The organism is Clostridium sp. E02, from assembly GCF_003833015.1.
Classification (GTDB): Bacteria; Bacillota; Clostridia; order Lachnospirales; family Lachnospiraceae; genus Lacrimispora.
In genome coordinates, this window is sequence record NZ_RJLQ01000005.1 from 57439 (window position 1) to 172781 (window position 115343).

General features: G+C 41.7%; 116 protein-coding genes, 5 tRNA genes and 2 riboswitches (2 of these 123 only partly in view). Of the genes, 99 read left to right on the forward strand and 22 right to left on the reverse strand.

Features of this window, described 5'->3' with window-relative positions:
* Positions 1-777 carry the 3' portion of a hypothetical protein gene (locus EFT72_RS04740; RefSeq protein WP_124065762.1) on the forward strand. 339 nt of this gene lie to the left of the window's left edge, so the window shows 777 of its 1116 coding nt (coding positions 340-1116); the start codon falls outside the window, past its left edge; it ends in the stop codon at positions 775-777.
* A 45-nt stretch (positions 778-822) separates the two neighbouring features.
* Here the strand turns inward: EFT72_RS04740 and EFT72_RS04745 are convergent, their stop codons facing one another.
* From EFT72_RS04745 to EFT72_RS04765, 5 genes are all read right to left on the reverse strand, one after another.
* On the reverse strand, positions 823-2055 hold the full coding sequence (locus tag EFT72_RS04745) for an FAD-dependent oxidoreductase (RefSeq protein ID WP_124065763.1): 1233 nt from the start codon (positions 2053-2055) through the stop codon (positions 823-825).
* Positions 2052-2504, reverse strand: coding sequence for a 4Fe-4S dicluster domain-containing protein (locus tag EFT72_RS04750; protein ID WP_124065764.1), 453 nt, complete (start codon positions 2502-2504; stop codon positions 2052-2054). The genes EFT72_RS04745 and EFT72_RS04750 overlap by 4 nt, the downstream gene beginning before the upstream one ends.
* Before the next feature lie 11 nt (positions 2505-2515).
* On the reverse strand, positions 2516-4399 hold the full coding sequence (gene cooS, locus EFT72_RS04755; RefSeq protein WP_124065765.1) for an anaerobic carbon-monoxide dehydrogenase catalytic subunit: 1884 nt from the start codon (positions 4397-4399) through the stop codon (positions 2516-2518).
* A gap of 54 nt (positions 4400-4453) precedes the next feature.
* Complete coding sequence (locus EFT72_RS04760; RefSeq protein ID WP_124065766.1) at positions 4454-4855, reverse strand: Rrf2 family transcriptional regulator; 402 nt, start codon at positions 4853-4855, stop codon at positions 4454-4456.
* Positions 4856-4984: 129 nt separating this feature from the next.
* Positions 4985-5467 carry an S-ribosylhomocysteine lyase gene (locus EFT72_RS04765; RefSeq protein WP_124065767.1) on the reverse strand — a complete coding sequence of 161 codons (483 nt, stop codon included), beginning with the start codon at positions 5465-5467 and terminating at the stop codon, positions 4985-4987.
* A 176-nt stretch (positions 5468-5643) separates the two neighbouring features.
* On the opposite strand from EFT72_RS04765, the gene EFT72_RS04770 reads away from it, so the two are divergent.
* The 12 genes from EFT72_RS04770 (at position 5644) to EFT72_RS04825 (ending at position 23058) form a co-directional block, all read left to right on the forward strand.
* Positions 5644-8250 (forward strand): cation-translocating P-type ATPase, encoded by a 2607-nt coding sequence (locus EFT72_RS04770; protein WP_124065768.1) that lies wholly within the window; start codon positions 5644-5646, stop codon positions 8248-8250.
* A gap of 191 nt (positions 8251-8441) precedes the next feature.
* A complete protein-coding gene (gene glpK, locus EFT72_RS04775) occupies positions 8442-9941 on the forward strand; it encodes a glycerol kinase GlpK (RefSeq protein ID WP_124065769.1) in 1500 nt (499 codons plus the stop codon).
* A 172-nt stretch (positions 9942-10113) separates the two neighbouring features.
* Entirely contained in the window at positions 10114-11550 is a 1437-nt protein-coding gene (locus EFT72_RS04780) for an NAD(P)/FAD-dependent oxidoreductase (protein ID WP_124065770.1), read from the forward strand.
* A gap of 13 nt (positions 11551-11563) precedes the next feature.
* Positions 11564-12829 carry an FAD-dependent oxidoreductase gene (locus EFT72_RS04785; RefSeq protein WP_124065771.1) on the forward strand — a complete coding sequence of 422 codons (1266 nt, stop codon included), beginning with the start codon at positions 11564-11566 and terminating at the stop codon, positions 12827-12829.
* 1 nt (position 12830) lies between these two features.
* On the forward strand, positions 12831-13196 hold the full coding sequence (locus EFT72_RS04790; RefSeq protein ID WP_124065772.1) for a DUF1667 domain-containing protein: 366 nt from the start codon (positions 12831-12833) through the stop codon (positions 13194-13196).
* Between the two features lie 161 nt (positions 13197-13357).
* Positions 13358-13918 carry a glycerol-3-phosphate responsive antiterminator gene (locus EFT72_RS04795; RefSeq protein WP_124065773.1) on the forward strand — a complete coding sequence of 187 codons (561 nt, stop codon included), beginning with the start codon at positions 13358-13360 and terminating at the stop codon, positions 13916-13918.
* A 12-nt stretch (positions 13919-13930) separates the two neighbouring features.
* On the forward strand, positions 13931-14830 hold the full coding sequence (locus EFT72_RS04800; protein WP_124065774.1) for a fumarylacetoacetate hydrolase family protein: 900 nt from the start codon (positions 13931-13933) through the stop codon (positions 14828-14830).
* Between the two features lie 102 nt (positions 14831-14932).
* Positions 14933-15643 (forward strand): LytTR family DNA-binding domain-containing protein, encoded by a 711-nt coding sequence (locus EFT72_RS04805; RefSeq protein ID WP_124065775.1) that lies wholly within the window; start codon positions 14933-14935, stop codon positions 15641-15643.
* The gene (locus tag EFT72_RS04810) at positions 15640-16947 is read left to right on the forward strand and encodes an ATP-binding protein (RefSeq protein WP_124065776.1); all 1308 of its coding nucleotides are present in this window, start codon (positions 15640-15642) and stop codon (positions 16945-16947) included. Before EFT72_RS04805 ends, EFT72_RS04810 begins: the two co-directional genes overlap by 4 nt.
* A 165-nt stretch (positions 16948-17112) precedes the next feature.
* On the forward strand, positions 17113-20001 hold the full coding sequence (locus EFT72_RS04815; RefSeq protein WP_124065777.1) for a glycoside hydrolase family 3 protein: 2889 nt from the start codon (positions 17113-17115) through the stop codon (positions 19999-20001).
* A 25-nt stretch (positions 20002-20026) separates the two neighbouring features.
* Entirely contained in the window at positions 20027-22450 is a 2424-nt protein-coding gene (locus tag EFT72_RS04820) for a glycoside hydrolase family 3 C-terminal domain-containing protein (protein WP_124065778.1), read from the forward strand.
* A gap of 14 nt (positions 22451-22464) precedes the next feature.
* Complete coding sequence (locus tag EFT72_RS04825) at positions 22465-23058, forward strand: hypothetical protein (protein ID WP_124065779.1); 594 nt, start codon at positions 22465-22467, stop codon at positions 23056-23058.
* 45 nt (positions 23059-23103) lie between these two features.
* On the opposite strand, the gene rbr is transcribed toward EFT72_RS04825, so the two are convergent.
* The 5 genes from rbr to EFT72_RS04850 form a co-directional block, all read right to left on the reverse strand.
* Positions 23104-23640 (reverse strand): rubrerythrin, encoded by a 537-nt coding sequence (gene rbr / locus EFT72_RS04830; protein ID WP_124065780.1) that lies wholly within the window; start codon positions 23638-23640, stop codon positions 23104-23106.
* Between the two features lie 41 nt (positions 23641-23681).
* Positions 23682-24227 carry an NADH peroxidase gene (locus EFT72_RS04835; RefSeq protein WP_124065781.1) on the reverse strand — a complete coding sequence of 182 codons (546 nt, stop codon included), beginning with the start codon at positions 24225-24227 and terminating at the stop codon, positions 23682-23684.
* A gap of 113 nt (positions 24228-24340) precedes the next feature.
* Positions 24341-24733: a transcriptional repressor gene (locus EFT72_RS04840; protein ID WP_124065782.1), complete on the reverse strand. Its 393-nt coding sequence runs from the start codon at positions 24731-24733 to the stop codon at positions 24341-24343.
* An 84-nt stretch (positions 24734-24817) separates the two neighbouring features.
* A complete protein-coding gene (locus tag EFT72_RS04845; protein WP_124065783.1) occupies positions 24818-25768 on the reverse strand; it encodes a LysR family transcriptional regulator in 951 nt (316 codons plus the stop codon).
* A gap of 2 nt (positions 25769-25770) precedes the next feature.
* Positions 25771-26490, reverse strand: a complete 720-nt coding sequence (locus EFT72_RS04850; RefSeq protein WP_124065784.1) for a phosphatase — start codon at positions 26488-26490, stop codon at positions 25771-25773.
* 173 nt (positions 26491-26663) lie between these two features.
* Here EFT72_RS04850 and EFT72_RS04855 point away from each other — a divergent pair, with 173 nt between their 5' ends.
* The 7 genes from EFT72_RS04855 (at position 26664) to EFT72_RS04885 (ending at position 34371) form a co-directional block, all read left to right on the forward strand.
* Positions 26664-27572: a S1 RNA-binding domain-containing protein gene (locus tag EFT72_RS04855; protein ID WP_124065785.1), complete on the forward strand. Its 909-nt coding sequence runs from the start codon at positions 26664-26666 to the stop codon at positions 27570-27572.
* Between the two features lie 130 nt (positions 27573-27702).
* Positions 27703-28386, forward strand: coding sequence for a GTP pyrophosphokinase family protein (locus EFT72_RS04860; RefSeq protein WP_124065786.1), 684 nt, complete (start codon positions 27703-27705; stop codon positions 28384-28386).
* Between the two features lie 75 nt (positions 28387-28461).
* A complete protein-coding gene (locus EFT72_RS04865; RefSeq protein ID WP_124065787.1) occupies positions 28462-30261 on the forward strand; it encodes a glycerophosphodiester phosphodiesterase family protein in 1800 nt (599 codons plus the stop codon).
* 72 nt (positions 30262-30333) lie between these two features.
* Positions 30334-31731: an aminopeptidase gene (locus EFT72_RS04870; protein ID WP_124065788.1), complete on the forward strand. Its 1398-nt coding sequence runs from the start codon at positions 30334-30336 to the stop codon at positions 31729-31731.
* A 122-nt stretch (positions 31732-31853) separates the two neighbouring features.
* Complete coding sequence (gene tig / locus EFT72_RS04875) at positions 31854-32969, forward strand: trigger factor (protein ID WP_124065789.1); 1116 nt, start codon at positions 31854-31856, stop codon at positions 32967-32969.
* A gap of 23 nt (positions 32970-32992) precedes the next feature.
* A complete protein-coding gene (locus EFT72_RS04880; protein ID WP_124065790.1) occupies positions 32993-33577 on the forward strand; it encodes a xanthine phosphoribosyltransferase in 585 nt (194 codons plus the stop codon).
* A complete protein-coding gene (locus EFT72_RS04885; RefSeq protein ID WP_124065791.1) occupies positions 33574-34371 on the forward strand; it encodes an HAD family hydrolase in 798 nt (265 codons plus the stop codon). The genes EFT72_RS04880 and EFT72_RS04885 overlap by 4 nt, the downstream gene beginning before the upstream one ends.
* An 80-nt stretch (positions 34372-34451) precedes the next feature.
* On the opposite strand, the gene EFT72_RS04890 is transcribed toward EFT72_RS04885, so the two are convergent.
* Complete coding sequence (locus EFT72_RS04890; RefSeq protein ID WP_347561840.1) at positions 34452-35861, reverse strand: NAD(P)/FAD-dependent oxidoreductase; 1410 nt, start codon at positions 35859-35861, stop codon at positions 34452-34454.
* 10 nt (positions 35862-35871) lie between these two features.
* Positions 35872-35967, reverse strand: a riboswitch (purine riboswitch).
* A gap of 231 nt (positions 35968-36198) precedes the next feature.
* Between EFT72_RS04890 and pth the strand changes: the two genes are divergently transcribed.
* The 4 genes from pth to EFT72_RS04910 all read left to right on the forward strand — a co-directional run bounded on the left by pth (position 36199) and on the right by EFT72_RS04910 (position 41268).
* Positions 36199-36765, forward strand: a complete 567-nt coding sequence (pth, locus tag EFT72_RS04895; RefSeq protein ID WP_124065792.1) for an aminoacyl-tRNA hydrolase — start codon at positions 36199-36201, stop codon at positions 36763-36765.
* Between the two features lie 9 nt (positions 36766-36774).
* A complete protein-coding gene (mfd, locus tag EFT72_RS04900; RefSeq protein WP_124065793.1) occupies positions 36775-40326 on the forward strand; it encodes a transcription-repair coupling factor in 3552 nt (1183 codons plus the stop codon).
* 237 nt (positions 40327-40563) lie between these two features.
* Positions 40564-41112 carry a stage V sporulation protein T gene (gene spoVT / locus EFT72_RS04905; protein WP_124065794.1) on the forward strand — a complete coding sequence of 183 codons (549 nt, stop codon included), beginning with the start codon at positions 40564-40566 and terminating at the stop codon, positions 41110-41112.
* 12 nt (positions 41113-41124) lie between these two features.
* Positions 41125-41268 (forward strand): AE-binding protein, encoded by a 144-nt coding sequence (locus EFT72_RS04910; protein WP_124065795.1) that lies wholly within the window; start codon positions 41125-41127, stop codon positions 41266-41268.
* A 66-nt stretch (positions 41269-41334) separates the two neighbouring features.
* On the opposite strand, the gene EFT72_RS04915 is transcribed toward EFT72_RS04910, so the two are convergent.
* Positions 41335-42315 carry an MBL fold metallo-hydrolase gene (locus EFT72_RS04915; protein WP_124065796.1) on the reverse strand — a complete coding sequence of 327 codons (981 nt, stop codon included), beginning with the start codon at positions 42313-42315 and terminating at the stop codon, positions 41335-41337.
* 150 nt (positions 42316-42465) lie between these two features.
* Between EFT72_RS04915 and EFT72_RS04920 the strand changes: the two genes are divergently transcribed.
* From EFT72_RS04920 to EFT72_RS04970, 11 genes are all read left to right on the forward strand, one after another.
* On the forward strand, positions 42466-42858 hold the full coding sequence (locus EFT72_RS04920) for a MazG family protein (RefSeq protein ID WP_124065797.1): 393 nt from the start codon (positions 42466-42468) through the stop codon (positions 42856-42858).
* Between the two features lie 64 nt (positions 42859-42922).
* Positions 42923-43225: an HU family DNA-binding protein gene (locus EFT72_RS04925; protein WP_279221960.1), complete on the forward strand. Its 303-nt coding sequence runs from the start codon at positions 42923-42925 to the stop codon at positions 43223-43225.
* Between the two features lie 3 nt (positions 43226-43228).
* Positions 43229-43468, forward strand: coding sequence for an RNA-binding S4 domain-containing protein (locus EFT72_RS04930; protein ID WP_124065799.1), 240 nt, complete (start codon positions 43229-43231; stop codon positions 43466-43468).
* 89 nt (positions 43469-43557) lie between these two features.
* The gene (gene yabP, locus EFT72_RS04935) at positions 43558-43842 is read left to right on the forward strand and encodes a sporulation protein YabP (protein ID WP_124065800.1); all 285 of its coding nucleotides are present in this window, start codon (positions 43558-43560) and stop codon (positions 43840-43842) included.
* A 17-nt stretch (positions 43843-43859) separates the two neighbouring features.
* Positions 43860-44216 (forward strand): spore cortex biosynthesis protein YabQ, encoded by a 357-nt coding sequence (gene yabQ, locus EFT72_RS04940; RefSeq protein ID WP_124065801.1) that lies wholly within the window; start codon positions 43860-43862, stop codon positions 44214-44216.
* Entirely contained in the window at positions 44189-44548 is a 360-nt protein-coding gene (locus EFT72_RS04945) for a septum formation initiator family protein (protein WP_347561841.1), read from the forward strand. The genes yabQ and EFT72_RS04945 overlap by 28 nt, the downstream gene beginning before the upstream one ends.
* A 252-nt stretch (positions 44549-44800) precedes the next feature.
* Positions 44801-46219 (forward strand): SpoIIE family protein phosphatase, encoded by a 1419-nt coding sequence (locus tag EFT72_RS04950; protein ID WP_347561842.1) that lies wholly within the window; start codon positions 44801-44803, stop codon positions 46217-46219.
* Between the two features lie 71 nt (positions 46220-46290).
* Complete coding sequence (tilS, locus tag EFT72_RS04955; protein WP_124065803.1) at positions 46291-47670, forward strand: tRNA lysidine(34) synthetase TilS; 1380 nt, start codon at positions 46291-46293, stop codon at positions 47668-47670.
* The gene (gene hpt, locus EFT72_RS04960) at positions 47660-48187 is read left to right on the forward strand and encodes a hypoxanthine phosphoribosyltransferase (protein ID WP_124065804.1); all 528 of its coding nucleotides are present in this window, start codon (positions 47660-47662) and stop codon (positions 48185-48187) included. The genes tilS and hpt overlap by 11 nt, the downstream gene beginning before the upstream one ends.
* Before the next feature lie 9 nt (positions 48188-48196).
* Positions 48197-50011: an ATP-dependent zinc metalloprotease FtsH gene (gene ftsH, locus EFT72_RS04965; RefSeq protein ID WP_347561843.1), complete on the forward strand. Its 1815-nt coding sequence runs from the start codon at positions 48197-48199 to the stop codon at positions 50009-50011.
* A 383-nt stretch (positions 50012-50394) separates the two neighbouring features.
* Positions 50395-50476, forward strand: a tRNA-Tyr gene (locus tag EFT72_RS04970).
* A 68-nt stretch (positions 50477-50544) separates the two neighbouring features.
* Here EFT72_RS04970 and EFT72_RS04975 read toward each other — a convergent pair.
* Positions 50545-51876: an FAD-dependent oxidoreductase gene (locus EFT72_RS04975; protein WP_124065805.1), complete on the reverse strand. Its 1332-nt coding sequence runs from the start codon at positions 51874-51876 to the stop codon at positions 50545-50547.
* Positions 51877-52069: 193 nt separating this feature from the next.
* Between EFT72_RS04975 and EFT72_RS04980 the strand changes: the two genes are divergently transcribed.
* Positions 52070-52155, forward strand: a tRNA-Leu gene (locus EFT72_RS04980).
* A gap of 223 nt (positions 52156-52378) precedes the next feature.
* Positions 52379-54340, forward strand: a complete 1962-nt coding sequence (locus EFT72_RS04985; protein ID WP_124065806.1) for a methyl-accepting chemotaxis protein — start codon at positions 52379-52381, stop codon at positions 54338-54340.
* 72 nt (positions 54341-54412) lie between these two features.
* On the opposite strand, the gene EFT72_RS04990 is transcribed toward EFT72_RS04985, so the two are convergent.
* Positions 54413-54805, reverse strand: a complete 393-nt coding sequence (locus EFT72_RS04990; protein WP_124065807.1) for a desulfoferrodoxin family protein — start codon at positions 54803-54805, stop codon at positions 54413-54415.
* 194 nt (positions 54806-54999) lie between these two features.
* Here EFT72_RS04990 and EFT72_RS04995 point away from each other — a divergent pair.
* The 4 genes from EFT72_RS04995 (at position 55000) to EFT72_RS05010 (ending at position 56100) form a co-directional block, all read left to right on the forward strand.
* A tRNA-Phe gene (locus EFT72_RS04995) sits at positions 55000-55072 on the forward strand.
* 44 nt (positions 55073-55116) lie between these two features.
* A tRNA-Gly gene (locus EFT72_RS05000) sits at positions 55117-55187 on the forward strand.
* A 217-nt stretch (positions 55188-55404) separates the two neighbouring features.
* On the forward strand, positions 55405-55950 hold the full coding sequence (locus EFT72_RS05005; RefSeq protein WP_124065808.1) for a hypothetical protein: 546 nt from the start codon (positions 55405-55407) through the stop codon (positions 55948-55950).
* A gap of 78 nt (positions 55951-56028) precedes the next feature.
* A tRNA-Gly gene (locus EFT72_RS05010) sits at positions 56029-56100 on the forward strand.
* Positions 56101-56191: 91 nt separating this feature from the next.
* On the opposite strand, the gene EFT72_RS05015 is transcribed toward EFT72_RS05010, so the two are convergent.
* Entirely contained in the window at positions 56192-56650 is a 459-nt protein-coding gene (locus EFT72_RS05015; RefSeq protein ID WP_124065809.1) for an NUDIX domain-containing protein, read from the reverse strand.
* A gap of 57 nt (positions 56651-56707) precedes the next feature.
* On the opposite strand from EFT72_RS05015, the gene EFT72_RS19450 reads away from it, so the two are divergent.
* From EFT72_RS19450 to EFT72_RS05200, 38 genes are all read left to right on the forward strand, one after another.
* Positions 56708-56857, forward strand: a complete 150-nt coding sequence (locus tag EFT72_RS19450) for an Ig-like domain-containing protein (protein ID WP_124065810.1) — start codon at positions 56708-56710, stop codon at positions 56855-56857.
* On the forward strand, positions 56842-56973 hold the full coding sequence (locus tag EFT72_RS19770) for a hypothetical protein (RefSeq protein WP_279221961.1): 132 nt from the start codon (positions 56842-56844) through the stop codon (positions 56971-56973). Before EFT72_RS19450 ends, EFT72_RS19770 begins: the two co-directional genes overlap by 16 nt.
* 165 nt (positions 56974-57138) lie before the next feature.
* A complete protein-coding gene (locus tag EFT72_RS05025; protein WP_124065811.1) occupies positions 57139-57615 on the forward strand; it encodes a cupin domain-containing protein in 477 nt (158 codons plus the stop codon).
* Positions 57616-57797: 182 nt separating this feature from the next.
* Complete coding sequence (trxA, locus tag EFT72_RS05030) at positions 57798-58118, forward strand: thioredoxin (protein WP_124065812.1); 321 nt, start codon at positions 57798-57800, stop codon at positions 58116-58118.
* 204 nt (positions 58119-58322) lie between these two features.
* Complete coding sequence (locus EFT72_RS05035; RefSeq protein ID WP_124065813.1) at positions 58323-59156, forward strand: MerR family transcriptional regulator; 834 nt, start codon at positions 58323-58325, stop codon at positions 59154-59156.
* A 282-nt stretch (positions 59157-59438) separates the two neighbouring features.
* Positions 59439-60413, forward strand: a complete 975-nt coding sequence (locus EFT72_RS05040) for a DMT family transporter (protein ID WP_124065814.1) — start codon at positions 59439-59441, stop codon at positions 60411-60413.
* The gene (locus tag EFT72_RS05045) at positions 60403-60696 is read left to right on the forward strand and encodes a BMC domain-containing protein (protein ID WP_124065815.1); all 294 of its coding nucleotides are present in this window, start codon (positions 60403-60405) and stop codon (positions 60694-60696) included. Before EFT72_RS05040 ends, EFT72_RS05045 begins: the two co-directional genes overlap by 11 nt.
* Positions 60693-61700 (forward strand): DMT family transporter, encoded by a 1008-nt coding sequence (locus tag EFT72_RS05050; protein ID WP_124065816.1) that lies wholly within the window; start codon positions 60693-60695, stop codon positions 61698-61700. The genes EFT72_RS05045 and EFT72_RS05050 overlap by 4 nt, the downstream gene beginning before the upstream one ends.
* 4 nt (positions 61701-61704) lie before the next feature.
* Complete coding sequence (locus EFT72_RS05055; protein WP_124065817.1) at positions 61705-61992, forward strand: helix-turn-helix transcriptional regulator; 288 nt, start codon at positions 61705-61707, stop codon at positions 61990-61992.
* A 19-nt stretch (positions 61993-62011) separates the two neighbouring features.
* A complete protein-coding gene (locus EFT72_RS05060) occupies positions 62012-62308 on the forward strand; it encodes a BMC domain-containing protein (RefSeq protein WP_124065818.1) in 297 nt (98 codons plus the stop codon).
* A 17-nt stretch (positions 62309-62325) separates the two neighbouring features.
* Positions 62326-62625 carry a BMC domain-containing protein gene (locus EFT72_RS05065; RefSeq protein ID WP_124065819.1) on the forward strand — a complete coding sequence of 100 codons (300 nt, stop codon included), beginning with the start codon at positions 62326-62328 and terminating at the stop codon, positions 62623-62625.
* Positions 62626-62659: 34 nt separating this feature from the next.
* Positions 62660-64105 carry an aldehyde dehydrogenase family protein gene (locus tag EFT72_RS05070; protein WP_124065820.1) on the forward strand — a complete coding sequence of 482 codons (1446 nt, stop codon included), beginning with the start codon at positions 62660-62662 and terminating at the stop codon, positions 64103-64105.
* A 30-nt stretch (positions 64106-64135) separates the two neighbouring features.
* The gene (gene cutC / locus EFT72_RS05075; protein WP_124065821.1) at positions 64136-66682 is read left to right on the forward strand and encodes a choline trimethylamine-lyase; all 2547 of its coding nucleotides are present in this window, start codon (positions 64136-64138) and stop codon (positions 66680-66682) included.
* 20 nt (positions 66683-66702) lie between these two features.
* A complete protein-coding gene (cutD, locus tag EFT72_RS05080) occupies positions 66703-67656 on the forward strand; it encodes a choline TMA-lyase-activating enzyme (RefSeq protein WP_124065822.1) in 954 nt (317 codons plus the stop codon).
* 16 nt (positions 67657-67672) lie between these two features.
* Complete coding sequence (locus EFT72_RS05085; protein WP_164473083.1) at positions 67673-68011, forward strand: BMC domain-containing protein; 339 nt, start codon at positions 67673-67675, stop codon at positions 68009-68011.
* The gene (locus EFT72_RS05090; RefSeq protein ID WP_124065824.1) at positions 68008-68475 is read left to right on the forward strand and encodes a EutP/PduV family microcompartment system protein; all 468 of its coding nucleotides are present in this window, start codon (positions 68008-68010) and stop codon (positions 68473-68475) included. The genes EFT72_RS05085 and EFT72_RS05090 overlap by 4 nt, the downstream gene beginning before the upstream one ends.
* Positions 68460-69599, forward strand: coding sequence for a 1-propanol dehydrogenase PduQ (locus EFT72_RS05095; RefSeq protein WP_124065825.1), 1140 nt, complete (start codon positions 68460-68462; stop codon positions 69597-69599). Before EFT72_RS05090 ends, EFT72_RS05095 begins: the two co-directional genes overlap by 16 nt.
* On the forward strand, positions 69596-70225 hold the full coding sequence (locus tag EFT72_RS05100) for a hypothetical protein (protein WP_124065826.1): 630 nt from the start codon (positions 69596-69598) through the stop codon (positions 70223-70225). Before EFT72_RS05095 ends, EFT72_RS05100 begins: the two co-directional genes overlap by 4 nt.
* On the forward strand, positions 70207-71082 hold the full coding sequence (gene eutJ / locus EFT72_RS05105) for an ethanolamine utilization protein EutJ (RefSeq protein WP_124065827.1): 876 nt from the start codon (positions 70207-70209) through the stop codon (positions 71080-71082). Before EFT72_RS05100 ends, eutJ begins: the two co-directional genes overlap by 19 nt.
* Complete coding sequence (locus EFT72_RS05110; RefSeq protein ID WP_124065828.1) at positions 71064-71369, forward strand: BMC domain-containing protein; 306 nt, start codon at positions 71064-71066, stop codon at positions 71367-71369. Before eutJ ends, EFT72_RS05110 begins: the two co-directional genes overlap by 19 nt.
* Positions 71363-71626, forward strand: coding sequence for a EutN/CcmL family microcompartment protein (locus EFT72_RS05115; RefSeq protein WP_124065829.1), 264 nt, complete (start codon positions 71363-71365; stop codon positions 71624-71626). The genes EFT72_RS05110 and EFT72_RS05115 overlap by 7 nt, the downstream gene beginning before the upstream one ends.
* 15 nt (positions 71627-71641) lie before the next feature.
* The gene (locus EFT72_RS05120) at positions 71642-72271 is read left to right on the forward strand and encodes a cupin domain-containing protein (RefSeq protein ID WP_124065830.1); all 630 of its coding nucleotides are present in this window, start codon (positions 71642-71644) and stop codon (positions 72269-72271) included.
* 11 nt (positions 72272-72282) lie between these two features.
* Positions 72283-72891 carry a BMC domain-containing protein gene (locus EFT72_RS05125; protein WP_124065831.1) on the forward strand — a complete coding sequence of 203 codons (609 nt, stop codon included), beginning with the start codon at positions 72283-72285 and terminating at the stop codon, positions 72889-72891.
* Between the two features lie 17 nt (positions 72892-72908).
* Positions 72909-74408, forward strand: coding sequence for an acetaldehyde dehydrogenase (acetylating) (locus tag EFT72_RS05130; protein WP_124065832.1), 1500 nt, complete (start codon positions 72909-72911; stop codon positions 74406-74408).
* Positions 74409-74433: 25 nt separating this feature from the next.
* Positions 74434-75081, forward strand: coding sequence for a phosphate propanoyltransferase (locus tag EFT72_RS05135; RefSeq protein ID WP_124065833.1), 648 nt, complete (start codon positions 74434-74436; stop codon positions 75079-75081).
* 31 nt (positions 75082-75112) lie between these two features.
* Positions 75113-75397 carry an ethanolamine utilization microcompartment protein EutM gene (gene eutM / locus EFT72_RS05140; protein WP_124065834.1) on the forward strand — a complete coding sequence of 95 codons (285 nt, stop codon included), beginning with the start codon at positions 75113-75115 and terminating at the stop codon, positions 75395-75397.
* A 305-nt stretch (positions 75398-75702) separates the two neighbouring features.
* Positions 75703-76005, forward strand: a complete 303-nt coding sequence (locus EFT72_RS05145; RefSeq protein WP_243109948.1) for an AtpZ/AtpI family protein — start codon at positions 75703-75705, stop codon at positions 76003-76005.
* 13 nt (positions 76006-76018) lie between these two features.
* Complete coding sequence (locus EFT72_RS05150; protein ID WP_124065836.1) at positions 76019-76420, forward strand: ATP synthase subunit I; 402 nt, start codon at positions 76019-76021, stop codon at positions 76418-76420.
* A 46-nt stretch (positions 76421-76466) separates the two neighbouring features.
* On the forward strand, positions 76467-77168 hold the full coding sequence (atpB, locus tag EFT72_RS05155; protein ID WP_124065837.1) for a F0F1 ATP synthase subunit A: 702 nt from the start codon (positions 76467-76469) through the stop codon (positions 77166-77168).
* A gap of 84 nt (positions 77169-77252) precedes the next feature.
* Complete coding sequence (gene atpE / locus EFT72_RS05160; protein ID WP_124065838.1) at positions 77253-77510, forward strand: ATP synthase F0 subunit C; 258 nt, start codon at positions 77253-77255, stop codon at positions 77508-77510.
* A gap of 47 nt (positions 77511-77557) precedes the next feature.
* Positions 77558-78073 (forward strand): F0F1 ATP synthase subunit B, encoded by a 516-nt coding sequence (gene atpF / locus EFT72_RS05165; RefSeq protein WP_124065839.1) that lies wholly within the window; start codon positions 77558-77560, stop codon positions 78071-78073.
* The gene (gene atpH, locus EFT72_RS05170; protein ID WP_124065840.1) at positions 78061-78609 is read left to right on the forward strand and encodes an ATP synthase F1 subunit delta; all 549 of its coding nucleotides are present in this window, start codon (positions 78061-78063) and stop codon (positions 78607-78609) included. The genes atpF and atpH overlap by 13 nt, the downstream gene beginning before the upstream one ends.
* A 38-nt stretch (positions 78610-78647) precedes the next feature.
* Positions 78648-80150, forward strand: a complete 1503-nt coding sequence (gene atpA, locus EFT72_RS05175; protein WP_124065841.1) for a F0F1 ATP synthase subunit alpha — start codon at positions 78648-78650, stop codon at positions 80148-80150.
* Positions 80151-80165: 15 nt separating this feature from the next.
* A complete protein-coding gene (gene atpG, locus EFT72_RS05180) occupies positions 80166-81020 on the forward strand; it encodes an ATP synthase F1 subunit gamma (RefSeq protein ID WP_124065842.1) in 855 nt (284 codons plus the stop codon).
* Between the two features lie 341 nt (positions 81021-81361).
* Positions 81362-82756, forward strand: coding sequence for a F0F1 ATP synthase subunit beta (gene atpD / locus EFT72_RS05185; RefSeq protein ID WP_124065843.1), 1395 nt, complete (start codon positions 81362-81364; stop codon positions 82754-82756).
* 10 nt (positions 82757-82766) lie between these two features.
* On the forward strand, positions 82767-83165 hold the full coding sequence (gene atpC / locus EFT72_RS05190) for an ATP synthase F1 subunit epsilon (protein ID WP_124065844.1): 399 nt from the start codon (positions 82767-82769) through the stop codon (positions 83163-83165).
* A gap of 173 nt (positions 83166-83338) precedes the next feature.
* The gene (locus tag EFT72_RS05195; RefSeq protein ID WP_124065845.1) at positions 83339-84034 is read left to right on the forward strand and encodes a class I SAM-dependent methyltransferase; all 696 of its coding nucleotides are present in this window, start codon (positions 83339-83341) and stop codon (positions 84032-84034) included.
* Positions 84035-84140: 106 nt separating this feature from the next.
* Entirely contained in the window at positions 84141-84593 is a 453-nt protein-coding gene (locus tag EFT72_RS05200; RefSeq protein WP_124065846.1) for a GNAT family N-acetyltransferase, read from the forward strand.
* A 191-nt stretch (positions 84594-84784) separates the two neighbouring features.
* On the opposite strand, the gene EFT72_RS05205 is transcribed toward EFT72_RS05200, so the two are convergent.
* The gene (locus tag EFT72_RS05205; RefSeq protein ID WP_124065847.1) at positions 84785-85270 is read right to left on the reverse strand and encodes a hypothetical protein; all 486 of its coding nucleotides are present in this window, start codon (positions 85268-85270) and stop codon (positions 84785-84787) included.
* 191 nt (positions 85271-85461) lie between these two features.
* Between EFT72_RS05205 and EFT72_RS05210 the strand changes: the two genes are divergently transcribed.
* A complete protein-coding gene (locus tag EFT72_RS05210) occupies positions 85462-86043 on the forward strand; it encodes a rhomboid family intramembrane serine protease (protein WP_164473084.1) in 582 nt (193 codons plus the stop codon).
* A gap of 104 nt (positions 86044-86147) precedes the next feature.
* Here EFT72_RS05210 and EFT72_RS05215 read toward each other — a convergent pair whose 3' ends face one another.
* Together EFT72_RS05215 and EFT72_RS05220 are read right to left on the reverse strand one after the other, a co-directional pair.
* Positions 86148-87098 carry a 4Fe-4S binding protein gene (locus EFT72_RS05215; protein ID WP_124065849.1) on the reverse strand — a complete coding sequence of 317 codons (951 nt, stop codon included), beginning with the start codon at positions 87096-87098 and terminating at the stop codon, positions 86148-86150.
* 26 nt (positions 87099-87124) lie between these two features.
* Positions 87125-88750, reverse strand: a complete 1626-nt coding sequence (locus EFT72_RS05220) for an FAD-dependent oxidoreductase (protein ID WP_124065850.1) — start codon at positions 88748-88750, stop codon at positions 87125-87127.
* Positions 88751-88888: 138 nt separating this feature from the next.
* Between EFT72_RS05220 and EFT72_RS05225 the strand changes: the two genes are divergently transcribed.
* The 10 genes from EFT72_RS05225 (at position 88889) to EFT72_RS05270 (ending at position 100501) form a co-directional block, all read left to right on the forward strand.
* Positions 88889-89767: a LysR family transcriptional regulator gene (locus tag EFT72_RS05225; RefSeq protein ID WP_124065851.1), complete on the forward strand. Its 879-nt coding sequence runs from the start codon at positions 88889-88891 to the stop codon at positions 89765-89767.
* Between the two features lie 79 nt (positions 89768-89846).
* Positions 89847-90038 carry a 4Fe-4S binding protein gene (locus EFT72_RS05230; RefSeq protein ID WP_124065852.1) on the forward strand — a complete coding sequence of 64 codons (192 nt, stop codon included), beginning with the start codon at positions 89847-89849 and terminating at the stop codon, positions 90036-90038.
* Positions 90039-90170: 132 nt separating this feature from the next.
* Positions 90171-91091 (forward strand): sugar phosphate nucleotidyltransferase, encoded by a 921-nt coding sequence (locus tag EFT72_RS05235; RefSeq protein WP_124065853.1) that lies wholly within the window; start codon positions 90171-90173, stop codon positions 91089-91091.
* Positions 91092-91169: 78 nt separating this feature from the next.
* On the forward strand, positions 91170-91847 hold the full coding sequence (locus EFT72_RS05240) for a hypothetical protein (protein WP_124065854.1): 678 nt from the start codon (positions 91170-91172) through the stop codon (positions 91845-91847).
* Between the two features lie 166 nt (positions 91848-92013).
* Entirely contained in the window at positions 92014-94491 is a 2478-nt protein-coding gene (locus tag EFT72_RS05245) for a hypothetical protein (RefSeq protein WP_124065855.1), read from the forward strand.
* 107 nt (positions 94492-94598) lie between these two features.
* Positions 94599-95891, forward strand: coding sequence for a UDP-N-acetylglucosamine 1-carboxyvinyltransferase (locus tag EFT72_RS05250; protein WP_124065856.1), 1293 nt, complete (start codon positions 94599-94601; stop codon positions 95889-95891).
* 99 nt (positions 95892-95990) lie between these two features.
* A riboswitch (SAM riboswitch) is annotated at positions 95991-96116 on the forward strand.
* Between the two features lie 83 nt (positions 96117-96199).
* The gene (gene metK, locus EFT72_RS05255; protein WP_124065857.1) at positions 96200-97384 is read left to right on the forward strand and encodes a methionine adenosyltransferase; all 1185 of its coding nucleotides are present in this window, start codon (positions 96200-96202) and stop codon (positions 97382-97384) included.
* Between the two features lie 163 nt (positions 97385-97547).
* Positions 97548-99044, forward strand: a complete 1497-nt coding sequence (locus tag EFT72_RS05260; protein ID WP_124065858.1) for a HAMP domain-containing sensor histidine kinase — start codon at positions 97548-97550, stop codon at positions 99042-99044.
* Positions 99041-99730 carry a response regulator transcription factor gene (locus EFT72_RS05265; RefSeq protein ID WP_124065859.1) on the forward strand — a complete coding sequence of 230 codons (690 nt, stop codon included), beginning with the start codon at positions 99041-99043 and terminating at the stop codon, positions 99728-99730. Before EFT72_RS05260 ends, EFT72_RS05265 begins: the two co-directional genes overlap by 4 nt.
* 12 nt (positions 99731-99742) lie before the next feature.
* Complete coding sequence (locus EFT72_RS05270) at positions 99743-100501, forward strand: DUF6062 family protein (RefSeq protein WP_124065860.1); 759 nt, start codon at positions 99743-99745, stop codon at positions 100499-100501.
* Here EFT72_RS05270 and EFT72_RS05275 read toward each other — a convergent pair.
* Positions 100493-101350, reverse strand: coding sequence for an AraC family transcriptional regulator (locus EFT72_RS05275; RefSeq protein ID WP_124065861.1), 858 nt, complete (start codon positions 101348-101350; stop codon positions 100493-100495). The two genes, EFT72_RS05270 and EFT72_RS05275, sit on opposite strands and share 9 nt — an antisense overlap.
* Before the next feature lie 146 nt (positions 101351-101496).
* On the opposite strand from EFT72_RS05275, the gene EFT72_RS05280 reads away from it, so the two are divergent.
* The 3 genes from EFT72_RS05280 to EFT72_RS05290 are packed head-to-tail and all read left to right on the forward strand — an operon-like array spanning position 101497 to position 104543.
* Positions 101497-102516 carry a Gfo/Idh/MocA family oxidoreductase gene (locus tag EFT72_RS05280; RefSeq protein WP_164473085.1) on the forward strand — a complete coding sequence of 340 codons (1020 nt, stop codon included), beginning with the start codon at positions 101497-101499 and terminating at the stop codon, positions 102514-102516.
* Between the two features lies 1 nt (position 102517).
* Entirely contained in the window at positions 102518-103672 is a 1155-nt protein-coding gene (locus EFT72_RS05285; RefSeq protein WP_124065863.1) for a Gfo/Idh/MocA family oxidoreductase, read from the forward strand.
* Between the two features lie 22 nt (positions 103673-103694).
* Positions 103695-104543, forward strand: coding sequence for a sugar phosphate isomerase/epimerase (locus EFT72_RS05290; RefSeq protein WP_124065864.1), 849 nt, complete (start codon positions 103695-103697; stop codon positions 104541-104543).
* A gap of 56 nt (positions 104544-104599) precedes the next feature.
* On the opposite strand, the gene EFT72_RS05295 is transcribed toward EFT72_RS05290, so the two are convergent.
* On the reverse strand, positions 104600-106126 hold the full coding sequence (locus EFT72_RS05295) for a response regulator (RefSeq protein ID WP_124065865.1): 1527 nt from the start codon (positions 106124-106126) through the stop codon (positions 104600-104602).
* Positions 106119-107876, reverse strand: coding sequence for a sensor histidine kinase (locus EFT72_RS05300; RefSeq protein WP_124065866.1), 1758 nt, complete (start codon positions 107874-107876; stop codon positions 106119-106121). The genes EFT72_RS05295 and EFT72_RS05300 overlap by 8 nt, the downstream gene beginning before the upstream one ends.
* A gap of 211 nt (positions 107877-108087) precedes the next feature.
* On the opposite strand from EFT72_RS05300, the gene EFT72_RS05305 reads away from it, so the two are divergent.
* From EFT72_RS05305 to EFT72_RS05320, 4 genes are all read left to right on the forward strand, one after another.
* A complete protein-coding gene (locus EFT72_RS05305; RefSeq protein ID WP_124065867.1) occupies positions 108088-109455 on the forward strand; it encodes an extracellular solute-binding protein in 1368 nt (455 codons plus the stop codon).
* 81 nt (positions 109456-109536) lie between these two features.
* On the forward strand, positions 109537-110448 hold the full coding sequence (locus tag EFT72_RS05310; RefSeq protein WP_124065868.1) for a sugar ABC transporter permease: 912 nt from the start codon (positions 109537-109539) through the stop codon (positions 110446-110448).
* 5 nt (positions 110449-110453) lie between these two features.
* Positions 110454-111299 carry a carbohydrate ABC transporter permease gene (locus EFT72_RS05315; protein WP_124065869.1) on the forward strand — a complete coding sequence of 282 codons (846 nt, stop codon included), beginning with the start codon at positions 110454-110456 and terminating at the stop codon, positions 111297-111299.
* A gap of 135 nt (positions 111300-111434) precedes the next feature.
* Positions 111435-112754: a glycosyl hydrolase family 28 protein gene (locus tag EFT72_RS05320; protein WP_243109949.1), complete on the forward strand. Its 1320-nt coding sequence runs from the start codon at positions 111435-111437 to the stop codon at positions 112752-112754.
* Here EFT72_RS05320 and EFT72_RS05325 read toward each other — a convergent pair.
* On the reverse strand, positions 112744-113532 hold the full coding sequence (locus EFT72_RS05325) for a DeoR/GlpR family DNA-binding transcription regulator (RefSeq protein WP_124065870.1): 789 nt from the start codon (positions 113530-113532) through the stop codon (positions 112744-112746). The genes EFT72_RS05320 and EFT72_RS05325 overlap by 11 nt on opposite strands.
* Before the next feature lie 214 nt (positions 113533-113746).
* Here EFT72_RS05325 and EFT72_RS05330 point away from each other — a divergent pair, with 214 nt between their 5' ends.
* Together EFT72_RS05330 and EFT72_RS05335 are read left to right on the forward strand one after the other, a co-directional pair.
* Positions 113747-114901: an iron-containing alcohol dehydrogenase gene (locus EFT72_RS05330; RefSeq protein WP_124065906.1), complete on the forward strand. Its 1155-nt coding sequence runs from the start codon at positions 113747-113749 to the stop codon at positions 114899-114901.
* Between the two features lie 19 nt (positions 114902-114920).
* A protein-coding gene (locus EFT72_RS05335; protein ID WP_124065871.1) for a class II fructose-bisphosphate aldolase crosses the window boundary here: on the forward strand, positions 114921-115343 show its 5' end (the start). The gene runs 423 nt beyond the window's last position; 423 of the gene's 846 nt are visible here — the first part of the coding sequence; the start codon lies at positions 114921-114923; the stop codon falls past the right edge of the window.

Sequence of the window (115343 nt, forward strand, 5' to 3'; positions counted from 1 at the left end):
ACCTATGATGGAACAGAACTAGAAAACATATTATATGCAATGGATTTTTCTACAGAGAAAATGCGTCCAGTATCAAAAAATTCGTATTCAAAAAAATTAATACCTTTGATAACGTTGGACAATAAACTTTACTCTTTGCAAGGGAAAGTCTCCGAAGAGGGAACTTTAACGACATTTGTGGAAGAACTTGGAAGCAAGGGAACGACAGAGCAGATATCTTTGGGAGTTGGGAATGTCCCTCGTCAAATGGTATCGATTGATAGCGATGATGAATGCTTATATGCCATTGAAAAAGATAGGAAGGATTCACACTTAAATTGTTATTTAACCAAATACAATCAGGATTTTTCATTCACTGGTGAAGTTAATATTACGGATCTTTTTGAGGATTATGAAATCATGGATCAAATTGGATCTTTTTTTGTTTTTCATGATTTTGTTTGTCTCACCGATTATTCAAACAACACGATTATTTTTGAGAGAAAAGAAGATGACATTGATGTGCTTTTATGTGAAAATGACATGGAGTACATTGTTAACAATTCCACGGATTCTCCCTATGAATATTTTTATAAGAGAAATACAAACGACATCTATAAATTCAATACACAGTCAGCAGAGATACAGATTCAAAATTATGACTTGAAGAACAACTCTTCAACGATTCGCGTTGTACTTTCCAACCAAAATGATCTTCTAATTGTCAAGACATCGGAAATAGCTGATGATAGCACGGAAAACATATATTTAATTCCGAAGAGATATGATACAGAATAGCCATGACCTATAGTGGATAGAAAGGGGGGCAGTCCCCCCCTTAAATCAGGAACCAGTTTGCTGATATTCATACTGTCCTTTTTCATCCAGTCCGTAAAAATCTGCAAAGGAAAGATGGAAAATGTCTGTATGGATGGAATCCAGACAAATATGATTCTTAATAATGTATTGATAGATTCCGCTATAGTCCAGTGCTCCCTGAATGAAAATACTCTTTAAGTATCCGTCATGCAGGATTGCTTTTTTGTATTGACAGGAATCTTCGCAGATCTTAACCTCATCTCCTTCGGCTACAATTCCATCGCCAAGAGAAAGGGTTGTAAGTCCATAAAAATTCATGGTATTCTTCATTCCGTAGGAATCCTCGTATGTTGTGGGAATTCCACACATATTATAAGCAGCGGTCATTCCCTGTTTCCTGGCATTTGGCCAGATTGCAGCGATGCCGTTTACATCTCCTGCCGCATATACGTTTTCACAGGAGGTTTTTAAAGAATCATCTACTAAAATAAACCGATCGATAGTAATTCCACTATTTTCTGCACAGGCGGTGGCAGGTTTTACGCCGGCTGCGACTACAATCATATCACAGTCCAGGATCGTTCCGTCATCAAGAACCACGGAAGTGATTTCATCGGAATCGTTGATGGTGGTAAGGACGGCTTTTTTCCCCAGTTCAAACACACAGCCGTGCTGTTCAAATAATTTCTGATATGCGCCACTGGCGGTTTCATCTAACTGTTTTGGGAGAATCCGATCCGCCATTTCTACGACAGTCACATGCTTCTTTTCTTCCAGAAACCCATAAGCCGCATCCATTCCAACTAGACCTGAGCCAAGAATTAGAATCCGCTTTGAGCGAGAAGCATAGTCTTTGATCAAAACCGCATCCGTTAGATGCCGGAGACCAAAAACGTTTTTCGCATCTTTAAAGTTGGCGATTGGTGGGATGAAGCTGTTTGAACCAGTGGCAATTAAAAGCCGATCATAAGAAACAGATTTACCGCTTTTTAAGCTCACTTCTTGCTTGTTCTCATTAATATGTACCACTTCTTCCTCTTTCAAAAGCTCAATCCGATTGGTTACAAAGAAATCTTCTGGAACAAAAGAAAGATCCTCAGCCTTTCGTTCTCCGCTGATATAACGGTGAAGCATACAACGGGAATGTACCTGATCATCCATGGAAATGATTGTGATCGGATCTTCTTGATGTAATTCCCGTATGGTTTTTGCAGCCGTAATTCCTGCGGCCCCCATACCTATGATTACATGTTTCATCCCTCCACCTCCTTCACATAAATCGCTTTGGTCGGACAGGCTTTTACACAGCTTGGTTCACTGTCATGGTCAAAGCAAAAATCACATTTGATCACCTTGGTTTTCGTAGTGGTATCCGCTTTTAACACCCCATAAGGGCAGTTCATCACACACATAAAGCAGGAACCACACTTTTTTTCGTCGTAAAACACGTGTCCGGATTCCTTATCTTTTGTCAGGGCACCGCTCATGCAGGACATTACACATTCCGGCTGGTCGCAGTGGCGGCAGAAGATAGGTGCATAGCTTCCGTTTTCCTGAATCACAATATGATTCCGAGATTCATTGTCTGGATTTTCCAAATCCAGATCGTATATGGTTCCCATATCCTCTCTGTGTGCCTGCATACAGGCGACATAACAATTCTTACATCCGTCGCATTTGCTTGCATCAATGAATATACGTTTCATATGCCCTCCTCCTATATAGTAAGACCAGTCCGTTTCTCCAAAATGATTTGTTCCAGAATATCTGCACTTTCTTTGGCATCAGAGTTGATGATGACCTGTCCCCCGGTCAAACTCTTCATGCCTTCAGTCAGTACTTTTACAGCAACCTTGCTGCCAGTAACAAAAGGAGGCAGACCTAGATGAAGAGGAAGACCTAAGGATAAGCCAAAGCATCCATCTGCCAGAGCCTGTTCTTCCAGCCATTGTGCTGCGGAAAGGACGAGAGGGAGTTGTGGAAGATCAACGCCAAGTTCGGCTGCGATTTCCGTAGCAACGATTTCAAGACGGCCAATCGCGAGACAGGGGCCGAAATTAAGAACCGGAGGAATTCCAAGCTTTTTACATACAGCCTTTAATTTGGGTCCTGCTAATTCCGCTGCTTCCGGTGTCATAAGGCCACAGTTTTCAAGCCCACCTGAGGAACATCCAGCAGTAAGTACAATGATATCCTTAGAGATCAATTCTTTGGTTAATTCTACGGTCAGAACGTCATGTCCCCCTGCAGTTAAGTTAGAACAGCCCACAACTCCAGCAATTCCCTTGATGTCACCAGAGACAATTAAGTCGATGAGAGGTTTAAAACTCCCTCCTAAGAATTCCTTTAAGGAACCTTCGCTGACTCCCGTCAGAGTGTTGTTATTTCCATGGTCAGGAAGAAGGTTTAAAGGAACCGTACTACGGCGTTCTTTATAGGATTTAATAACCTTATCAATAATGTCATTGCTTTGATCTTCCCGGTGATCAAAATCAAACTTCATCAGTTCTGCATTTGATTTTTTCGCAACGTCGTCAAGACAGATCTGTTTGATGTTAAGTGCATCACAAATGGGTTCAATTCCGGGTAAGGTACAGTTAAATTCAGAGAGGACTGCATCAATGGCGCCTGTAGCGAGAATGGCTTCACTGGTGTAGTTATTCCCCGCATGACCGTCAAAAACTTCCGTATAGTGGGCCCCACGTAATTGTAGATCCTGTCCCACGCAGGTACAACCGACTAATTTAAATCCCTTTGCTCCAACTGCCTTAGCTTTTTCTATGGCTTCCGGGGAAATGAGTCGTTCCTGCAAATCAACAAAAATAGTATGCTGATGACCGGTGATCATAATGTTTATGTAGTCCGGATTGATAACACGGAGTCCCACGGGTGCCATGCGAAGCTGTGGCTGTCCCAATAATACGTCATTTAAAAGGTTCGTTAAAGTCAGTCCATAAACACCAGTGGAAACCCCAAGTCTTAGACAGTCTACCAGCATATCAAGAGGATCAGAGTTTAAGTTGGTGGAGCATTTTACCACACCCTTAAATACTTCTGATTTGGCTCCGCCCGGCATAATACCAAGTTCTCTCCAGCGTTTGACACGGGGGGCATAAGCAACCTTTTGTGTCAGCTCCATCTCCACGTATTCCGGTTTATAAAGATCCGCCAGTACAGCATCGGCTATTTTCTCAGCCTTTCTATAGTCATCGGATTCCTCAATTCCAAACAAGTCGGCCAGATGATTGAGAGCGCTTAACCCTTTTAATTCTCCTTTCATCTGTGCTGTCTTCTTTAAATTAAGAGCCGTATTTTCAACGATATGAATGTAACAGCCACTTCCAGCCGCAACTGCCCTTAAAAAGTTTCGGGCAACAATGGTATCTCCATCCGCACCACAGATCCCACGGGGAGATTCTGGTGTGATTCGGCAAGGCCCATTGGCACAAAGCCGGCAGCAGACCCCTTGGAGTCCAAATCCGCATTTTGTTTTCTGCTTCTCCACCCGGTGATGAGACGTCTCCATCGGTAAAGAAATAATAAAGTCTTCCAAAGGTTTGTCGGCACTTTGGCAGGTGTTGCATCCATAACATTGATTCATTGTTCTTCCTCCTTTTTAATACTGTACCAAATTAGTATAGATTTAAATAAAAAATTATCCATGCAAAAGCTTTGCCAGAGAACAATCTTTAAGCTCCTGGATCAGATTCATTTGAATCTTTAAAAATTCCTTGTGTGCAAAACAGGGATGCTTTGGCTGGTTGACTGAACATTCGTAGCCGGGCTGCATACATTCAATTAAAAGCAGCTTGGAATCGACTACGGTTAAGATATCATATAGAGTCGTTTGTTCCAGTTCACAATTTAAGGCATAGCCGCCGGCACTTCCCCGATAGCTTTTCAATAGCCCGGCTTGTTCCAGTTTTCTTGCCACTTTGTAAGCAATAGGAGAATTAATATCTTCTTTCTCACAAATTGTCTGAATGTTTACGGTTTCACCGCCGGACAGTGCCCGTATGACTCGTATTGCATAATCGCATTCTCTGGTAATTAGCATGTGATCCCTCCATGTGATAAGATTAACATACTTGACTTTAATGGTCAAGATTTATCAATAAAAAGTAAAAAAGAAGACCTCTGACTAAAAAAGAGGCCTTTTTAAAATAAAAGAAAAAATACGAAAGATTTAGTTTTCTGGATAGATAAGATGCGTTTCATCAATTCCGTAAAGGATGGAATCTAGGAATTTACCAGCCAGAAGCTTTGCCATATTTAGATTCATATCCTGATAGTTTCCACAATCTTTTGCAGCAGCACCAGGAACGTCGCCTTCAAAATCCCGGATAAATTCATACATTTCTGTAATGAGAGGGACTAGGTCGGATGATTTATAATCTCCGGCTAGAAGAAGATAAAATCCGGTGCGGCATCCCATGGGACCAAAGTACAGGACTTTGGAAGCGTAAGCTTCCTGATTTCTTAAAAACGTAGCTCCTAGATGCTCAATGGTATGCAGTTCTGCGGTATTAATCACTGGTTCAAAGTTTGGACGGGTCATACGGATGTCAAAGGTTGTAATCACACAATCCCCTGCGTTGTCTTTTCTTGAGACATAGATACCTGGAAGTAACTTTAAATGGTCGATGGTAAAACTGGTTATTTTTTCCATAAGAAGATCCTTTCTATTTAAATATGATTGATTGTTCATCATTGGTCTGTTTGGTGAAATTATAATAGAAAAATGCAGTTTCTGCAAGAGAAAGCCAAAAGTTACAACAATAAAAGATTCATGAAACAGGAGGAAAGCCTCATACCATAGTAGGAGAAACAGGAAGGAGCGTCAGAATGGAAGAATGGTTTCGTTTATCAGAGGGTGAGGTCCTTAATCAGCTTCATGCAAATAGAAACGGACTGGATTCCCAGGAGATTATAAGGCGCAGGGAGCAATATGGTTCCAATACATTAAAAAAAGCCAAACGAAAAAGTGCCTTTGAAGTTTTTCTGGACCAGTTTAAGGACTTACTGGTTATCATCCTAATTATAGCAGCTGTGATCTCCATGATTTCCGGTGATGTGGAAAGTATGGGGGTGATCTTTGCGGTTCTTCTTCTAAATGCGGTTCTTGGAACCGTACAGCATCAGAAGGCAGAAAAATCATTAGACAGTCTTATGGAGTTGTCCGCACCGGTAGCAAAGGTGCTGCGGGAGAAAAAGATACTGGAAATTCTTTCTGCGGAACTTGTACCTGGAGATATTCTTCTTCTAGAAGCAGGAGATATGGTGGCTGCGGATGGGCGTATTTTAGAAAATTATTCTCTCCTAGTGAATGAAAGTTCTCTAACAGGGGAATCGGTCAATGTGGAGAAGCATACGGAAAGGATTAAGGGAGATAAAATCCCCCTGGCAGAACAGTCCAATCTGGTTTTTTCTGGATCTATGGTTGCATCAGGAAGAGCGGTTGTCGTGGTGACAGGGACTGGAATGAAAACAGAAATTGGACGCATTGCTTCCCTCATGAATGAAACAGGAGAAAAAAGAACCCCTCTCCAGGTGAATTTAGATCAGTTTGGAAGCAGGCTCGCAGGAGCGATTTTACTGATTTGTGCCGTAGTTTTTGGCTTGAGTATTTACCGAAAGATGCCAATCCTGGATTCTTTGATGTTTGCCGTTGCCCTTGCCGTTGCTGCAATACCAGAAGCCCTTAGTTCCATTGTTACCATCGTTCAGGCAATGGGAACCCAAAAAATGGCAGGGGAAAATGCGATTATTAAAGATTTAAAGGCAGTGGAAAGCCTGGGGTGTGTATCGGTGATTTGTTCCGACAAAACAGGAACCCTGACTCAGAACCGAATGACCGTTCAGCAGGTTTATGTAAACAATCGACTGTACCTGCCCGAACTTTTAAAACCTGAAATCCCGATACATAAATACTTTCTTTATAATGCGGTTTTAAATAATGATTCCGGATATGCCGATGGGAAACTTATGGGAGATCCCACGGAAACAGCTCTGATACAAATGGCAGAACGGGCAGGAGTGGAGGATCAGGTGGTAAAATTCTATCACCCTAGAATCGGGGAAATACCGTTTGACTCCAGGCGAAAGCTAATGAGCACATTACACCGGTTGGAAGATAGAAATGTATTGTTTACCAAAGGGGCTTTGGATGTCCTTTTGCCAAGACTTGCCAAAATCTGGACGGGGGAGGGGGTCCGTCCCTTTGGAGAGGGAGATAAACAGGCTTTGCTGGAACAAAATATGATGTTTTCCGCACAGGGACTTCGGGTTTTGACGTTTGCCTTTCGGGAAATGGGGGAACAGGAGAACCTTTCAGAGGATTCGGAAAATGCATATACGTTTCTGGGGTTAACCGCCATGATGGATCCGCCCAGACCAGAATCAAAGAATGCAGTATTGAGTGCAAAGCGGGCCGGCATACGTCCAGTTATGATCACCGGAGATCATAAAATTACAGCCGCTGCTATTGCAGAGAAAATAGGGATTTTGGAAGAGGATGATCTGGCGGTCAGCGGACCGGAACTTGACGATATGTCAGAGGAAGAATTAAGCCGCAGGCTGGAACAGATTAGCGTCTATGCCAGAGTTTCACCCGAGCATAAGATAAGAATTGTGCAAAGCTGGCAGAAAAAGGGAAACATTGTGGCAATGACTGGGGATGGAGTCAATGATGCTCCAGCCTTAAAACAGGCAGATATTGGAGTTGCCATGGGAATAATGGGAACGGAGGTGTCAAAGGATGCCTCTTCTATGATATTAACCGATGATAATTTTGCAACCATTATAAAAGCCGTTGCCAATGGTAGGAATGTATACCGAAATATCCGAAACGCCATCAAATTTTTGTTATCTGGGAATATGGCGGGGATTCTATGCGTTCTTTATACCTCTTTGCTTGCGTTGCCGACTCCATTTGCACCGGTCCATCTATTGTTTATCAACCTGTTAACCGACTCTTTGCCAGCCATTGCCATTGGGATGGAAAAAGCAGAAGCTGATTTGCTGGCTCAGAAGCCACGGAATCCAAAAGAAGGAATTCTAACCCGGTGTTTTGTACTTCAGATCTTACTTCAGGGTGCACTCATTGCAATCTTTACCATGGCCGCTTATCATACTGGGCTGGTTACCGGAAGTGAGGCGGCGGCAAGCACCATGGCATTTTCAACCTTAACCCTTGCAAGACTATTTCATGGTTTTAACTGCCGCAGCAGACATTCCATCTTAAAGATTGGATTCATGAGTAATTTATGGAGTATTATGGCATTTGAAGCCGGAGCCGTACTCTTAGGGGCCGTGCTTTTTATCCCCACACTTCACAACCTTTTTTATGTTGCAGATTTAAGCGGAAGGCAGCTGATTACCATTGTTATCTTTGCCCTTTTGCCAACGCTAGTAATCCAATCCTTTAAGACCATAAGAGAGAGTCTCCACTGAGAAAATCAGAGGGGGTAAACTTGACATAATTTTAGAGAAATGTTATTATAATTGAAATATAGATAGGATAACCTAAGAGATGACAGAGCCAGGTGATGAGTGCGGGAAACCGTTCATTTCCAAGGCTCTTTCTTTGATATGACAAATATTTAACAAGCGATTCAAGTAAAATGCCGGAAGGGGAAAGAATTATGGGGAGATACGTCATTGCACTGGATCAGGGGACAACCAGTTCCAGATGTATTTTGTTTGATCAGCAGGGGGGCATATTAAGCAGTGCACAAAAAGAGTTTACGCAGATTTATCCAAAACCAGGCTGGGTGGAACATGATCCTATGGAGATCTGGTCATCCCAGTTTTCTGTTACAATGGAAGCGATGGGTAAGATCGGGGCTCACTACAGTGACATTGCAGCCATCGGGATTACCAACCAAAGGGAGACGACCATTATCTGGGACAAGGAAACAGGGGAACCAGTTTATAATGCCATTGTCTGGCAGTGCAGAAGAACGTCAGACCGAATCGGACGGGTAAAAGAAGACGGATTTTCAGAAACCATTTTAAACCGAACCGGACTGATTCCAGATGCTTATTTCTCTGGAAGCAAGATCGAATGGATTCTAGATCATGTGGAAGGGGCAAGAGAACGGGCGGAAAGGGGAGAATTACTCTTTGGTACCGTGGATACGTGGCTCATTTGGAATCTAACCAAGGGCTGCATTCATATCACGGATTATACCAATGCATCCCGGACCATGCTGTTTGATATCCATAAAAAGTGCTGGGATGAAGAGATTCTAGATTATTTTCATATCCCTAAAAGTATGCTTCCTGATGTAAAACCGTCTAGTTGCATCTACGGTTATACATCTTCGGATGTCATGGGAGGAAAGATTCCGATCGCAGGTGCCGCAGGGGATCAGCAGGCGGCGCTGTTTGGACAGTGCTGTTTCGAAGCCGGTGAGGTGAAGAATACATATGGAACTGGCTGCTTTTTGTTAATGAACACAGGAGAAAAGGCGGTAAAATCCGAGCATGGTCTTTTAACCACCATAGCAGCAAGCGATCAGGAGAAGATCCAGTATGCACTGGAGGGAAGTGTGTTTGTTGCAGGTGCATCCGTACAATGGCTGCGAGATGAAATGCGGATGGTTAAAACGGCATCTCAGACAGAAGAATATTGCAGGGCGGTAACGGATACCGGAGGGGTCTATGTAGTGCCTGCATTTGCAGGACTTGGTGCGCCTTACTGGGATCAGTATGCTAGAGGAACCATTGTCGGGGTAACCAGAGGAACCAGCAAAGAACAGTTTATCCGTGCAACCGTGGAATCTATGGCTTACCAGGTTTCTGATCTGATAGAGGCCATGGAACAGGATTCACAAATACACTTAAAAGAACTAAAGGTTGATGGTGGAGCCTGTACCAATGATTTCTTAATGCAGTTTCAGGCGGACCTTTTAAATACCCAGATTGTAAGACCAGAATGCATTGAAACAACCGCCATCGGAGCGGCATATCTTGCTGGCCTTGCCGTCGGATACTGGAGCTGCAGGGAAGAGATCAGAAAGAACTGGAAGGCCTCTCATATATTTCAAAGCCAGATGGAGGATGAGTGCAGGAGGAAGCGGATCAAAGGGTGGAAGCGGGCGGTCAAGTGTGCCCTTTCCTGGTCCCAGGATGAGGAGTAGATCGTTCAGAGACTTGACAATTGGGGCATACCTATGTTAGCATGAAATTAATTAAATAATAACCTTTGAGACGACAGAGTAAGGAAGAGACACGGAGTGATCCGTTTGTTTTCCTTACTCTTTTTTTGTGCTTCCACATGCTGGAAGTCATGATAGGAATGGAGGAGAGAACATGAAGGAATTAAATTACGATGTTGCCATCATTGGGGGAGGTGTCATAGGCTGTGCGATTGCAAGAGAGTTATCTCGTTATGAATTAGACATCTGCGTGATCGAACGGGAGGAAGATGTTTGTTCTGGTACATCAAAAGCCAATAGTGCCATTGTCCACGCGGGCTACGATGCAGCCCCTGGCTCCTTAAAGGCAAAATTCAATGTAGAAGGAAACCGCAGGATGGAACAGCTATCCAAAGATTTAGATTTTCCATTTCAACGGAATGGTTCCCTGGTTCTTTGTTATTCAAAGGAAGACCAGCCGGCATTACAGGCACTCTATGAAAAGGGGAGAATTAATGGAGTAACGGAACTTTCCATTCTTACGGGAGAGGAAGTGAGAAAGATGGAACCCAATGTTACAGATGAGGTGGTCGCCGCATTATATGCCCCCACAGGTGGGATCGTGTGCCCCTTTGGACTTACGATTGCGTTGGCAGAAAACGCCTGTGACAACGGAGTGGAATTTCTCTTTGGGACCCAGGTAAGTGCCATTAAAAAAAGAGAATCTGGATATGACTTAATGGCTGGGGATACGATCATACGCACTCGCTGTGTGGTCAACGCTTCCGGTGTTTATGCCGATGAGATCCACAATATGGTCAGTGAAGAGAAGATCCATATTACACCAAGAAAAGGCGACTACTGCCTTCTGGACAAAGAGGCAGGGACACTAATCTCCCATACCATCTTTTCCCTTCCTGGGAAAATGGGAAAAGGAGTATTGGTTACCCCCACGGTTCATGGCAATCTGCTGACCGGACCCACAGCAACGGATCGGGACTGGAAAGAAGACACGGCCACAACCGCAGAGGAGTTGTCTCAGATTACGGATAAAGCGAAAAGGGGAGTAAAAAACATCCCATTTAAAAAGACCATCACTTCTTTTTCTGGTCTCAGAGCTCACGAAGATCACGATGAATTTATTGTGGGTGAAGTTGTGGACGCAAAGGGGTTTTTTGACGCGGCGGGAATGGAATCACCCGGACTTTCCAGTGCCCCTGCTGTGGGAGTCTGGCTGGCTGAAAAGATTGCAGAAAGAACAGGTGCCAGAAGGAAAGAACAGGTAATAGAAACCAGGAAAGGACCAATTGATCCAAGAAACCTATCTTTTAAAGAACGGGAAGAACTCATAAAAAAAGATCCCCGCTATGGAACCATTGTCTGCCGATGTGAGGGCATTAGCGAGGGAGAGATCGTAGATGCGGTGACAAGGACATTAGGAGCCGTATCCCTAGATGGGGTCAAGCGTCGGGTTCGAGCCGGGATGGGACGGTGTCAGGCTGGCTTTTGTGGCCCCAAAACCATGGAGATTTTAGCAAGGGAAACCGGCAAAAAGATGGAAGATATTACAAAAAACAGACCGGGATCTTATCTGCTGACCGGAAAAAGATAAGGAGGAGTGTAAGATGACAGAATATGATATTGTAATCATTGGAGGAGGACCTGCAGGGTTAGCGGCAGCAGATTCTGCAAGAAAAGCTGGCATTGAATCCATTTTGATTCTGGAACGAGATCCATATTTAGGCGGTATTTTAAATCAGTGCATTCACAATGGGTTTGGACTGCATACCTTTCGGGAAGAATTGACCGGACCAGAATACGCTGCTCGGTATATTACTATGGTCGAAGAAGAGAATATAGCCTGTCGGCGTAATACCATGGTTTTAGGAATCAGTACGGATCACATTCTCACCATAATAAACAAAGACGATGGACTGACTCAGATCAAAGCAGGAGCTGTCATCTTAGCCATGGGGTGTCGGGAGCGTCCAAGGGGAGCCTTAAACCTACCAGGATATCGACCGGCAGGTATTTACTCGGCTGGAACGGCTCAGCGTCTTATGAATATAGACGGGTATGAGATAGGAAAAGAAGTGGTAATTCTGGGGTCTGGTGACATTGGTCTGATTATGGCAAGAAGGATGACATTAGAAGGGGCAAACGTGAAAGCTGTGGCAGAGATCATGCCCTATTCTGGGGGATTAAACCGCAACATTGTACAGTGTTTAAATGATTTTCATATTCCACTAAAATTAAGCCATACCGTAGTAGACATTCAAGGAAAAGAGCGGGTGACAGGAGTAACCCTGGCGGCTGTGGATTCGTTTGGGAAACCAGTAGAAGGAACGGAAGAACATTACACCTGCGATACCCTTCTTCTTTCCGTAGGCCTGATCCCTGAGAATGAACTTTCCAAAGAAGCGGGGATTCAGATGGATGAGAGCACGGGAGGTCCAGCGGTAAATGATCGCCTGGAAACCAATGTGAGAGGAATTTATGCCTGTGGGAATGTACTGCACGTCCATGACCTGGTGGACTATGTATCCGAAGAGGCAGCGCATGCTGGGGCCTGTGCCGCAGCCGATGTAAAAAAAAGGAAAGAAGCTTCACGAGGGGTTTTAATCCCGATTAAGGCAAAGGAGGGAGTTCGTTACACCGTGCCCCAGTCTCTTAATATAGAGGAGATGGAAGATTCCGTGATCCTTCGATTCCGTGTATCAAAGCCTTACAAAGATCGATTTATCAGTGTATACGTTGACGAAGAAAGGGTGTCTCATGTGAGAAAAAAGGTTCTGCTACCAGGAGAGATGGAACAGGTTATCATAAAAAAAGAGAAGATAAATCAAGTTCCAAAACTCAAACAAATCGTTGTCTGCACGGAGGAGGAATAATATGAAAGAGAGAGAATTTATCTGCATCTGTTGTCCCTTGGGATGTCCTCTTACCGTCCAGATAGAAGAGGAAACAATCACGGTAACCGGAAATTCCTGTAAAAGGGGTGAAGAATATGGAAAAAAGGAAGTAACAAATCCCACGAGGACCGTTACTTCAACGATCCGTGTGAATGGGGGAGAACTCCCCATGGTTCCGGTGAAAACAAAGGAAGACATTCCAAAAGATAAAATTACTGCATGTATGGAAGAAATCCGCAAAGCCCGGGTTGCAGCTCCAGTATCAATAGGTGAAGTGATCTTTGAGGATTGTGCGGGAACTGGAGTTTCGATTCTCGCTACGAGAGCGGTAAAAAAACAAAATTAAAATAGGAAATTAGTCTTTTTATATGAATGTATAGCATAATTCTTCTGAAAATGGTATACTTTATTGAGTTTAGGGTGGGGGAGCTTTAAGAGTTTCTTGATCGTGGAGAATTGGATTGTTTCAGTGGAGTAAGATGTATCGTGTAGCGCGGAGGGAATAAGATGAAGGCAATTGAACTGTTAGAGACATCTCCGGTAATTGCAGCAGTCAAAGATGAGTATGGCTTAAAACGTTGCCTGGAATCTGAATGTCAGGTCGTATTTATCCTGTATGGCAGCATCTTAAATATGGGAGCGATTGTTCAGAAGGTAAAAGATCATGGGAAATATGCCATGGTGCATGCAGATTTAGCACAAGGGCTTAGTTCCAAAGAGGTTGTTGTGGATTTTATCAAAGAGAATACAAAGGCAGATGGGATTATCAGCACCAAAACACATTTAGTCAGGCGTGCGGCGCAGCTGGGACTTTTTGGAATTCAGAGAACGTTTCTCATTGATTCACTTGCCATGAGTACAACGAAAAAACAGATCGAAGCATTTCACCCAGATATGGTCGAAATCATGCCCGGAGTGATGCCAAAAGCCTTAAAAGAGATCCGGGCGTATACGGATATTCCTATTATCGCAGGCGGATTAATATCAGATAAAAAGGATATTATGGCAGCCTTTCGTGCTGGAGCGGATGCAATCTCTACCACAAGGGAAGAGTTATGGTTCATATAAAAGGAGGAATTTATGAAATTAGTTACTTACGAGGTTGATAGAAGAAGAGATATCGGGGTTGTGAGCAAAGACGAGATGTGGGTCTTTCCCCTCAGAGCGTTCGGTATGGAATATAAGGATATGCTTGAAGTGATTAAGGGACTCAGCCAGTCTGAGTGTGATCTCTTAGAGCATGCTTCCGGTTTGGATCCTTATAACAACAATATCGTAGGAGCTGCGATGATGAAGGAAGTCTGCCTTCAGGCCCCCATTAAAATTCCAGATCAGGATATCATCTGTCTTGGACTTAATTATATGGATCATGCCGAAGAATCTGCTCGATTTAAAAAAGAAGTATTTGATGGGGAAAGGGACCAGGCGGTCTATTTTTCAAAAAGAGTGAACGAAACAGTGGCTCCCTATGGAGAGATTTTAAGCCATAGCGATCTGGTGGATAGTCTGGATTATGAGGTGGAATTGGCAGTAATCATAGGAAAAGATGCAAAGAACGTGCCGCCACAAGAAGTAAAGGATTACATTTTTGGTTATACCATTGTGAACGATGTCAGTGCACGAAACGTACAGATGGCTCATAAACAATGGTATTTTGGTAAGAGTCTGGATGGATTTACTCCAATGGGTCCTTGTATTCTGACTGTGGATTCCGTTCCCTATCCACCGAAACTTGATATCCAGTCTAAGGTTAACGGCGAATTAAGACAAAACAGCAATACCCGACTTATGATATTTGACGTTGATTTTATTGTCAGTGAACTTTCAAAAGGAATGACACTAAAGGCAGGGGCTATTATCTCCACCGGAACTCCAAAGGGAGTGGGCATGGGATTTGATCCGCCCAGATTCTTAAAACCGGGAGATGAAGTGGAATGTATTGTAGAAGGGATCGGCTTTATTAAAAATAGAGTGAATTAAATAAAAAGCTGTACGGAAATGGTCTTTTGAACTATTTCTGTGCAGCTTTTGTATGGAATTGTTGTAAGCTTTTAGCATGAATGGAGTGGGAGGATAGATGGGATGATTCGCATTGCAATCGTGGATGACGATACCAGAAGTGTAGAACAGTTAAAAGAATATTTGAACCGTTATCAAAAGGAACAAAACGAAGTGCTTAGCATTCTCTCTTTTTCAGATGGAGATGAGATCGCTCTAAACTATAAAGCAGAGTACGATATTATTTTATTGGATATAGAAATGAGATTTATGGATGGGATGACAGCTGCACAGTTAATCCGGAAGAAGGACCCGGAGGTTGCCATTATTTTTATAACCAATATGGCTCAGTATGCCATCAAAGGTTATACCGTTAATGCAACGGATTATGTATTAAAGCCAGTTTCTTATTTTTCTTTTTCCCAGCGTTTATATAAGGTGATTGGACGCATAAACCAGAATGGAAAGAAGTTTATGGCGATTGGTGTAAAGGGAGGCACGGTTAAACTGTACTTATCGGATATCTGTTATATAGAAAGTCAGGGGCATCGGCTGATTTTTCATACATTAACGGAAGACCATGTGACATTTTCTGCCATGAAGGATATAGAAGAAAAGCTGAAAAACATGAACTTCTTTCGATGCAATAAAGGATATCTTTTGAACTTAGAGCATGTAGATGGGGTACAAGATGGCTGTGTGATCATAAAGGGGGAACATCTTCCCATCAGCCGGACCAGGAAAAAAGAATTTATGGAGGAACTGACCAATTATCTTGGAGGGGCATTGACATGAACCATATTGCGCTTACGGAGATTCCAAGAGTGTACACCGCCATTGCGGAGTGGTCCGCATGTAGTATCTATATATGGAATTTGAAAAAGAAATTAAAAGGACCTCCCCTGGCTGCTTTGATGGGTGGTGCACTGTTATTGCAATGTGTGGTGCAGCAGGCAGCAGGAACCTTTCCAAAAACCTTGTGGATATTTGGAATGCTTCTTGCAATCGGTACCATGCAGGCATACTTATACGCTGCCTGTGAAATGACCATAAGCAGTGCTGGGTATTATTGCGTAAGAGCCTTTATTCTGGCAGAATTTGTGGCATCACTGGAATGGCAGCTTTACTATAACGCTGTATTAAGTACGCAGATTACAGAAGTATGGTTAAATATCCTTCTATTTGTTCTAGTATTTGGATCTGTTTTTGGAGGTATCCATTTTTTGGAAAAAAAGCACATTCGCAGAGAAATCATTGCAAGAAAAGAACTGTTTTTTGTAATTGCAACTGGAATGACTGTTTTTTTTGTCAGCAATTTAAGCTATGTTTATGCAAACTCTCCGTTTAGCAGCCAGATTACAAAGGAGATATTTAACATAAGGACTCTTGTAGATCTAAGCGGTCTGGTCATCCTTTTTGCTTATCACATCTTACGGCAGGAGATGCAGGTAAAGTACGATTTGGAGGCCATGCGTAACATATTGCAAAGCCAGTATACCCAGTATCGAAAATCCGGGGAAAGCATTGATATGATTAATCGAAAATACCACGACTTAAAACATCAGATTGCTGTTTTAAGAGCAGAGGAGGATTCTGGGAAACGGCTGGCATTTTTGGATGAGATGGAACGTGAGATCCAAATATATGAAGCGCAGAATAAAACCGGGAACACGGTAGTCGATACCATACTGACCGGGAAAAGCATGACCTGTCAGAAGCATGAAATTGAGTTGACCTGTGTGGTGGATGGAAAACTTCTGAATTTTATCCATGTCATGGATATTTGTACCATTCTTGGAAATGCACTGGATAACGCCATTGAGTATGAGATACAATTGACAGAAAAGGAAAAAAGGCTGATTCATGTAGAAGTACTGTCTAAAAAAGAGTTTCTTGTCATGCGGTTTGAAAATTATTTTGAAGGCGATATCGAGTATGAGAATAATATACCAGCCACTACAAAAGCGGAGAAAGAGTATCATGGATATGGGATTAAAAGCATCAAATACACAGTCAAAAAGTACAAAGGCTGGGTTACCATAGATGCAAAAGATAACTGGTTTATACTAAATGTTATCATCCCATTGCCAAAAGAATAAAAAAAGAAAAGCAAACGGCAGCGCGCCTGTACACGGGACAGGCGCGCTGCCGTTTGTGCGCTAATTGCTACCGTTTGTGCAAAAAGCAGTTGTAACTGCCAAAATCATGATAAAGTAAAAAAATAAAATAATTTTTTTATAAGATGTTTGGAGGAGGATGAAAAAATGTTACAGATTAACATGGAAGATGTAATGAATATCGTCAAACTATGTGTGCCGTATCTAATTGGGTTGGCCGTAGTGATCGCAATTGCCGCTATCGTATTGGTGATGAGCAGGAAACAAAAAGGGGCCAGAAAATACTTTATTAAACGCAACAGCTTTATGGCAATGCTGCTTGCCTTAGTCGTCGTTGTGAATTTAATCTGCTGGGGACCTATGTCAAATATGATTTCTTTGGCAACGGGAAGCGGAACAATTTCAGAAGAAACTTCTGATGAGGCTACGGTGCTTTGCACGCAAATTGCAAAAGAGGGGATTGTACTCTTAAAGAATGATGCAGACCTTCTTCCTTTAAAGAACGATTCCAATCTAAATGTATTTGGATGGGCTTCTACCAATCCATGCTATGGTGGAACCGGATCGGGTTCCTTGTCTGACGCATATGAGACAGTATCTTTGCTTCAGGGGCTTAAAGATGCAGGCTTTCACTTAAATCAGGGACTGTCCGACTTCTACACGGCATATCGTGCCGACCGCCCAAGCGTAGGAATGTGGGAACAGGACTGGACATTGCCAGAGCCGACGAAAGATTCCTACAGCAGTGATTTGATTGCAGATGCAAAGTCATTTTCTGATACGGCAATGGTAGTTATTACTCGTGTTGGTGGGGAAGGTGCTGATCTTCCAACGGATGTCAGTGGAGTGACTTATACGGATAATTCTAAGGATTATAAAGATTTTGAATCAGGAGATCATTACCTGCAGTTAAGCCAGACAGAGAAAAATATGATGGATCTGGTGTGTTCCAATTTTGACAACGTAATTGTAGTTTACAATGGTGCCAATGCCATGGAACTTTCATTTGTCAATGATTATAGCCAGATTAAAAGTGCAATCTGGTGTCCTGGAACTGGTCAGTCCGGGTTTGAAGGGCTTGGAGAAATTATAAATGGGGAAGTCAATCCATCTGGTAAGACCAGTGACACGTTTGTTACAGATCTATCCAAAACACCAAGTTTTAACAATTTTGGAATTTTTACTTATGACAATATGGATGAATTCGCAGTAAAGGCAACAAAAGGGGATGATGTAATCCCTAGTTTTGTAAACTACATGGAAGGGATTTATGTAGGCTACCGTTTCTACGAGACAGCGGCAGCAGAAGGCCTGATCAATTATGAGAAATCAGTCCTTTATCCATTTGGCTATGGTTTGTCCTATACCACATTTACGCAGGAGATGGGACCGTTAACGGAAACAGATGGCACAATTACGTTTGATGTGAATGTGACCAATACTGGCAGCAATCCTGGTAAGGATGTAGTGGAGGTTTATTACAATCCACCTTATACCAACGGAGGTGTGGAAAAAGCATCTGCAAACTTAATTACGTTTGATAAAACAAATACCTTAAAACCGGGAGAATCCCAAACCATACCGGTATCCATTCAGGTAGAAGATATGGCATCCTTTGATGCAGATAAGAATGGCTGCTATGTGTTAGAGTCCGGGGATTATGGAATCTCCATTCGTACCGATTCTCACAACATAATAAAAGAACAGAATTATAATGTAGCAAATGAGATGGTGTATGATGAATCACACGTACGAACCTCTGACAAAGTGGCAGCAGTAGACCAATTTAAGGACGCAAACGGGGATCAAACCTATCTTTCCCGTGCCGATGGATTTGCAAACTATCAAGAAGCTACTGCACCACCTAAAACCAAGAGTATGCCGGAAAAATATAAGAAAATGTTTACGAACACCGGCAATTATGATCCAGCTGCTCATAATGACGATGGTGATATCATGCCAGTAACGGGTGAGAAAAACGGACTTAAACTTGCGGATATGCGGGGACTTTCCTATGATGATCCTCAGTGGGAAAAACTTCTTAACCAGTTAACGCTAAGTGACATGGATACGATGGTCGCAATCGGAGGATACCAGACCTCGGAAGCAAAGAGTGTTGATAAGGTGAGAACCGTAGATTGTGATGGTCCTGCCTCGATTAACAATAACTTTACCGGAACCGGCTCCATCGGATTCCCATCCGCAGTTCTGATTGCCAGTACCTGGAATCGTGACATTGCTGAGGCCTTTGGAGAGAGCATCGGTAAAATGGCAGATGAGATGGAAGTATCCGGTTGGTATGCACCAGCAATGAATACGCACCGTAACGCATTTGCAGGACGTAACTTCGAGTATTATTCTGAGGATGGAGTTCTGTCTGGACGGATGGCAGCCAGTGCGGTTATTGGTGCAGAAAAGCATGGCGTGTATGCTTATATTAAACATTTTGCATTAAATGATCAGGAGTCCAATCGACTCAGTATGCTTTGTACCTGGTCCAATGAACAGGCAATCCGTGAAATTTATTTAAAGCCATTTGAGATTGCAGTAAAAGAAGGTCACGCAAAAGCGGTAATGTCCTCCTTTAACTATATTGGCACCACATATGCTGGCGGCAACGATACCCTGTTAAATAAAGTGCTTCGTGACGAATGGGGATTTCGTGGATTTGTGCTCACCGATTATTTTGGTGGTTATGGATTCCAGAATGCAGATCAGGAGATTCGAAACGGAAATGATGCTATGTTGGTTGCCTATGATACAGAAACCAATCATGTCAAAGATAAAACCAGCGCCACAAGTCAAAAATTTATGCGTCAAGCGAGTAAAAATATTATGTATACCGTGGTAAACAGTCGTGCCTATGAGGGAGATAATGCAAAAGAAGGATTCTTAATGTGGCAGATACTGGCAATCATAATTGATGTAATTTTGGCAGCAGGAATTGTAGTAATGGAAATTAGAATCATTCGAATTTATAAAAAGAGGCTTGAAGATGAAGTATCCTTTGCTGTTCAGACGGAGGGGAAAGAGTAATTTAAGACGGCCCGGAGGGAATTAGATGAAACAGAAAGAAATGATTCAAAAAATGACAATGGAAGAAAAGGCTGCGATTCTAAGCGGAAAGAACGTCTGGCAGACCTGGAATATCGACCGACTAGGTATCCCTTCGATCTTTTGTTCCGATGGACCCCATGGAATCCGCAAGCAGGCTGGGGAAGGAGATCATCTGGGACTAAACGAATCCGTTCCGTCCACATGCTTCCCCACGGCTGCGGCCGTGGCAAACAGCTGGGATGAAGGGCTTGCGGAGGAGATCGGTAGAGCACTGGGGGAGGAAGCTTCTTCTCTGGATGTGAACGTTTTACTAGGACCAGGCCTTAATATTAAAAGGAGTCCTCTCTGTGGAAGGAATTTTGAATATTTTTCTGAAGACCCCTATCTGTCAGGAAAGATGGCGGCTTCCTATGTGAACGGAATTCAAAGTCAGGGAGTCTTTGCCTGCCCCAAACATTTTGCAGTAAATAGTCAGGAACAGCTTCGAATGTCCGTGAATTCCGTATTGGATGAACGGACCCTTCGGGAAATCTATCTGGAGGGCTTTGAAATTGCAGTCAAAGAAGGCGGCGCAAAATCAATTATGTCCAGTTACAACGCAGTGAATGGGGAATATGCCAATGAAAATGAGCATCTTCTTAAGGAGATTTTGCGTGAAGAATGGGGATTTGACGGGATCGTGATTACGGACTGGGGTGGTTCTAATGATCATGTAAAAGGAGTTTCCGCCGGTTCCAACCTAGAGATGCCATCTCCTGGCCTTGGCTCTGCGAGGGAAGTCATAGCTGCAGTAAAAGAAGGAAGTCTCTCCATGGAAGAACTAGATGCCCGTGTTGACGAATTGTTAGATGGGATTTTAACCCTTTCCAAGAATCAGAAACGGGATAAGAAGGTGTTTGATCAGGACGCTCATCATAAGCTGGCGGGGAAAGCGGCACAGGAGAGCATTGTTCTTCTTAAAAATAAGGAGGAACTGCTTCCGCTGAATTCTGGATGCAAGGTTGCCCTGATTGGTGATTTCGCATTTATCCCCCGTTATCAGGGAGCAGGTTCTTCAGTGGTCAATCCAATTGCCTTAGAAACTATGGAAACAAAAATCCAGGAGACCTCTTTAAATCTGGTGGGGTGTGCCAGAGGGTACTTGCGCAACGGGAAAACCGATGCGTCCTTAAAAGAGGAAGCTCTTCTCTTGGCAGCCAAAGCAGATGTGGTGCTTTACTGTTTTGGACTTGATGAACTAAGTGAATCCGAAGGGCAGGATCGAAGCCATTTAAAGATCCCCTCCAATCAGATCGAATTATTAAAAGCACTGGCTGGAGTGAACTCCAATCTTGTGGGAATATTAAGTGCTGGTTCTGTGATAGAAATGCCTTGGCATTCCGCTTGCAGCTCCATCCTTCATGGCTATTTGGGTGGGCAGGCGGGAGCAGGCGCTATGCTCCGTGTAATAACCGGAGAAGTCAATCCATCTGGGCGTTTGGGGGAGACTTATCCCATCGCACTTAAAGATACTCCAGCCTTTCGCTATTTTCCGGGAAACGATCGGAATGCAGAATACCGGGAAGGAATTTATGTAGGGTATCGCTATTATGATACAGCGAAAGTAGTAGTCCAATACCCATTTGGCTATGGATTGTCCTATACGACGTTTGCCTATTCCGATCTGCAGTTATCAAAGGAGGGGGTTACTTTTACTCTTACCAACAAAGGTGGACGGGACGGCAAGGAAGTGGCTCAGCTTTACGTCACTGGGCCAAAGGGAACGATTTTTCGACCGGAAAAAGAATTAAAAGGATTTGCAAAGATCCATCTAAAAGCCGGAGAGAGTAAGACGGTTAAAATCCCCTTTGATGATAAGGCATTCCGGTATTGGAATATAGAAACCAATGGGTGGGAAGAGGAAGGCGGCAATTACACGATATCCATTGGTGCCAGTGTAGCTGATTTGAGATTGAGTATGAGTCTAAACCGCAAAGGAACCACCGATCAAATGCCCTACCAGTCAAATCAGTTAAATTCTTATGAATCTGGGCAGATTGGGAATGTGTCCACCGAAGAATTTGAACGGTTGCTGGGGCAACCGGTTCCCGATGGTAGCTGGTCTGGAGTGCTAGGATTAAACGATGCCATCTGCCAGATGTATTATGCAAAGAGTCGTCTAGCCAGACTGATTTATAGAATACTGACCAAGTTAAAAAAAGCCAGTGAAGCAAAAGGAAAGCCAGATTTAAATCTCCTGTTTATCTATAATATGCCGTTTCGAGGGATTGCAAAGATGACGGGCGGTGCGGTCAGTATGGAGATGGCAAAAGGTATGGTGCAGGTAGTCAATGGCAGGTTCCGAAAAGGAATGAAAAAAATCATTGGGGGGTATTTTTCCAATGCAAAAGCAAACAAAGCATATGAAAAGAAGCTTTCTGACAAATAGGAAGGAGGGATGAAATGCTGACAGGCATAAAGAACGGATGGAAGACATTTTACGGCAAACATCCCGCAATGGCACAGTTTATCATATTTTTTATCGTATCCAATGGAGTTACGGTATTACAGCTGGTATTAATGCCAGTATTCCGAACGATATTTGAGACGACTTCTCTGGTACATCAAAGTTTCCAGATCGGACAGATCGGTTCAAATCCAGATGGAACGCCATACTACATTTTTAATTATGCCGCCGGTACCATTGGTAAGGGTGGTGGGGGAGGACTTGCGTATTTTTTAGCTGTGGAAATCACCATGGCCATCGCTCAAATCATTAATTTCTTCCTTCAAAGGAGTGTGACTTTTAAGGCGAGCAATAGCGTACGAAAGGCAGCCATGTGGTATGTCATTGCCTATATCATTATTACAATTGGTGCAGCGGCGCTTCAAGGCCTTTATAAAGCACCGATCTATGATTTGTTCATGAATCGGTTCAACCTTTTAGGAAACGGTGAGACCATAGCAGATGTGATTACAATGCTGATTAATTCAGCCATTTCATTCTGGGTGTTCTTCCCAATATTCCGAATTATTTTTAAAGACAAAGAGGCATGATTGCCGAAAAAGAAGCCAGTTCCGAAAACGGAACTGGCTTCTTTTTTAATAATTTTCAACTTTTCTTTCAAAATAGGATTTCGGGTGAGCGCAGGTAGGACAAATCTCCGGAGCTTCCGGTCCCTCATGGATGTATCCACAGTTGCGGCATTTCCAGCCAAGAGGAGCATCTCCTTTAAAGGTATTTCCGCTTTTTAGGCTTTCAAGAAGTTTTAAGTAGCGTTTCTCATGCGCTGCCTCTACTTTTCCTACAAATTCAAACTTAAGAGCAAGTGCTTTAAATCCTTCCGCTCTTGCATCCTCAGCCATCCGTTTATACATATCGGTCCATTCATAGTTCTCGCCTTCCGCGGCATCTGCTAGATTGTTTTCCAGATTTGAGGTATCGTGCAGCTCTCTGAACCACATCTTTGCATGCTCTTTTTCCTGATCTGCTGTTTCTAAATATAAGGCGGCCATCTGCTCATAACCTGCTTTTTTGGCAGCAGAAGCATAATAAGTATATTTGTTTCTTGCCATAGATTCTCCAGCAAATGCATCCTTTAAATTCTGCTCTGTCTTTGTTCCCGCATAGTTTGACATCGTATAAACCCTCCTGTTTTTTCTAGATCGTTGACGGATTATTAACCAAAGTAGCGTTCCAGTAATCCCTTAAATGCTTTTCCGTGACGTGCTTCATCCTTAGCCATCTCATGAACGGTATCATGGATTGCATCTAAGTTTAATGCTTTTGCCCGTTTTGCAAGGTCAAACTTACCTGCCGTTGCGCCATTCTCAGCAGCAACTCTTAATTCTAAGTTCTTCTTTGTGCTAGAGGAAACACATTCTCCCAGTAATTCAGCGAATTTAGAAGCATGCTCAGCTTCTTCAAAAGCAGCTTTTTCGTAGTATAAGCCGATTTCAGGATACCCTTCTCTATGAGCCGCTCTAGACATAGCCAGATACATTCCTACTTCAGAACATTCCCCTTCAAAGTTTGCTCTTAAGTCTTTCATAATGTCTTCTGGAGATCCCTGTGCAACTCCGATCTCATGTTCGCAAGCCCAGGACATATCGCCTTCATCTTGTAACTTAAACTTTTCAGATCCAGCCTTACATACTGGACAAAATTCTGGTGCTGTTTCTCCTTCGTGAACATAACCGCATACAGTACAAACCCATTTTTTCATGATTTCATGTCTCCTTATATTTTAATTTTTTTCTTAGTTAAGTAATTTAAATCAAAAACAATAATGATTACTGATATTAATTTAGCACAATTAAATTCGTTTGTCAAGAGATTTTAACAATTATTCTGCGTACAATTGTTACAGGTTCCGTAAAAAAAGATCTTATGGCTGTCAATGAAACCTTCCGCATGTTTTTGAGCCAGATCATTGATATGATCAATCGGATCGAGGGCTAGGTCAGAGACTTGACCGCACTGTTTGCACACAAAATGATAGTGTGGGGAGGTGTCCGCATCAAAGTGATCTGCACCATCACCACATGTCAGTTTTTGAATCTCCCCTAGTTCAACCAGAAGATTTAAATTCCGGTAAACAGTTCCCAGACTGATATTGGGATACTCTTCACGGATCGAGGTGTATAGAGCGTCGGCAGTGGGGTGATCCTTCCTTGCCATTAAGCAAGCTTTAATGGATTCCCGCTGACGGCTATACTTTAATGTTTTCATGGCCGCTCCTTTTCATAAATAATAATTATAGTGATAATTGTTACTATTTAATAATAAAAGATTCGAATGAATTTGTCAATCTTCTTATACGTTTAAAGAAATATGTTCCTTGGAAATTCGTATAAATTCTTTGGTTGCCTGAGAGAGATATCGGTCTTTATGACATCCGAAGGCTAAAACGCCGTGACTGCGTGTGTAATTTAAAGAATAAAAGTTCAGACCCATTTTTTTCATAATCCGGCCTTCGGTTTCTGAATTACCAGATATAAACATTCGGGGATAGAACGTAATTCCCATTCCTTTGGCGGTAAGAGCAAGAACTGTTTCTATGTTTTCGGTTTCCAAAAGAATCGAAGGGGTCAGTTGTGCATCCTCAAAGATCTCATCTGCAATGGTACGAATTCGATTTCCTTTATTAATTAGAAGATAAGGACAATTTTTTAAAAGCGTAATATCAGCATTCGCTTCCAGTTCTTTTTTGATCTCCGCTTGGTTTCCGGGGAAATACCGGTCAAAAATCTGATCGGGTACCACAAGGAGAATCTCTTCTTCGCAGATAGGAACTGTCTCAACATTCTCCACCTTAAACGGGAGAAGGTCAATCATAAGATCAATATCCCCATGAATCAGTGAATGGGTAAGCTCAGAAGAATTTCCCTCGATTAAATTCAGTTCAATATTGGGAAATTTTTCTTGATAAGCGGGTAAGATAATAGGAAGAAGAAAGCGGCCCCTTGTATGAGAGATACCAATGGAGATCTGTCCAGTGGTAAAATCCTTAATATCAGCTAGTTCCCGGTACGTTTCGTCTTTAAGATCCAATAGTTCTTTTGCCCGGATTTTCAGAGCACGGCCGGCATATGTTAGGGTAAGAGGCATGGTTCGGTGAAAGAGCTGTACGTCAAATTCCTTTTCAAGATTCGATATATGGCTGCTTAAAGACTGTTGTGAAATAAAAAGCTGTTTTGCCGCTCGGGTGATATTTAATTCTTCTGCGACCGCAAGAAAATATTCCAGGTTCAGAAAGTTAATCATAATTAAGCCTCCAGCTTAGGGATATAGGGAATAAGCCGTTCGATGGAACTGTTTATAATCAGTTCTTCTGGAACATTCATTTCTTCTAATAGTTCATAAGCCCTTACATGATTACCAACATCTTCCACGACATGAGCATCGCTGTTTACAACAATGGAGGCACCGTAATGAATGCAACGCTCCAGCATTTTTTTGTAATTTTCTTTCGCATCGAGACGGGAACTTAAGGGGTGCAAAGAGCTTGAATTCACTTCAAGTAATTTGTGATTCTGGGCAGCTGCAGAAACAACGGTATCATAATCGAAAGGAAATCGACTGTCATCGGGGTGACCGATAATCGTGACATATGGATTTTCTATGGCACCTACATAAGCACTGGTGTTTTGGGAAACAGTACTATCTTTATAGCAGGGCTGGTGAATGCTGGCGATGGAGTAGTCCAGTTTTTCCAATATTCCTCTTCTTAAATCCACTCGTCCTGTGTGATCTAATATATTTAGTTCCGAACCCATGAGTATGTTGACTCCATAAAGGGTACGAGGGATAACCTTAAAATTAATAAAATAGAAATCACTGCATGTTCCTGGCATCTTCGGTGCGTGATCCGTGGAACCGAAAACGCTCAGTCCTTTCTCGGAAGCGGCTTTTGCCATCTCGTATAATGTGTTGTATGCATGTCCGCTTGCGATGGTGTGGGTATGCAGGTCTAAAATGTCCTTCATGTTTTGTGTCCTTTCTTTTTGCCAGGTTTCATGTTTCTAGGGAAATGTTAGCATATAACTCAAATATAACATACTTTTCCAGAGAAAACTATAGAATTATCAGGTGGGATGTGTTAAATATATACTTAGATTTTGTGTTAAAAGTTAGAATTTTATGAATGGAGGAAATACGAATGAGCGAAGAACTAAAAACAGAGACAATGGCGGATTTTGAGAAAGAATTGGAAGCATCCTTAAAAAGGATTCGAAAAGGAGACCAGCTGACGGGTACAGTCATCAGCGTGGAAGAGGAAAAGATCCGTCTTGATTTAAAGTATTTTGCGGAAGGACTCATCTACAAAGAAGAATTAAGCAGTGATCCCAATTATGATCTTCTTGCTTCCGTTCAGCCTGGTGATGAAATAACCGCATTGGTGATTCAATCCGATGACGGAGAAGGTCATGTTGTTTTATCCAGAAAAGAAATCAGTGATCTGGAAGCATGGGACAATCTAAAGTCTTTACTGGAAGAGCGAACCATCTGTAATGTGAAGATAGAGAAGGCAGTTAAGGGTGGTGTGGTGACATATTTAAATGGAATTCGTGGATTTATACCGGCTTCTAAGCTTGCAGCGGACTACGTGGAGGATTTACAAGTCTATGAGGGAAAGACCATAGAAGTGACCGTTATCACTGCAGACGAAGAAACCAGAAAGCTGATCTTATCCGGGAAAGAACCCGCACTTATGAAACGTAACGAAGAGACAAAACAAAAGATAGCAAAATGCCAGGTTGGAGCGGTCATGGAAGGAACCGTAGACAGTATAAAAGATTATGGTGCTTTTATTAATTTAAACAATGGTCTTTCCGGTCTGCTTCATATTTCCCAGATCAGCAGTCAAAGAATCAAACACCCAGGAGCTGTTTTAAAGGAAGGACAAACCGTAACGGTTAAAATACTTGCCCTCAATGACAATAAGATCAGTCTTAGTATGAAAGCAGTGGAAGCGGATGAAGAGGCAGTGGATGTGGGGTTTGATTACCAAGAAGAAGGAACTGCAGCAACCGGTCTTTCTGCACTCTTAAAAGAATTAAAATTTTAGAAACTCGGCAAAAAGAATATAAAAGATCAGGTTTTTATGGTATACTATGGGAAGAAACAGGGGCCGCTGATTTTCGTTGACCCCTGTCAAACTGACTTCTTACTGGGTGGGCAAGAGAGGGGGATGTGGAATGAATATTCCCAAATCATTTAATCAGGTGGACAAATGGAAATCTGTCATGTTTTTGTATGACTCAGCATTAAAGGAGATTAATACAAAGATAGAAATTCTTAATAATGAATATGTGCATATTTATAATTACAATCCCATAGAGCACATAAAATCAAGACTGAAAACTCCAGACAGCATCGTGAAAAAGCTAAAGCGGTATGGATATGATGTCACTATTGACAACATGGTGGAGAAATTAAACGACATTGCAGGAATTCGGATCATCTGCTCTTTTACATCGGATATTTATCCCATTGCTGAGATGATAACAAAGCAAAGTGATGTTACCGTTCTTTTTGTAAAGGATTATATTGAGAATCCAAAGCCGAACGGGTATAAAAGTTATCACATGGTAGTCACGATCCCGATCTATCTAACCGATGGACCGGTGGAGACAAAGGTAGAAATTCAAATTCGTACCGTTGCCATGGATTTTTGGGCAAGTCTTGAACATAAGATATACTATAAGTTTGAAGGGAATTCCCCTGCATATCTCCAACAGGAGTTAAAGGCATGTGCGGATGTAGTTAATATGCTGGATAAAAAGATGTTTTCTCTAAATCAGGCAATCCTTGAATTAAGTGAAGAAAAGCATCCGGAATCAGGATATGAAACAGAGAACTATAGAGCAGAAGATGAATGATCATAAAAGTGAAAGCCTTAACGATTCCATTCGATTAAGGCTGTTTTTAATCTGTAAAATAAAGAAGGGCTTGTTATGGGTTCATTAACAAAAGACACCTTTCAGATTCTTAAACTTTATCAGAAGAAAGGGTTTGTCTTTGCATTGTTTTATCGGCTGGTTACAACTCCCCTATATCTTCTTGCCCTAAACAAGGGATTGCAGTTTACCCTTAATAAGGCCGATTACAGCTATCTAACCACAGCCAATATTGGGTTTTATTTGATCAAACCCGTAACTATTTTGTGGATCTTAGGGATGCTTTTATTTGGGATCTTGATTTTACTGCTGGAAACTGGTTGTTTCCTTACTCTTTATCAGGGAACGTTTTATAGTAGAAAACTATCATTTGGGGAAATTTTAACGGGAGGTCTAATTAAACTCTGGGATGAGATTCGTGAGAAAAACTGGCGGCTTGGTCTGCTGGTACTAGCACATTATGTATGGATGAATTTGTATTTTATTTACCGGATGTTTGTACATTTAAAACCGCTTAACTTTGTTATGAATGAGATCTTTAAACAGCCATGGGGAAGCGCTTCTTTGATTGTTCCAATGATTCTTTTGTTTCTTCTGGCATTTCCAGGACTTTATACCGTCCATGTCTGTATGGTAGAACAGAGAAATTACCGGGACGGATACTTTAGAAGCTGGTGGCTATTAAAAGACCGGCTGTTGGAAGTTCTGGCAATCATAGCAGGCTATTATGTTTTGGTGATTGCCGCTTTTTGGGGAATCTATGCAATTGGTGTATTTTTAACAGCAGTGATTGTCACCCTGTTCACAGACAGCAGTCTAACACTTGCACTCATGTCTGCAGCGGTTGACCGCATGGAATTGGTACTTTTGTTTTTGACAAGTATTTTTATGGTATCAGGTATAACAGGAGCCATCAGTGTCCAATATTTCCGCTTTAGCAGCAAAATTTCAAGGAAGACAGCTGTGATCCGTTTGGGAAATACCAAAACCAATAGCCGGAAGATGACACTGGTTCTTATAAGTGTTATAATCGTGCTTAGTCTGCTTTCTTTTTTTGATGTGGTAAGGAATGGATCTCTTATCACTGGGGAGCTGCTAAGTGAAATACAGATAACCGCACACCGGGGGAGTTTAAGGGAAGCACCAGAGAATACCATGGCTGCCATTACAAAGGCAGTTGAGGACCTCGCTGATTATGTTGAGATTGATGTACAAGAAACCAGCGACAAAATTGTGGTACTGGGGCATGATAATACCTTAAAAAGGGTGGCAGGGGTCAATCGCCCCATTCGTTCCTATACGTTCAAGGAATTAGAGACAGTTGATGTTGGAGCATGGTTTTCCGATGAATACAAAGGAGAACGAATCCCGTCGCTTATGGAAGTAATGGAATACTGCAAAGGAAAGATCCGCATCAACATAGAGATAAAAGGGCAAAAGCCAGGGAGTGATCTGCCAGAACAAGTGGTATTCTTGATTCAGGAATACCAGATGGAGGAACAGTGTGTGGTCACTTCCACCAGGCTCTCCTATCTAGCAAGGATTAAAAAGTTAGATCCGAAGATCCGAACCGGATACATTTTATCAGCAGCTTACGGGAATTGTTATTCCAGTGATGACATTGATTTTATCAGCCTGCGATCTAATTTCGTAAGCGAAAGACTGGTAGAATCCGCTCATGAGAAAGGAAAAGCAGTTCACGCATGGACCATTAACACAAAAGGCGAGATGGAACGGATGAAGATGCTTAAAGTGGATAATATCATTACGGATTATCCAGTGCTTACAAGAGAAATTATTTATCGGAAAGAAGCAGAGGAGAATTTGCTTGAGTATGTAAGGCTGTTGTTAAAATAGCCAGTCATGAACTCTTCTGATTCATAAAAAACAAAAACAGGGCAAGGCCCTAATTAATGGAGGTAAGATACGATGGACAAAACCAAAGGACAGTTACTACAAGAAGAATTGACATTTAAATTTCCCCACATAGGAAAAGATGCACCCGCACAGATAGAAGAAGCAAAGATGTTTTGTGAAGGATACAAAACGTTTTTGGATAATGGAAAGACAGAGCGGGAATGTGTCAGAGAAGCAGTTGCTATGCTAGAGATGCAGGGATATCTACCTTATGAAGGTGGGAAGAAATATCAGCCGGGTGATAAAGTTTACTTTGTGAACCGGGGAAAAGCAATTCTCGCAACTACATTTGGAACAGAGAAGTTAAACAAAGGACTGCGCATCAATGGGGCACATATCGATTCCCCAAGACTTGATTTAAAACCCAATCCTGTCTATGAAAAGAATGATCTGGCATTCTTTAAGACACATTATTACGGTGGAATCCGCAAATATCAGTGGGTAACCGTTCCGCTTGCCATGCATGGTGTCATTATTAAGAAAAATGGGGAAGTGGTTGAAGTTAATATTGGGGAAAAAGAAGGAGACCCGGTATTTTGTATTACGGATCTACTTCCTCATCTGGCTTTGGAACAAAACGATAGAAAGCTAAAAGATGGAATCAAGGGAGAAGAGCTTAATGTTATCATTGGGTCCCTTCCATTTGTTGATGATGCAGAACTCAAAGATCCAGTTAAACTTTTGGCTTTGAAACTACTTCATGATCGATATGGAATTACAGAGGCAGATTTTTTGCGGGCAGAGATTGAACTTGTTCCAGCCCAGAAAGCAAAGGATGTGGGGTTAGACCATAGCATAATTGGAGCTTATGGACAAGATGACCGGGTGTGTGCTTACACTGCATTGATGGCGGAACTTGAAACCGTGAATCCAAAGTTTACAACCGTTACCATATTATCGGACAAAGAAGAGATTGGTTCAGACGGAAATACGGGGTTGAATTCCGATTATGTGCTTCATTACATACAAGATCTGGCAGAGATGGCAGGTGTAAACGTAAGAGAAGTGCTTCAGAATTCCATTTGTTTGTCTTCCGATGTTAATGCTGCTTATGATCCTACCTTTGCTTCCGTATTTGAGGAAAGAAACGCCTGCTTTTTAAACAAAGGCTGCGTACTAACCAAATATACCGGAGTGCGAGGAAAAGCAGGTTCAAACGATGCCAGTGCGGAATTAATGGCAAAGGTGATTGCCATGATGGAAGCGGAAGGTGTTTACTGGCAGATTGGAGAACTTGGTGCGGTCGATCAGGGCGGCGGTGGAACCATAGCCAAATATGTAGCTCATATGAATGTAGATACAGTGGATCTTGGCGTTCCCATTCTATCCATGCATGCTCCATTTGAACTTTCCTCCAAGCTGGATGTATACAATACGTATAAAGCATTCCGGGTATTTTATAAATCTTAAGGAATTATTGAAAAATATGTTAATTTATTGAAACTACTTTTTTTACCTGTTGGGATATGGTATAACTGACAGGAAGAACTTCATGACTTATTCAAAAAAAGAGAAAGAAAAAGGAAAATATAATGAGAAAAATAGTTAAAGTATGTCTATGTGGTCTCTTGGCTGTGTCACTGATTACAGGGTGTGGAAAAAAGGATACAAAACCAACCACTGAGGAGACGAAGGCAACAGAATCAGATGCAACCAAAGCAGAAGATAGTGTCAAAGAGACTCAGGCTATGGAAGATTTAACCAATGTGGACAACGGAACCATTACTCTGGGAGAATATAAGGGCATTGAAGTAGAAAGAACGGCAGCAGAAGTAACCGACGAAGAAGTAGATCAAGCGGTTCAGAGTGATTTAAGCGCTCATGAGACAGATACAGAAGTAGAACGTGAAGCAAAGTCTGGTGATGTTGTAAATCTTGATTTCACAGGAAAAAAAGATGGGGTCGCATTTGATGGCGGAACTGCAAAAGGGTATGATTTAACCCTAGGTTCCAATCAGTTTATCCCAGGATTTGAAGAGAAAGTGATAGGTGCCAAAAAGGGAGACAAGCTTTCTTTGGATCTTACGTTTCCTGAGAATTACGGGAACAAAGATCTGGCAGGCCAGCCTGTAGTCTTTGAAGTAACAATCAATTCGGTAAAAGAGAAGAACACACCAGAATTAAACGAAGCATTTGTAACAGATAATACAGCATTTAAAACCGTGGACGAATATAAGGCAGATAAGAAACAGGGCCTTCTTAAGACGAAAAATGATCAGGCAGATGAAAAGATGTTAAATGACATCTTTGGTGCCATTGTCAATAGTTCTACGATTACACCGAAGCAGGAAGCGATTGACGCCAATGCAAAGAACTTAATTATCAGATATGAAAATCAGGCAGCTACGTATGGTATGGATTTTGCAAGTTTTGTTCAGGCTTTTTCTGGAATGAAGGAAGAAGATTTTAGAAAAGAGATGAAGACACAGGCAGAAGGTCTGGTAAAACAGAAACTTGTTATACACGCCATCGCAGACAAAGAGGGAATGAAAGTTTCCGATTCAGACCGGGATGATACTGCAAAAGAACTTGGTTATGAAAGTGCAGACAAATTAATTGAGACTGCAGGACAGTACGAAGTAGATGAGTACGTCTTAAGCCAAAAAGTTGTTGATTTATTGAAAAAGAATGCGAAGATAAAAGAATAAACAATCACCTAGGGGGAACCTTTATGCAACTTTTAAAGGACAGAATACGAAAAGACGGAAAGATTAAAGCTGGTGATGTGTTAAAAGTTGATAGTTTTTTGAATCATCAGATGGATATCAGACTGTTCATGGAAATAGGAAAAGAGTTTAAAGAACGGTTTTCCGGCATTGAGGTCAACAAAATTCTCACGATTGAAGCATCGGGAATTGGAATTGCCTGTATTGTGGCTCAGTATTTTGACGTTCCGGTGGTATTTGCTAAAAAAACCAAAACGAAGAACATAGCTGGAGATGTTTATACGACACAAGTAGAATCATTCACTCATAGTAAGACATATGACGTGATGGTTTCCAGAGAATTTATTGGCAAAGGAGATAAGGTTCTTCTCATCGATGATTTTCTGGCGAACGGAAAAGCATTGGAAGGACTGGCTTCTATTGTGAAAGACTCAGGTGCTTTATTAGTTGGTGCTGGAATCGTAATAGAAAAAGGGTTTCAGCCTGGAGGAGACCGTCTGCGGGCAGAAGGAATCCGGCTGGAATCTCTTGCAATTATAGAACGTATGGATGAATCAACTGGCACCATATGGTTTCGAGGTGACCGATGACTGGAAAGAGAAAAGCCCTGTTTTTTGATATTGACGGCACATTGTTTTCTGAGATTAACCGGAATGTGCCGGAAAGTGCGAAGCAGGCAGTACAAAAGGCAAGGGAGGCAGGGCATCTGGTGTTTATTAATTCCGGACGAACCGAATGCCTTACCGCTCCGATTCAAAGTCTGATCGATGTGGATGGTTGTTGTTGTGGGTGCGGAACCAGAATTATAGCAGAAGGAGAAGTTCTCTATTCTGCGACCATCCCTCACGAGAAGGGCATTGAGATTAAAAAGATGATTCAGGAATATGGACTTGATGGTATCCTTGAGGGAACGGAGAGCTGCTATTTTAAAAAAGGAGTCTCAAAGATTCCTCAGGTACAGAAGATGAAGGAATCAAAAGAAATGGTAGGCCTTCGCTCATCCTATGGCTGGGATGAGGACGCTTACGATTTTGATAAGTTTTGTGTTATGGCAGATGAAACCAGTGATGTGAGAGGATTTTCTAGGGCACTTGGACTTGATTTTGAGATCATAGACCGAGGGGGACATTTTTACGAATGTGTTCCCGCAGGTCATTCCAAGGCAACTGCCATTGAAATAGTCTTAAATCATTATCATGTGGACTTAAAAGACACCTATGTCTTTGGAGATAGCACCAATGATTTGTCTATGTTTGAGTATGCGAAGAATTGCATTCTAATGGGACATCATAGTGTACAGCTAGAACCCTATGCGACCTTTTATACCAAGAATGTAGAAGATGACGGAGTGGCATATGCCATGAAAAAGCTGGGACTTATCTAGTGTTTACAGTTCCATAAAAAGGCGGCTTTTCAGGTTTGTATTGACCTGAAAAACCGCCTTTTGTAATACTCTGTGCGCATTTATTTGATTCGTTCTAGTATGCTGCGAGCAGCGCTGATCCCGTTGGCAGAGGCTTGTTGAAGCCCCCTTGTGACGGAAGCACCGTCCCCAATGGCGCGCAGTCCTTTTACACTGGTTTCAAAATCAGAATTCACGACAACCTTGTTGGAGTAGAATTTGACCTCTACGCCGTATAGCAGCGTCTCATCGCTGGCAATTCCCGGAGTCACCTTATCCAGTGCCAGTAGCATCTCTTTAATGTCCACCATGATCCGGTGAGGGAATACCAAGGATAAGTCACCAGGGACCGCGTCCTTTAGAGTAGGAATTAAATTGTTCCGGCATAATCGTTCTTCTGTGGTACGACGTCCTCTTTGAAAATCACCAAAGGTCTGTACCAGAATCCGATTGTCACAAAGCATATTGCTTAATTGAGCGATGTGCTTTCCATATTCAATGGGAGTTTTGAAAGGCTTTGTGAAGTTTTTGGATACTAGGATAGCAAAGTTTGTATTGTTGGTTTTATAATCCTGAGCTTTATAAGCGTGGCCGTTTACCACGGCAAGCCCATTCTCATAATATTCAGTTGCTACTTCTCCGGAGGGGTTCGTACAGAAGGTACGGACCTTGTCGTCAAAGGTAGGGGTATAATAAACCAGTTTGGCTTCATATAAATTCTTATTTAAAAAATCCATAACTTCGTCACGAACCTCAACTCTGACACCGATATCAACGGTTCCCACCATTGTATCGATCCCGTGACTGTTGCAGATATGGCTGAACCAGTCAGATCCTTCCCGCCCGATGGCGGATACGATTTCAGGAGCGTATATGGTTTCATCGTTCTCAGTAACGATCCCGATTGCTTGATTCTCTTTCAGGATGATATCCTTTACCATAGTATTAAATTTCATCTCAACGCCCTGATGAAGCAGGTGTTCCTGAAGACGAGTGTAAATTTTATAGCCTTCCTCCGTTCCTAAATGACGGATGGGGCATTCGATTAACTTTAAGTTGGCGTTGATGGCTTTGCGGCGAATCTCCTGAATCTCTTTTTGCTTATCTAAGCCATAAACATTGGTATCTGCGCCAAACTTTAAATAGATGTTGTCCGATTCTTTTAACAGTTCCACGGTATGGTCATACCCTAGTATTTCAGGGAGATTTCCGCCTACATCAGGAGATAAGGATAATTTTCCGTCGGAAAATGCACCTGCACCTGCGAAACCGGTGGTAATGGAACATGGTTTGCAGCCTACACATACTTTGGTTGTCCGTTTTGGACATGTTCTTTTTTCAATCGGACGACCTTTTTCAATCATCAAGATCTTTAAATCCGGTTTTTTTTCGATCAATTCATAAGCACAGAATATTCCAGATGGGCCTGCACCAATAATGATCACATCGTAATTGTTTGAAACTTTTATCATGAACATCACTCCTTTTCCTTCTAACCCTTATAGTCAACTATTTTGGTAGCTGGTAGAAACGTTCAACCAATTATGAACTTATATAAGCGCAACGGTACTATTTTATCATATTTAATAGTGGAATGACAAGGGATATGATTGTAAAATGCAGGTCAATTGATTCGACTAGGGTGGCAAGAATGGGATACCGCTTTACATCTAGGAAGGGAACTGTTAAAATAAAGAAACTGCGTTAGACACCCTTTGTGGGAAATCTAGCGCTTTTCGGACGTTCTTAAATTAGAAGAGTCATGAATTGCAACCAAAGTTAATATAGACAATAATAAGGAGAATGGATATGTATATAATCGCAGGACTAGGCAATCCATCGAGAGAGTATGATAAGACTAGACATAACGTAGGGTTTGAGGCCATTGATTTACTGGCAGACAAACTAGGCATCCAGGTAACGGATAAAAAACATCGCGCATTGTGCGGAACCGGAATGGTAGGAACGGAAAAAGTAATTCTGTCAAAACCTCAGACTTACATGAATTTAAGCGGGGAAAGCATTCGATCTATGGCGGATTTTTATAAGATAGACCCAGAACATATTATTATAATCTGCGATGACATCAATTTATGCGAGGGACAGTTGAGAATTCGGTTAAAGGGAAGTGCAGGAGGACATAATGGATTAAAGAATATCATAAACCATTTAGGAACTCTGGAATTCCCAAGAATCCGGGTAGGAGTGGGTGAAAAACCGAAGGAGATGGACCTGGCAGACTATGTGCTGGGACGTTTTCCCAAAGAGCAGGAAGCTGTGATGGCGGATGCATATAAAGATGCGGCTGAGGCAGCGGTGATGATCATTACCGATGGTACAGAAAAAGCAATGAACCAGTTTAACCGAAAAAAGTAAGGAGATTTCATGAACGATCTATTTGAAAAACCATTGCAGGAGCTAAAGGATTTTTTAGATCTTTCCACTGATCTGGAGAAAAAAGCCGGGCCTGTGGCGGCAAGTGGCTGCCTGGATTCCCAAAAAGTCCATCTGATGTACGAATCAGCGAAGCAGGTAAGGACAAAACTGGTTGTGACCTATGATGATACCAGTGCAAGAGAGATTTATGAAGACCTATGTTTTTTTGATTCCAATGTGTGGCTTTATCCGGCTAGAGACCTGCTTTTTTTCAGTGCAGATATTCACGGGAATCTGCTTACCAAGCAGCGTATGTCTGTCTTTCGCCACCTGATGGAGGAACCTTCTGGGTGGATCGTTACTACCTTTGACGGATTGATGGATCATTTGATGCCATTGGCCCATATGAAAAACCAAGTTCTTTCCGTAAAATCAGGTCAGATCATTGAAGTTGAAGAATGGAAGAAATGTCTTACAGATATGGGGTATGAGCGGATGGCACAGGTGGATGGGATGGGGCAGTTTTCTGTTCGGGGAGGGATAATTGATGTATTTCCTCTCACGGAAGAACAGCCGATCCGGATCGAACTTTGGGATGAAGAAGTGGATTCCATCCGTACCTTTGACATGGAAAGCCAGCGTTCCATTGAACAGCTTGAAGAGGTACATCTTTATCCGGCGACAGAAATGGTTCTCACAAAGGAACAGATTGAAGATGGCATAGTAGAACTTCAAAAAGAATTGAAGAAATACGAAAAGGATTTAAGGGCACAGAAAAAAGTGGATGAAGCGTTACGGATTCATTCGATTATTATGGAGCTGCTTGATGGGTTAAAAGAAGGATATAAACAGCATGGATTAGACGGTTACATCCATTATTTTTGTAAATATAGTGTTTCTTTTTTGGATTATTTCTCAAAAGAAGAGACTGTATTGTTCTTAGATGAACCAGAGCGACTGCGAGAAAAAGGGGATATCGTGGAGATGGAATTCCGGGAAAGTATGATCCATCGTCTGGAAAATGGTTATCTTTTACCCGGACAGACCGGGCTTTTATACCCAGCAAAAGAAATGCTTGCAAAAGTCCAGACAAACACTACGGTTTACTTATCTGGTCTAGAGCAGAAATTATCTGGTTTTACAGTGAAAAAGCGTCTTAATTTTCAAGTGAAAAATGTAAATTCCTATCAAAATGGATTTGAACTTTTAATTAAAGATTTAACAAGATGGAAAAAAGAGGGGTATCGGGTGATTCTTTTATCGGCCTCTAGAACTAGAGCCAGCCGTTTGGCAGGAGATTTAAGAGAATATGATCTTAGGGCTTACTGTTTAAACGAAGAAGAAGAGTCAAGGAATGTAAATCCAAGGAATGTATTACCAGGAGAGATCTTAGTTACGTATGGAAATCTCCATCGTGGATTTGAATATCCGATGATTAAATTCCTCGTCATAACCGAAGGGGATATGTTCGGCATTGAAAAAAAGAAACGGAAGCGGAAGAAGAAAGTCTACGAAGGAACAAAGATTCAGAATTTTTCAGAATTATCCATTGGCGATTATGTGGTCCATGAAGACCATGGGCTTGGTATTTACAAAGGAATTGAAAAAATCGAGCAAGATGGGGTCATCAAGGATTACTTAAAAGTGGAATATGCAGATAACGGCAACTTATATTTGCCAGCGACCAGACTGGACGGGATTCAAAAATATGCAGGTGCAGATGCCAAGAAACCAAAACTGAATCGTCTGGGAGGTGACCAGTGGAATAAGACAAAAACCAGAGTCAAGGGTGCAGTCAAAGAGATTGCAAAAGATCTAGTTAAGCTTTATGCCACAAGACAGGAGACTCAGGGATTTCAATACGGACAGGATACAGTCTGGCAGAAGGAATTTGAAGAGATGTTTCCCTATGAAGAAACCGACGACCAGTGGGAGGCCATAGAATCTTCCAAGGAGGATATGCAAAGTACTAAGATTATGGACCGGCTGATCTGTGGAGATGTGGGGTATGGAAAGACTGAGATTGCACTGCGGGCTGCATTTAAGGCAGTTCAGGATGGGAAGCAAGTGGTGTACCTGGTACCAACCACCATCCTTGCGCAGCAGCATTATAACACCTTTACCCAGAGAATGAAGGATTTTCCGGTGCGCGTGGATCTAATGTCCCGGTTCCGAACGCCCTCTCAGGTCAAAAAAACCGTAGAAGACCTAAAAAAAGGCATGGTAGATATTGTAGTGGGAACCCATCGGGTGTTATCTAAAGATGTTCGGTTTAAGGATCTTGGGCTTTTGATCATAGATGAAGAACAGCGGTTTGGAGTGACTCACAAAGAAAAGATTAAGCAATTGAAGGAAAATATAGATGTATTGACACTTACAGCGACTCCCATACCAAGGACGCTTCATATGAGTCTTGTGGGAATCCGGGATATGAGTGTCTTAGAAGAACCTCCAGTGGACCGGGTTCCCATTCAGACCTATGTCATGGAACACAACGATGAGATGGTAAGGGAAGCCATTCACAGGGAACTGTCCCGTGGCGGACAGGTTTATTATGTCTACAATCGGGTCAATAACATCGACGAAGTGGCAAATCACATCGCTAAGCTGGTTCCAGAAGCTTCTGTAACGTTTGCCCATGGACAGATGCATGAACATGAACTGGAACGGATTATGTTTGATTTTGTAAATGGAGAGATCGATGTTTTGGTTTGTACCACGATCATTGAAACTGGACTGGATATCCCCAATGCAAACACAATGGTGATTCAAGATGCAGATCGAATGGGACTTTCTCAGCTTTATCAGCTTCGGGGACGTGTGGGCCGTTCTAGCCGGACTTCCTACGCATTTTTGATGTACAAGCGGGATAAGCTTTTGAAGGAAGAAGCGGAAAAACGTCTGCAGGCCATTCGGGAATTTACAGAACTTGGTTCTGGAATTAAAATAGCCATGCGTGATTTAGAAATCAGAGGAGCAGGTAATGTCCTTGGAGCGGAGCAGCATGGTCATATGGAAGCGGTGGGATATGATCTTTATTGTAAGCTTTTAAATCAGGCGGTACTGGAATTAAAGGGACAAAGGAAAGAAGAAGAGACGTATGAGACCGTGGTAGATTGCGATATTGATGCCTATATCCCCTCTTCTTATATTAAAAACGAGTCCCAAAAACTTGATATCTACAAACGAATCTCAGGCATTGAGAATGAAGAGGAATATATGGATATGCAAGATGAATTGATGGATCGATTTGGAGAGATGCCAAAGCCGGTTGAGAATCTTCTTAAAGTAGCATCCTTAAAGGCATTGGCTCACAATGCGTTTGTAACAGAAGTTAACATAAATCGTCAAGAAGTAAGGCTCACCATGTATCAGAAAGCCAAACTTAAGGTGGAGGGGATCCCTGAACTGATCAAAGAATACCGGGGAGATCTAAAGGTTGTTATGGGAGAGGAACCAAAGTTTACCTATCTAGACAGAAAGAAAAATTCCTCCACTGAGGTCATGATTGAATGGGCAGAGACAATCCTAAAGCAGATTGCAAAATTATCTGATAAATAAAAAAAGGGTTTGTCTGGTTGATTTTGCAATTTAAGTGATATACCTGAGAGAGTGATAAAAGACTTTAAAATAGGAATAATATAAGAATAATATAAGATCAGGGTTCGACTTTTTTTTAAGAGGGTCGAACTCTGATCTTAAATTTTGGGAAAAATGGCAGACTTAAGTATAATCTGGTGTATTCGTAGCAAAATAATACCAGTGATCTTAAATTGCACAGATGGAGGAATAATAACTATGAAAGCAACCGGTATTGTAAGAAGAATTGACGACCTCGGGCGTGTGGTGATACCAAAAGAAATAAGAAGAACACTTCGGTTAAGAGAAGGAACTCCGCTTGAAATATTTACGGACAGAGAAGGAGAGATCATATTAAAAAAATATTCGCCCATGGTAGAACTGACTGCATTTGCATCTCAGTATGCCGAAGCAATGGCCCAGACAACTGGACTTACGGTTTGCATCAGTGATCGGGATCAAGTCATCGCAGTTGCAGGTGGCTCAAAAAAAGAACTGCTTCAGAAAACAATTAGTAAGCAGCTGGAGAATGTGATCAATGAACGAACTGTTGTTGTAGCAGGAAAAGAGGATAAGAATTTTACTCCTCTGACGGGAGAAGTGCTAGAAGCAGTAACTGCCGAAGTGATCGCTCCCATTCTATGTGAAGGTGACGCCATAGGCTCTGTGGTACTGTTAAGCAGAGAACCAAGGGCGCGGTTTGGTGAAATGGAAACAAAACTTGCTACGACAGCGGCAGGATTTTTAGGACGTCAGATGGAAGGGTAAGGAGGTGAAAAAATGAGAGTGATTATGCCCCAGGAAGATGATTCTAACAAGAAAAATATACCAGAAATCGATTCTGAATCATATAAAGATGGCTCCTATGTAGAACCTTTACCAGAATCTGAAAGGCCAAGAAAAGATGGTCCGGGAGGGGAATGACCAATTCCCGATATATAAGAAAAAGGACAGCCCGGACAGGCTGTCCTTTCAAGTATGAGGTTGGATTTAATGGATAATTTGATCTCCATCTTTGATACAGTAATTTATTTTTACACCTATATTTTTCATCCATTCTCTGGTTTCCAGTGTCTTCCAGTCCCCGCTTCCGATTCCGCTTCCCCCGTCATTGTTCCAAAGCCAGAGTGGGCAGGGCCAGAGTGCGATCGTGGGATTAATAGCAGCATAGACTTCCCGACTGACGCCGTACTGACCGTGATGGGACATCTGGACGATGTCACTTTTTAAGTCTTTTACGCTGGTTTGTTCGTAAAGAAGGGCACCAGCTTCTGGTCCCATATCACCAAGGACTAAAATGCTTACTCCGTTTAAGAAGAATTTGTAAGCAATGGAGCTGTTGTTAACAGAGGTTACGTCAAGCAGATAGGGATCATTTAAAACCTTCCCCGTAATGCCTCCAAACTGGAATTCATCTCCTTTGTGTACGGTATGGAGACTTTCTTTTGGAAGCTTTCCCAGTGCATTTCTTAAATCTGTTACCAGAGAGGATCTTGACGATTCCACTTTCTCATACCAGGCTTGGTCTGCCAGACCGTAATAAACATGGTCAATGGTAATCTTTCTGCTGGAATCGTTTAAAATCGTTAACAGTGCTCCGGCATGATCCGAATGGGGATGCGTGATGAACCAAGCAGATACATGACCACCCTTTGATTGTATCACCTCACTTAGATGATCCGCATCAATATCCCAGCCGCCGTCGATGACAACTAAGGTTCCATCTTTATCCTGTAATACCATGGAAAGCATCTGGCGTTTGTCATAATCAGCCAACAAAGATAAACTGCCGCCATCAAATAATTTTGCACCAGGGCCGATCTTTAAGGAAGTACCAATTCCCATGTGTTTTACAGAGAGGTTTCCCTCTTTTTGACCAGCACTAAAAGGTCCTGTTGAGATTGCGCCAATGAAAAGATTCATAAACAGTAAATAAGCAGCAATTCTCTTCCATATATTTAGTTTTTTCATTTTTCCCTCCAGTTAACACGATTCTCTCATATTATATAAGATACCGCTCATTTTTAATAGGGTGTCGGTGTAAATGTCAGAAAATCTTCAGAATTAGAAATGATTTCCTTTTTAAACTTATGTTATAATTTAAAAAAGGAGGTTTCATTCATGTATACTTTCGAAGATTTAGTAAATATTACAATTAAACTGCGGTCAGATGAGGGCTGTCCATGGGATCGGGAACAAACCCATGAAAGTCTGAAAAAACATTTGGTGGAAGAGAGCGAAGAGGTGCTTTTAGCCATTGATAATAAAGATATGGAAAATCTTTGTGAGGAGCTTGGAGATGTCTTGTATCAGGTCATGATTCACAGTCAGATTGCAAGGGAAAATAATGCTTTTTCTATTGATAATGTGGTCAATGGAATATGTGAAAAAATGATCCGCAGGCACCCTCATGTTTTTGGCGATAAAAAGGTAAATTCGTCGGAAGAAGGAGAGGCTTTGTGGAATGCAGTAAAAATGCTGGAGAAAGGTTCCCAAAAGTGGAAAAAACCTTGACAAAAACAGGAGAAACAGATATAAATGATATAGTAATCGTGTCAACGCGAAAATTAGTAGCCTGGTGCTACATTCTAGGAGGAAAATATTAATGAACAAAGCAGAGTTAATCACAGCCGTTTCAGAGAAAGCTGAATTGTCTAAAAAGGATGCAGAGAAGGCAGTAAAAGCTTTAACAGATGTAATATCTGAAGAATTAGTTAAGGGCGAGAAAATCCAGTTGGTTGGTTTTGGAACATTTGAAGTTTCTGAACGAGCAGCAAGAGAAGGCAGAAACCCAAAGACCGGCGAAGTAATGAACATCCCTGCTTCCAAAACTCCAAAATTTAAAGCTGGTAAGGCTTTAAAAGATATGGTAAACGCATAAAAAATGAGACTGGACAAGTTTCTTAAGGTTTCCCGCCTGATCAAAAGAAGAACAATAGCCAACGAAGCTTGCGATGCAGGCAGAGTGCTAGTGAATGAAAAGCCAGCAAAGGCTTCCTTAAACATTAAGCAAGGTGACTTCATAGAGATACATTTCGGAACCAGTTCGGTGAAAGTTGAAGTTCTTGATGTTACGGAAACCGTGAAAAAGGAAGAAGCAAAAGAGCTATATCGTTATATTTAGCTTAAAACTTCATACGAATGATACATTTCAGGAATATTTGAGCTTACCTCTTAATATACTTTAGACAGGTATATTAGGAGGTTTTTCTTATGGAAGAAAAAGTAAATATCCGTCCCCACAGGCTCACAATTGAAAATCGGGCTTCCGGTACCATGACAGGAATTCGGGAAGTTGTGTCCTTTGATGAGAGTCAGATTGTGTTGGATACGGATATGGGTTTATTAACGCTAAAGGGCAAGGAGCTTCATGTCAGCCGCTTAACCTTGGATAAAGGAGAAGTGGATATTAACGGAACCGTTGAAAGTCTAAACTATTCCTCAAATGAGGCGTTGAGAAGATCTGGAGAATCCCTGTTATCTAGGTTGTTTAAGTAAGAAGTGGAAGGAGTCCTATGAGTGTTCATATCGTATATGAAGTAAAGCTTCTGCTCTATAGTTTTCTAACGGGAGTAGGACTTATGATGACATATGACCTGTTAAGGATTTCTCGTATTATGATCCCACACTCCTACGTGGTCGTAGGGATTGAGGACATGATTTACTGGATATATGCGGCGCTGGTAACATTTTCTCTCCTATATGAGCAAAATGACGGAGGATTGAGGGGATATGTCATAACAGGAATCTTTTTGGGAATGTTTTTGTATGATCGTCTGGTCAGCAGATTTTTCTTAAAGTTCTTGAAAAACTTCTGGAAATACCTTAAAATTAGAGTGCATAAGTGTACCTACTTGAAAAAGCACCAGTAAAAGTGACGGTGAGTGGAATGGGAAAATCAAGAAGAAAAAGAAAAGATAAATGGGGCAACCGTATGGCTTTAATCGGCGTTACTTTTGTTGTCTTTAGTCTTGCTGCAATTGTAACGATAAAAGGAGTCACTTTAAAAGAAAAAGAACAGGAATATCACCTTCGCCTGGAGGGTCTTGAGGGACAGGTGGACAAGGAGAAGGACCGTGCGGAAAAACTAGAAGAGTACCGTGTGTATGTTCAGACAAAACAATATGTAGAAGAAGTGGCGAAACAAAAGCTTGGACTTGTAAATCCAGATGAGATTCTTCTTAAACCATCACAAAGGCAATAAGAAGTATCCCAGATGTCCAAAAAACGTGGACAGTAATGTGGAATCACCCTTCGGGTATCCCAAGATGTCCAAAAAACGTGGACAGTAATGTGGAATCACCCTTCGGGTATCCCAAGATGTCCAAAAAACGTGGACAGTAATGTGGAAACCTGTCGTACGATTTTAAAGAGAGTGTCAGTTGTTTTGACAAAATATTTCCTTCCCCCTGTATATAATGTGGTTTGAAGCATGAAACAGGCAGGAGGGATTTTTGTGTTCAAACGTAAGGTGGTACATCACGATATGGCTGATGTGAATGTATATACGGCGAAGAGATTAAACGACATGGCAAATTCGTTAGGGGAACTTGCCAGAGCGTGCACAGATGACTTATCCATAGAACAAGGACTTACGAAGGAAGATGGGATTGCAGCGTTACAGACGGCTGCAGCCATGGTATGTGCAGGCTGTAACAAATGTATGGTATATCCCGGTAAAGAACAAGACAATCAATATTATCTGCAATATCTGATTCGTGCATTTGAACAGAAAGGGAGCGTGGACTACGGGGACATGCCCCGTTTTTTTCTGGAAAGCTGTAAGAAAAAAGATGATTACATGATTCATCTAAACCGTGGACTTGGACGAGCTTCCATGAATTTGGCTTGGAAGAACCGGTTTTTGGAAAGTCGGGATGCGGTAATTGTTCAGTTTAAAGAACTTGCTGTCATTTTGGAAGAGTTTTCTTATCAGGTGGAGCATGCAGTGGATATTACACCGGATTGGGAGATGGAAATCCGGCGTGTATTTCGACGAAATCGTATCATAGTAGAAAAAGTTTTGCTCCTTGAATATGAAAATCAAAAGAGAGAAGCATATTTGACCATGCGTACGATGAATGGCCGATGTATGACAGTAAAAGAAGCATCTGAGATATTAGAGAATATTATGGAAGAGGGAGAATGGATTGCTGCTCCGGATGGAAAAAATTTAATTACAAAGCAGACAGATACCATACGTTTTGTAGAAAAGGGAGACTATCAGGTGATTTACGGGGTAGCAAAAGCCGTGAAATCAGGGGAAGAGGTCTCAGGAGATAATTATACCTTTGGGCAGATTCAGCTGGGACAAGTATTGATTAGTCTTTCCGATGGTATGGGAAGTGGCAAAACGGCTGAGGAAGAGAGTCGACAGGTAATCGAATTGACCCAAAGGCTTTTGGAAGCAGGATTTTCCACGAGAGCGGCTTTGAAAATGGTCAATACGGTGTTACTTTTAACTGGGATATCACAGCACCCCGCAACCCTCGATTTATGCTGTATCGATTTAAAGACAGGAATTTTAGAGGCAATGAAACTAGGAGCCGCTGCAACCTATATCCTTGGGGATAAGGGAGTGGAGCTATTAGAAGCAGGTGATGTACCCATGGGAATTATAAATCCAGTAGAGCCTGTATTGTTGTCCAAAAAATTATGGGATGACAACCGAATTATAATGGTTAGTGATGGAGTGCTAGATGCACTTCCAGAGGATGATAAAGAACAAATGTTGAAACAATTTATTGAAGAAATGCCCCTAAAAAATCCCCAGGATATGGCAGATCGAATTCTTTTGTTTGCCCGATCCTTTACAGATCGTGCGGCGGATGATATGACTGTTTTAACCGCAGGCATATGGAAAAGGAAATTATAATTGCATTCAGAGGATTTTAAAGGTATATTTATGTAAGAGAGGGGAGAAAATCAACTAAGGAAGGTGGCAGAATGTACAAAATGATATTAGAAAATATCAGACGGAACCGACTATTAACCTCCGGGGACCGCGTCATTGTGGCGCTATCAGGAGGAGCCGATTCGGTCTGTCTTCTTGTGGTTTTAGAAGAACTCCAAAAAGAGTTTGATTTGTCTTTAAAAGCCATTCATGTCCACCATGGGCTTAGAGGAGAAGAGGCGGACCGGGATAGCCAGTATGCCAAAGAACTATCCAGTCGTCTTAGGGTGCCTTTTGCCTGTATCTATGTAGATGCAGCCTCCTATGCCAGGGAACATGGTATGTCGGTAGAAGAAGCTGGACGGCACCTCAGATATCAGATCTTTGAAAAAGAAAGGTCTGATTTTGGTGGGACAAAAATAGCAGTGGCTCATCACGCCGATGATCAGGCTGAGACCATTCTATACAATCTGTTTCGGGGAACAGGCTTAAAAGGGCTTGGTGGAATGCGTTCTGTGCGAGAGTTCGTTGTCCGCCCTCTTTTGTGTGTGGGAAGGAAGGAAATTCTTGCATATCTGAATGAAAAAGGGATATCTTATTGTGAGGACTCTACAAATCAAATGACAGATTATACCAGGAACCGGATTCGGCAGGTTATTTTACCGATCATTCAGGAACAGATCAATCCCCGTGCAAAGGAGAATATTCTTCGTGCTGGAGAGATGGCAGAAAAAGCAGATGCGTATTTAGAAAAGCAAGCCAAAGCCATATTAGAGGACTTTCGTATCGTTCAAACAGATGAAAAGGGAGTTTGTGATGCTTGTGGTATAAAAGCAGATGCACTGATTAGTGAAGATAACATAATTATAACGTATGTGATCCGGCAGATGATTCGAGAAGTGTATGGGTCCATGAAAAATATTACCATGATTCACATTGAAAGTGTGTTGGATCTTCTTTGTGGAACGGATGGCCGACAGATCGACCTACCGAATGGACGGATAGCCACCCTTAAAAACAGAGTTTTGTGGATAAAAAAGAAATATCAGACCAAATTTGTGGATGAATTCAAAAAAAATGCGTTGCCGAGGGTAGATTATGAGATTTTTCCTTATAAAAAAGGGCAGGAAATTCCCCAAAACGGGTATACGAAATGGTTTGATTATGATAGAATCAAATGTGCATTCTCTGTGAGGTATCGAGAAACAGGAGATTACTTGACACTGACCGGAGGCGGAAAGAAGACTCTTAAGTCATATATGATTGATGAGAAGATTCCCAGAGAAGAGCGGGGTAACATACCGCTGGTTACAGAAGGTTCTCATGTCCTTTGGGTCATCGGATACCGGATCAGTGAATATTATAAGATAACAGATGATACCCATACAGTAATACAAATGCAGATAGACGGAGGAAAAGAGAATGGACGATAAGATACGTGTATTGTTGTCAGAAGAAGAGGTAGCAAACCGAGTAAAGGAAATCGCGGAAGAAGTCAGCAAAGATTATGAGGGAAAACCCCTACATTTGATCTGCATCTTAAAAGGAGGCGTTTTCTTTACCTGTGAACTTGCAAAGAGGATTAGTCTGCCCCTTACCATGGATTTCATGTCCGTATCCAGTTATGGTTCTGGTACGGTTTCTAGTGGGATTGTTAAGATTACAAAGGATTTGGATGATCCCATTGAAGGGAAGGATGTATTGATTGTAGAGGATATCATTGATTCCGGCAATACACTTTCTTATTTAATAGAAGTATTAAAGCAGAGAAACCCAAATAGCATAGAGTTATGTACCCTTCTTGATAAACCGGAACGCCGGGTGAAGAAGCAGGTAGAGGTAAAGTACACCTGTTTCACCGTGCCGGATGAATTTATCATTGGGTATGGTCTTGACTACGATCAAATATACAGGAATTTGCCATATATTGGAGTGATAGAACAGCAATAAGGAGGCAGCATGTTGAAACAACAGCAACCATTTAAAGGCTTGGGCTTTCTGCTTCTTCTGGTTATTATGCTTATTTTTGCAAGTAAACTACCACAAAAGAGCGGAATTATTACCAACCAGGAGTTGATGCAGGCGATCGATAACGGGACAATAAAGTCAGCGACGATTCGCCAGAACGATCCACCCCCAACCGGTAGGATCGATATGGTCATGGAAGATGATTCTTCCAAACAGGCCAATGTGTCCAATGTCATCGAGATTCAAGATCGTTTGGACCGCAATGGGATTACCTATACAGTGGATGCGGTACAAAAGGAAAATTTATTCTTAATTATAACGCTTCCTTTAATCCTTACAGCAATGGCACTAGTTTTCTTAATGTTGTTAATGAATGCCAGAGCAGGGGCAGGAAGTGCCAATAACAAGATGATGAACTTCGGAAGAAGCCGGGCTCATCTTGCAAAGGACGCCAATAAGATAAATTTTGACAAGGTCGCAGGACTAGAAGAAGAAAAAGAAGAACTGGAAGAAGTAGTGGATTTTTTAAAGAATCCTCAAAAGTATACGGGGGTAGGTGCCCGTATTCCCAAGGGAATTCTCTTAGTAGGCCCTCCAGGAACGGGTAAGACGCTCTTGGCAAAGGCTGTAGCAGGGGAAGCCGGTGTTCCATTTTTCTCTATCTCTGGTTCCGATTTTGTGGAAATGTTTGTTGGAGTAGGAGCATCTAGGGTAAGAGATTTGTTTGAAGAAGGAAAAAAACATGCTCCATGTATTATTTTCATTGATGAGATTGATGCAGTGGCTCGCCGCAGAGGAACTGGTATGGGCGGTGGACACGACGAAAGAGAACAGACATTAAACCAGCTTTTGGTGGAGATGGATGGATTCGGTATCAATGAAGGAATTATCGTAATGGCAGCGACAAACCGTGTGGACATTTTAGATCCTGCAATCTTGCGTCCGGGACGTTTTGACCGGAAGGTAGCGGTTGGAAGACCTGACGTAAAAGGAAGAGAAGAGATACTAATGGTCCATTCCAAAGAAAAACCGCTGGGAGATGACGTAGATTTAAAGAGAGTTGCCCAGACGACCGCAGGATTTACAGGAGCGGATCTTGAAAATCTTATGAACGAGGCGGCGATCAATGCAGCGAGAAGAGGCAAACAGTTCATTAATCAGATGGATATCGATAAGGCGTTTATAAAAGTCGGTATTGGAGCGGAAAAAAAGAGCAAAATAATCACAGAAAAAGAAAAGAAAATTACCGCATATCACGAAGCAGGGCATGCTATTTTGTTCCACTTACTTCCAGATGTGGGGCCTGTGCATACCATCTCTATTATCCCTACGGGTGTCAGTGCGGCAGGGTATACGATGCCGTTGCCGGAGAATGATCAGATGTTCCGTACCAAAGGTAAGATGATTCAGGATATTATGGTTGATTTAGGCGGAAGAATCGCAGAAGAGATTATATTTGGTGACATTACAACAGGCGCTTCTCAGGATATCAAACAGGCGACTTCGATTGCACGTGCAATGGTGACTCAGTTTGGTATGTCGGAAAGTGTAGGAATGATCAATTATGACAGCGATGGCGATGAGGTATTTATCGGCCGTGATCTTGCCCATACAAAAAGTTATGGCGGTCAGGTTGCCAATACGATTGATAATGAAGTGAAACGAATTATTGATGAGTGTTACGACAAGGCAAAAGAAATCATTGTGAAACACGAAGATGTGCTTCATGCCTGCTGTAAACTGCTCATAGAGAAAGAAAAGATCGGTCAAGAGGAGTTTGAGAGTTTGTTTCTCAAAGAAATTTAATCTTTTGTGACCTGTATTCGTATAGAGATGCAGATTATTCGGTAAAATAGTTAAGTTTTACTGGAAAATCTGCATTTTTTTGTGTTTGATTTGATAGAATAAAAAAATGCATAAAAAACAAATATGAAAAAAAAGATGTTTGTGCACACTTATTTTTTTAGTTATGTTATATTATTACATGTAAACCCCCCCAATACATTATATAGTTTTTGCTACACCCCATAAGAAACGAAATACCTTCTCCAAAAAACGGTCAGCTACCCCGCTGACCGTTTTTTATTAAAATTGTGTCAGGGATAGAGGAATGAACTGGAAATAACAAAAAACTATTGATTTTTCTAGGTTCATATGTTAAAATAGTATTCGCTTACTTCATAAAGCATGGGCGGGTTCCCGAGCGGCCAAAGGGGGCAGACTGTAAATCTGTTGTCGACGACTTCGAAGGTTCGAATCCTTCTCCGCCCATTTAATAAAGAATATAAAAGCACGATGACTGTCTTTCGACCAGGTAGTCATCGTGCTTTTTTTGAGTTTTATGCCTGCAGGGCAGCCATGGTAAAATAGTTATAAGGCTGATTAAAATGAGGAAGGAAGAAGATATCAGTCAGTTTTAACCGATCGATGGTGACTTGCTCCTGAATAGCCAAAGAAAACAAATGGATCGCCATGGAGATGTCATATTCCGAGCATAACTGCGCTCCAAGGATAATGCGTGTCTTTTTATCATACACAATCCTGATTTTAACCTTGTAATTATCCTGTTCAATAAAAGCAGGTTTTTGGGTATCTTCATAGTCAGTAGCCGCTGCATCATACCCCAAAGATTTTGCTTTTTCCAAAGAAATACCAGTGGATACCATCTTTAAATTCCAGATGCAGATCCCATTTGATCCTTGAACTCCGTTGGATTCAAGGGGAGTCCCACACGCGTTGTGAGCGGCGACAATGCCAGAACGGACCGCATTGGTTGCCAGTGCAATGTAGCTGGTTTTTTGTATGGAATTGTCGAAGATGGTAGCGCAGTCTCCGATGGCATACACACCAGGAGCGCTGGTCTTCTGGTTTTTATCAACCAGATAGGCACCGTTTTTAAATAACGAAAGATCTTCCTTTCCCAGATAATTATTGGGGCGAAAACCAATTCCCCAAACCACCATATCTGCTGGGTATTCGTGTTTGTCTGTAACGACCTTCTCCACTTTGCCATTCCCCTCAAGTTTTGTAACGGTTTCGTTGTAAGCAAGACGAATGCCGTGATCGGATAAATTTTTAGACATAAGATCAGAAAATTCTGAATCGTAATAATTGGAGAGGCAGGTGTGCATGTTGTCGATCAGAGTCACATTTTTGCCAATTCGTTTGAATGCTTCTGCCAATTCTACACCGATATAACCAGCACCAACGACCACCACATGTTTCATCTCATTTTGATGCAGTTTCTTGATGACCTCTTCTGCATTCTGAAACAGCTTAACGAACTGGACATTCTCTAGTTGGGTCCCTGGGATCTTAGGAGTGATGGGAAGGGAACCGGTTGCTATAATTAATTTGTCATAGGATTCTTCATAAGTTTCGCCGTTTTTACCCGTAGCAGTAATTATTTTTTTTGAATAATCAACATGGTCAACTTTTGTTTCCAGATAAACCTTGGCCCCTTTTTGTTCAAATACGTCTTTGCTGCAGTAAAATAATCCGTCCGAGGAAGCGATCTGTTCACCGATCCACAATGCCATACCACACCCTAAGAAGCTGATGTTATCATTGGAATCAAAGACAATCACTTCTTTCTCCTTATAATTGTCTAAAATTGTGTTAATTGCAGCAGTTCCTGCGTGGTTTGCGCCAATCACGATAATACGTTCCATAAATGACCTCCTTATAGTACTTTTTCTTTATCATAACACATTGACAAAATAAAAACAATTATTATTATCGAAATAATATTTGATACCAATTGTGAAAAACAGTTGACAAGTTCGCCCCTATTTTGTATAATCGTTATGTTGTTCTGTGAACATATAGTAAGGGTTTAAACGAAGTGTTCATGGAATTGGTTTTGCCGGCGTGGCGGAACTGGCAGACGCACAGGACTTAAAATCCTGCGGGCTTAATCGCCCGTACCGGTTCGATTCCGGTCGCCGGCATATCGCATTAGATGAAAAAGACAGGAAGGCTTTCCGTGTTTTATGGAAAGCCTTCCTGTCTTTTTGTTTTCTTCATGTAGAATCCTAGAATATATAGAAATGGTAAAGATTGTAAAATGTTGGTAAAATGTCTACAGTTATCAAAAAAATGTTCGATATTACAGTTGGACCCTTTATTATTGATTGGAAAAGAGGTATCGATTGCACATTGGAGGAAGCATACATGAAGAGGAATCGTAAGGAAATAAAGAAAGAACTGATCCTATTTACTTTGGGCTGTATCATTTGCATTGTAATTGTTCTTTCTATAAGCTCCGTCTACCATTCCTATGACACGAACCGCAAGTCACTGGACAAGTGTCTGAGGGAAACATCGAAACTAGTATCAGAAAAAATCACCCAGCAGCTGGATGAATATTCGGTTATTGCCGAATCCATTGCATTGTATGAGAATGGAAGTTCTGGAAGAGAAGGGAACATGAGCCTGTTTTTAAACATCTCTAGTTCCCAATACGGATTGAATCAAATCGATATTGTATCAAAGGATGGGAAATCCTCGGTTAGTGGAAAATCTTATGAGGAGGATTCAGCCTATGTACAAGCAAAAAAAGGGGCTCCCTGTCTATCGGATCCCATGATTAACGAAAAAAAGGTTTCATTTGAATACGCTTATCCGTATGGAGATATTGTGGTAATTCTTGATTGTCCTTATTCTGTGTTTGAAAAAATTGTAGCAGATACAAAAATCGGAGAGACTGGAAGCACCTATCTCATAAACAAAGAAGGAACCAAAGTGGCACATAAGGATTATTCGCTTGTACTATCTGGGCAAAATTCCATAAACGATGCGAAGAAAAATCCAAATATGAATCAGGAAGCCGCAGATATGGAACGTTCCATGATTCAAGGGGAGTCAAATTTTGGCATTTTTCATGAAAATGGAGAGCGAAGAATTGCATCTTATACGCCAATTACAGGAACCAATGGCTGGTCTGTTAATGTAACGGCTTTGGAATCGGAATTTATGGCAGGGGTAAAAAACTCCATACTCAGTGCGGTGTTCTTGGGCTTGTTATCCATGATCGTGGCAACGTTGGCGATCATTAAAATTACCAACCGGATTACAAAACCCATAGGGCAGGTGGTGGAAGCCATGGATCGTTTCTCAGAAGGGGACTTAAATTTGGAACTGATTCATTTTCGGAATGATGAAATCGGTGGAATCGCTGAAAAGGTGAATGAAATGTCTGCAAAGTATCGAGAAATTATAACTGATATCTCCCGGTTTCTGCATGAAATTTCCTTTGGGAACCTTACCGCAGTCAGCGGTTGTGAGTATCCAGGAGAATTCGATGGAATCCGGCAATCCATGGAGGTGATCGCGTCTCGCCTGAATCAAACCATTCTTACGATTAAATCCTCTGCAAAAGAGGTTTCAACGAGTGCTGGGCAGGGAAAGGAAGGGGCACAGTCTCTGGCTGGAGGAACTTCAAAACAGTCAGCGGCCATTGAAGAGCTTCATGCCTCGATCTCCCAAGTCTTAGGGGAATCCGTAAAAAATGCAGACCGTGTGCGGCAGGCAACTGGTTACGTCAATGATTCTGGTAGAAAAGTAGAGGAAGGGAACCAGTATATGAAACACTTAAATGATGCCATGGGTGAGGTCGGGACTTTCTCTGAGAAAATTTCTGGTATCACTAAAATGATCGAGGAGATCGCGTTTCAGACAAACATTCTGGCACTGAATGCGGCAATAGAGGCAGCGAGAGCTGGCAGTGCAGGAAAAGGGTTTGGTGTGGTCGCCGATGAAGTGCGGAATCTGGCGGCAAAATCTGCTCAGGCGGCAAAGCAAACCAAGAGTTTGATTGAACATTCGGTACATGCGGTTTTAAAAGGGAAAAACTTAGCACTTGAGACGGATCAGATCCTTAAAGAGGTCTTGGAGCATTCGGGTCTTATTGAACAGGTGATTGGAGAGATTGAATCCGCTTCCAAAGAACAGGCACAGACAATGGATCAGATCAATCAAAGCCTATCCCTCGTATCCGAGGTGGTGCAGTCCAATACAGATAATGCAAGAGTAAGTTCCGATTACAGTGAAAGATTAGAGAGCCAGGCACGAGCACTTCAGGAGGAAGTATCTAAATTCACTCTTTCAGAAGAAATTTTACGTGGCATTCATTGATCGTACTTATAAAAAAGTCTTGTATTCTACCGAAAAGCAGAAACAAGACTTTTTAGATTGTAAAATATGAATTTAGACTTCTGCCTGAAAGAAACCGTGTAGGTTGCAGTAGGTATAGGCTGCTTTTGGGGAATCTCCATCTTCTAGCGTAAAGTGCGCCACAGGTTCACAATCTGCGCTTAAGTGGATTCTCATGGTACATCCGGCTATGGTTTCTAACATGACCCATGCGATGCTGTGTTCTTCAGTCATGGGATGAAAGATACTTCCAATCTTTACTGTCACATGGTTTTTATTCGTTTCAATCACGGGAACGTGTTTTTCTTTTGATGCATCAGAGGAATTTGGTTCCAATACTTCAAAGGGTTTCAAACTATCTGGTAGGGCTGCATTTGGTTCGCCCTGAATTGCTTCCAGAATAACATTGTGGTTTTTGTCTGTAAAAAATGTTGGTGTACGTTTCATTAGATCCTCCAATCTTAGAGTACGATATTCGTCCTACTACTGTTTAAAAGAATTCCCGAAAGTTGTAAAAACATACACTTAAGTTTGTTTCTTTATAAGATATCGGTTTTGTCTTAATTTTTTTAATAAATTAAAAAATAAATCTTGACAATTGAGGGAAATTCTTGTAAGATAATTGATGTTGCAGGAGAAAGGCCCAGATAGCTCAGTTGGTAGAGCAGAGGACTGAAAATCCTCGTGTCGCTGGTTCGATTCCGGCTTTGGGCATTGTGTATTTAACAATTCGCTCAGGAATTTAATGAAAACCCTATGCGGGTGTGGTTCAATGGTAGAACATCAGCCTTCCAAGCTGAAAACGTGGGTTCGATTCCCATCACCCGCTCTCTTATGAACCGGACAGTCTTATTTGAAAGACTGTCCGGTTTTTTTGCATCGATAAAACCTGATTGCGATAATTAATATTAGGATTACAAAAATAATAAAAAACAAGTTACATAACGAATATTGTAACCCCGTGTAATCTGTGATATAATTTTTATGATTTGTTTTTGCTTCGGAGATTCAGAGGAATTGCCGACAGGATTGAACAAGGAGAGATCATGAAAAAAAGAATATACGATTTGATAGTCGTTTGTTTTTTGATGAGTTTCATTTTTGGCTGTAGCCAAATAGGTAATGGGGAGACGTCCGTTGCAGCTGAGCCTGAAACCCCACGTGTAACAACTGTAGAAGATGGAAAGTTTACCATTTGTTTTCCAGGAAAAGCGAATGAAAGCATGGAGACGCTAGAGTTATCCGAAGGAAAGACGGAAATTCACAGTTATTTTTTGCAATTAGAGCATACCGCCTATAATTTCGCCTACAATGATTATCCAGAAGGTTCAGTGAAAGATGCGTTTACCGTATTGGAAAATGCTATTACAAGTCTGCCAGAGGGAGTAGAGGAGAGTAAGGATATTACCTTAGGAAAGTATCCGGGGAAAGATTTAAAATACAAGGTAACGTCGGGGGATGAGTCGATTACCGTTTACCAGAGAATTTATATCGTGGGGGATCGGATGTATCAGATTCAATATATGGCAGATTCTGATGAGATAAATCCGAAGAAGGATCTCTTTTTTGATTCTTTTGTTTTGACAAAATAAAGGAGACCTCTTGCATTTTATATGTCGATATGCTATAATTCTTGTGTTATTGGAATTTAATATTTAAAAAGTATGTATGCGCGAGTGGCTCAGTGGTGGAGCACGACCTTGCCAAGGTCGGGGCCGCGGGTTCGAGTCCCGTCTCGCGCTCTCAAGAATAGCGAGTGTTTATGAGGGTTTCCGGTTTTCGGAGGCTCTTTTTGTTTCGCTTTGTTTTAAAATAATGTTGAAATATAAGAATCTATCTTTCACCTAATAATTCTAATGCTTCATAAGCCATTGTCAAAATATTATGCGGAATGTCATATGCGTTTTTCAAATCTTCGTTACTATACCATTTGAGCAAATTAGATTCCCCATTTCCTGGTAATGTGTCAAAAGAATTTGCAGTTGCATAATAAACAAAGTCTATATGATAATGTTCTGGATTTATTTCACCCCAAATTGTGTACATAGGATTTATTAGCAATTTTTCTCCTGCCAATTCGCATGAATTTTTAAGTTGCTGATTAAATGGATTGTATAGATTTATTTTTAAACCCGATTCTTCTTGTTCTTCACGAATACATGCTTCCTCTGGCAATTCATTTAATTCTATATGCCCACCGAAAGGGAGTATTTTTTTTGCCTTTTTATGTAAATGTAATAATGCTTTATTTTTATGTACTATATATATAGAAACTGTAAAATGTCTATCCATAATTATGTTCCCCTCAATAATTAAATTTTAATAATACTTACTATAACATAATTTACAATGCGTTATCTAATAGAATATCCATTAAGTGTGGATGATCATCTGAATGAGAACACCAACATGACTTGGACTTCTTCCAACGATACCATTGCTCAGGTTGATGCAAACGGTGTGGTTACGGGACGTGGGATGTCATGGATTCATCCGTAGCTACCGTATCCAGCAAAGGGGTTGTGACTGCAAAATGCAAGGGATTAACCGTAGCAGTCTCAAAAAATACAGATGGAACGATGGTTGGACAGGTTTATATCAGAGTAAGAGTATAACGAATAAAGGAACATACAAAGAGGGGCGAGATTCGCCTCTTTTTATACCTAAAAAACAACTGCCTATCTTGGCATTCATACGAACCTGAAATAAGAATTCCTTCTATAGTTGAAAACATATGTTATAATAGCAGCAGTATTATTAGAAACGGAAGGGAGTATTAAATGGAGATCAAAAACATAGAAAAATTACTAGAACCGTTTATTTGGAACGATGCCGCTGGTTTAACCACCAAGTCATTGGGGGAAGCTGCTGGAAGTGAAAAGATTTATGTAAACATTGATTCTGTCCCACCAAAAGCCTATAGTACAAGATATCACAGCCATTCTCAACAGGAAGAGTTTTTCCTTATCCTATCCGGTACGGGCACGATCCGGCTAAACGACGAGGAGATAACGGTCCGCAAAGGAGATTTCATAGCAAAACCAGCTGGAAAGAACATCACCCACACTTTTTATAATTCCAGTGATGAGATGTTGACGATTTTAGATATTGGTACCAATGAAACGGAAGATACCTGTTATTACCCGGATGAGGACATGTACATGCAAAAGTCCAATGGAGTAAGGCGAATTTTTAAAGGAACGGATTTGAATGCTTCCTGGGCTCCAGACCCAAATCCAAGTAAATCAGAAAATTAAGGCAAATAGCTATTGACAAATCGAACTGTAACTTTTATAATAACAGTAATAAGATAAATAAAACAACAATACATTAGATATGATATAACTAGGCATAATCCATAGAGTAAGATAAAACAATTGGAAAGAACCTACTATTTAAGAAAGCATTCACATCATGTATTATGAAGGAGGAACATAACATGGGAATCGTAACATTATCAAAACAGAATTTTGACGACGAAGTAGTAAATAACAAAGGGGTTGTACTGGTAGATTTCTGGGCAACCTGGTGTGGTCCTTGTAAGATGTTTGCACCAGTGATGGATGAGATCGCATCTGAGAATCATCCAGATTTAAAAGTAGGGAAAATTGATGTAGACAATGAACCGGATCTGGCAAGTCAGTTTAAGGTTATGAGTATTCCGACCGTTGGAATCTTTAAAGATGGAAAACTGGTATCAACCTCAGTTGGTGTAAAGTCTAAAAAAGAAATTATGCAGATGGTCGATCAGTTAAAGTAATATAGGAATACGAGATCGCAGGTCATTCAGTCGTCTGAAAGACCTGCGGTCTTTTTTTGTGTTTTCTCCCAGATCGTAAAGATGGTATTGACATTCCCCTATAGAGGAAGGATTATACTGGTGTTACATATAGATCAAATGTTAGAAAAAAGAGAAAATCTACCAAAGAACACATTAACAATGTCAATGTTTATGGGGGTTTACATGAAAGAAGAAAAACTATATTCAATTGGGGAAGTGAGTAAGATCTGCAACATCTCAGCAAAAGCTTTGCGTTTCTATGACAAGATCGGGATTATATCCCCTGATCACATCTGTAAGGAGAATAGTTACCGCTACTATAACAAAGAAAAACTTCTAACCGTTCCCATTGTGAAATATTACAAACAAATGGGTTTTAAATTAGAAGAGATGCAGGGGATGGTGGAAGGGAACACTTACTATTATCTCGAACAGAATTTTCGATACAAAATTGACCAGCTGCGTCTTCAGGAGCAGCAGATTCACAACAGCTTCGTGGCGGTTAAGGACTGGTATGAGCTGATTCAGGAAGCAAAGATGGTGCGTCAGATTAACGTCCAGGAAGTTTCCGTCAAATACTTGCAGGAAGCTATTTTCTGCAGTATGCAGCATAAGTTTGACTATAATTATATGGAAACCATCATTAATATTGAATGGACGAACCATCTTGAGAAGAAAGAGAATGAGATCACAGGACCTGTGGTCCTTAAGTTTGACTCTTTCATTGAGAAGATGGAAGGAAAATGCACCAAAACCACCATTATGCAGGAGGCCATACATCCGTGTCTTGGATGTACCAACCGGTTAGCCTATGGTGGGATCATGGCGGCTTCTGTCTATCATATCGGCAAACATGAGACCATTGATGAAGAGTATGAAAAAATCAGAAGATGGGCCGATAAGAAAGGCTATCAGTGCAGCGAGGAAAGTTTTGAACGGTATGTGGTGGATTATTGGACCACCAGAGAACCAGAACAATTTGTAACAGAAATAATCGTGCCGATTCGTCGGATATAGAAAATTTTTACGCTCTGTGGATACAACCTTTTTTTAAAAGATTGTATCTGCAGGGCGTTTTCTAGTTAAACCAAAAAAGAAATATCTAAAATAATAGTTGACATTCCCCCTAAGGGGAGGATTTATACTAAATGTATAGAAAAACGCATCCAGTCAAAAGGAATTTAGTAATATTAACAGACGGCATGCAAATTCTTAACGTTTTCAGCTGAACGTAAATCAAGAAAAGGCAATCGAAACAATTTAATTTTGTGCAGCATTCAAACGGGGAAGGAAAATTAAATGAAAGAAGCACGAGAGAAATTTAGGAAGATTGGGATCACCAATGGCCTTGTATCTGGGATCACTTATGGACTTTATACCACGTTAGTTCTTCTTGCAGGTTACTACAAGCCGCTTGTTGGGGCTACAGGAATCTTAGCAGCAGCCTATGTAATGTCTGGTTTAAATGATTTGTTTGCCGGCATCTGGCTAACCATTTATAACTTAAAGACGGGAAGAATGCGGGAGCTAGTTCGAAGTGTAAAATTATATCCGGGAAAAATCATTCTTTTGGGATCTCTGATTGGAGGACCCATAGCCAGTGGCGCTTATTTAATGGCACTTGCCATGGCGGGAGCCTATGCGATCCCCATATCAGCCATGAATATTCTGTTTGGAGCACTGTTTGCCAGAGTCTTATTAAAACAAAAAATTGTTCCAAGAGTAGGGGTTGGTATGATGATTTGTGTGGCAGGTGCCATTGTAATTAACTGGGTCAAACCAGAAGGAAGCCAAAACTTTACACTTGGTATCATTTGTGCATTCGTTGCAGCCATCGGCTGGGCACTTGAGGCAGTGTTAGCGGCCTATGGAAGTGCCATGCTAGATAGTGACGTCGTAATTAATATCCGCCAGCTTTTGTCCGGAACGGTAGATTTGTTTGTCATTCTTCCACTGGTAGGAGGAATGGGACTACTAAAGGGAACGATGTTTTCCCTGTCACCGATGCTTTGCCTTGCAATTTCCGGTCTATGTGCGGGCATATCCTATCTGTGTTGGTATAAATCAAACAGTACGGCAGGATGTGCCATAGGAATGTCACTGAATATTACCTACGCGTTTTGGGGCGTGTTGTTTTGTATCTTATTTGTGAATCAACCAGTGACCCCTACGATAATAACGGGTTCCATTATCATCATCATTGGTGCAGTTTTAGTATCTGTAAACCCATTTGAATTATTAAATAAAAAGGAGGAATTAAGCAATGAAGTATGATGCATTAGGAATGATTGAAACCAAAGGATTAATTGGCTCAGTAGAAGCCGCAGACGCTATGGTGAAGGCTGCAAACGTGACTCTTTTAGGGAAAGAATTTGTGGGAGGCGGTATTGTAACCGTTATGGTAAGAGGAGATGTGGGAGCAGTAAAAGCTGCAACCGATGCAGGAGCAGCTGCAGCACAGAGGGTAGGAGAACTCTTATCCGTGCACGTAATTCCAAGACCTCACGCAGAAGTGGAAGCCATTCTTCCAAAGGACAAAAAGGAGAGTAAAGAATGAACAATCAGGCAATAACATCTGCGACAGCGGATGGTAAAATGGCGACAATTAATAAAAAATTTAGGACCACTGGAATGACAACCGGTGCATTATCAGGACTTACCTACGGAATCTATACGGTTCTCGTACTGGTAGCCGGTTATTATAAACCACTTGCTGGAGCGGCAGGAGTTTTAGCAGGACCCTATGTATGTTCCGGTTTGAATGATCTTTTTGCGGGAATTTGGTTGACTGCATACAATGCAAAAAGCGGTCGGCTTCGTGAAATGGGCAGAAGTCTAAATACATTCCCTGGAAAAATGATCGTAATCGGTTCTATATTAGGGGGACCTATTGCCAATGGTGCCTATCTGGTTGGACTTGCCCTGGCAGGAGCCTATGCAATTCCAATCTCTGCACTGTGCAGCCTTTTTGGAGCCATTTTTGCCTGGATTTTTCTGAAACAAAAGATCACAAAACGGGTTATGGTTGGTATGCTCGTATGCGTAGGTGGTGCCATTATCATCAACTGGGCAAAACCAGAAGGCAGTGATAACTTTACACTGGGAATTATCTTTAGCTTTGTGGCTGCAATCTGCTGGGCACTGGAAGGAGTTTTTTCCACCTATGGCGGAGCCATGATCGACACCGATGTTGCAGTAAACTTACGTCAGCTAATCTCTGGATTCGTAGACTTGTTTATCATTCTTCCAATCGTTGGGGGAGTAGCAGGAATGGGACTCTTAGGCGGGACCCTTTTGGCTGGAATTCCAGCAATCTGGCTTGCCATCGCTGGTCTGAGCGCAGCCGTATCCTTCCTCTGCTGGTATAAAAGCAACTCCACAGTTGGTTGTGCGGTTGGAATGTCCTTAAATGTAACCTATGCTTTTTGGGGTGTATTCTTCTGTATCCTGTTTTTGGGACAAGCAGTAACTCCTCAGATTATCATTGGATCCGTTGTTATCGTCCTTGGTGCGATTGTGGTTACCATGAATCCACTGGATTTATTTAGGAAAGGGGTATAAAAACATGTTATTACCTGCAAGAACAGCAGTACTAAATTATTTATATGGAGTAAAAAATGCAAATATAAATCAGATTATGGAAGCGTTGGAGTCCCAGTATGGCGGAGAACGCCAGTTTACAAAAGATCGTTATTTGGACCATGTCATGTCTTTGGAAGCAAATGGACTGGTGACATTAAATAGCTATGATTTAGATTCTAATGGGGAATTACGCATGTGCTATGAAATCAACGACGATGGCAGAAATGCCGTTGACAAATACGTGGACAAAAGATACCGAAATCAAAAATAGAGCGAAGGAGGGCATGAGCTTGAGATATTGCGGAGAAGATGCATTAGGTCTGGTTGAGACCATCGGACTGGTTCCAGCACTAGAAGCGGCAGATAAGATGTTAAAGGCAGCAGACGTGGAATTGGTCTCTTACGAAAATGTAGGTTCTACCCTGGTTACCATTATGGTAAAAGGGGATGTGGCAGCTGTTCGTTCATCGGTAGAGGCAGGTGCACAAGCCGCCGCAGCAATCGGTAAACTGACAGCAAAGAACGTGATGCCAAGACCAATCAAAGAAGTTGGTGACATTGTATCGGTACACGATATTGATGCATGAAGAAAGGAAAATACGATATGGAACGATATGAAGCCATAGGATCAATTGAGACATTTGGTCTGGTATTTGTTTTGGAAGCAGCCGATGCTATGTGCAAAGCGGCAGATGTAAATTTAATTGGCTATGAAAACGTTGCTTCTGGTTATATATCAGTCCTGGTACAAGGAGATGTGGGAGCTTGTAAAACAGCGGTTGAAGCAGGAATCAAAGCGGTCAATGATATGGGTGCAGAGGTTTATAGTTCCGTGGTAATACCAAGACCCCATCCAGATCTTATTAAAATAATTAATCGATATGCCATAAACTCTGTTTCATAAGGCATGAAAAAGTCCCGAAGAAGGGAGTAATAAAATGAGTTTTGTTGACAAAGATCTTATCTCCATTCAGGAGGCAAGAATTTTAATGGAACGGGCAAGAGATGCATCCTATGTCATGCGTTCCTACCCCCAGGAAACGCTTGATCACATGGTGGAGACACTTGCAGCGGCGGCAATGGAACTTGTAGACGAACTGGCAGTCATGTCTGCAGAAGAGACCGGATATGGAAAAGCAGAGGACAAGCGTGTTAAGAACCGGTTTGTCTGTGATCAATTACCAGCCCATCTAAAAGATATGAAATGCGTGGGAATTTTAAACGAAGATACGGAAAAAAAGACCTTAAAGATTGGAGTGCCCATTGGTGTAATCGTAGCACTTACACCAGCGGCCAGTCCGGTTTCAACTGCTCTCTATAACATATTAATTGCAGTAAAGTCTGGAAATCCTATCGTCATTGTTCCTCATGAGCGGGCAGTCAAGGTGACCGAAATCCTGTTTGAAAGACTGAAAGAGGCAGGAAGTACCTGCGGACTTCTAGAAGGAGCCATTGGATGCCTTAAAACAGTGACCAAAGCAGGGAGCCTAGAACTGATTCGCCATTCGGCAGCAGCCATGGTAGTAAATACCGGGGTTTTAGAATTAAACAAACAGGCAGCAGAAAGCGGAAAACCTTATATTTATGGTGGAACGGGCAATGGACCGGTGTTTATCGAGCGAACCGCCAATGTAAGTCAGGCCGTAAAAGATATTATCGTAAGCCGTACCTTTGACAATGGGATGGTATCCGGTGCAGAACAGTATGTAGTTGCTGACCGTCAAATTGCGTCCGAAGTAAAAACAGAGCTGGGAAAAAATGGTGCTTACTTTATGACGGAAGAGGAAGAGAAAAAACTAATCGATCTTCTCTGTCTAGAACAAGGCAAAGCAGACGAAGAGATTATGGGAAGACCAGCTTTGGAACTTGCAAAAAGAGCGGGATTTTCAGTTCCGAATCTTACCAGTGTATTGGTATCTCAGCAGAAGTATATTTCAGAGAGAAATCCATTTGCCAGAGAACTGCTTTGTCCAGTTCTAGTCTTTTACATAGAAGATGATTGGATGCATGCCTGTGAAAAATGCCTTCAGCTCCTAATGAATGAAAGCCACGGGCATACCCTTATCATTCATTCCAAAGACGAAGCGGTGATTCGCCAGTTTGCTTTAATAAAGCCTGTTGGCAGAATCCTTGTCAATACTCCGGGAGCATTGGGCAGTATGGGGATGACCACTAATTTATTCCCGGCAATGACTTTAGGCAGCATAACGGCTGGTGCAGGAATTACGGCTGATAATGTTTCTCCCATGAATTTCATCTATATCAGAACTGCAGCATACGGAGTGAGAGAAGCAGAAGAATTTTTAAAAGCAGACCAATGGAATCCAAAGGATACCAAAGAACTGTTTCAGCAGATTTTAAAAGAATTATCAAAGCAATTTTAAAAGAACTAAGAGAAAGAGAGGGAAAATAGATTGGATATTCGTGAATTTTCTAATAAATTTGTGGAAGCGACGAAAAACATGTCACCAGAGGAAAGAGCTTCCTTAATGAAAATGTTTGAAACTGTATCAGATGAAATTAATAAAAATGAACCTTCAAAGACCGTTTCCGCTGTAGATTGTGAAGAAGGAACTGGGATTCCAGATAAAATTACAAGCCGGCTTTCTAAATTAAAAGAAACCTACTTAAAACACAAACCATCAATCACTACATACCGTGCCCGTGCCATTACAAAGATTGCAAAAGAGAACCCTGGTATGCCAAAGATTATGCTTCGTGCCAAATGCTTCCGGTATTGCTGTGAGACGGCTCCCCTTGTGATTCAGGACAATGAGTTGATTGTTGGTGCTCCTTGTGGCGCTCCCCGTGCCGGTGCATTCTCCCCAGATATCGCATGGAGATGGGTGGAAGAAGAGATTGATACCATAGGAAGCCGTCCTCAGGATCCGTTCTATATTTCCGAAGAAGATAAAAAGATCATGAAGGAAGAACTGTTTCCATTCTGGAAAGGGAAATCCGTAGATGAATACTGCGAAGACCAATACCGGGAAGCAGGCGTTTGGGAGTTATCCGGCGAATCCTTTGTATCCGACTGTTCCTATCATGCATTAAACGGGGGAGGCGATTCCAATCCCGGTTATGACGTGATTTTAATGAAAAAAGGAATGCTTGATATCCAGCAGGAAGCAAAAGATCATCTAAAAGAGCTGGACTATGAAAATCCAGATGATATTGAGAAGATTTATTTTTATAAATCCATTATTGACACCACAGAAGGCGTTATGATTTACGCAAAAAGGATGTCGGAATATGCAAGAGAACTGGCAGAAAAAGAGAGCGATCCCAAACGGAAAGCAGAACTTCTCTCTATTTCAGAAGTCAATGCCTATGTGCCAGCCCATAAGCCAAGAACCTTCTGGGAAGCCATTCAGTCAGTATGGACCATTGAATCTTTGCTTGTTGTAGAAGAAAACCAGACCGGTATGTCCATTGGACGTGTGGATCAGTACATGTATCAATACTATAAAGAGGATTTAGAATCCGGACGTATGAACGATTTCCAGGCATTTGAACTAGCTGGCTGTATGTTAATTAAAATGTCTGAGATGATGTGGATCACAAGTGAAGGCGGTTCCAAATTCTTTGCAGGTTACCAGCCATTTGTAAACATGTGCGTAGGCGGTGTTACAAGAAGCGGTCACGATGCAACCAATGAACTGACTTACCTGTTAATGGATGCGGTTCGTCACGTAAAGATCTACCAGCCATCCCTTGCTTGCCGGATTCACAATAAATCACCGAAAAAGTATATGAAGAAAATTGTAGAAGTGGTTCGTTCTGGAATGGGATTTCCAGCGTGTCACTTTGATGATGCTCATATTAAAATGATGCTGGCAAAAGGTGTTTCCATTGAAGACGCTCGTGACTACTGTCTCATGGGATGTGTGGAACCTCAAAAATCCGGACGTTTGTATCAGTGGACCTCCACGGCCTATACCCAGTGGCCTATCTGTATTGAACTGGTACTAAACCATGGAGTACCCCTGTGGTATGGAAAACAGGTTTGCCCAGATATGGGAGATTTAAGCAGTTTTAAAACCTATGAAGCGTTTGAAGAAGCCGTTAAGAATGAGATAAAATTCATCACCAAATGGACCGACGTTGCTACGGTTATTTCCCAGCGAATTCAGAGAGAATTGGCTCCAAAGCCATTAATGTCAATTATGTATGAAGGATGTATGGAAAAGGCAAGGGACGTATCTGCCGGTGGGGCAATGTATAACTTTGGACCAGGAGTTGTCTGGTCAGGACTGGCAACCTATGCAGATTCCATGGCAGCCATTAAAAAACTGGTCTTTGATGACAAAAAATATACACTGGAGCAGTTAAGCCAGGCCTTAAAAGCCGACTTTGTCGGATTTGAACCAATGCGCACCGATTGCCTTAATGCACCAAAGTACGGTAACGATGATGATTATGCTGATTTGATCGCAGCCGACTTAGTTGACTTTACCGAACATGAACACAGGAAATACAAGACCTTATATTCGATCTTAAGCCACGGAACCTTATCCATATCCAACAACACACCATTTGGACAGATGACAGGTGCATCTGCAAACGGCCGTCATGCTTGGCTGCCATTGTCAGACGGAATCAGTCCTACGCAGGGAGCCGATTTTAAGGGACCAACTGCGATCATCAAGTCCGTATCCAAGATGGCAAATGATAGCATGAACATTGGTATGGTTCACAACTTTAAGATTATGGCTGGACTTTTGGACACTCCAGAGGGAGAGGAAAGTTTAATTACAATGCTTCGAACCGCCTGTATGTTAGGAAACGGAGAGATGCAGTTTAACTATTTGGACAACAATACTCTGATAGAAGCACAAAAGCATCCGGAACTCTATCGCGACTTAATTGTTCGAGTGGCAGGATACAGTGCATTCTTTGTAGAGCTTTGCAAAGACGTACAGGATGAAATTATCAGCCGTACCATGTTAACTCATTTTTAAGAAGACGGAGAGATGTCACTATGGACCATGGAAATACAGGAGAGATTGAACGCAAGGCGTTTCTCTTTAACGTGCAAAAGTACAATATGTATGACGGACCGGGTATCAGAACTCTGGTGTTTTTTAAAGGTTGTCCTCTCCGGTGTAAATGGTGCTCCAATCCAGAAGGACTGGTGCGGAAATTCCAGGTGATGTTTAAGAAGAATTCCTGTACCAGCTGTGGGGCATGTATGGACGTATGCCCCGTAGGAATCCATGTGAGAGCAGAAAAGACAGGGACTCATGAAATCCTGCGGGATAAAGACTGCATTGGATGCATGAAATGCAAAAATATCTGTCCCAATGCAGCACTTACCATTGCAGGAGAGGGGAAAACCATATCAGAAATTCTTAAGATTGTGGAAGAAGATGCCGCATTTTATGAGTTGTCAGGTGGTGGCGTAACCCTTGGTGGTGGAGAAGTTACTGCACAGTCAGAAGCTGCGTTAAATCTTCTTATGGCATGCAAGATGGAAGGGATTAATACCGCCATTGAGACCTGTGGATATACCAAAACGGAGACCATTTTAAGCATAGCGGAATATGTGGATCTATTCCTGTTTGATATCAAACATATGGATCCAGTTCGTCATAATGAACTGACTGGAGTAAATAATGAGCAGATATTAGCCAATTTAAAAGAACTGCTCCATCGCCGTTATAAGGTAAAGGTTCGTATGCCCATGCTAAAAGGAATCAATGACAGCAAGGAAGAGATTGATGCCATCATACAGTTTCTAATGCCATATCGGGATGATAAAAACTTTCAGGGAATTGATTTACTGCCTTATCACAAGTTAGGTGTAAACAAATACAATCAGCTAGATATAAAGTATCCAATCGAAGGAGATCCAAGCTTAAAGGAAGAAGATTTAGAACGGATTGAAGGCTGGATGAAAGAATATCAATTTCCAGTCAATGTGGTAAAGCACTAGGAAAGGAGTGAGCGTTGTGGCAGAGATACAGCGTGTCATAGAGGAATCCGTTCCAGGAAAACAGGTCACTATCGCCCATGTAATTGCATCTCCCATTGCAGAGGTGTATGAATGCCTTGGCATGGATGAACTGGGAGCCATCGGAATCCTCACCCTATCCCCATTTGAAACTGCAATTATAGCCGCAGATCTTGCGGCAAAAGCAGCCAGTGTCCAAGTTGGATTTTTAGATCGTTTTACTGGTTCGGTTGTGATTGCAGGAGACGTGGACAGTGTGGAAACTGCCCTTTTGGCGGTGTGCACCACCTTGCAGCAGAGACTTCATTACATCGTACCAGAGATTACCAGAACATGAGGAAAAAACGGTTGATGTTAATCGGTCCTTCTGGGAGTGGAAAAACGACACTTGCCGCTGCACTCAATGGGGAGACGGGGCCGGTGAAACGGACACAGAACATGATATATGGGGAGAAAACCCTTGATATCCCAGGTGTTTATTTAGAATGTCCGTGGATGCACAAACACATCATAGCGGCTGCCCAGGATGCGTCCCATGTACTGATGCTAGTGCATCATTCCTGTGGCCGTCTGTGTTATCCCCCAGGGTTTGCAAACGCATTCCGTGTACCAGTGATTGGAGTGATTACAGGAAGCGGGGCGGAGAAAGACAAAGATGATTTTTGCATCCGCCAGCTAGAACAAACGGGTGTACGAAAACCTTATAGTTACATTGATTTATCCGATGATACAGGATTAAAAGAATTACAGAAACGAATAAAAGAAACAGAAAGGAGGGAAAGGGAATGGAACAATTTGTAATGAATACCAAAGTTTATATGGGTGCTTCTTGTCTGGATCATATAAAAGACCTACCAGGAAAAAAGGCATATCTCATCTGCGATCCCTTTATGGTAAAGTCCGGTAAAGCAAAAGAAATTACGGATTTGCTGGAAGAAAAGGGATGCAGAACTGAAATTTTTGGTGAAGTAGTACCAGATCCCACCATTGAAGTGGTGTCAACGGCCATCAGTCATATGAAGCAATTTAAACCCGATACCGTGATCGCTCTGGGCGGTGGTTCTGCCATTGATACAGCAAAAGCAGCCAGCCATATTTATACCCAGATGGGAGAAGAAAAACTGTATTTGGTTGCAGTGCCAACCACCAGCGGAACGGGAAGCGAAGTCACAAACTTTTCTGTTATCTCAGATACTGAGGCTCAGGTAAAATATCCTCTGCGGTCGGATCTTATGGTGCCAGATGCAGCATTTTTGGATCCACACGTTACCATGTCAGTACCTCCGCATATAACGGCAGATACCGGTATGGATGTTTTGACCCATGGGTTGGAGGCTTTTGTTTCCACAAATGCAACTGATTTTACAGATGCTTTTGGGGAAAAGGCAATCAGACTGGTTTGGAAGCATTTGGTGTCTGCGGTGGATGATGGAAGTGATTTAGATGCCAGAACTCACATGCACAATGCTTCTTGCCTGGCAGGGCTGGCTTTTAATGGTGCGTCTTTAGGACTATGTCATAGTATGGCACATGCCTTGGGTGCCCGTTTTCACATTCCCCATGGGAGGAGCAATGCGATCTTGCTTCCCCATGTGATCAGCTATAATGCTGGTCTTGAGGAGACCAGTGCCTATCCGGCATGTGGCAGATATGCAGCGATTGCCAATCTGCTTTTTATTGGAGCAGGAACAGAAAAAGCCACTGTACACGGCCTAATTCGTCAAATTAAAAATCTTCTGAATCGAGTACAGATACCCCAGCAGATTACAGATCTTAACATAGATAAAACTGAGTTTTTACAAGCAGTTCCTGAAATGGCAGAAAAAGCAAGGTTTGATAACTGTACGAAGACCAATCCAAGGGTACCATCCACAGAGGATATCGAAGGAATTTATCGAAAGTTGTGTAAGGGGGGCTATGAATGAAATTCATCACCGAAGATGATTTGAGGATTTTATTCAGAAAAGAACCCTTTGTCTCATACGAACTTCAAAAAGAGACAAGGCTGACCCCGGGAGCACGTCAGTTTCTAATGGATAAAAAAGTATCTCTTTGCGAGGAAATGGAAGTGGGGACACAAAAGAGAAAGAAGCCGGAACAAGGAAAAACAGAGGCAAAAACAGAGGTGAAAACAAAGGGAAATGGAACGGATTACTTCCTATTAAAAAGGACATCGATTCAGGCACATTTTCTAGAGGTTGGAATTACACTACTGGATCAGGACGTATTGTTGGCAGAACAGATCTTTCTTTTGGAACGGGCACTCTCTTTCGTGGGGAAAGAAAATGCTCCTTTGGAGAAAGGCTGGGAGTCATGCGCTGGTTTTACCAAAGAGAACTGTAGGCAATCATGTGAGGATTGTTTTGAAATCACTGGGTTTCATGCACAGTCTGAAAAAGGGCGTATCCTGGTTCCTCTTCACCGTCTGCGCTGCAGCGTAAGAGAACTTGCAGCAGAAAGAGAAGATGGTAACTTAAACCGGATTTTAAACCGTTTGTCTCAACTTATTTGCCAGCAGTATGGAGGGAAAACATGTCAGAAAAAGAACTAACATTTGACGACTGCAATCAACTGGTCCGCCAGTTTGAAACTGTGGTTGAACATCCAGTCAGGGAACCGTCTTCTGTTTATTATACGGGAGTTGATTTGGGAACGGCATGTGTGGTGTTAGCTGTGCTTGATGAAAATCACAAACCCGTAGCAGGTGCCTACCGGTATGCAGACGTAGTGCGCGATGGTATGGTAGTGGATTATATTGGAGCCATTACGATTGTGCGAGAGCTAAAGGAAGAACTGGAAGAAAAGTTAGATACTACACTTTTGTATGCAGCGGCGGCCATACCCCCTGGAACCGATTCCCTAGACGGCGGAGCCATTAAAAACGTGGTGCAGAGTGCTGGTTTTTTAATCACCGCGTTGCTGGATGAGCCAACAGCGGCAAATGCAGTCTTAAAGATCCAAAACGGTGCGGTGGTAGATATTGGCGGTGGAACCACAGGGATTTCCATATTAAAGAATGGAACCGTGGTGTATACAGCCGACGAACCGACGGGAGGCACACACTTTTCATTGGTGGTATCAGGAGCCTGCCATCTGCCGTTTCACGAGGCGGAGGTATATAAAAGAAATCCAGAAAACCACAAAGAACTGTTTCCAGTGTTAAAGCCAGTTGTTGAAAAAGTTGCTTCGATCATAAGCCGTCATATTCGTGGACATGACGTAGATGAGATCTATCTGGTAGGTGGAACGTGCTGCCTGAGTGGAATTGAAACACTGGTTGAGAAGCAGACTGGGGTCAAAACGAGAAAACCAGATAACCCCATGTTTGTTACGCCCCTTGGAATCGCTTTTTCCTGTACACAGGAAGAGATGGAAACGAAAGGAAAGAGATGGAATATCGGATCATAAAATCTCCGTCCCAAGGAACCGTTGATATTTTGACCCGGAGGAAAGGTTCTGGGGCATCGGTGCCAATAGAAGCGGTAGATGCCATAGGACTGGTTCAGGGCAGGCTTATTGAGATGGTCTGTGCCGCAGATGTGGCAGAAAAAGCAGTGGGAGTAACGGTGGAAGATATTAGAGGAAGCTGTCCCCAGAACATGATTATGCTTGCTATTTTCGGAGATACAGCATCGGTCGAGGCGGCACTGGAGGAGATCAGGAAAACAGAGAAAAGAGGCAGGGAAAAATGGTAGCGGCAAAACTCATTGATCATATCTGGGCAACCAGAAAGGCAGATTCCTTAAACGGATATAAATTTATGTTGGCTGAGATTATTGGCGGAACCAGAGAAGGGGAACGTTTGATCGTGGCCGATATTATCAGTGCCGGAATTGGGGATCGTGTGATCGTCTCCACTGGTTCCTCGGCGAGACGAATGCTAAAAGACGATGAGGTTCCCGTGGATGCAGTCGTAATTGGCATAATTGATGATGATTGTCAGTTTATTTAGAAGGGAAGTGATTTTATGAAGCAACTTATCTGTGCAAATGATGTAGAAGCATTGCATACAGAAGGAAAACAAATATGCTACGTGGCAAGCGATAGTATTATCACACCATCTGCAAAAGATGCAGCAGTAAACTATGGAATTTCTTTTTGCGACAAAGCAGACGAACCAACAAAAGATATATGTGGCACAAGCAATCTAAATATAGATAGCGAAACTATCTATAAGGTGCTGAAAACACTAATGGAAAAGGGCCTTTTGTCGGATGTATTAAAACCATACGAGTCAGAGAGTCACAAAAATGGATTAAAGGTCATTCGTGGCAGTTCCGTAAAAATGGATGTTTTTGAAACAGAAGATCCATCTGTAAAAGCTTATTACCAGGAGCTAGTAAGCAAGGAAGAATCTCAGATCAGTGCAGGGTTCTTAGTCATTGACCATTCCAAATTTGAATGGGAACTGACTTATGAAGAAATTGATTATGTCATTGAGGGAACGCTAACCGTAACCATTGATGGAAAAACCTACACAGCAAACGCTGGAGACGTGCTTTTCGTACCGTCAGGGTCCAAGGTTATCTGGGGTTCGCCGGACAAAGCAAGAATCTTCTATGCCACTTATCCAGCAAACTGGGCAGATTCGGTTTAAGGAGGTAATACATGCAGGCACTTGGAATGATTGAGACAAAAGGTGTGCTGGCGGCGATTGAGGCATCCGATGTCATGTTAAAGGCAGCAAATGTGTCATTGATCGAAAAAACCAAAGTCGGTGGAGGACTTATATTTATACTGGTAACCGGTGACGTTGCGGCCGTTTCGGCAGCCGTGGAAGCTGGAGTGGCAGCGGTCAACCGGATCAGTCAAGATGCCCTCTTCTCCTCACATGTAATCCCAAGGCCTCACAAAGAACTTGAGGGTATGATAGGGGAGAGTGTACCACAGACGGAGGAATCGAAAAATAATACAGACAAAGCGTCGGAGCAGGTGCAAGAACTTGCTTTCCAGCCACATAAGTTGGAAGAATTGAATTTAGAATTAGAATCAGAATCAGGTCCTTATGATCGGGAAACCGTTGATACGAAGATGAGACAAAATGGGTTTCATGAAATGCTAAAATGGCTGGAAGATCGGAAGGTAACAGAGCTTCGGACACTTGCCAGAGAATATCCAGAATTTAGTATTTCCGGAAGAGAGATCTCTAAGGCAAATAAAACCCTGCTGCTGGAAGAATTTAAAACTTATTACGGAAAAAATGATTCAGAATGTTAGAAAAGGAGACAGGGAACATGGAAAACTTTGATTATGACTTACGTTCCATCCAAGAAGCTAGGGAACTGGCAAGAAGCGGGGAGACTGCAGCCAAACTAATTGCTGGGTTTACCAAAGAACAGATTGACGCGATTTTATGCAGCATGGCAAAGGCAGGAGAGGAACATGCCTATTGTCTGGCTGAGATGGCTGTGGAGGAAACCGGATTTGGAAAGGTGATGGATAAGGCTTATAAAAATCATGCAGCCTCCACCCTTCTATATGAAGAAATCAAGGATATGAATACAAAAGGAATCCTTTCGGAAAATACAGCCAATCAGACCATTGAAGTGGCAGAACCGGTTGGACTTGTTATGGGAATTATTCCCTCGACCAATCCGACTTCTACTGTGTTTTTCAAAGCCATGATTGCCATTAAATCAGGAAATTCCATTGTATTTTCTCCTCATCCGTCTGCGGCTAAGTGTACGAAAAAAGCAGCAGAGGTAATGCGGGAGGCGGCAATGGCAGCCGGTGCGCCGGAAGGAATTATTGGCTGTGTTACCATGCCTTCTATGGGTTCCACCAATGAATTAATGAAATGCAAAGAGGTTTCTATTATCATTGCGACGGGTGGCCCTGGTATGGTAAAGGCCGCTTACAGTGCAGGAAAACCTGCCATTGGCGTGGGTGCCGGGAATTCACCAGCATACATAGAAAAGACAGCCGATGTAAAACAGGCAGTCAGAACCATTATGGCAAGTAAGACGTTTGATTATGGAACCATCTGCGCTTCCGAACAATCCATTATCTGTGAAGAAAGCAATCAGGCAGAAGTGGAAGCTGAATTAAAAAGCCAGGGCGGTTACTTCATGACAAAAGAAGAAACCGACAAAGTATGTGCGATTTTATTCAAAAACGGACACAGTATGAATGCTAAATTTGTAGGACGTTCTCCTCAGGTGATTGCAGATGCAGCAAAAATCTCTATACCAGAAGGAACCAAAGTTTTAATCGGGAAGCAAGAAGGTGTGGGTGAGGGGTATCCTCTCTCCTATGAAAAGCTGACTACAGTTCTTGGATTTTATACCGTAAAAGACTGGGAAGTAGCATGTGGGTTAAGTTACCGTTTGCTACAAAATGGAATTGGCCACACCATGAGCATTCACACAAAAGACAGAGACATGGTTCTTAAGTTTGCCGCAAAACCAGCTTCCAGAATTTTAGTCAATACAGGAGGAAGTCAAGGGGGAACCGGAATTAGCACAGGTCTACCCATTGCATTTACTCTAGGTTGTGGAACCTGTGGCGGAAGTTCTGTTTCGGAGAATGTAAGTCCAAAGCATCTTTTAAATGTAAAAACCGTAGCATTTGGCTTAAAAGATTGTGCAACCATTATGGAAGAGGATAAAACATTTGTGGCTTCTTTTGAGAAAAAGGAGAACACACCAGATTCAACCAGTCTGGACGGTGGGGAAGGAAAGGAAAAGCTGGCAGAACTTGTAAAAGAAATTATGCTTGCAATGAAGGATCAGTAATCAGAAGAAAAGAAGGAGAACAGCAATGGATAAATATGAAGCGGTGATCAAGCTGTTAATGGATGCAGTGAAAGAGGACTCCGGGAAACATGGATTTACCATACCGGTAGGAATTTCCAACCGTCATGTGCATTTATCCCAGGAAGATTTAGAACTCCTTTTTGGTTCAGGGTACGAGCTGACTAAAATCAAAGAGTTATCTCAGCCCGGACAGTATGCATGTAAGGAGACCGTTACCATATGCGGACCAAAAGGTGCCATCGAGCAAGTCCGAATTCTGGGACCGGTAAGAAAAAAGACTCAGATTGAGATCTTGGCTGCAGACTGCTTTAAGCTTGGCAGAAAAACAACGCCAAGAATGTCGGGGGAATTGGCCGAAACTCCGGGAATTACTCTGGTGGGAGCAAACGGTTCCATAGAAGCCAAAGAGGGACTTATCATTGCCCAAAGACACATTCATATGGCACCACCGGATGCTTTGAAATTCGGGGTACACGACAAAGAGCTGGTAAGCATAAAGACAGAAGGGCTTCGTGGTGGAATTTATCAAAACGTAGCAATTCGTGTAACCGATTCATCGGGGTTGGAATGCCATCTGGACACGGAAGAAGCCAATGCGATGGGGCTTACCAATAAGTCCACAGTCACTATTGTAAAAAAAGGAAACCATTAAAAATTTATAATAATATCAGGAGGATTTTAAGATGAAATACGATGCGCTAGGAATGATTGAGACAAAAGGATTAATTGGTTCAGTTGAGGCAGCAGATGCCATGGTTAAGGCAGCAAACGTAACTTTAATTGGAAAAGAAATGATTGGTGGTGGTCTTGTAACTGTTATGGTTAGAGGAGACGTTGGTGCAGTAAAAGCGGCAACTGATGCAGGGGCTGCAGCAGCACAGCGAGTGGGGGAATTAATCTCTGTACATGTAATTCCTCGTCCGCATGCAGAGGTTGAAACCATTCTTCCAGCAACAAAAGAACTTTAATTTAGATAAGTGAGAGATCTGGTTTTCAACGAGTGTTCTTCTTTGGAAACCAGGTCTTTTTTTGTAGTTTATAGGGGAAATTAATAGAAAAACACCTATTGATAGACTGGTTACAAATTTAAGACGGAATGATGCTTTATTTATATACAATTACAGATTGTTTGTGCATTTTTGATAAAAAAATATCGAAATTTCCGTATATAATAGACAAAGCAAAAGTTTTTATGTATAATACCATTTATATGAGCAGGAAGCAGAAAGCAGGTGGAATCATGCGACATAATAAGAGCGTAATGAGGAGTTTCATGATGGTAACCCAACTGGGGTTAAGTGTCATGGTACCTGTATTTGTCTGTATCCTTGCCGGTTACTACATCGACAGGTTTGCAGGTACGCACCTGACGTTATTGTTTCTGATCCTTGGATTTTTGGCTGGTGGATTAAATGCCTATAAGATGGCAAAAGCCACACTTGCTATGAATGAAAGGGAAGAAAAAGAAGAAGATCGTAAGGAACTTATGGAGAAGCAAAGGGAAAATAGACCTGATGTAAAAAAACCGAAGCAGCAAAGCCGCATAAAGCGGAAGAATCACGGGAAAACTTTGTAAGTAGGAGGATTTTATGGAAAAAGAAACAAAGAATCTTTTTTATGAAGTTTCTACCGGGATTGTAGTGTTTACGGTGGCAGCAATGCTGGTGGCGTTCTTTGTATATCCGAAACGATCTGTGTTTCTGGGACTCATTCTTGGAATGACTCTTGCGATTGTTATGTTTTTGTCAATGTCGCTGGTTCTGGAACGCTCTATGAAAACAGAAGATCCTAATATTGTCAGGAAACGAGGCATTATAAGCTCGCTCATTCGTTATCTGCTGTTGATTGCTATACTGGTATTTGTAATAACCCGTTTTTCAAATCAGGTTGATCCAGTAGCAGTAGTAATAGGGGTCTTCGGACTCAAGGCTGGAGCTTTTTTACAGCCAGTTATACACAGAATTATAACCCACAAGAAAGAGGAGAATTGATGGGGACATGATTTCGTGGAATTTTTAAGAAAGGAGGCTTTCGCGTATGGTCGTTGCAAGTGCCAGTAATGTGGATTTTATGATCAAAGGTGTGCTGAAGTTTCATGCTTTCGGGCAAGAGCTTTGGATTACAACAACAGAGATAGGCTTGAGTATTGTGACGATTGTGATTCTGATTCTAGCGTTTACCACAGATCGGAAGATGAAGCATGCTGCGGAGATTCCAAGTACCTTCCAGAACATAATGGAGTATTTGGTAGAAACTCTCGACAACATGGTTCACAGTACCATGGGGCACAATGCAAATAAGTTTGTCAATTACATTGGAACAATCTTGCTTTTCATATTGTTATGTAACCTTGGCGGATTATTTGGTCTGAGAGCTCCAACCGGAGACTTTGGTGTTACGTTTATGCTTGGTATTTTCACATTCTGTATCGTGCAATATCAAGGGATCAAGAATCACGGATTTGGTCATCTGACAAGTATGGCTAAGCCCTTTGTGGTTTTGTTCCCAATTAATTTAATTGGAGAACTTACAAACCCATTATCTCAGGCGCTTCGTTTATTTGGTAATATGATGTCAGGTGTAATCATCTTAGGGCTATGGTACGGAATGATGCCGGTCTTTGCTAAAATTGGGATCCCGTCATTTCTTCATGTGTACTGTGACCTATTTTCCGGTTGTATACAGACCTATGTTTTCTGTATGCTGACTATGGTATATGTCAATGATAAGATGGATTAGGTGTATGAAAAAAGCGGCTAACAGTCGCTTTAAAGAGACTCAGACTTTATTAAAACAAAATCAAATTCAGGAGGAATTTTATTTATGAACGGAATTTCAGGACAAGATTTTATATTAGGATGCTCAGCAATTGGCGCTGGGATCGCGATGATCGCAGGTGTAGGACCTGGTATTGGACAGGGAATTGCAGCAGGACATGCAGCTTCTGCAGTTGGACGTAACCCAGGCGCAAAAGCCGACATTACTGCCACCATGCTTTTGGGACAGGCAGTTGCCGAGACAACTGGTCTTTATGGTTTCGCAATTGCAGCGATTCTTATGTTCTTAAAGCCATTCAGCTAAAGAAAGAATGTTTGGACTTAGAATAAAGAGTGAGAGGAGGCGAAACCTTGGAACGATTATTGGGATTTGACCCACAGCTGCTTTTTACCGCATTTTTTACCGGTATTAATGTGTTTATTTTGTTTTTTGCATTGTCCTATAAACTGTTTAATCCAGTACGGGATGTACTAGAAAAAAGAAAACAAAAGATTGCCGGAGAATTAAAAAGTGCAGCCGATGATAAAGAAGCAGCACAGGAAATGAAAGCAGAGTACGAGGCAAAGCTTCAGGAAGTGAAAAAAGAAGCAGAAGATATTTTAGAGGATGCCAGAAAAAGAGCGAAGCAACGGGAAGTTGAGCTTCTTTCAGAAGCGAAGGAAGAAGCAAACCGCATCATCAAGAGAGGAAGTATGGAAGTGGAGCTGGAGAGAAAGAAAGCGCTTGATGATATGAAAGAACAGATCATATCTATCGCTTCAGTCATGGCCGGTAAGGTTGTGGCTGCATCCATTGATACGTCCGTACAAGATTCTTTGATTGATGAAACGTTGAAGGAGATGGGTGATAGCACATGGCAAAGCTAGTATCAAAAGTATACGGCGATGCGTTGTTTGAGGAAGCCCTGGAAAAGCAGGTAATGGATGCATTATTTGAGGAAGTGAAAGCTCTTAAATTCATATGGAGTGAAAACCCCGAATTAGCAGAACTGCTTGACAATCCGAAGGTAGGTAAGGAAGAAAAATTCAGTATTATAAAGGGGATTTTTTCCGAATCCGTGTCGGACGATCTCATGGGTTTTCTGGCAGTCATTGTCGATAAAGGCAGACAGAAGGAAATTCCCGCAATTTGTGAATACTTCATAAATACTGTCAAGGAATATAAAAAAATTGGCGTGGCCTATGTGACCAGCGCTGTGGAATTAAAAGAAGAGCAGAAATCACTGCTTGTTCAAAAATTACTGGATACCACAGACTATGTGGAATTTGAGATGGAGTATCAATTGGATCCATCCATCATTGGCGGATTGATGATTCGCATTGGTGATAGGGTTGTGGATTCTAGTGTTAAGACACAGATTTATAAACTGCGCCGAAGCTTGATGAAATTGCAGCTGGTGTAATGTTAGCTAAATAAACTAGAAAGAAGGTGCAAACCTTAATGAATTTAAGACCAGAAGAGATCAGTTCTGTCATCAAAGAACAAATTCAAAGTTATTCCACGAAGCTGGATGTCTCTGATGTCGGTACAGTCATTCAGGTAGCGGATGGCATTGCTCGTATCCACGGTCTTGAGAACGCAATGCAGGGAGAACTTTTGGAATTTCCAGGAGAGATCTACGGCATGGTACTCAACCTGGAGGAAGATAATGTAGGTGCTGTTTTACTTGGTGAAGGAGATATCAGCGAAGGAGATACTGTAAAGACAACCGGACGAGTGGTGGAGGTACCAGTAGGTGACGCACTTACCGGACGTGTTGTGAATTCCCTTGGTCAACCGATTGATGGGAAAGGGCCGATCCAGACAGATAAATTCCGTAAAATTGAGCGTGTTGCTCATGGTGTAATTGACCGTAAATCCGTAGATACCCCTCTCCAAACAGGAATTAAGGCGATTGATGCCATGATCCCCATTGGGAGAGGACAGCGTGAGCTTATCATCGGGGACCGTCAGACAGGAAAAACAGCCATTGCGCTTGATACCATCATTAATCAAAAAGGCCAGAATGTCCACTGTATCTATGTAGCCATTGGCCAGAAGGCATCAACGATATCCAATATCGTAAAGACATTGGAAGAATATGGTGCAATGGATTATACAACCATCGTTGTATCAACCGCATCTGATCTTGCACCACTCCAATACATTGCTCCATACTCTGGCTGTGCCATTGGTGAGGAATGGATGGAACAAGGTGGAGATGTATTAGTCGTTTATGATGATTTGAGTAAACATGCAGCGGCTTACCGTACCCTGTCTTTGTTACTGAAAAGACCACCGGGCCGTGAAGCATATCCAGGAGACGTATTCTATCTTCATTCCAGACTTTTGGAGAGAGCGTCAAGACTTTCTGATGAATTAGGAGGAGGTTCTTTAACCGCACTTCCGATTATTGAAACACAGGCTGGAGACGTTTCGGCATATATCCCAACCAATGTAATTTCCATTACAGATGGTCAGATCTATCTGGAGACAGAGTTATTTAACTCCGGTTTCCGTCCTGCGATTAATGCAGGATTGTCGGTATCCCGTGTTGGTGGTTCTGCCCAGATCAAAGCGATGAAAAAGATCGCGGCTCCCATTCGTGTGGAACTGGCACAGTACCGAGAACTTGCAAGTTTTGCTCAGTTTGGTTCTGAACTTGATAAAGAGACAGCAGAACAGCTGGCACAGGGAGAACGAATCAGGGAAGTATTGAAACAGGGACAGTATCAGCCAATGCCAGTTGAATATCAGATTATAATTATATTTGCTGCAACAAGAAAACTGCTTTTGGATATTCCCACCTCCAAAATCCTTGATTTTGAAACAGCATTGACAAGTTTTATAGATAGCAAATATTCTGAGATTCTGGTAAGTATCCGTGAGACGAAGCAGATCACACCTGAGACAGAGGAATTGCTGATAAAAGCGATTAACGAATGCAAAGCAGGTGTTTTTTAAAGGCAGGTGATAATCATGGCATCCATTAGGGATATCAAACGAAGAAGAAACAGCATTCAAAGTACCGAACAGATTACAAAAGCCATGAAGCTCATATCGACCGCAAAGCTGCAGAAATCCAAAGTGAAGGCGGAGGAATCCAAACCTTACTCTGATATGATGTATGAAACCATTCATTCCATGCTGCAAAAATCCACTGGGATCGAGCATAAATATCTAAAAGCAGGAAAATCGGAACGGAAAGCAGTGATCGTTATAACTTCTAACCGGGGTCTGGCAGGTGGGTACAACAACAACGTGTCCAAGCTGGTGATGGGAGATGACAGATTAACACTGGAGCATACAGATGTTTATGCAGTTGGTCGAAAAGGGAAAGAGGTTCTGGGAAGAAGAGGATTTACGGTCCTTGAAGACTACTCTGAAGTAATCAATGAACCTCTCTACCGGGATGCAGCTGATATAACTGCAGAACTTTTGGACGCATTTGAACAAGATCGGATTGGTGAAATATACTTGGCTTATACCTCTTTTAAAAATACAGTGACCCACATTCCTACGCTTAAAAAACTTCTTCCAATTGAAATGGAAAAAGGCAGGGAAGAGACAGATCTGGCTATGATGAACTATGAACCAGATGAGGATGAGGTACTGGATTCTATTATACCAAAGTATATGAGCAGTTTGATTTACGGCGCATTATTAGAAGCAGTTGCCAGTGAGAATGGTGCCAGAATGACTGCAATGGATGCAGCAACCAACAATGCGGAAGATATGATTGAAGAGCTTGGACTGATCTATAACCGGGCAAGACAGGGTGCAATTACCCAGGAGCTTACCGAAATTATAGCCGGTGCCAATGCAATATCATAGGCATATTTTTCTTAATGAAAGCAAGCGAAAGCGCAGCTTGAATTTAGAAAAATAGCCGTTCGGGGAGCGTAGTAGCGCGCCGAACAACCACAGAAATTGAATGAAAGCAAGCGAAAGCGCAGCTTGAATTTAGAAAAATAGCCGTTCGGGGAGCGAAGTAGCACGCCGAACAACTACAGAAATTGAATGAAAGCAAGCGAAAGCGCAGCTTGAATTTAGAAAAATAGCCGTTCGGGGAGCGAAGTAGCACGCCGAACAACTACAGAAATTGAATGAAAGCAAGCTAGAAATTAATTGTGGAAAATTTAGAGAGACAGAAATATAGAAAAAGGAGATACAAGATGGCAGAACAAAATATTGGTAAGATCACCCAGATCATCGGTGCCGTACTGGATATCAAGTTCAGCCAGGGAAAGCTGCCAAATATCAATGAAGCAATTGGTATTAACGCAAAAGATGGCAGCAGACTGGTTGTAGAAGTATCCCAACATCTTGGTGATGATACCGTAAGGTGTATCGCCATGGGTACGACAGATGGGCTGGTACGTGGTATGGAAGCCATAGCGACAGGAGCTCCTATCAGTGTTCCGGTTGGAGAACAAACTCTGGGACGTATCTTTAACGTTCTTGGTGATCCAATCGATAAAAAACCAGCACCGGAAGTAGACGAATATCTCCCGATCCACAGATCTGCTCCTTCTTTTGAAGAGCAGTCTACGGAAACGGAGATTTTAGAGACTGGTATTAAAGTCGTTGACCTTTTATGTCCTTATCAAAAGGGTGGAAAGATCGGACTTTTCGGTGGTGCTGGTGTTGGTAAGACCGTATTAATCCAGGAATTAATCCGTAATATCGCAACGGAGCATGGTGGATACTCTGTATTTACAGGCGTTGGTGAGCGTACCCGTGAGGGAAATGATTTATATTACGAGATGCAAGATTCCGGAGTTATTAATAAGACAACCATGGTATTCGGACAGATGAACGAACCACCAGGTGCCCGTATGAGAGTTGGGCTTACCGGACTTACTATGGCAGAATATTTCCGTGATCAGGGCGGAAAAGATGTTCTTCTTTTCATTGATAACATCTTCCGTTTTACACAGGCTGGTTCCGAGGTGTCCGCACTTCTTGGACGTATGCCTTCTGCTGTAGGTTATCAGCCAACTCTTCAGACAGAGATGGGTGCCCTTCAGGAACGAATCACATCAACAAAGAACGGTTCCATTACTTCCGTGCAGGCTGTATATGTACCTGCCGATGACTTGACAGATCCGGCTCCGGCGAATACATTTGCCCATCTGGATGCGACCACAGTTTTGGATCGTTCCATTGTAGAACTTGGTATTTATCCGGCGGTTGATCCTCTTGGATCTACATCAAGAATTCTGGATCCTCGTATCGTTGGAGAAGAGCATTATCGTGTTGCCCGTGGAGTACAGGAAGTACTTCAAAAGTATAAAGAACTTCAGGATATCATTGCCATGCTAGGTATGGATGAACTTTCAGAGGAAGATAAACTGACAGTAGCCCGCGCGAGAAAGATTCAAAGATTTTTATCTCAGCCTTTCTTTGTAGCCGGACAGTTCACTGGTCTGGAAGGCCGTTATGTATCACTTGCGGATACCGTTCAGGGCTTTAAGGAGATTCTGGAAGGAAAGCATGATGATGTGCCCGAAAGTTATTTCTTAAATGCAGGCAGCATTGATGACGTTCTTGCCCGAGTAAAAAAATAGGGGGTGGAAGATGGCTGATTTAATGAAACTGCAGATTATTAATCCGGAACGGAAGTTCTATGAAGGAAATGCCTCTATGGTAGAGATGACAACCACGGAGGGAGAAATCGGAGTTTATGGGGGACATATTCCCATGACTGCCATTGTAGCACCTGGAATTCTAAAGATCCATGAAGAGAATGAGATTAAGGAAGCAGCTCTGATCTCAGGCTTTGTTGAGATCTTACCGGATAAGATTGTAGTGATGGCGGAAGTGGTCGAGTGGCCAGATGAAATCGATAAAAACCGTGCGGAAGAGGCGAGAATACGTGCTGAACGCCGCATCAAAGATCAAAACGGAGAAATTGATATCATGAGAGCAGAAACAGCGCTGAAAAAGGCACTTGTCAGACTTTCACTTACAAAATAAGAAAGAGGATCCAAACCGAATTTAGGGTTTGGGTCTTTTTTTGTATCGTATAAACAAAGAAAGAATGGATCCATTGATTTAACATTGTAAATTGAGAACGCGATATTGATTGTTAGAAGGAATTGTTGTACTATCAAATAGAGCAATTATAATTTAGTGGGAGGATTAACATAATGAAAAAGCATTTAGAGTTAGTTGCCAAATCGTATGATAAAGGAATTGATTTAGGTAGAGAAGGAATTGATTCTTATCAGAATCTGCCTCCACATATTACAAATGATCCAAATTATCCTTTGTTTTTGAAAATGCAGGAGGATGAAACACTCTCAGATAGCAGTCAAAAAGAGATCGTGGAATATCTATCTCCCCTAAAAGGCATGAATTTTATTGACCTAGGGTGTTGTTTGAACTTAATGTTTCCAGGATATAATGAATGGCCATCTACATATTATGGAGTTGATATAAGTAAAAAAATCATAGAGTTGTTGCAAAAATTTGTTCTTAAGAATAACGTTATGATTGGTTCTTTATATTGTGGGAGTATGCATGAAACACCGTATGATGAAAGTTTTTTTGATATTGGTGCATGTATTGGTTCGCTGGAATATTTTGAAAAGGACTTTGTGGCTCAAGCACTTAAAGAAGCGCATCGGATAATGAAACCGGCTGGTAAATATGTACTTGATATTCCGGATGTAGGAAGTCCTGAATTTCAAATTACAGCACTTATTGAAGAGCATTTGGGTCGAACTGACCGATATCATATGTCAAATAATGAATTTGAGAAAATGTTAATGCCATATTTTAAAGTAATTAAAAAAGAAAAAATGGGGCCTATGATTCAATACTTTCTTATTTGTACGAAATGAACAAGAGTATATTTTGCACACCATGAAATAGATTGGAAATTTAATATTGATAGTTAATTGCATTATAAAGATAAGGTAAATAGGAACATATTGCGGGAGGAGAAAAATGAAGGTAATAGAGTTTTATAGTATAAAAGACAAAGAACACTGGATAAACCAGATTAAAAAGAGTGACTGGGGAGCAGGACAATCTCTGTATAAATTATTAAGCAAAAATGAGTTAAAGGAGTTCTGTGGAGAAAGTACGAAGGTGTTTTTACTGACAGATCATCAGCAATTAGTGTCATTCTGTACGCTTGCAGATGTAGATGACGTGAGGGACTCTGGGATTGGTCCTTGGATAGGATTTGTATATACTTTCCCACAATATAGGGGGCATCGATATGTGGGAGATCTTTTAAAGTCAGCATATGAAGTTGCCAAAAATGATGGAGCCACACAGATTTATATATCGACCGGAGAAACTGGTTTGTATGAAAAGTATGGATATTCATTCTATCAGATGATGAAGGATAAGAACGGAGAGGATTCAAGAGTATACAAAATAGATGTTAGGTGAGATGGAAAGGATAGGATATGAATTTTAAAATTACAGATTCAATATAGACAAGATAAAGATGCAATATGAGTCGGGTAAAATAGTTGTTTATGTGGGAAAAATAACAAAATAAAAGGGCAAAGATTAAGATGACTTCACCCTTAATTTATTAATGTTTCTTGTTCCAGAGACTTACGTATTGAATGAGTCTATTACTTTTGTTCTATTCGATAATAAACAGTACCCTTTTGAGAGGTTCCAATTGAATATATTGTCATACTAACTCGATATGATCCAGATCCTATAAGTGTAGACAAATCAACTGTTGAAAAAGCACTAGCCATATTCATAAATTGATATGTTTTCTCTGTTCCGTATGAAACTGGAGTTGCTATTATTTTTCCTTGTACCCAGTCGCTTCCACTAATATTTGGACAATAAAATTTAAGTAGAATATTGTCTCTAGCCTTGAGTGTGGAAGTAAATGAAGCTTTGAGTGGATTTCTTCGTCTTGTCGTTCCTAATAATGTGTATGTTTTTCCGTCTGGAGCAGTAATTGTTGATGTACTCATTACAGAAATAGCTGTTTGATTATTTGTGGTTTTTAGATCCAATTGATATTCAGAAGCAAAAACTGGTATACAAGTCATACAAAAAATCAGCGTACTAATAACCAACCCTTTTAAAATTTTTTTCATATAAATACCCCCTTGTTTTTTATAAGATTATTATACAGCTTGTTTTATAAAAAAAGTGTCATATTGTGTAACGTTATATAAAAATATTAAATAAAGGAAAGTGGAATTATTAAAATCGTTCTATTATATAAGATTAAATTTTAGAAATAAAACCAAAATTTAACGTATTAGCGCACATTTAAAACTTAATATTGATAGTTAGTAATTTTAATAATTATAAAGCGACATCTGGATTCATAATAGCTTTTGTGATTTTGTATATAATCGATACCCAAATTGACTTATCACAATATTTATCAGCGAAAGGAATAGATATTATTGGTCATGAGTATTATCGATTTGTCACAGGACCTTTTCTTCACTTTAATCTAATTCATATGCTTGCTAATGTTGCTGCATTATTTTGGGTTGGGTATTTTCTTGAGGTGAGTTTAGGCAGTGTTAATTTTGTTCTTTTTGGAGTATTATCAAGTACTATAGCTGAAATTATTAATTCATTTATATACCGATCTTCACAAAAAAATATTGGCGCATCTGTATATGTGTTTGCTTTCCTTGGATTAATTGTGGTCACACAAATATTAAAATCAGACTTTCCAAAGTTTCATTTACGAACATGGTATGGAAACTGGCTGCTTTTTTATGCGATAATAGGCAATATTCCGGTTTTTTCATTTATGGGTGATGGTACATTAGTTTTACACTTTATATCCTTTGTTACAGGCGTTGTGATAGGTTTATGTGGAATGTATTTTGGTATTATTACATGTTAGCATTAGGAAGAAAAGAATAATATAACAATTTGAGCCTACTTATTGATTTATGTACGAAAAAGGAACTGTTAATAATAAACAGTCCCTTCTACTCTAAGTTTCTCTTAACAGGTGGCACCGCCCACCAGATGCAGCTTTGCATCCAGGATTTCCTGCTTCCGGTCTAAGATATCATCGGAAAGGAGCTGCGCTTCTACGTTCTCAAAGCCAATCCGTACAATGGTATCTGCAAACCGCTCCCCTGTATGGCCCTGCTCGCGGAATAGAAGAATGGTCTTTTCAACTATGGACAGTACTTCTTCTTCGCTTTTAAATACTCTTCCAAGAGCTTTCCCATGATTAATCCTTTTCCCCCATCTGCCACCTAAATACACAATAAACCCAGGTATTCCTTCTTCAATTACATCAAAGGGACATGTTCCAATACAGCGTCCACAGTTGTTACAGATCTCCGGATCGATTTCAATTAAACCATCGGAAAGCTTCGCAGCCTTCATGGGGCATGATGTCTCAACCTGGCATTTCTTGCAGCCGTTACACATGTCTTCCTCTACACAGGGAATCATCTGTCCCACGATACCAAGATCATTTAAATTAGGTTTTACACAGTTATTAGGGCAGCCGCCTGTGGCTATCTTGAATTTGTGAGGCAGCTTTACGGTATGATACCCCTTATAGAACCGTTCGTGGATCTTTTCCGACAAATCAAAGGTATCATATAGTCCATACTGACAGGTGGTTCCTTTACAGGATACGACAGGGCGCACCACAGACCCTGTTCCTCCGGTTTCCAGTCCTGCTTCTGCCAGACGGCTGCGGAATGCTTCGATATCATTAAAATGAATTCCTCTTACCTCCACAGTTAAGCGGGAAGTAAACTCCACATCTCCGTTGCCGTATGTTCTTGCCGCATCAGCAATGGCAGCAGTCTGATCTGCCGTTATCTTACCGTTTACAGTAATTACACGTCCGTTAAATAAATCAGTTCCCTTGTTATTTAAAAACCCCAGTGCTTTTACACTCTTGATTTCAGCTGGTTTTAATGTACATGCCATAATTAATACTCCTGTTTTCTATTTTGTTATGAACCTTCCACGTCTGTAAAGGTAATGCCGCCTTCCAGTACCCTAGTATGCTTGTAGCCGTAGTAATTTAGCCGGTTTTGAAGCAGATAGGCACGCTTTCCCCTGTTGCACACAAGGAGAATGTGATCTTCCTTATCAAGACCATCCACCAATCCGTCAACTTCCGTTAATTCCACGTGCATGGCTCCTGGAATAGAAGGTACCTGTCCGGCATCCACAAGTTTATAACCTTCTGCCATTCCCTTTGCATATTCCACAGGATTCATGGTTTTCAGACTGCCGTTTATTTTATTAAAGAGAATATTTATAGTATGTACGAACGGATGGATCGCAGTGGAGAACGGAGGTGCATAAGCAAGATCCATATCAGCAAGATCATTTAAATCTGCCTTGCACATGATTGCAGTGACTGCCATATCCACAATCTTATCAACGGCACCGCTGCCGGCTGCCTGAACTCCCAGAAGGCGGAGTGTTTTCTTATCTGCAATCATCTTAATTATAAAATAGGAAGCACCTGGCATATAATGAGCCTTATCGTCCACCACTGTGATCACACTGACCGCATCAAACCCTTCCTCTATGGCCTGTTCTTCTGTCAGTCCGGTTCTGCTGGCATTCAGTCCTGGAAGTTTACAAACCGCCGTCCCCAGAACCCCACGGTAGGAACGTTCTCTTCCTGCTATATTCTGTGCAATGAGGCGTCCGTTAATATTGGCCGTTGAACCCATGGGGGACCAGGCCGGTTTGCCTGTGATGGCATTTCTCACCATCGCACAATCTCCGGCACCATAGATGTCCTTATCATTGGTTCTTCCCTGAGTATCGGTGACAATCGTTCCACGAACCATCTCGATACCGGTTCCCTCTAAAAATTCTGTATTGGGTTTAATTCCAGCGCAGAAAACAACCATACCAGCTTTATATGCACGTCGGTCGGTTATCACCTTTTCAACGTTACCTTCCCCCTCCAGAGCGGTTACCTTCACCCCTGTCACAACAGGAATGCCTGCATCAGCAATCTTTCGTTCCAGGTAATCGGAAACCTCCGGATCAAAACCGGGAAGAATCTGAGGCGCCATATCCACAACAAAAGGCTTGATTCCTTCCGCTGCCAGATTCTCTGCAAGCTCCAGACCGATATAGCCTGCTCCAACTACTACTGCTTTTTTAATTCCTCCATTTATGGCAAGTTCCTTAATCTTAATGGCATCTTCAGGTGTCCTCAAGGTAAACACATTCTTAAGATCCTTTCCCTCAACAGGCGGAATCACGGGACTTGCTCCGGTTGCAATTACAAGCTTATCATACGGATAAACCTTCTCCTCGCCAGTCCCCAAATCTACCGCAGTTACTGTTTTTTCTTCACGGTCTACCTTTGTCGCTTCTGTGCGGATTAAAACCTTTGCACCTGTAAGCTTCTCAAACTTTTGAGGAGTATTTACGATCAGCTGCTCCTTATGTGGAATCACATCTCCTACAAAATACGGGAGTCCACAACCTGCATAAGATATGTTTTCCCCTTTGTTTAAAATGATAACTTCATTCTCTCGGTCTTCCCGCATCAGCTTTGCCGCCGTTTTTGTGCCTGCAGCAACACCACCAAGTACAATCACCCTCATCTTTTTCTCCTTATCATTTCTTTTCGTATACTTGATTATTTATTATCAATATCATAACACTTGTTTTCCGGACCGTAAAATAGTATTATTTAAATCATGCTATTGATTTTTTCTATACTAGATGAAAGGGGATCGTAAATGGCAACCTTAAAACAGCTAAGAACTTATATCGCAGTGGCGGAAACATTGAAGATGAGTGAGGCAGCCAAGCGCCTCTATCTGTCGCAGCCTACGGTAAGTCAGAGCATTGCAGAACTGGAGAAAGAATATGAGACCACATTTTTCAAAAGATCTCCCAAACAGCTGGAATTGACTCCTATGGGAACACTTTTCTGGGACAGGGCTTTGAATGTGCTAAACAGCTATGAGACGCTTAATCAGTCCATGAAAAACTCTTCGGTCATCCGTCCACTCCGGGTTGGTGCCACATTATCCATCGGAGATACCTTGATCAGTGACATCATACAGACGCTGCAGGAATGTCATCCGGATATCTCCTGTTCCGTTTTTATAGAAAATACGAGAATACTGGAAAACCGCCTGATCCACAATGAAATTGATCTGGCACTTGTAGAAGGTGTGATCCTGAATGATAAGATACATACAGAACCAATTATGGAAGACGAACTGCAGCTTGTCTGCAGCAAGAGCCATCCCTTTTCAGGCAGGGATACAATCAATGCCGGTGATCTGTGCAACTGCGATTTTATTCTGCGAGAAGTAGGCAGCGGTACACGTTCCATTTTTGAAAATCTCATGCAGACCCATCATATTCCCTATACAGTAAAATGGGAATCATACAGTGGTTCTGCCATTCTTGACAGTGTTGCGCGCAACCTTGGAATCGGGGTAATCTCCACCCGCTACGTAAAGAATAATTCCATGTTAGACGTTCTAAAGACCCTCCCCATTAAGGACATGCCCATGAACCGGTACTTTTATCTTTGCTATAACCAGTGTCACGCTTTTAATTCACAAATGGCTGATTTCAAAGAAGCAGCATTTCATTTCACGTGACATTGTTACAGACATCGTGCCTCACTTCTTTTATACTGTATATGTAAAAACAATACACTTAAAGAAAGTAGGATTAATTATGAATACACAAACCCTTGTTGTTATAAAAGAAAACTGCCCCCAGAATCACCCCTGCCCCTCTGTCCCGATCTGTCCGGTAGGTGCTTTAAAGCAAAATGGGTTTGAGGCTCCCACCGTTGATCTGGATGCCTGCATTCGCTGCGGCAAATGTACCCATTTCTGCCCCATGAGAGCTTTAAAACTTGTCTGATTTTAAAGATCACTGATTCGTTTGTTTGGATGAGCCTTATATGTACGCAGTCCTGAAAAGGTTTCACGGGTGGATGATCTTTTTTATCTGTGGTATAATAAAGTAAAATTAAAAGAGACAGGGGGAAGTAATATGAAACAAACATCATTGGTTATTATGGCTGCCGGGATCGGAAGTAGGTTTGGTGGTGGAATCAAGCAATTAGAGCCCGTAGGACCAAATGGCGAAATTATTATGGACTATTCCATATTTGATGCATTGGAAGCGGGATTTAATAAGATTGTATTTATCATTCGCAAAGATTTGGAAAAGGATTTTAAAGAGATTATTGGAAATCGAATTGAAAAAATCGCACAGGTTGCGTATGCGTATCAGGAACTGGATTATCTTCCAGCTGGATTTGAGAAGCCAGCAGATAGAACGAAGCCATGGGGTACGGGACAGGCGGTTCTTTGTGCAAAAGATTTGTTACAAGATCCTTTTGTTGTGATCAATGCAGATGATTATTATGGGAAAGAAGGATTCCGGAAATTGCATGATTATCTGGTTCATGAGATGAATCCTTCCTCTGAGGTTTATGACATCTGTATGGGTGGATTTATTCTAGGTAATACCCTAAGTGATAACGGCGGTGTTACCCGTGGGGTATGTCAGGTCACAGAAGACGGATATCTAAAAAAAGTCACGGAGACTTATGAATTAAACAGACGGGACGAAGTTGCTGTGGGAAAAGATGAGAGCGGCAGCGAGGTGACCCTACCACTAAGACAAAATGTTTCCATGAATCTATGGGGGCTTACTCCTGCTTTCTTAGGAGAATTGGAACGTGGGTTTGTTGATTTTTTAAATGAGATGAAACCAGGAGATATAAAATCAGAATACTTGCTGCCAAAGATCATTGATCAGGGGATTCGGGACGGTAAGGCTAGAGCCCGGGTACTGGAAACAAAAGACCGTTGGTTTGGTGTGACTTACAAAGAAGATAAGCCAACCGTTGTTGCTGCGATTAAAAACTTAGTTTCTCAGGGCGTTTATCCAAACCATCTATTCTAATCCTTAAAAACCATCACTTTATCCTATCCTTCGCATATTATGGTGTTGTATAAGCAAATGTAGGGAGTGAGAACACCGGTGCCGATTAACCCAAGTAATACTTATGGTAAGAGCAATGAGGATTTAAAGCCGTATATGCTATATGGCGACAGAAGTGTTAAGGAGGAATCACCAGCATTTAAAGATCCCATTGCTGAGGATCTGGAGTTTTTGCAGGGGATGTACCCCACACATATGAAATGTTTGCAGGAATACGTGATTGCTGCATGTGACCATCTGGATTATAAAGACAGTCCCTTGTACGATGAATTTCCGGACCGTATTCTGATCAATCAGATCTGTGACTCAATCTGTGCGAAGGTTTTAGAAGATGGAGTTTTTGCGGAAGAGGGGATCTTTGAATCAGAGGATAGTACCCAAGAGGCCATGGGGAAGATGGAGTCCATGAACTGGGATACAGATGAGATAGAAGAAACACCATTGACAGCCAGTCAAAGATCTTCATGGGGACCATCGCCTGGACCACCATGGGGAAGACCCGGTCCAAGACCGCCAAAATGGGGACCAGGTAAAAGACCACCTCATTGTGGATACGGCCCAGGTCAGCCTCCGTGTGGACCCAGAAGAAGACCGGAACCAAGACCGCCTTACTGGGGGCCGCCACCCGGAAAGAACAACTGGGTCAATGATATTATATCCGTACTTCTTCTTAATGAAGTGCACCGTAGAAGATGCCGTTCTGGAAGATGCCGATAGCGAGAAGAGGAAAACAGCAGTCTTTTGTAGACCGCTGTTTTCTTTTTTCGACTAGAAATGATGTGATCTTGCAAGATTCACGAATGTTTCATAAAATTTTCATTGTGATTTTGGATAGGATTGGATACAATAAAGAAGATAAATGTAAAAATAGAGGACGCCTTATATGAATGGTTTAATTAAAAAAATCGGAATATTGTCTGCGGTATTTCTAATAGCAATCGCAGTTTATTTTATGTGGAATCAGAGGATAATGGAAAAAGATGATACGATGGTCTATACGTCTATGGATGATGCAGCGCTTCCAGTGGTATCAGTGGATATGTTTGGAAAAACCATGAATGTACTTCATGGTTATAAGCAGGATATGAAGCAGACCGTATCAAGAGAGGCAATCACGGTCTTGCCGTCAGACCGTGCCCTTCCCATTCAGATCTCAGAATATCAGGGAACGATAACTGGTATTCGCTATGAGATCCGTAGCTTAGACCTTGACCGGCTTGTGGAACGAACCGATATAAAAGACTGGACAAAAGGGGAAGATGGGATCCATGCAACTCTGCCAATCCAGAATTTATTGGCAAAAGACAGAAAATACTTATTGATCCTTACCTTAGATACACCAGACAACGGGAATCTTTTTTATTATACTCAAATCACTTGGACGGATCAGTCCAATGCTGGGGATATGATTGATTTTGCACTTGATTTTACCAAGAAGACGTTTGATTATGAACAGGCAAAACAATTGACAACGTATTTGGAAACCAGTACTACAGAGGATAACAGTTCCCTAGGACACGTGACCATACGATCCAGTTTTTCACAGCTTACATGGGCTGGTCTTCCGGTAGAACCAGTGGGTGAAATAAAAGCTACTTTAAAAGATCTTGACGGAATCATGTGCAATGTCAATCTGGAATATGAAATAAAGCGGGTGAGTGAAAATGGAACCGCTGAATTTTACGAAGTAGAAGATAATTACACCATGAAATGGAATTCCAGACGAATTTATCTCATGGATTTTGAACGGAATACCAATCAGATCTTTTCCGGGAACAAAAGTCTGTTTTCTGGAAAACGGATTCTGCTTGGAATCACTAATCCAGATGAGATCCAGACCGCAAAGAGTTCAGATAAGAATTGGGTGGCTTATGCTGTAAATCGCGATCTCTGGACCTTTGACCAGAAGAAAAAACATGGCATTAAAATTTTTTCTTTCCGAAGTGGAGAAGATAACGGACTTCGCAGCGGTTACAATCAGCACGATATCAAGATATTATCGGTAAAAGACAACGGAGATGTGGATTTTTTGGTTTATGGATACATGAACCGGGGGATTCATGAAGGATGCATGGGGATTGCTATGTATCAATATAGCATTGAAGACAATGCCATAAAGGAGCGCTTTTTCACACCAGTTACCCTATCATTTGAACAGTTAAAAGAGGAAGTTGGCCAGCTTTCTCACTTAGGCGAAAATGGAATGCTTTATTTAATGGCAAACCGGTCTGTTTACGGCATTGATTTAAACAGCAACGAATATATGGTTTTGGCTGATTCCCTATCAGAAGGAGGCTATGCGGTCAGTAGCACACAACGTCATTTTGCGTGGCAGGAAGGCAGTGACGTATACGGTGCCAGTGGAATTCATTTGATGGATCTTGATGATGGAAGAAAAAAAGAAATCACCGGAGAAGAGGAAAATCGTTACCGGCCCCTTGGCTTTGTAGGGGATGATTTTGTATACGGGATTGCAAAAGAGGGAGATATCTGGGTACAGAATGGAAGAGTCAAAGATGCCCCTATGGTTCAGATTCAGATTATGGATCAAAGCGGTAAAATTGTAAAAAAATACGAGCAGCCAGGCACCTATATTGCGGACGTTTCTGTGGAAGATAGCCGAATTCATCTGACACAGGTGGTAAGACCCTCCCCTCAGATCTATGCAGATTCCAAACAAGATACCATCGTGTGCAATCAGGAACTGCTTGATGAGGATCTACAGGGGATTGGCTGGTATGCATCGGAAGATAGAAGAAAGCTTTATTTTGTCCAGTTGAAACAGGAAATAGATAGCAAAAATGTGAAAATTTCCGTCCCGAAGAAAGTGGCATACGAAACCACAGAAGTTGTGGAATTAAAAGGAAATAAAAGGAGAAAAGACAATCGGTTTTATGCCTATGGTGGGGGACATTATCTGGGAAGCAGCCAGAAATTTACCGATGCGATGGAACTTGCATATGAGAAAATGGGAGTTGTAACCGATCACAATCAGCAAATTGTGTGGGATCGGGTCAACCGACCACCCGTGAAAACAATGAAAGAACCCTTAAAGACGGGAGCCGCTTTTGTACATGGGTTACAGGGCTTTAAAGAAAGCGGGGATACAAGAGAAGGCGTTCTTATGATAGATGCCAGGGACTCCACACTGAACCAGATCCTTTCTTTTATCGGACAGGGCTGTCCTGTGGCTGCTTACACTGGAGAAGGGAGTTATGTCCTGCTTTCTGGATATGACCAGTATAATGTAACTCTTTACGATCCTGAGACCAGGGAAGTCCGCAAAATGGGTCTAAATGACGCAACTGCTTATTTTACCGGACTGGGAAATGACTTTGTCTGTGGGGTAATCAGGGAATAAAAAAGTACGTTCTCTTTACAAATTCGTAAGATATGTTATAATCATTAAAGGTAAATGTAGGAATTTAATGATTTTGTAATAGATAACATAATAATTAGAGGTGCGAAATGGAACAATATATTATGAAGGGCGGAAATCCCCTGGTTGGTGAAGTAACCATTGGAGGAGCCAAAAATGCCGCTTTGGGAATTCTGGCAGCATCAATCATGACAGATGAGGATGTACGGATAGATAATCTCCCAGATGTGAGAGATATTAATGTACTGTTAGAAGCCATCGAAGAGATCGGTGCGAAGGTTGACCGTATTGACAGACATACGGTTTGTATCAATGGTGGATCCATCGGGGAAGTTTCCGTTGATGATGAATATATACGTAAGATTAGGGCCTCCTATTATTTTATAGGTGCCATGCTTGGAAAATACAAAAGCGCACAGGTACCGCTCCCTGGCGGATGTAATATCGGCAGCAGACCCATTGACCAGCATTTGAAAGGTTTTCGTGCACTGGGAGCAGATGTACGCATTGAACGTGGTGCTGTCATTGCTCATGCCATTGATTTGGTAGCCAGTCATATTTATCTTGATGTGGTTAGTGTGGGGGCAACCATTAACATTATGATGGCAGCGACCCTTGCAGAGGGACAAACCATTCTAGAGAACGTAGCGAAAGAGCCTCATGTAGTTGATGTGGCAAACTTTTTAAATAGCATGGGTGCGAGCATCAAAGGTGCGGGTACAGATACCATCCGGATCAAAGGGGTTAGTAAGCTCCATGGAACAGAATATTCCATCATCCCGGATCAGATTGAAGCAGGGACCTTTATGTGTGCTGCAGCCATTACCCGAGGTGATGTTATGGTAAAGAATGTCATACCAAAGCATTTGGAAGCCATTACTGCAAAGCTTCTTGAGATTGGCTGTGAAGTGGCAGAATTCGATGATGCAGTTCGGGTAGTCGGTAAGATGAACCAGAAGCACACGGATATAAAGACCCTTCCTTATCCTGGTTTTCCTACGGATATGCAGCCCCAGATGGCAGTTTGTCTGGTACTTGCAGGAGGAACCAGTGTAGTGACCGAGAGTATCTTTGAAAACCGTTTCCGCTATGTAGATGAGCTATCCCGTATGGGAGCTAATATGAAAGTAGAAGGTAACGTGGCTGTAATTGACGGTGTAACCGGTTTGAGCGGAGCCTCCGTGAGTGCCCCAGATCTTCGTGCTGGAGCGGCTTTGGTGATTGCAGGACTGGCATCAGACGGATATACCGTTGTGGATGAGATTGGTTATATTCAGAGAGGTTATGAATGCTTTGACGAGAAGTTAAAAGGTCTTGGAGCAGTCATAGAAAAAGTTGATTCTGAAAAGGAAGCACAGAAGTTTAAATTGAAGGTAGGATAGTGGCGGTTCAAACGCTTGACAACCTTTTGTATTTGAGGTAATATGTACTTGTAATTAACATATAATATTAATTGAATAACAAATGAAAAGTCGTAATATCCCTTATTCAGAGTGATGGAGATACAAAGGATCTGTGAAGTCACGGCAACCCCACCTACGTTTATGGCAACAGCCATTTTGGAGGTTGGAAGGTGCCAACCTGAGCGAGAAATCGAGCAATAAGAGGATTTGATACAGTTTGAATCAAGTCCGCATTGCTGCGGACTTTTCTTTTCGTTATTCCCCCATGTAAAAAAGGAGGAATTGACATGGAAAAATTATTATTTACTTCCGAATCGGTAACTGAAGGACATCCAGATAAAATGTGCGATCAGATCTCAGATGCCATTCTTGATGAACTGTTAAAGCAGGATCCCATGAGCCGTGTTGCCTGTGAGACTTGTTGTACGACAGGTCTTGTGATGGTTATGGGCGAGATTACCACTCAGGCTTATGTGGACATTCAGAAGGTGGTACGAGATACCATTCGTGAAATAGGCTATAACCGTTCTATGGGTTTTGACGCAGATGCTTGCGGTGTGATTGTAACGTTAGATGAGCAGTCTAAGGACATTGCCTTAGGAGTTGATCGTGCGTTGGAAGCAAAAGAAAATAAGATGTCTGATGCTGAAATTGATGCCATTGGAGCCGGAGATCAGGGTATGATGTTTGGGTATGCAAGCAATGAAACCGAAGAATATATGCCATATTCCATTGCTCTTGCTCACAAGCTGGCTCTTCAGCTGACCAAAGTCCGCAAAGATGGCACCTTGACCTATCTTCGCCCAGATGGGAAGACACAGGTAACCGTGGAATACGATGAAGATGGAAAACCTTTGCGTCTGGATGCAGTGGTTTTATCCACTCAGCATGATGAGAATGTAACCCAGGATCAGATTCATAAAGATATAAAACAATATGTGTTTGATGCAATTCTTCCCGCTGAATTAGTTGATATTAATACGAAATTTTTTGTGAACCCAACCGGTCGTTTTGTAATTGGCGGCCCTCAGGGGGATAGTGGATTAACTGGTCGTAAGATCATTGTAGATACGTACGGTGGATATGCTCGTCACGGTGGCGGTGCGTTCTCTGGAAAAGACTGCACCAAGGTTGACCGTTCTGCGGCATATGCGTCTCGTTATGTAGCGAAGAATATCGTAGCAGCAGGTCTTGCAGACAAGTGTGAGATCCAGTTATCTTATGCCATAGGTGTGGCACATCCGACCTCCATTATGGTAGATACCTTTGGGACTGGGAATTTAAACAATGAAAAGTTAGTAGAGATAATTCGAGAGAACTTTGATTTGCGTCCTGCTGGTATTATCAAGATGCTTAATCTGCGTCAGCCAATCTACAAACAGACAGCAGCTTACGGACATTTCGGCAGAAATGATTTAGATCTTCCCTGGGAGAAACTAGATAAAGTAGAAATTCTTAAAAAATATTTATAAGAAACTTCCAAAAGGCGGGGCAAGTACAACAAAATTGTACGGCTCCGCCTTTTAAATTTTAGAATTGTTTTATAAATTCTTTCTCCTATGTGTGTTATAATACCTTTACGCAATCAATTCTTTGGTTATGAAATTTTGCTATATGCAGAGGGAGACTAGAAACGTGAAATTTAAATTAAGAACCCGTCTGGTGATTGCATTTTTGATCATAACGATCGTTCCTCTTACCTTGATTTTCGGGGTAGTATCAGGACTGAGAAACTATCAGATGAAGGCATTTCGGAAAGCCTATAATCTAACAGACCGGATTGATCTCCTCTCTAGCAATTCCCTGCAGATTTTTAATCGTCTGATCCGGGAAGAGCAAAAGGATATCAGGAAGATGCTCCAGACGGAACCAGATCAGTTTAATGATTCCGAATATTTAAAGCAACTAAACCAGAAGCTTTCAACCAAATATGCATATATCATAGTCCGGAAAGGAGATCAGCTGCTGTTTGATGGAAACAGCCACATCACGGAAGGATTATATAAACAGCTCCCCCATTATGAGGAACTAGATAATTCCATGGAAGGGGCCATTTATTTAGATGGGGAGACACAACATCTGGTCAAACAAATGGATTTTTTATATTCCGATAACGCAGAGGGAAGCCTATTTATCATATCCAATGTAGATGGTTTGCTTCCGGAGATCAAGATCATGGTGGTAGAGATGCTTTTTGCCGTCATAATGATCATTATTTTCACCGACGCCATTCTTATGATGTGGGTTTACCGATCCGTGGTAAGTCCTTTGGGGCGATTGCAGGTGGCTGCGAAGAAGATTAGAGACGGGAACTTGGATTTTTCCCTTGAAGTGGAGAATGACGATGAAGTGGGTCAGCTCTGTCGTGATTTTGAAGAGATGAGGATACGTTTGAAAGAATCGGCAGAAGAAAAGGTTCAGTATGATAAAGAGAACAAAGAGCTGATCAGCAACATTTCCCATGATTTAAAGACCCCCATTACAGCCATCAAAGGATATGTAGAGGGAATCATGGATGGAGTGGCATCTTCGCCGGAGAAGCTTGACCGGTATATTCGTACCATCTATCACAAAGCCAACGATATGGACAAACTGATTGATGAGCTGACCTTTTATTCTAAGATAGACACCAATAAGATCCCTTATACGTTCACGAAAATCAGCGTATCCAATTACTTTAGAGACTGTATTGATGAGGTGGGGCTTGAGATGGAGGCCAGAAACATTGAACTGGGATACTTTAACTATGTGGATGAAGATGTGGTGGTCATCGCAGATGCGGAACAGATGAGAAGAGTCATTAATAATATTATCAGCAATTCGGTCAAATATATGGATAAGAAGAATGGAATCATTAACATTCGAATTAAGGATGTTGGAGATTTTATTCAGGTAGAGATTGAAGATAATGGGAGAGGAATTCAGGCGAAGGATATTGCCAATATTTTTGATCGGTTTTACCGAACCGATTCTTCCAGGAATTCTTCCCAGGGAGGAAGTGGAATTGGCCTTTCCATTGTAAAGAAGATTATAGAAGATCATGGTGGAAGGATTTGGGCAACCAGCAAAGAAGGAATTGGAACTGAGATACATTTTGTATTAAGAAAATACCAGGAGGTTATGCAGGAATGAGCAGAATACTGATCGTGGAAGATGAAGAAAGTATTGCAGAATTAGAGAAAGATTATCTGGAATTAAGCGGATTTGAAGTTGAGATAGAGAACGACGGAGAAAAGGGCCTGTTAAAAGGAATTCATGAGGACTTTGATCTGGTAATCTTAGATCTTATGCTTCCTGGAATCGATGGTTTTGAAATATGCAGAAAGATCCGGGAAGTAAAAAATACTCCTATTATCATGGTATCTGCAAAGAAAGAAGACATAGATAAGATCCGGGGATTAGGACTTGGTGCCGATGATTATATGACAAAGCCTTTTTCTCCCAGTGAGATGGTTGCCCGTGTGAAGGCGCATCTGGCACGGTACGAACGATTGATTGGGAGTGGGACACCGGATAATGAGATCATTGAAATCCGAGGTCTTAAGGTTGATAAGACAGCCAGACGGGTGTGGATCAATGGGGAAGAAAAGAACTTCACCACCAAAGAATTTGATCTTTTGACGTTTCTGGCACAGAATCCAAATCATGTTTATACCAAAGAAGAACTTTTTAATAAAATATGGGATATGGAATCCATCGGGGATATCGCCACGGTTACGGTTCATATCAAAAAGATCCGGGAAAAGATCGAATTCAACACGGCAAAACCACAGTACATTGAAACCATATGGGGTGTCGGTTATCGGTTTAAAGTATAAGGACGGGAACCAATGAAAGAGAAATTATATGAAATTCCTCTCAATGATGCCATGGATGCCAAAGAGGAGTGCCCATTCTGTTATCTGGAACGAAAGACAGAAGAAGAACTTATGGATTTTGTACTAGGCTCTTGTGCTTCTTATATGGAACGAGATACCAGAGAGAATACAGACCGGTCCGGATTTTGCCGAACCCACGAGAAAAAGATGTTTGAGTACGGCAATGCGCTGGGCAATGGCTGGATATTAAAGACTTATTATAAAAAACTGATTTTGGAAATGAAAGAAGAATTCAAAAATTATTCACCAGCAAAGAATTCCCTAAAAGATCGCCTTACAGGGAGAAAAAAGGAAGGAAATTCTGTCTGCCAGTGGATTGAGGAGAAGGAAAAGACCTGCTATATCTGTGATCGATTTACGGAAAATTATAACCGGTATGTAGAGGCGTTTTTTAATTTGTACAAAAAAGATACTAACTTTTCCAATAAAATAAAGCAGAGCAAGGGCTTTTGTCTCCATCATTTTAAGGATCTTTTAAAAGGAGCGGACCGATATTTAAGCAGCAAGGACCGGGAAACATTTTATCCCCTTGTCTTTTCGCTTATGGAACAGAATATGGAACGGATTTCGGGTGATATTGACTGGTTTATCGAAAAGTTTGATTATTTAAACCGGGATGCAGACTGGAAACAATCAAAAGATGCAGTTCCACGGGGGATGCAAAAAATACGCGGTGGATACCCTTCGGACCCTTCCTATAAATTAAGATAAAAGGGAATGATTCAAACGTTTAAATTGCCCGGGGGTGTAACCGGTGGTTTGACGGAAGGTCCGTATAAAGTTTGAGTAATCGTTAAAGCCGGACAGATGGCAGGCTTCTGCGACCGTATGACCCTCCGTAAGGAGTTCCTTAGCAAAGGCGACCCTTTTTACGACGATATATTGAAAGATAGTGCTTTGTGTCTCGGATTTGAATAAATGACTGATATAATATTTGTCCAGAGAAAGAGCATCAGCGATGGAACTTAGCGTCATTGATTCTGTTAAGTGAACATCAATGTAATTCATAATAGTCTGGGTACGGTGTGGCTTGGGTGTGAATTTTGAAAATCCAGTTTTCTGCCAGGCCCGGTTGATTAAAATAAGAATCTGAATTAAAGTAGTGACCGCTGTTAAGTCGTTTCCGTATAAACAGTGGTTTTTTTTGGTATCCTGTAGGATGTGTGCCATTGCAATCAATTGGTCACACTCTTGGCTTGAGAGCTGAACCAGATTGTTTTTTGCAGGATCCCGATTAAAACAATCCAAAAGATTGGTGGCAGTTGTTGAGTAAGGTTGAATGAAATAAGGTTCCACGTGAATGACCAGTCGGGTAAAGGCTTGGTTCTTTAGATTAATTGCCTTATGAATCTCTCGATTGGAAAAAAGAATTAAATTGCCAGGTTTCATATCATAACGGGAATTTTCTACATAGTACTGGATCTGCCCGTCTAAGAGCAAGTAGATCTCATGACTGTTATGCATATGAAAATCTACATTTCCAGCTACCTTACTTGTAGTAAAATCACATATATAGGGCTCTGTAATCTCATTGTAGTTGTAACTTCTGCTTTTTTTCATTACGCTCTCCTCAAATAAACAATTTGCGCATGTATTTAGTCAATATACGCAAACAAATTGCGTTAAAATTAGTATATAATAAACAGATCAAAGAAACAAGAGAAAGAACAGCAAATAGGAACAACAAGAAGAAAAGGGGACATACCATGATCCGAGTTGGGGTAATCGGTTGCGGTAGTATAGGAAGGGTTCACGCAGGTATTTTAAAGGATATAAAAGAAGTGATACTTTGTGCGATGGTGGATCCGAAACTGGACCGGGCAGAAGAATTTAGCCAGGTGTATACAGAAAGGAAAGCAAATGTATATGGTTCGTTTGAGGCGATGGCAGAAAAAGAATCTCTTGATGTGGTTCACATCTGTACCCCTCATTCTAGTCATGTACCACTTGCAGTGGCAGCTTTAAAACTAGGAATGCATGTATTTATGGAAAAACCTCCTGCGATTAACAGAGAGCAGTTTCAAAGACTGTTGATCGAATCGAGACGATCCAGTGGCAGAGTGGGTATCTGCTTCCAGAATCGGTACAATGAAACCACTGAAAAGGTAACGGAACTTTTAAAAGCGGGGGTCATTGGAACCATAAAAGGTGGCAGAGTGTTCGTTACCTGGCACCGGGACGCTTCCTATTACACAGAGAGCGGCTGGAGGGGGCAGAAAGAGACAGAAGGTGGAGGTGTTTTGATCAACCAATCCATCCATGCGCTGGATCTGCTTCTTGGCTGGCTTGGTAAACCAATCAGGACAGAAGCGTCTATGAGCAATCATCATCTAAAAGGGATTATTGAAGTAGAGGATACGTTTCACGGATATATGGAATTTACCCAGGGAAAAGATCCGGTTTCTGCTTGTTTCTATGCGACAACTGCTTATGCCGCAGATGCACCGGTTATGATTGAATTGGTAGGAGAGAACGGTTTTATCCGTATCGAAGGGGAACAGCTGTGGTACCAGGGTGCAGAACAGACAGAGCCAGTCCTTTGGAAGTCATTAAAACGAATGGTACCGGGTAAATCCTATTGGGGAAGTGGCCATCAGGCTTGTATTCGTGATTTTTATGAATGTCTGCAGACGGGGAAAGACTATAGAAACGATCTGGCTTCGGTTCAGACGACATTTGACACCATGATGAATTTATATGAATCTGCAAGAAATGAGAGGGAGTAAGATGGATACAGTAAAGCTAGGGATTATTGGAATTGGGAATATGGGAACCAATCACGTAAAGAGCATTTTAGAAGGAAAGGTTCCGGAGCTTACAATCACTGCAGTGGCAGACCAAAATGAGAGCCGGAGAGCCTGGGGGAAAGAACAGTTACCGGAATCTGTCGCGATTTTTACAGAGGGAAAAGATCTGATTGCGTCCGGTGCCTGTGAGGCTGTTTTAATCGCAGTTCCTCATTATCAGCATCCAGATCTTACAATTGATGCATTGGAACATGGACTTCATGTGTTGTGTGAAAAACCAGCAGGGGTTTATACCAAACAAGTGCGTGAGATGAATGATGTGGCAAAAAAATGTGACCGTGTATTTGCTATGATGTTTAACCAGAGAACAAACTGCATATACCGCAAGATGCATGAGATGGTAACTGGGGGGGAATTGGGTGCAATTAAACGGGTCAACTGGATTGTAACGGATTGGTACCGCACCCAGTCTTACTATGATTCTGGAAGCTGGAGAGCCACCTGGGATGGAGAAGGCGGCGGTGTCTTATTAAACCAGTGTCCTCATAACATGGACTTACTACAGTGGATCTGTGGTATGCCAAGTAAGGTAATGGCTTTCTGTCACAATGGGAAGTGGCATGACATTGAGGTGGAGGATGACGTGACCGCATATCTGGAATATCCAAACGGAGCCACCGGAGTCTTTGTGACCACTACAGCCGATGCACCCGGAACCAACCGGTTTGAGATCACTCTGGAAATGGGGAAACTGGTATGTGAAAATGATAAATTAACGCTATATAAGCTTTCAGAGAATGAAAGGACGTTCTGTAAGACGGCGAAAGGTGGATTTGATACTCCTGAATGCACCATAACTGAGGTGGAAACCGATGGAATCAATGAACAGCATGTGGGAGTTATGAAGGCATTTGCAGGTACGATTCTTCACAATACCCCTCTGATTGCAGAAGGGCAAGAGGGCATATATGGTTTGACATTATCAAATGCCATGCATTTATCTAGTTGGTTAAAAAAAGAGATTGAGCTTCCGTTTGAGGAAGACTTGTTTTTAGAAGAACTGAACAAACGAAGAAAAACGTCTAGAAAAAAAGAGGGGTCTGGAGTGGTATTTGACACCAGTGGAAGCTACTAGGAGAAGAAAAGGAGACTTGATTATGTGGGAAAATATAAAAATAACAGGATTTGCAGATGAGATAGATGGAGATTTGGGGATTCAGATACAGGGACTAAAAAAACTGGGAATTCATCACATGGAGATGCGGGGCGTGAATGGAAAAGGGCTTGTGGAGTATCCATTAAGCCAGGTGAAGGAATTTAAAAAAGAACTGGATTATAATGGAATCAGTATTTCTGCCCTAGGGTCACCAATTGGAAAAATTAAAATTACCGATGCGTTTGAACCTCATATGGAATTGTATAAGCATACTGTAGAAATCGCTCATGAGATGGAAACTCCGAACATCCGCATGTTTAGCTTTTTCATGCCAGAAGGAGAAGCGTACACCCCTTATCGGGGGAAAGTGATGGAACAGCTTTCCCAGTTTGTGGATTATGCAAAGGTGAGTGATATCATACTGCTTCATGAGAATGAAAAGGGCATCTATGGAGATGTTGCAGACCGGTGTCTGGATCTAATGAAAGAATTTTATGGAGATCATTTCAAAGCGGTCTTTGATTTTGCAAACTTTGTACAGTGCAAGCAAGATACGAATCAGGCATACGAGATGTTAAAGCCTTACATCGCATATATCCACATCAAAGATGCAATCTGGGCAGATGGAACCGTTGTTCCGGCTGGTAAGGGCGATGGAAATGTGGATAAGATCCTTTCTATTTTAAAAGACAGTGGATATCATGGATTTTTGTCTTTGGAACCACATTTAAGTGATTTTGCAGGATTTGAGGCACTGGAACAACAGGGAGAAAAGAAGAAGAAAATGAGTGGAGAAGAATCGTTTACCATGGCTTATGAAGCACTTAGAACCATATTGGAAAAACTTTAACACTCTCACAATGGGAAAAGCAGGTAAGTCTCGAAAACGGGACTCACCTGCTTTTTTTAATCCCCCCCGTTGATCATTTTTATGTATGCACTTGGGGTCATTTTTGTATTCTTTTTAAATATCTGACTGAAGTACTGTGGATTGTTTCCACATCCTATTTTTTCTGCGATCCATTGAATGGATTCCGTATGTCCCTCCTCCATCAGTTTTTTTGCTTTTTGAATGCGTTGTGTGGTTAAGTAAATGGAGAATTTTTGTTTCGTTTCCTTCACAAATCGTGCACTGACGTAGTCTACATTCATAAATAAGTAATTTTCTGCAATCCATTTTAGAGTCAGGTTTGGATTATTTAAGTTAGATCCTACATATTGCATGACTTTCTCAATAAAGGGGCTGTAGGTTTTTCCATTTTCTCCTGTGTTTTCCGACACTTTTTCAATGGCCTCCATTAGCATCCCCCGAATGGATGGCGCTTCGGTCTGTTCATTTAACTTTAGCAGGTACTCCGTGCCCTCTACGGAGGTACCGTAATGATTCCCAGTGGTGAATTGGATTACCATACGAGAACCTGCCTGTTTTAAAAATTCCGGATTGCTGATCCCATCTAAGGTGTGCTTTAATTCCTCGATAATATGTGTCCGTTCCTCTTTTGCCGGCTCCATGATCTTAGAGGTAAGCTGTTTAATCTTTGTCATTAAATTTTTGTAGTTGCAGATAGGAACGGGATGAAGTCCGTTCATAAAATATATAATTCCGTATCGTTTGATCTTTCCAATGAGAATTTCTATGAGCTTTGCAAGATTTTGACAGGTGTTTCTTCGATATTCATATGCTGTCTTCGTTTCCGTACTTGAAAGCTTGTTTATAAACGCATCTAAATTGTCATAGGAAACTTGATGGCTTTCAAAGAACAGGATCAGAGTGTTCTTTACATACAGGCTATAAAGAGAGATTCCAGGTGCACTGTTTCTTAAATAGTCTTTAATACGTCTAAGAACAGAGGTTAATGCTTCTTCTTCCACATAGTGAAGATAACACAGTTCATAACCGGTGTTGAAAAAATCCATAAAACCAGAATAAGAGTCCCAAGAAGGGTGGGGGGATCCGTCTAAAAATAGTTGTTCGGTTATCATATTCTCCAAAATGCTGTGATGTAGATTCTCAGTCAAAGCCTTTTGCCGATTCTGTAAATCTTGAAAGGCACGACGGTGATAATATTCCTGAATGACATCTTTCATACTGTCGATAATCTGTGCTTCGTTGCTTGGCTTTAAAAGATAGTGATGAACCCGGTACTTCATGGCCTGTTTGGCATATTCAAATTCTCCAAATCCAGAAAGTATAATAAACTGAATGTCCATATCCGTTTGTGAGATTCTCTCCACCAGTTCCAGACCAGAGATTCCAGGCATCCGGATATCCGTTAGTACGATGTCCGGGGATTCGTCTAGAATCATGTTGTAGGCTTCGATTCCGTCCCCACAGGTTCCAATCAGATCAATTCCAAGACTGTTCCAGTCAATAAGCGAAGATATGGATTCCCGGATCATTCGCTCGTCATCTGCTATGATGAGTTTAAGCATAAAAGTCCTCCATTCCTCTTAAAGGGAAGGCAAGCCTTGCCACTGCCTGATCGTTTTCGTTATAGAGTGTGAGCCCAAACGCTTCCCCGTAAGTAAGATTCATTCTTTCAAGTATATTTAACAACCCGATTCCAAAGCCATGTGTGGGAATTTGATTGGTCTTTAGTTTTTCAAGAAGGTCATCCTCAAAGACAGAACCATTGTTCTTTACATAGATAAAAAGTGTCGTATCGTCGCATTCTGCCAGTATCAGAATCTGACAGCCCTCCGTGTTTTCCTCTAGCCCGTACCGGATTGAATTTTCCACCAATGGTTGAAGCGTAAGTTTTAACACCATGCAGGAAAGAAGGCTTTCCTTTGCCTCTATTTTATAGTCCAATCGATCCTCATACCGATATTTTTGAATGGTCATGTAGCACCTAATTAGCTCCAATTCCCGTTTTAAACAAACTTCTTTGTTGGCTTGATCCAGTGTGATTCTTAACAGAGTTCCTAAGTTTTCTGCCATGGATGAGATGTCAGCCGCTCCCACGGATTTTGCCCGCCAGTTGATTGATTCCAGCGTGTTGTATAGAAAATGTGGATTGATCTGATTCTCCAGGGCCTTAAGCTGGGCCTCTTTTTTTAATATTTCATTTAAGTAATTGGTACGGATTAACTGATTTACATTTTCCACCATCTGGTCAAAACGGGTATGTAAAATACCCAGTTCATCCGTTCGCCCCGTATAATCGTAGGGAACTGTGGGGTCGCTGTCTTGTCCTTCGGCAAAATTCTGCATCTTGTCTAGAAGATAGTTAAAATGTTTCAATATGGAATTGATGAGAGCGGTTGAAAGCGCAAGGGCGGTCAAAATAGCGGCAGCTGTTAAGAAAATACACAATTTTAAGGTGTCACGGAGAGAGGAATTGATCTTATCATAAGGGATGAGACAGACATAATCCCAGGGGAAGTCAGATAAGCCTCCTTTTACATAAAAATAAGCCTTGTTTTCATAGTCAAGCACCCCATATCTAGAGTTTAATCGTTCCTTTAATTCAGTCGTGGCGTTTTCGGTGATACCAGAAGAATTGTAGATGAAATTCCCCTGATCCAGAAGAATATAATTGGCTTCTTCATAAAGAAGGTTGGAGTCAATGGAGGTATTCATTAACTTTTTCATATCAATATTTACAATTAAATTCCCCACAGAATCCAACTTAAGAAATTGGCTTCGTCGGATGTTTTTTACTAAGAAAAGTCCGTAATCGTCGCTATAATCGGTGATCCATATGGTTTTTCCCTTAGCCGCTTCTGCTTTTTTAATGAGATCTTTTTGTACCGAATCTGGAAGCTTGTCCCCATTCATAATATGCGTATGAATGGAATTATTCCCTTGAAACAAGCGCATGTTTTTGATGCTGTTCTTCTGGAAATTAAAATAGTACTCATTCAAAGTGGTGTAAATGCTTTTATAAGCGACGGTATGTATCTGGCCACGGGGTGTATCCTTTAAAATTCCAAGGTTTTTCTGCATGGCATTATCCGCAAGGAGCATATCCGCCATGATACGAACATTGCCCAAACGGTTTTCCAATTCTTTGGAAGAGATGGATAAGGAAGCTGCTACTGCTTGGTATAGAACCTTTTGATGGGCAAGTGCGGTTAAGTGTATGCTGATTTGAGAGGCAGCGGCAAGTAAAAATACACAAAGGAACACAATGGCTTCAATCTTCTTTTTTAATGTAAGATTTCGAATGAATGATTTCATAATGGCTCCTTATCTGGTAAGCAGTAGGTTCTACCAAGATTATATAAAAAATACTGCAAGAATACAACTATAAAACAATTAAATTATACATAATAGACAAAAAACACGGTTTTTTCCACATAGAACACGGTTTTAAACATTTACTGGAAGAATGTAGAAACGTATAATGAAATTACCTAAGATGAGCAATGCAAATAAGGAGGAAAGTATTATGAAGAAAAAGATTGCATTACTGTTATCCTGTTGTATGGCTGCCGCTTCATTGGCAGGTTGTGGGGGGAGTTCCACATCTTCAACCACCAAAGCAGAAGTGTCTGCAGATTCAGAAACAACCACTGGAGAGGCGACGAAAGAAGCAAAAACCGATGATGGTGGAGCAAAACTTACTATGAGTTGGTGGGGGAATCAGGTTCGAAACGAGCGGACGCAGCAGGCGCTTGATCTTTACACGGAACAAAATCCAGATATTACCATTGAGGGGCAGTTTTCAGAGTGGTCTGATTACTGGAATAAGCTGGCAACGTCTGCAGCCGGTCAGTCACTTCCCGATCTGTTGCAGATGGATTATATGTACATCGATCAATATGTTAAGAATGGGCTTTTGGTTGACTTAAAACCATATATCGAAGATGGATCTTTAGATGTATCCAATATCTCCGATAACATTATGGCCTCTGGAACCATTGATGGTGGAGTCTATGCCATATGTGGAGGAATTAACTCTCCTGCTATGATGTATAACAAAACCCTTCTTGATGAGAATGGTATCACCATAAAAGACAATATGACCGTAGATGAATTTGAAGAGGTATGCCGGGAAGTTTATAAGAAAACTGGTTATAAAACTTCCATTGTATACGGAACGGCTCAGTCTTATTTAGATTACTTTATGAGAGCCAACGACGTGGTGCTATTTGATGGGGATAAGATAGGTGGAAAACAGGAAGATTATGTTCCATTCTTTGAGATGTATACCAAAGGCTTAAAAGAGGAATGGCTGATTGATCCAGGCGTATTTGCAGAGATCTCCATTGGTTCCGTGGAACAGGATCCTCTGGTTTATGGATCAAGTCCAGAAACCATGTCTTGGTGTGCGTTTGCAAATTCCAACCAGTTGACCGCTGTACAGAATGCAGCCCCAGAAGGCGTTACCGTAGGAATGACCACTTGGCCTTCTCCAGATCCCAAAAAATCCAATTACCTAAAGTCTAGTATGTTTTTCTCCATTGGTGCTCATACCCAGAATACAGATCAGGCAGTAAAAATATTAAACTATTTGATTAATTCTAGCGATGCCAACAATATTTTACTTGGAGAGAGAGGGGTTCCAGCCTCTAGCGTGATTGCAGAAGAGTTGTCTCCCAAGATGGATGACTTAAACCAACAGATCATTCATTATATCAATGATGTGGTGACACCAAATAGTTCACCCATTAATCCGCCTCAGCCGGATGGAGCCAGCGAGGTATTTAATCTCTTAAATCAGATTCAGGAACAGCTCTGTTACGGTGGTTACGATGCAGAGACAGCCGCAGATGAATTCTTTAATAGTGCCAACAAAATTATGAGTGAAAAATAATCCATAATTCAATGGGGCGGAGCTTGCTCTGCCCCATTGTTTTGACAGAATCCGATTATGACGTGAATGGAGAGGGTGTATATGAAAGAAAAAAAGAGAGAACGAATCAGACGATTTATGAATAAAGAAAGTACGGCCGGTATTGTATTCAGCCTTCCGTTTACCATAGGATTTTTACTATTCATGGTGGTACCTATGGGACTTTCTCTTTATTATTCGTTCTGTGATTATAATATACTTGCACCGCCGGTTTTTGTGGGGGTGAAAAACTATGTTAAGATGTTTACCGATGATGCAGTGTTTTTTAAATCCATATGGGTCACGTTCTATTTTGCCTTGGTTTCTGTTCCTCTCCGGCTCATATTTGCTCTTATCGTAGCATTAATCCTGTTTAAAACCACAAGAGCAACTGGATTTTATCGTGCAGCCTACTATCTTCCGTCGATCATTGGTGGATCTGTGGCAGTTGCAATCTTATGGAAGCGAATGTTTGCAACCGATGGAGTCATAAATCAATTGCTGCGTTTGATTGGAATTCCCACCAGTTTTTCTTGGCTTGGGAACGTACATACAGCCATTTGGACCTTGATCATACTTGCAGTTTGGCAGTTTGGTTCCTCTATGTTGATCTTTTTGTCATCCTTAAAACAGATTCCGGTAACGCTTTATGAAGCGGCGAGGGTTGATGGTGCTGGCAAGGTTGCCCGTTTTTTCAGAATTACCCTTCCCCTTTTGACTCCGACGATCTTTTTTAATCTGGTGATGCAGATGATCAATGGGTTTCTTGCGTTTACCCAGTGCTTTATCATAACGCAGGGCAAGCCGTTAAACTCTACGTTGTTCTATACGGTGTACATGTATCAACAGTCATTTGAATTTTACAATACCGGGTATGGAGCTGCGCTGGCATGGGTTATGCTGGGGATCATAGGAATTATTACCCTGATTTTATTTGCAACCAGAAGATTCTGGGTTTATACGGAAGGAGTGTAGATCATATGAATACAAGGAAAAGAATCGGAGGAATCTTATATCATATCATTGTGTGCGGTCTGGGTCTTGTTATGATCTATCCTCTTGTCTGGATGGTTATGAGTTCCTTAAAAGAAACCAATACCATATTTACCACAGCAGGTCAGTTGATTCCTAAGAAGTTTACCACAGCGAATTATGCCACTGGCTGGAAAGGATTCGCCAAAATTGGATTTGTTGTATTTTTTAAAAATTCGTTTATTATCTCAATAACAGCTACATTAGGCACTGTGTTCTCCTCTGCGTGTGTTGCGTATGGCCTTGCTAGATGTAAATTCTTTGGAAGAAGAATGTTATTTATTGCCATGCTGCTTTCTATGATGCTTCCAGCACAGGTATTAATGATTCCACAGTATTTATGGTATCAGAAGCTTGGCTGGGTAGGAAGCTATCGTCCGCTTATTTTACCTTATTTTTTTGCCATACAGGGATTTTTTGTCTACCTGATGATTAATTTTATAGACGGGATTCCAAGGGAACTTGATGAAGCGGCAAAAATTGATGGGTGTTCGTATTACAGTATCTTTTGGAGAATCGTCCTGCCCCTCATTACACCTGCCATGATTACGGCAAGTATTTTTTCATTCATGTGGAGATGGGATGACTTCTTATCCGCTTTGCTCTACATCAGTGAGTCAGCAAAATATCCAGTCAGCTTAGCGTTAAAATTATTTAGTGATCCAGGTTCATCTTCTGATTATGGAGCCATGTTTGCCATGGCATCCCTATCTATATTACCAGCAGTGATTCTCTTTATCTGTCTGCAAAAATATCTGGTAGAAGGAATCAGTACATCGGGTTTAAAAGGTTAAAATACGGCAGAGAGTTACAAAAAACAGCTTTTTTGTGCACCAATGCCACTTTTTTTCTGAATATATCTTCCATTCTCAGGTTAGACTTGATATATTGATCTGGAAATCTTTAAACAGGAGTGAATGGAGGATCTTATGATTTATAATGTGTTGGAATATGGAGCCATAGGAGATGGAAAAAAGAATGATGCTGCCGCTATTCAGGCTGCAGTGGATGCATGCAGTCAAGCAGGAGGCGGAAGGGTTCTTCTACCGGGAGGGCATATCTATAACAGTGGTTCTATCCTGCTTAAATCAAACGTGGACTTTCACTTAGAAATGGGAGCCATATTAAAGGCAAGCGACGACCTTAAGGATTACTATCCACTGGCAAATGGGGGCGAGATCGTGGCCCATGAATCTGGACTTCCTTCTTATTTAAATAGTGAATACAATGGAAGACCATTCCATGCGTTCTTATACGGGTATGACCAGGTAAATGTAGCAATCACTGGGTTTGGAACGATAGATGCGAATGAAAAAATGTTTTATGGAGATAATTCTGGTTACCACATTGAAGGCAGTTATTATCCCAGAGTTCCACTGATGCTCTTAGAAAAGTTTGAGCACTTAACCATTCAAAACGTCACACTTAAAAACTGTGCATTCTGGACGGTTCATCTGGTTGGCTGCAATGATGTTTTAATTGAGGGAATTCGTCTGATTAACAATTTACAGATGGCAAATTCGGACGGGATTGATCCAGATCATTGTACCAATGTACGAATTATCGGATGCCATATTGAATGTGGAGACGATGCGATCGTTCTAAAGAATTCTGGAGATTATAACCAGTATGGTCCTTGCGAAAATATTTTGATTTCAGACTGTACTTTGATTTCCACCAGTGCAGCCATCAAATTTGGAACAGAGGGTGAATGTGATTTTCGAAATATTCTGGTAAAGAATTGCTCGATCAGCAGAAGCAATCGTGGAATCTCCATTCAGATTCGGGACGGTGGGAATGTAGAAAATGTGGTGTTTTCTAATCTTACCATTGAAACCCGGCGCTTCTCTCATGAATGGTGGGGGCGAGCAGAACCGATTTGTATTACCTGTCACGACAGAAAACCCGGAGTAAAAGCAGGAAAAATCAGAAACATTCGATTCGAAAATATTAGCTGTATGGGAGAAAATGGGATCTTTATCCGAGGAAGTGAAGGGAATTTGATTGAAGATGTGAGTTTTGATCACATTCATCTAACTCTTAAGAAATATTCCCGTTGGGAGATCGAGGGTTATGATATTCGTCCATGCCAGGGGGAAGGGCTGATAAAAACAAGGGTCTCTGGAATCTATGTGGAGAATGCAAAAGACCTTCAGTTCGAGCACATGAAGATCTTTGTAGAAGAAAGTATGAAACCTTATTATAAACAGGACGTTACCCTTGTTCATACCGAAGATATCATGATTTGATGATTGTGTCGGAAGCGATCTGGATGGTGCAGTTTTGTTCCTTACAACAGGAACAGAATGCGTCATCTGGCATCTGCTCGGTCAGGATAGAATCAAACTGGTTTAAATCTCCGAATGTCATCAGTGAGGTACGTCCAAACTTTGTTGAATCTGCCAGAAGATAATGTTTCTGGCTTTTTTTTAACGCTGCCTTCTTAATGTTATATTCTTCCGTAGAAGCATTGCATATCCCTGCCTCAGCGGAAATTGCGGTACAGGCCATGAATGCTCGGACAATATTATAATCTTCTAAATATTCCACACAGGAACTGCCTACAAGAGAAGCCGTGTCCCGTTTTAACGTGCCTGGCAATGCGATTAAGTTAATGTTTTGGTAATTCATGGCTTTGTTGATCACCTGGATGCTGTTTGTGATGACTGTTACCATTCGTAGATGACCCAAATAGTCGACGATGTTCATGGTAGTGGTTCCGCTGTCAATGTAAATGATATCCCGTTCTCGCACATAGGAAGCGGCAAGGGCTGCAATTTTTTGCTTGCTTTGAAAATTACGGTTCGCCCGCTCTTGAAAGGAAACAAGATTAGGGATGGAGGAAGCGTTTTCGCAGGCGATGACTCCGCCATATACCTTCTCTACGCTGCCTCTAGAAACCAGAACTTCTAAGTCCCGGCGAAGGGTGTTCTTAGAAATCTCAAAGAGTTCACAAAGGGCATCAATGGTAGCAGTTTTGTGTTCCAGGATATATTGTTCTAATTCATCAATTCGGGAAATTCTCATGTCTTACTCCTTATGGTTCTGCATATCCATAATGCAGTGATAAAATAATTATACCAGATGCACAAAAAAAGATCAATAAACTACCAACATATTACCAAAAAAAGAAAAAATGGAGAAGATTATCTTGACCTTGTATCCAACGAGTGCTAAAATATAACCAACAAACAACTAAAACAAAATCAAAATATAATCATAAAATAGAAGGGGGAGAATGATGGGACGAGAATTTATTATGCCTCGCAATATCATAAGTGGTCAAAATGCACTTGAGACTGCAAAGGGACATTTAAAATCCCTTGGAACAAAAGCTCTTATTGTCACCGATGAAATGATGGTAAAACTTGGGAATACAGAGGTGCTTTTGAATGTTTTAAAAGAACAGAATATAGACGGATCTGTTTTTTCTGGGATCAACGGGGAACCAACGGATGCCATGATTTTAGAAGGACTGGACCAATATGTGGCGGAACGCTGTGACTTTTTGATTGCTCTTGGAGGTGGAAGCCCCATTGATTCCATGAAAGCCATTGCAGCGATGCGGGCAAATGAAGGAAGCATTTCAGATTACATGGGAAAAAAGATAAATGGGAACCTTCCAGCCATGGCTGCGATTCCAACGACGGCTGGGACTGGTTCGGAAGCCACTCAGTTTACCATTATTACAGATACTAAAAAAGACGTTAAAATGCTCCTAAGCGGAACGGTATTAATGCCGGACCTGGCGATTATTGATCCTCAATTTACCGTTACGGCTCCCAAAAAGATTACGGCCGCCACTGGTTTGGATGCATTGACTCATGCCATGGAAGCTTATACGTCAAGAAAAGCACAGCCATTATCGGATGTGTTTGCATTATCAGCAGTGAAACGAATCTTCACCTGGCTGCCCAAAGCTTATCACGATGGGGCGGATTTAAAAGCGAGGGAGGAGATGTCACTTGCAGCACTAGAAGCAGGAATTGCGTTTAATAACGCTTCGGTGACTTTAGTCCATGGAATGAGCCGACCCATTGGAGCGTTGTTTCATGTGCCCCATGGAATCTCCAATGCGATGTTGTTAAAAGAGTGCTTCCGATTTGCTCTTGATGGTGCCTATGACCGATTTGCAGTCATGGCACGGGAAATCAAGGTGGCGGATGAAGACACGGGAAATGAAGAGGCAAGCCATGCATTTCTTTCAGCAGTCATTGATTTGTTAAAGGAACTAGAGATTCCTACGCTTTCTCAATATGGAATAGACCAGGATGAGTTTTTATCCGTGATTGAGAAGATGGCAGCGGATGCCATGGCAAGTGGGAGTCCGCTCAATACCCGCAAAGAGATGGATCAGGAAGACGTGAAGGAAATTTACCGCAGACTCTTTGACTGATCACTAAAGGAGTAAAACGATGGCATTAGTAAAGATGAAAGAGCTGCTTATGGAAGCGGCATTAGAAAACCGGGCAGCAGGCGCATTCAGCGTCGGGAATTTAGAGATGATTAAGGGAGCCATACAGGCGGCAGAAGAGTTGAATACGCCTATTATTTTGCAGATTGCCGAAGTGCGGCTTCCCCACTCTCCCCTTTCTTATATGGCTCCTATGATGGTGGAGGCGGCTAAGAATGCCAGGATACCAGTGAGCGTTCATCTGGATCATGGAAAGACGGTTTTAGTATTAAAACAGGCACTGGAGTATGGATTTACTTCGGTGATGTTCGATGGTTCGAGTCTGCCGTTTGAGGAAAATATAAAACAAACAAAAGAAGCAGCTGATCTGGCTCGAAAATATGGAGCTACCATAGAAGCGGAGCTAGGATTAGTAGGAGGAAGT

Bases quoted from the DNA above. Each gene is read 5' to 3' on its own strand.
- EFT72_RS04750 (WP_124065764.1), bottom strand. From the start codon at position 2,504: ATGAAACGTATATTCATTGATGCAAGCAAATGCGACGGATGTAAGAAT.
- EFT72_RS05305 (WP_124065867.1), top strand. From the start codon at position 108,088: ATGAAGAAAAAGATTGCATTACTGTTATCCTGTTGTATGGCTGCCGCT.
- EFT72_RS05310 (WP_124065868.1), top strand. From the start codon at position 109,537: ATGAAAGAAAAAAAGAGAGAACGAATCAGACGATTTATGAATAAAGAA.
- EFT72_RS04765 (WP_124065767.1), bottom strand. From the start codon at position 5,467: ATGGAAAAAATAACCAGTTTTACCATCGACCATTTAAAGTTACTTCCA.
- EFT72_RS19770 (WP_279221961.1), top strand. From the start codon at position 56,842: ATGGATTCATCCGTAGCTACCGTATCCAGCAAAGGGGTTGTGACTGCA.
- atpE (WP_124065838.1), top strand. From the start codon at position 77,253: ATGAACGGAATTTCAGGACAAGATTTTATATTAGGATGCTCAGCAATT.
- EFT72_RS05100 (WP_124065826.1), top strand. From the start codon at position 69,596: ATGAAATTCATCACCGAAGATGATTTGAGGATTTTATTCAGAAAAGAA.
- EFT72_RS04920 (WP_124065797.1), top strand. From the start codon at position 42,466: ATGTATACTTTCGAAGATTTAGTAAATATTACAATTAAACTGCGGTCA.
- atpB (WP_124065837.1), top strand. From the start codon at position 76,467: ATGGTCGTTGCAAGTGCCAGTAATGTGGATTTTATGATCAAAGGTGTG.
- EFT72_RS04785 (WP_124065771.1), top strand. From the start codon at position 11,564: ATGACAGAATATGATATTGTAATCATTGGAGGAGGACCTGCAGGGTTA.
- EFT72_RS05065 (WP_124065819.1), top strand. From the start codon at position 62,326: ATGGAACGATATGAAGCCATAGGATCAATTGAGACATTTGGTCTGGTA.
- EFT72_RS05300 (WP_124065866.1), bottom strand. From the start codon at position 107,876: ATGAAATCATTCATTCGAAATCTTACATTAAAAAAGAAGATTGAAGCC.
- EFT72_RS05200 (WP_124065846.1), top strand. From the start codon at position 84,141: ATGAAGGTAATAGAGTTTTATAGTATAAAAGACAAAGAACACTGGATA.
- EFT72_RS05315 (WP_124065869.1), top strand. From the start codon at position 110,454: ATGAATACAAGGAAAAGAATCGGAGGAATCTTATATCATATCATTGTG.
- EFT72_RS05110 (WP_124065828.1), top strand. From the start codon at position 71,064: ATGGAATATCGGATCATAAAATCTCCGTCCCAAGGAACCGTTGATATT.
- yabP (WP_124065800.1), top strand. From the start codon at position 43,558: ATGGAAGAAAAAGTAAATATCCGTCCCCACAGGCTCACAATTGAAAAT.
- EFT72_RS05070 (WP_124065820.1), top strand. From the start codon at position 62,660: ATGAGTTTTGTTGACAAAGATCTTATCTCCATTCAGGAGGCAAGAATT.
- EFT72_RS04915 (WP_124065796.1), bottom strand. From the start codon at position 42,315: ATGAAAAAACTAAATATATGGAAGAGAATTGCTGCTTATTTACTGTTT.
- EFT72_RS05015 (WP_124065809.1), bottom strand. From the start codon at position 56,650: ATGGATAGACATTTTACAGTTTCTATATATATAGTACATAAAAATAAA.
- EFT72_RS04855 (WP_124065785.1), top strand. From the start codon at position 26,664: ATGAGCGAAGAACTAAAAACAGAGACAATGGCGGATTTTGAGAAAGAA.
- EFT72_RS04825 (WP_124065779.1), top strand. From the start codon at position 22,465: ATGCTGACAGGCATAAAGAACGGATGGAAGACATTTTACGGCAAACAT.
- EFT72_RS05055 (WP_124065817.1), top strand. From the start codon at position 61,705: ATGTTATTACCTGCAAGAACAGCAGTACTAAATTATTTATATGGAGTA.
- EFT72_RS04805 (WP_124065775.1), top strand. From the start codon at position 14,933: ATGATTCGCATTGCAATCGTGGATGACGATACCAGAAGTGTAGAACAG.
- EFT72_RS04860 (WP_124065786.1), top strand. From the start codon at position 27,703: ATGAATATTCCCAAATCATTTAATCAGGTGGACAAATGGAAATCTGTC.
- tig (WP_124065789.1), top strand. From the start codon at position 31,854: ATGAGAAAAATAGTTAAAGTATGTCTATGTGGTCTCTTGGCTGTGTCA.
- atpA (WP_124065841.1), top strand. From the start codon at position 78,648: ATGAATTTAAGACCAGAAGAGATCAGTTCTGTCATCAAAGAACAAATT.
- EFT72_RS05205 (WP_124065847.1), bottom strand. From the start codon at position 85,270: ATGAAAAAAATTTTAAAAGGGTTGGTTATTAGTACGCTGATTTTTTGT.
- hpt (WP_124065804.1), top strand. From the start codon at position 47,660: ATGGACGATAAGATACGTGTATTGTTGTCAGAAGAAGAGGTAGCAAAC.
- EFT72_RS04840 (WP_124065782.1), bottom strand. From the start codon at position 24,733: ATGAAAACATTAAAGTATAGCCGTCAGCGGGAATCCATTAAAGCTTGC.
- EFT72_RS04910 (WP_124065795.1), top strand. From the start codon at position 41,125: ATGAGAGTGATTATGCCCCAGGAAGATGATTCTAACAAGAAAAATATA.
- EFT72_RS04880 (WP_124065790.1), top strand. From the start codon at position 32,993: ATGCAACTTTTAAAGGACAGAATACGAAAAGACGGAAAGATTAAAGCT.
- atpD (WP_124065843.1), top strand. From the start codon at position 81,362: ATGGCAGAACAAAATATTGGTAAGATCACCCAGATCATCGGTGCCGTA.
- EFT72_RS04810 (WP_124065776.1), top strand. From the start codon at position 15,640: ATGAACCATATTGCGCTTACGGAGATTCCAAGAGTGTACACCGCCATT.
- EFT72_RS04870 (WP_124065788.1), top strand. From the start codon at position 30,334: ATGGACAAAACCAAAGGACAGTTACTACAAGAAGAATTGACATTTAAA.
- EFT72_RS05270 (WP_124065860.1), top strand. From the start codon at position 99,743: ATGAAAGAGAAATTATATGAAATTCCTCTCAATGATGCCATGGATGCC.
- EFT72_RS04985 (WP_124065806.1), top strand. From the start codon at position 52,379: ATGAAGAGGAATCGTAAGGAAATAAAGAAAGAACTGATCCTATTTACT.
- EFT72_RS04845 (WP_124065783.1), bottom strand. From the start codon at position 25,768: ATGATTAACTTTCTGAACCTGGAATATTTTCTTGCGGTCGCAGAAGAA.
- EFT72_RS05050 (WP_124065816.1), top strand. From the start codon at position 60,693: ATGAACAATCAGGCAATAACATCTGCGACAGCGGATGGTAAAATGGCG.
- EFT72_RS04835 (WP_124065781.1), bottom strand. From the start codon at position 24,227: ATGAAAAAATGGGTTTGTACTGTATGCGGTTATGTTCACGAAGGAGAA.
- atpG (WP_124065842.1), top strand. From the start codon at position 80,166: ATGGCATCCATTAGGGATATCAAACGAAGAAGAAACAGCATTCAAAGT.
- EFT72_RS04770 (WP_124065768.1), top strand. From the start codon at position 5,644: ATGGAAGAATGGTTTCGTTTATCAGAGGGTGAGGTCCTTAATCAGCTT.
- spoVT (WP_124065794.1), top strand. From the start codon at position 40,564: ATGAAAGCAACCGGTATTGTAAGAAGAATTGACGACCTCGGGCGTGTG.
- EFT72_RS04780 (WP_124065770.1), top strand. From the start codon at position 10,114: ATGAAGGAATTAAATTACGATGTTGCCATCATTGGGGGAGGTGTCATA.
- EFT72_RS04890 (WP_347561840.1), bottom strand. From the start codon at position 35,861: ATGATAAAAGTTTCAAACAATTACGATGTGATCATTATTGGTGCAGGC.
- trxA (WP_124065812.1), top strand. From the start codon at position 57,798: ATGGGAATCGTAACATTATCAAAACAGAATTTTGACGACGAAGTAGTA.
- EFT72_RS05280 (WP_164473085.1), top strand. From the start codon at position 101,497: ATGATCCGAGTTGGGGTAATCGGTTGCGGTAGTATAGGAAGGGTTCAC.
- EFT72_RS05095 (WP_124065825.1), top strand. From the start codon at position 68,460: ATGGAACAATTTGTAATGAATACCAAAGTTTATATGGGTGCTTCTTGT.
- EFT72_RS04885 (WP_124065791.1), top strand. From the start codon at position 33,574: ATGACTGGAAAGAGAAAAGCCCTGTTTTTTGATATTGACGGCACATTG.
- EFT72_RS05025 (WP_124065811.1), top strand. From the start codon at position 57,139: ATGGAGATCAAAAACATAGAAAAATTACTAGAACCGTTTATTTGGAAC.
- tilS (WP_124065803.1), top strand. From the start codon at position 46,291: ATGTACAAAATGATATTAGAAAATATCAGACGGAACCGACTATTAACC.
- atpH (WP_124065840.1), top strand. From the start codon at position 78,061: ATGGCAAAGCTAGTATCAAAAGTATACGGCGATGCGTTGTTTGAGGAA.
- EFT72_RS04795 (WP_124065773.1), top strand. From the start codon at position 13,358: ATGAAGGCAATTGAACTGTTAGAGACATCTCCGGTAATTGCAGCAGTC.
- atpC (WP_124065844.1), top strand. From the start codon at position 82,767: ATGGCTGATTTAATGAAACTGCAGATTATTAATCCGGAACGGAAGTTC.
- glpK (WP_124065769.1), top strand. From the start codon at position 8,442: ATGGGGAGATACGTCATTGCACTGGATCAGGGGACAACCAGTTCCAGA.
- EFT72_RS05195 (WP_124065845.1), top strand. From the start codon at position 83,339: ATGAAAAAGCATTTAGAGTTAGTTGCCAAATCGTATGATAAAGGAATT.
- EFT72_RS05285 (WP_124065863.1), top strand. From the start codon at position 102,518: ATGGATACAGTAAAGCTAGGGATTATTGGAATTGGGAATATGGGAACC.
- cooS (WP_124065765.1), bottom strand. From the start codon at position 4,399: ATGAATCAATGTTATGGATGCAACACCTGCCAAAGTGCCGACAAACCT.
- EFT72_RS05245 (WP_124065855.1), top strand. From the start codon at position 92,014: ATGAATGGTTTAATTAAAAAAATCGGAATATTGTCTGCGGTATTTCTA.
- EFT72_RS05045 (WP_124065815.1), top strand. From the start codon at position 60,403: ATGAAGTATGATGCATTAGGAATGATTGAAACCAAAGGATTAATTGGC.
- eutJ (WP_124065827.1), top strand. From the start codon at position 70,207: ATGTCAGAAAAAGAACTAACATTTGACGACTGCAATCAACTGGTCCGC.
- EFT72_RS05115 (WP_124065829.1), top strand. From the start codon at position 71,363: ATGGTAGCGGCAAAACTCATTGATCATATCTGGGCAACCAGAAAGGCA.
- EFT72_RS05090 (WP_124065824.1), top strand. From the start codon at position 68,008: ATGAGGAAAAAACGGTTGATGTTAATCGGTCCTTCTGGGAGTGGAAAA.
- EFT72_RS05225 (WP_124065851.1), top strand. From the start codon at position 88,889: ATGGCAACCTTAAAACAGCTAAGAACTTATATCGCAGTGGCGGAAACA.
- EFT72_RS04760 (WP_124065766.1), bottom strand. From the start codon at position 4,855: ATGCTAATTACCAGAGAATGCGATTATGCAATACGAGTCATACGGGCA.
- EFT72_RS05290 (WP_124065864.1), top strand. From the start codon at position 103,695: ATGTGGGAAAATATAAAAATAACAGGATTTGCAGATGAGATAGATGGA.
- ftsH (WP_347561843.1), top strand. From the start codon at position 48,197: ATGTTGAAACAACAGCAACCATTTAAAGGCTTGGGCTTTCTGCTTCTT.
- metK (WP_124065857.1), top strand. From the start codon at position 96,200: ATGGAAAAATTATTATTTACTTCCGAATCGGTAACTGAAGGACATCCA.
- EFT72_RS05325 (WP_124065870.1), bottom strand. From the start codon at position 113,532: ATGAGAATTTCCCGAATTGATGAATTAGAACAATATATCCTGGAACAC.
- EFT72_RS05265 (WP_124065859.1), top strand. From the start codon at position 99,041: ATGAGCAGAATACTGATCGTGGAAGATGAAGAAAGTATTGCAGAATTA.
- EFT72_RS05215 (WP_124065849.1), bottom strand. From the start codon at position 87,098: ATGGCATGTACATTAAAACCAGCTGAAATCAAGAGTGTAAAAGCACTG.
- rbr (WP_124065780.1), bottom strand. From the start codon at position 23,640: ATGTCAAACTATGCGGGAACAAAGACAGAGCAGAATTTAAAGGATGCA.
- EFT72_RS04930 (WP_124065799.1), top strand. From the start codon at position 43,229: ATGAGACTGGACAAGTTTCTTAAGGTTTCCCGCCTGATCAAAAGAAGA.
- EFT72_RS05320 (WP_243109949.1), top strand. From the start codon at position 111,435: ATGATTTATAATGTGTTGGAATATGGAGCCATAGGAGATGGAAAAAAG.
- EFT72_RS05130 (WP_124065832.1), top strand. From the start codon at position 72,909: ATGGAAAACTTTGATTATGACTTACGTTCCATCCAAGAAGCTAGGGAA.
- eutM (WP_124065834.1), top strand. From the start codon at position 75,113: ATGAAATACGATGCGCTAGGAATGATTGAGACAAAAGGATTAATTGGT.
- EFT72_RS05275 (WP_124065861.1), bottom strand. From the start codon at position 101,350: ATGAAAAAAAGCAGAAGTTACAACTACAATGAGATTACAGAGCCCTAT.
- EFT72_RS05145 (WP_243109948.1), top strand. From the start codon at position 75,703: ATGATGGTAACCCAACTGGGGTTAAGTGTCATGGTACCTGTATTTGTC.
- EFT72_RS05230 (WP_124065852.1), top strand. From the start codon at position 89,847: ATGAATACACAAACCCTTGTTGTTATAAAAGAAAACTGCCCCCAGAAT.
- EFT72_RS05035 (WP_124065813.1), top strand. From the start codon at position 58,323: ATGAAAGAAGAAAAACTATATTCAATTGGGGAAGTGAGTAAGATCTGC.
- EFT72_RS05040 (WP_124065814.1), top strand. From the start codon at position 59,439: ATGAAAGAAGCACGAGAGAAATTTAGGAAGATTGGGATCACCAATGGC.
- EFT72_RS04865 (WP_124065787.1), top strand. From the start codon at position 28,462: ATGGGTTCATTAACAAAAGACACCTTTCAGATTCTTAAACTTTATCAG.
- EFT72_RS04990 (WP_124065807.1), bottom strand. From the start codon at position 54,805: ATGAAACGTACACCAACATTTTTTACAGACAAAAACCACAATGTTATT.
- EFT72_RS05125 (WP_124065831.1), top strand. From the start codon at position 72,283: ATGCAGGCACTTGGAATGATTGAGACAAAAGGTGTGCTGGCGGCGATT.
- EFT72_RS04800 (WP_124065774.1), top strand. From the start codon at position 13,931: ATGAAATTAGTTACTTACGAGGTTGATAGAAGAAGAGATATCGGGGTT.
- pth (WP_124065792.1), top strand. From the start codon at position 36,199: ATGTATATAATCGCAGGACTAGGCAATCCATCGAGAGAGTATGATAAG.
- EFT72_RS05005 (WP_124065808.1), top strand. From the start codon at position 55,405: ATGAAAAAAAGAATATACGATTTGATAGTCGTTTGTTTTTTGATGAGT.
- EFT72_RS04820 (WP_124065778.1), top strand. From the start codon at position 20,027: ATGAAACAGAAAGAAATGATTCAAAAAATGACAATGGAAGAAAAGGCT.
- EFT72_RS05295 (WP_124065865.1), bottom strand. From the start codon at position 106,126: ATGCTTAAACTCATCATAGCAGATGACGAGCGAATGATCCGGGAATCC.
- EFT72_RS05235 (WP_124065853.1), top strand. From the start codon at position 90,171: ATGAAACAAACATCATTGGTTATTATGGCTGCCGGGATCGGAAGTAGG.
- EFT72_RS05330 (WP_124065906.1), top strand. From the start codon at position 113,747: ATGGGACGAGAATTTATTATGCCTCGCAATATCATAAGTGGTCAAAAT.
- yabQ (WP_124065801.1), top strand. From the start codon at position 43,860: ATGAGTGTTCATATCGTATATGAAGTAAAGCTTCTGCTCTATAGTTTT.
- EFT72_RS05135 (WP_124065833.1), top strand. From the start codon at position 74,434: ATGGATAAATATGAAGCGGTGATCAAGCTGTTAATGGATGCAGTGAAA.
- EFT72_RS04975 (WP_124065805.1), bottom strand. From the start codon at position 51,876: ATGGAACGTATTATCGTGATTGGCGCAAACCACGCAGGAACTGCTGCA.
- EFT72_RS19450 (WP_124065810.1), top strand. From the start codon at position 56,708: ATGCGTTATCTAATAGAATATCCATTAAGTGTGGATGATCATCTGAAT.
- mfd (WP_124065793.1), top strand. From the start codon at position 36,775: ATGAACGATCTATTTGAAAAACCATTGCAGGAGCTAAAGGATTTTTTA.
- EFT72_RS05150 (WP_124065836.1), top strand. From the start codon at position 76,019: ATGGAAAAAGAAACAAAGAATCTTTTTTATGAAGTTTCTACCGGGATT.
- EFT72_RS05250 (WP_124065856.1), top strand. From the start codon at position 94,599: ATGGAACAATATATTATGAAGGGCGGAAATCCCCTGGTTGGTGAAGTA.
- EFT72_RS05220 (WP_124065850.1), bottom strand. From the start codon at position 88,750: ATGAGGGTGATTGTACTTGGTGGTGTTGCTGCAGGCACAAAAACGGCG.
- EFT72_RS05120 (WP_124065830.1), top strand. From the start codon at position 71,642: ATGAAGCAACTTATCTGTGCAAATGATGTAGAAGCATTGCATACAGAA.
- EFT72_RS04815 (WP_124065777.1), top strand. From the start codon at position 17,113: ATGTTACAGATTAACATGGAAGATGTAATGAATATCGTCAAACTATGT.
- EFT72_RS04790 (WP_124065772.1), top strand. From the start codon at position 12,831: ATGAAAGAGAGAGAATTTATCTGCATCTGTTGTCCCTTGGGATGTCCT.
- EFT72_RS04745 (WP_124065763.1), bottom strand. From the start codon at position 2,055: ATGAAACATGTAATCATAGGTATGGGGGCCGCAGGAATTACGGCTGCA.
- EFT72_RS04850 (WP_124065784.1), bottom strand. From the start codon at position 26,490: ATGAAGGACATTTTAGACCTGCATACCCACACCATCGCAAGCGGACAT.
- cutD (WP_124065822.1), top strand. From the start codon at position 66,703: ATGGACCATGGAAATACAGGAGAGATTGAACGCAAGGCGTTTCTCTTT.